Raw genomic sequence first — 114271 nt, 5'->3', positions numbered from 1 at the left:
AGCGCTCGGTGACCCTGGATCTGCACCACGAGGAGGGCCGGGAGGTCGCCCGGGAGCTGATCGCCTGGGCCGACGTGGTGATCGTGACGCTCCGGGCGGGCCGGCTGCGCGCCTGGGGCCTGGACTGGGAGGCCGTCCACGCGCTCAACCCCAGCGCGATCCTGCTCCAGATATCCGGCTTCGGCGCCACCTCCTCGCGGGCCGACGCCCCGGGCTTCGGGAAGATGGGCGAGGCCCGCAGCGGGGTGGTGCATCTGACCGGCTTCCCCGAAGGCCCGCCCGTGCACACCGGCTTCTCGCACGGCGACGCGGTCACCGGACTGATGGGCGCGTTCGCGGTCCTGGCCGCGCTGCACCGCCGGGACACCGATCCGGACTCCTTCGACGGCGAGTGGATCGACCTGGCGCTGTTCGAGCCGCTGTACCGGCTGGTGGAGTGGCAGATCATCGCGTACGACCAGCTCGGTACGGCCCCCGAGCGGGCCGGCAACCAACTGGCCGTCGCCCCGGCCGCCGTCATCAACACCTACCGCAGCGCCGACGGCGACTGGCTCACCGTCACCTCCGCCACCAACCGCTCGGTGCGCAATGTGGTGCGGCTGCTGGGCCTGCCCGACGAGGAGTTCGCCACCGTGGAGCAGCAGCACGCGGGGCGCGAGCGGCTCGACGCGGCGCTGCGGGAGTGGGTGGCGGCGCGCCCGGCGGCCGAGTGCCTGGCGGCGTTCGAGCGGGCCGAGGTCGTGGCCTCGCGGGTGTTCACCGCCGCCGATATCGTCGCCGACCCGGTCTACGCCGAACGCGAGGACATCATCACGGTGGACGACCCCGATCTCGGCCCGGTGCGGATGCAGTCCGTGATCCCGCGCTTCCACCGCTCCCCCGGCGCGGTGTGGCGGACCGGCCCCGCGCTCGGCGCGGACAACGCGCTGGTCTACGGGGAGTGGCTGGGCATCGACGGCGGACGGCTGGCGAAGCTGGAGGCCGAGGGTGTCATCTGACGGCGCGACGACTTCCCGTACCCCGCTGCGCTCCTTGCTCTTCGTGCCCGGCAGCCGGACCGGCTGGCTGCCCAAGGCGGAGGCGGCGGGCGCCGACGCGGCCATCCTCGACCTGGAGGACGCCGTCCCGGAGGACGGCAAGGCGGCGGCGCGGGAGGCGGCGGCCGAGGCCGTCGACCGCGCGGCCGGTACGCCCCCCGGCCGGATGCGGCTGCTCGTGCGGATCAACGCACTGGACCGCGCGGCGGGCTGGCAGGGCGCCGACGATCTGCGGGCGGTGGCCCGCCCCGGGCTCTACGGCATCGTGCTGCCCAAGGTGAGCGGCCCCGAGGACGTGACCACCGCCGACCGGCTGCTGGCCTGGTGCGAGCGCGAACTCGGCCTGCCCGAGGGCCATTTCGCCCTGGTGCCGCTGCTGGAGACGGCACGCGGGCTGCGCGAGGCGTACGCCATCGGCCGGGCCGCCGCCCGGATCGCCCACCTGGGCGCGGTGGCCGCGCCGGGCGGGGACGTGGAACGGGCGGTCGGCTACCGCTGGAGCCCGGAGGGCGAGGAGACCCGCGAGCTACGGGCCCGGGTCCTGCTCGACGCCCGCGCCGCGGACCGCCCCCATCCGGTGGCCGGGCTGTGGGCGGACGTGTCGGACCTCGCGGGACTGCGGCGCTTCGCGGAGCGGAACCGTGCCCTGGGGTACGAGGGGATGGCGGTGATCCACCCATCGCACGTACCGGTGGTCAACGAGGTGTTCTCCCCGGACGCGGAGGAGCTGGACCGCTGCCGGAGGCTGATCGCGGCGGTGGAGCGGGCGCAGGCGAAGGGGGCCGGGGCGGTGCGCTTCGAAGGTCGGATGGTGGACGAGGCGATGGCGGCCACGGCCCGCCAGACCCTGGCCCGCCACGAAGGGGACTGAGGGCCGCTGTTTCCCTCAACCGGGGCTCCGCCCCGGGCGCCGTTCCGGGGCGTCCCCGGCACCGTCGGGGCTCCGCCCCCGGCCCCGGCGGGGCTCCGCCCTTTGACCCCACCTGGACTCCGCCCCGGGCCCTGGCGGGGCTCCGCCCCGGGCGCCGTTCCGGGGCGTCCCCGGGCACCGTCGGCGATCTGCCCCCGGACCCACCCGGGCTCCGCCCTCTGACCCCACCTGCGCTCCGCCCCGGGCACCGTCGGGGCTCTGCCCCGGGGGGCCGTTCCGGGGCGTCCCCGGCACCGTCGGGGCTCCGCCCCCGGCCCCGGCAGGGCTCCGCCCCGGGCGCCGTTCCGGGGCGTCCCCGGCACCGTCGGCGATCCGTCCCGCCCCGAGCCGCAGCGCGCTGCCCCCTACCCGCCCAGCCTCTCGGGCCGGCCGGAGCCGATGAGTTTCGCCGTGGTCCGGAGTCATGGACAGACACCGGACGAAGAAGCGAAACCGCGAGGCGGGAGTGCCATGAGGATCGTCGTTATCAGCCACGTCACCCTGGACGGGGTCATGCAAGGGCCCGGACGGGCCGATGAGGACACTCGTGGCGGGTTCGCCCTCGGCGGCTGGGCCGCCGAGCGGGACGGGGACGAGGCCGTCGGGAGGGCGTGGGGGCGGCGGCTGGCCGCGAGCAGTGGGTATCTCCTGGGGCGCCGCACCTACCAGGACGTGCTGGGCCACTGGAACACCCAGGACAGCCCGTTCCGCGACGCCCTCAACAACGCCCCCAAGTACGTCGCGTCCAACACCCTGGCCGAGCCCCTCCCGTGGCCCAATTCCACACTGCTCAGCGGCGACATCCCCGCGGCGGCCGCCGAACTCAGGAGGACCCCGGGCGACGACCTCCACATCATGGGCAGCGGCGCGTTGATCCAGTCACTTTCCCCGCTGGGCCTCATCGACGAATACCTGCTCTGCGTCCACCCGCTCGTCCTGGGCGCCGGGCGCCGCCTGTTCGCCGACGGCTTCGGTCCCATCGCGTTCGGTCTCGCCGACGCGACCCCCACGGACAGCGGCGTCATCATCGCCACCTATCGGCCCCTCGGGGACCACGCCTGACCATCCGACGCCCCGGCGGCGAGCAGCAGCTTCGCCGCCACCGTCGTCCCGTCGGTGCGCATCCTGCCCCCACGGCCCTGGCCCGGGTCCCGCCAGCACAAGCCCCCGAAGGCGCCGTCCTGGGCCTTCAGTTCGTCGAGCCGCCCGACTCTATCTCCTTCTTCGGCTGCTCCGGAAGCAGCCGGTTGACCATCATTTCCGGGGCCGCGTCCATGCCGAGTGCTTTCATGGCGGCAGCAGAGTTGAGATCGTCCCTTTGCTTCGAGTCTGCAACCCGGTCGATGAACGTCGTCGCGATTTCGAGCTTGTGATCGATGTCGATCTTCTTCTCGTTGTCCTCGGCCGCCTTCGTCAGGTTGGCCATGGTTCGCTTCGAGTGGAGCGCCAGCGCACCGCCGCCGACCGTGATCAGTGCACCCGTCAGGCTCGTCACCAACGGCAGGTAGCTGAGGTCAGGGTTACCGGCGTGAACCAGCGCCAGCACTCCCCCCGCAAGGATGATTAAGGAGCCGCCAGTCATGAACAACACGCTCAGGCGGAACGTCCACTCTGCCTGCTTCAGCGTGTGGTTCAGGAAGTCGAAGTGGAACTTCTGTCGCCGTTCGGGAAGGCTTAGATCGCGAGAAGCCTGATAAACATGCCCGCTATTGACACTTCCGATGTGGATGTTGCTGATGACGCCCGACTGCACCACCGAACGGTGCACCATCCCACCAGAGATCCCGGACTCAGGGATGCCGTCATCGTCGTCTGTGGTGTCCGCCATCTTCAGCCCCCCGGGTTCACAGCAACTGACGTAAAGCCAACTCAACGCCAGCTTAACGGGAGTACCGGAGTGGGTCCCTGCTCTCGATGACGGTTGACCTCAGAAGGGCACGCCAGCGCGCTTGGCCAGCCGCGTAAGCCTCGGGTTGCTGCGTCGGTGCAGCGACGTGAGCACACGCATCAGCTCTTGGCTGGTCGGATGGACACGGGCCATCTCCGGGGCGATCTCCCACGCATCCTCAAGTGAGGCGAGGGCGGAGTCACGGTCACCGAGTGCGAGGTGTGAGCGGCCCAGGTTCATGTGCAGGGGGCCGATGCGGGTAGCGGGCAGGTCAGTGCCGCCCCGGATCAGGTCGGCGGCAGTGTCCAGCGCGCGGCGATGCTGGTCCATGTCGGAGAACGTCGAGACGACATGGGTGGCCGTCTGGTCCGGACCGAAGTGAATGCCATGCTCGTCGGCGTCCTCGCCGTACTCCTCGGCCGTCTGCCAAGCCGCCCTGATGTGCTCCTCGGCAGCGGCCTTGTCCTTGAGCCGACCGGCCAGCGTCAGACCGCGAAGGTGCAAAATGCCCAGACCGAACGCGCGGTCGCGCCCCTCAAGGGTGGACTCGGCCTCAACGATGGCGCGGTCCACGATGGCCAGCCCGCCAGCGAAGTCACCGGAGTTGAGGAAGGTTCCGGCCTCATCACGCGCCGCCACCGTGGCCGCCACCGGGTGAGCACGCTCAACAGCCAACCGCTGTTTCATCACGGCCAGTTCGGCGAGATGCATCCAGCGGTACCGGGCGGCCAGCCAGTAGACAACCGAATACGTGTCGGCGACACGCGTCCAGGCGTCGGGCGACTGGGTGGCGTGCGCGTAGTTGGTCGCGTTGGCCAGCAAACTGGGGAGCTTCTGCAACACCGCCGACAGCTCGGTCCGGTACCGGTGCTCGTTCAGTTCGGCCAGTTCTCGAGGAAGGTCCTCGGGGTGTGACGGCGGCGTGTCGGGGATGTCGAACCGCCGAATGGCGTAATTGAGGGCAGCAAGGCTGTTCTCGTCGGCGCGCTCTACGGGGGTTGTGCCCAGCAGCTCATCCAGCGTCAAGCCCATGGCATGAGCGAGAGCGGCGGCAATGCCCTGGGTCAGCGCGCGGTCGCCTACCTCGATCTTGCTGAGCAGCGAAACCGACACGCCAGCACGCCGGGCAAGGGCAACCTGGCTGAAGCCGCGCGCCTTGCGACAAACGGCCACATTCGCACCGGGTCCGGGAATCTTGGTCACGCTCATGGTGTGCGTCTTCCCCGCTCGACTGCCGTTACCTCTGATCCATCTTCTCACTCTCAGCACTCACGCGCTTGCGCCTTGTGCAAGAGGTGTGCAAGTTCGCTTTGCACGGCGGCAGTTCTCTTGTGTGAGCCATATATGCCCAGGTGGGACAAGGGATCATGACACAGACAGAACAGAAGCTGCCGACGGTGCTCAGCCACGGCGATCTGCCGTATCCAAAGGGCACACTCGTCGAAGACGCCGAGACCGGTCAGACGGGCGAGCTGCAAGGCGTGATCGAGGAGCGCGTCAAGGGCACCGGAAAGCTGTTCAGCCAAACAGCGTTCATGCGACCGAGGGGAGGTGGCCTTGAGTGGGAAGCCCCTTTGGACCGCATCAGGCCCGCCGACAAGAACGGTTAAGCCTGCCCACCAAGTGCGCTGCCCTGATCGGCCCGGGTGACGTGATCGGCTACGACGGCGAGTGGCGCACGGTCAAGCAGGCGTCGACCGCCCAGGGGCCGATGGGCGGGTTAGCCGTCGTGGTCATCTGGGAGGAAGGGGGCGCGGCGCGCTTCCCCGCCGGTGACGAACTCCTCCTGGGAAAACCGGACTCCGCCTGACCAGCGCCTGAGCCCCACCCCGGTCCCAATTGGGGTGGGGCTCAGTTGTGCCTTGACACCCTCCTTAGCGTGGTGCGCTAAAGTGGACGTATTCAGAGGTGGAAAGACCTCTGTTGGATCCCCAGAGGATGTCCTGCGCAACGCTGGCCCCTCTGCTGACGCACTCGTTGTGCTTGCGGGGCCAGCTCACGGCCAGACGCACGCCAAGCCTGAAACGAGACGACGTTAGCACTGCTCTACCCGCTCCAACAGGCTGATGCTTGTCAGTCTGCCTGAGAACATTTGCGCTTTTGTGCGTCAGCGCGGGTGTCTCGACCCAAACCGAAAGGGTTTGGATCGAGGTTGCCTGCGCGCCCGATCCGACCCATGACAGGGAAGGTAGGGATCGGTGGACGGCGCAGTCCTCCTTATTCTCGCCATCGCTGGCGTGGCAGCGATCTTCCTCTTCTCCGTGAAGGGGTTGCTCGACCAGGTCCCGGACGTGATCGACTCCGCCGGGCGCGCACGCGACGCGTGGCGGCGTTTCAAAGTGCCGGAGAAGCCCCAGCCCGACGAACAGCCGCCCTCGGCAGACGGCGAGGACCCCCCGGTGGCCGCGTAGGTCGCCCGACTTCGTCGCCGTTCCCGACCCCCCCCGGCTGCACGCCTCGCAGCGCCACCGAGCCGTCAGGCGGTGATGGCCAGCCGAAACCGCATCGGAACCAGAGCGGTGCGTCCGGAAAGAGGTCCGGGCGCGTTGATTCAGTCACTTTCCCCGGCGGGCCGCACTGACGAATACCTGCTCTGCGTCCACCCGCTCGTCCTGGGCGCCGGACGCCGCCAGAACACGGGTCCTCCGGGCCCGGAGCACGGCGAGCGACCGTGCGGTGATCACCACGGCGGCCGCCAGGGCGGCGGCCGCCGACCAGATGACGAGGGCGGGCCAGACATAGCTGAGCTGAGCCAGGGTTCCCTCGCGGTGCATGAACAGGCCCACCAGATTGGTGAGCTGGGCGAAGAGGACGATGGGGACGGCGCAGGGCAGCATGCGCAAGCCCACTCGCCACAGCGGCCGGCCCGCGGTACGCCGTGCCCAGCGGCGTGCCCGTACGGCCCCGAGCACACCCAGCGCGATCGCCAGCAGGGTCAGCGCCGCGAGGACGTAGTCGGCCTTCATCGTGAACGGAGTCCGCACCGTCGGGGACTTGCCCTGGGCCAGGTCGACCAGTCCGTCGAGCATGACGGCGGCGTCGTCCCCGGAGATCATGCCGGTGTTGGCCACGATCGCGATGCCGGTCCGGCTGTCGGGCAGCAGCGTCTGGATGGCGTTGTGGGTCAGGAGTTCCCCGGTGTGCCGGATCTGCCGGGGCTCCTCCCCGGACGGGCTCAGGGACCAGCCCATCGCGTACTCGCGGCCCTTCGGCGGGGTGTGCATGACCTCGATGCTCCGGGCCGAGACGACGCGCCGCCCCGCCGCGGACACACCCTGGTTGTTCTGGGCGACCAGCCACCGGGAGAGGTCGTCCGCCGTGGTGACGACGCCGTGGCCGCCGGCCGTGAACCAGCGGGGGTGGGAGCGCGGGAACATCATGCCGTAGGCGCGGACGTAGCCCCGGGCGTGGTCGGGCATGTCATCGGTGGAGTCGACGGACTCGGTGCGGGTCATGCCCAGGGGCCGGAACACCTGGGTGGCCAGGTAGTCCGCGAAGGGCCGCCCGCTGACGACCTCGACCAGCCGTGCGGCGACGAAGTAGTTGGGGTTGTGGTAGCTCCACTCGGTGCCCGGCTCCGCGGCGAGCCGGGCGCCGCGCATGTCCGCGACCGCCTCGGTGAGGGTGTGTGCCTGGGGCCGGGTGAGGTCGGGGTAGGCGGAGTCGGCCATGCCCGATGTCTGGTTCAGCAGCTGCCGTACGGTGATCTTCTCGGCCCGCCGGTCGGCCATCGTGAACTCGGGCAGATAGCGATGGGCCGGCTGGTCCAGGTCGACTCGGCCCTCCTCGACCAGGCGCATGACGGCCAGGGCGGTCATGGACTTGGAGAGCGAGGCCACGGGCACCGGCGTCCGCGCGGTCATGGCCTTCCCGGCCGCGGTGTGCCCGTATCCGGCCGCGTGGACCACCTTGTCGCCCCGGGTGACCGCCACCACGGCGCCCGGCAGATCGGTCCGCTCCATATAGGCGTTGACGTAGGCGTCGATCGAGGCGGCGTTCAGCGTGGGGTGGGTTGGGGTGGTGGCGTGCGCGGCCGCCGGGCACCACAACGCCGTCGAGGCGATGAGCAGGGCGATGGCCAGGTGAAAGAGACGTTTGTAGCTGGGGATCGGCATGGCGCTCATCCCACCGGGAGCGGAGCGGGCGCGCATTGGTGTGCGTACGAGATCAGGGGTAGTGCGCGCACTACCGACCGGGGACGGGCGGCTCGCATATCTTCTGCGGGTGCCTTCTCGAACAGCCTGGCAGGCTCTCGCTCAGCGTCCGTTGGGGTTCCTGGTCTCGGCCTGGCCCTGGCGGGCGCTGGCCTATCTGCTCTCCGGAGTCGTCTTCGGCGCGATCGCCATGGTCACGCTGCTGATCATGGCCGCGGCGGGACTGGTGTCGCTGATCGTGGGGGTGGGGGCCGTTCTCCTCCTCGCCGTGGCGCTGTCCGGCATCGTCGTCACCCGGATCGAACGCCACCGGCTGCGGCTGGTCGACCTGGACCCGGCGCCGGATCCGCACCGGGCCCCGGAACGCCCCGGGCTGCGCGGGTGGCTGGAGACCCGGCTGCGGGAGCCCGCGACCTGGCGGGAGCTGAGCTTCACGGCGGTGTCGATGACCGCCCTGTGGTGGATGGATCTGCTCGTCCTGGCGTTCGCCCTCGGCCTGCCACCCCTGCTCATGACGTCGCCCATGGATGACCCCAGCGCCTGGCCGTGGCTGGTCATCGGACTGTGTCTGCTGCCGGCCGCGCCGTACACCATCACCGCCTGGGCCGGCGCCCGTGCCGCGCTGACCCGGCTGATCCTGGCGCCGCGCGACGGTGAACTGGGCCGGGAGCTCACCGAGGTCCGGGCCTCCCGGGCGCGTCTGGTGGACGCCTTCGACGCGGAGCGGCGACGGATCGAGCGGGACCTGCACGACGGCGCCCAGCAGCGGCTGGTCTCCATCAACGTCATGCTCGGCCTGGCCGGTCTCGACGCGGAGCCGGGCTCGCCGGTGGCCCGGCAGCTCGCGCTGGCCCAGGGCGAAGTCACCCTCGCCGTGGACGAGTTGCGTGAACTCAGCCGGGGTGTGCACCCCAAGGCCCTCACCGACCAGGGCCTCGCCGCGGCCGTGGACAACCTCACCACCCGCTCCGCCCTCCCCGTCGCCGTCGACATCCGGCTTCCGTACCGCCTGCCCGCGACCGTGGAGAGCACGGGGTACTTCGTCGTCGCCGAGGCCCTGGCCAACGCCACCAAGCACAGCCGGGCCACCCGGGCCGAGGTCCACGCCCGGCTGGACGCGGACGTCCTGACGCTGTCGGTCCGGGACAACGGCGTCGGCGGGGCGGACCCGGCCGCGGGCACCGGCCTTGTCGGCCTGGCCGACCGCGTCGCCGCGGCCGACGGCAGACTGCGGATATCCAGCCCGGCGGGTGGCCCTACACTGCTGCGCGTGGAGCTCCCGTGCCGCTGAACATCGTGCTCGCCGAAGACTCACCGCTGTTGCGGGACGGCCTGGTCGGCGTGCTCACCCGCTTCGGCCACCGGGTGTCGGCGGGCGTCGGCGACGCCGACGCGCTGATCGCCGCGGCCCATGAGCACGACCCCGACATCGTCATCACCGATGTGCGGATGCCCCCGGGCAACGCCGACGACGGCCTCCGCGCCGCGGTCGCGCTGCGCGGCCACCGCGCCGGCCTGCCCATTCTGGTGCTCAGCCAGTACATCGAGCAGTCCTACGCCACCCACCTGCTCGACCTGGGCAGCGAGAGCGGCATCGGCTATCTGCTCAAGGACCGGGTCAGCGCCGTCACCCACTTCGCGAGCGCGGTCGAGCAGGTGGCCGCCGGGGCGACGGTCATGGACCCCGAGGTGGTGCGCCAGCTGCTGCGCCGACGCCAGGACCCCCTGCGGCGGCTCACGCCCCGGGAGCGCGAGGTCCTCTCCCTCATGGCAGAGGGACGCTCCAACGCCGAGATCGCCCGCGACCTCTATGTCACCGAGGCCGCGGTCAACAAGCACGTCAGCTCCATCCTCCAGAAGCTCGACCTCCGGCTGGACGGCCACGGTCACCGACGCGTCCTCGCGGTGCTCACCTACCTGCGCGCCTGACCGTCCGATGCCCCCGGCTCGAGGAGCAGCTTCGCGGCCACCGTCGTCCCGTCGGTGCGCATCGTGCCCGCCACGGCCCTCGCCCGTGCCCGGGTCTCGGGGGTCAGGGCGGTCTTCAGCGCGGCCGACAGGGAGTCGAGGGTCGGGGCCGGACCGTCGTGTGCCGCCCCGATGCCCAGCTCGGCCACCCGGGCGGCCCAGTGCGGCTGGTCCGCGATCTGGGGGACCACCACCTGAGGCGCACCGGCCTTCGCGGCCGTCGTCGTGGTGCCCGCGCCACCGTGGTGGACGACGGCGGCCACCCGGCCGAACAGCGCCTGATGGTTGACCTCGCCGACCGCGAGGCAGTCGTCCCGGTCGTCGATCGGGGCCAGTCCGGCCCAGCCACGGGCGAGGAGCACACGGCGGCCCTGCGCGCGCACCGCCTCGACGGCCACCCGGGCGAGGTCGGTCGAGGTGTGCATGGCCATGCTGCCGAAGCCCACGTACACCGGCGGTTCACCGGCCTCCAGGAACGCCTCCAGCTCGTCCGGGAGCGGGCGTTCGTCGGGCAGGATCCACGCCCCGGTCTGTACGAGGTCGAGTTCCGTCATGTCCTGCCACGGGCCCAGGACCGGGTCCGCCGCCAGCAACGCCCGGTCGGTGAAGACGTAGTCGCGTACGTTGTCCACCGGGGGCAGGCCGATCGCCGCCCGGTGGCGGTTCTCCGCCTCGCCGTACAGCTCGTTCACGCGCTGGGCGTCCTGCTCCCACAACACCTCGAGGTCGGTCTCCCCCTCCGGGGACGGCGTGCCGGGCCGCCTTCCCGGTCGGAAGTGCCGCGAGGGCAGCCCGAACGGATGGAAACACGCGAACACATAGCGGATGCCCAGCTTGTCGGCCACCGAGCGGGCGCCGGCCGGCATCAGACCGGTCGCGAGCAGCACATCGCATCCCTCGGCCGCGGTGGCGAGGGTGTCGAACCGCGCGGCGACCAGCTCGGGCGCGAGCCGGAACGCGGCCGCCGCCGACGGCGGCCGCTCGCCGGTCACCACCGAGCGCACCGTCGGGCCGAGCGGCACCAGCTCCACCCCGACGCCGGCCAGCAGCGCCGCGAACTCCTCGTCCGGCGGTGCGCACACCCGCGCCTCCGCACCGAGCTCCCGCAACCGCACCGCGAGTCCCGCCAGCGGTTCGACGTCCCCGCGCGACCCCCACGACGACAACACCACACGCATATCGCAAACCCCCGTTTTCCCAGGTCCTGGCATCGGCCGCCCATCCTGACCCACACCCCGGGTCTTGCCGCAAGCCCCCCGGTGCGCTATAGGTTGATAGTGGCAGGGAGAACTACATCCCTGCCTTTGCTGTTTCCGCCAGCCCAGGCCCATCGATCCAGGCCCCGTCGCTCCAGGCCCGTCGCTCCAGGCCCGTCACGCCAGGTTCGCCAGGTTCGTCAGTCCAGGTCCGCCAGATCGAGCCCGCTCAGCCGCTCGGGGTCGGCCAGGATGTCGATCGCCACGATCCTGCCGTCCGCGACCGTGAAGGCCAGCACCGAGTACGGCCGCCCGTCCCGCGAACTGACCACGCCCACGGCCCCGTTGACGAGCGCGGGCCGGGCGTGGAGGCCCGGGCCGCTGAGGCGGGAGAAGGTGAGCGCCTGGTCCGCCACGGCCGTGGCGCCATGCACCTCGCGCGGGGCGAGGGCGGGCGCGGGGCCGTAGTCGGCGCGCAGCACGACATCCGGGTCGAGCACGGCGATCAGCCCCTCGAAGTCGCCCTCGCGCGCGGCGGCGAGGAAGGCGCCCACGACCTCGCGCTGCCGGGCGAGGTCCGCGTCGGGGACCGGGGCCGCGCCTCGCACCCGGCGGCGGGCGCGGCTGGCGAGCTGACGGGCGGCGGCCGGGGTGCGGTCGACGATGGGGGCGATCTCGTCGAACGGCACGGCGAACAGATCGTGCAGTACGAAGGCCAGCCGTTCGGCGGGGGCCAGCGTCTCCAGGACGACCAGCAGGGCGAGGCCGACGGAGTCGGCGAGCAGCGCCTGGTCCTCGGGGCCGGGCCCGCTCGCACGGCTGATCACCGGGTCGGGGAGGTGCACCCCCAGGGGTTCCTCCCGCCGGGCGGTGCGCGAGCGCAGCATGTCCAGGCAGACCCGGCCGACGACGGTGGTCAGCCAGCCGCCCAGGTTCTCCACCGCGCCGGTGTCGGAGCGGCTGAGCCTCAGCCATGCCTCCTGCACGGCGTCGTCCGCCTCGCTCAGCGAGCCGAGCATGCGGTAGGCCACCGCGCGCAGATGGCCGCGGTGGGCCTCGAAGCCCTCCGCCAGAAGGTGGTTCTCGTTCATCGGTCACATCCCCTTGTCCAGACCACACCGTCGCGGGCCACACCGTGCTGACGGATGGGCCGGGCGCGATGTGACAGAGGGGGCGGGATGGACCAAGCACCCGTCCAGTCCCTTGACGCACTGCGATCACATCATTACATAAATTGGGAGCGCTCCCATGCCTCCCACTCCCCAGGAGGGTCCCTCATGTCCCTGCCCCTGTTACGCCGTCCGCTGTTACGCCGTCCACGCGGTGCGCGGGCCGCCACCACGCTGCTCACCGGTGCGCTGCTGCTGATCGCGGCCCAGTCCGCGCCCGCCGGAGCCGACTCCCCCGCCGCGCACTCGGCCTCCGCCGCGCACCCGGCCTCCGCCGCGCCCTCCGCCGTCCAGGTCAATCAGCTGGGATATCTGCCGGACGGCCCCAAGCGCGCCACCGTCGTCAGCGCGAGCACCACCGCCCTGCCCTGGCGACTGCGCGACGCCGCGGGGCGGACAGCCGCCTCGGGCACCACCACCGTACGGGGCGCGGACGCCGCCTCCGGGCAGTCGGCCCATCTGGTGGACTTCTCCTCGTACCAGGGGACGGGCACCGGCTACACACTCACCGTGGACGGGCGGACCAGCCATCCCTTCGACCTCCGCGCGAACCTCTACGACGGGCTGCGCGCGGACGCGATGTCCTTCTTCTACCAGCAGCGCAGCGGTATCCCCATCGACGCCTCGCTCGCCGGCGCGGCCTACGCGCGCCCCGCGGGCCATCTGGGTGTCGCCCCCAACCGGGGCGACACCGCCGTGCCCTGCGTCAGCGGGGTGTGCGACTACACCCGGGATGTGCGCGGCGGCTGGTACGACGCTGGCGACCAGGGCAAATACGTGGTCAACGGCGGTCTCGCGGTCTGGCAGCTGGTCAACTCCTTCGAGCGCGCGAAGCGTGCGGGGCACGCGGCCGCGCTCGGGGACTCCACGCTGCGCGTCCCCGAGCGCGGCAACGGGATCCCCGATGTGCTCGACGAGGCGCGCTGGGAGCTGGAGTTCCTGATGCGCATGCAGATCCCGGAGGGCAAGCCGCGGGCGGGCATGGCCTTCCACAAGGTCCATGACGCCGCCTGGACCGGGCTGCCCACCCGGCCGGAGCAGGACGCCGAGCCGCGTGAGCTGCACGCGCCGTCCACCGCCGCCACCCTCAATCTGGCCGCCGCGGCGGCGCAGTGCGCCCGGGTCTACGCCCCGTACGACGCCGCCTTCGCCGCCCGCTGCCTGGACTCCGCGCGCCGCGCCTGGGCCGCCGCGCGGGCCAACCCCGATGTGCTCGCCCCCGCCTCCGACTCCACCGGCGGCGGGGCGTACGACGACAGCGAGGTGGGCGACGAGTTCTACTGGGCGGCGGCGGAGCTGTACGCGACGACCGGGGAGGCGCGGTACCGGGACGCGGTCACCTCCTCGCCGTATCACACCGCGAACGATGTGTTCGACCCGGTCGGCTTCAGCTGGCAGGCCACCGGGCCGCTCGGGCGGCTCGTCCTGGCCACCGTCCCCAACGGCCTGCCCGCCGCCGACCTCGCCCGCGTCCGCGCCTCCGTGGTGTCCGCGGCCGATGCCCACTTGAACACGATGGCGGGCCAGGGCTATGCGGTGCCACTGCCGGCGGACGGCTACGTATGGGGCTCCAACGGCCAGGTGGCCAACAACGGGACGGTCCTGGCCGTCGCCTACGAGCTCACCAAGCAGCGGCGGTACCGCACCGGGGCACTGGAGACACTGGACTATCTGCTCGGCCGCAACGCGCTCGGCCAGTCGTATGTCACCGGCTACGGCGAGCGCGCCTCGCAGAACCAGCACCACCGCTTCTGGGCGCGTCAGTATGACGCCTCGCTGCCGAACCCGCCCGCCGGGTCGATCGCGGGCGGCGCGAACTCGGGGCTCCAGGATCCGGTGGCGCAGGAGAAGCTCCCGGGCTGCGCGCCCGCGGCGTGCTACATCGACGACATCGGCTCGTACTCCACGAACGAGGTGGCGATCAACTGGAACGCGCCGCTGGCGTGGCTGGCCGCGTTCGCCGCGGAACGCGGCTGACCGGGCGGGGGGCGAGGGGCCTCCGGCCTCTCGCCCCCCGCTCCCCTCGCCTCATCTCACCGGGGCAGCTGCGCCTCGATCGCCGCGACGACGTCGTCCGCCTCCGGCTCGGTCCGCGGCCGGAACCGGCCCACGACCTCACCGTCCGGCGAGATCAGGAACTTCTCGAAGTTCCACTGCACATCCCCCGCCTCGCCCTGCGCGTCCGGCGTCCCCGTCAGCTCGGCGTAGAGCGGATGCCGCTGCTCGCCGTTGACATCGATCTTCTCCAGCAGCGGGAAGGACACCCCGTAGGTCGTCGAGCAGAACGTCTGGATCTCCTCGCTCGTCCCCGGCTCCTGCCCCGCGAACTGGTTGCACGGAACCCCCAGCACGGTGAACCCGCGCTCGGCATAGCGCTGCTGGAGCCGCTCGAGCCCCTCGTACTGCGGGGTCAGACCGCACTTGGACGCCACATTGACCACCAGCAGCGCCGCACCCCGGTGCTCACCGAGCGAGGTCGGCTCGCCGGTGAGGGTGCGCAGGGGGATGTCGTACAGGCTCATGGGATCTACCGCCTTCGTCGTTCGGTGGGTCAGCCCAAATCTATGTGCTCCCGGGCTTATGACGCCGGATCACAATATGAACACCGAGCACACACAAACTCTTCACTTTTCAATCAGCGCGGTTAAGGTCGGTTCCTCGCGTATCACTCAAGGGGGGACCATGTCCTGGAATAACCAGCCATCACCGGCACCGAGACGCCCCGGATGGGCACGCAAGCGCGTCGCCATCCCGGTCGCGGCCGTCCTGCTCTTCGCCGGAGTCGGCATAGGGTCGGCCCAGGGCGACGACACGAAGTCGTCCGACGGCGACGAGCCCACACCCAAGGTCACGGTCACCGTCACGGCCAAGCCCGCCCGGGTGAAGGACAAGGCCGAACCGGCGCCCACCGTGACGGTCACCAAGACCGTCACCGCGAAGCCGAAGGCTTCGCCCAAGCCGAAGCCGAGCCGTGCGGACGACTCGTCCTTCGCCACCGGTGGGGACAGCGCGACGTCCGGCGGCACATCATCCGGCGGGTCGTCATCCGGCGGGTCCTCCGGCGGCTCGTCGTCCAGCAGCACCGGCGGCTCGAGCAGTGGGGCCACGGCCCGCTGCAACGACGGCACCTACTCCTACGCCGCCCACCACCAGGGCGCGTGCTCGCATCACGGTGGTGTCGCCGTCTTCTACCGGTGATCTGACACGTCGATGGGGGCGGGCCGCGGCCCGCCCCCATCGGCAACAAACCGAGTGGCCGTCTACTCCGGCGGCGTCGGCGTGTCGTGGTTGCGGTACATCGCCTGGATGTCGAGTTCCAGCTTGACCGTGGGGCCGACCACGGCGATGCCGCGGGCGAGCATGTTGCGCCAGTTCAGCGTGTAGTCCTCGCGGTGGAGTTCGGCCGTGGCGAGGGCGGCGCAGCGCAGTTCCTGTTCATAGCCGCCGTTGACGGCACCGAGGTACGTGGTGTCCAGGGTCACCGAGCGGCTCACCCCGTGCATCGTGAGCGGGCCCTGGAGGGTCCACTTGGGGCCGCTGCGCCAGGTGAAGCGGTTGCTGGCGAAGTGGATCTCCGGGAAGTTGTCGACGTCGAGGAAGTCGGCCGAGCGCAGGTGGGCATCGCGGGTGTTGTTGCCGGTGTTGATGCTGGAGGCGTCGATGACGACCTCGACGCGGGAGTCCTCCATCCGCTCGGCGATGTGGATGCCGCCCCGGAAGCGGGTGAAGCGGCCGTGCACATTGGCCATGCCCACGTGGCGGGCGATGAAGCGGATCGCGGTGTGCGGCGGGTCGAAGAGCCAGGTGCCCGGCGGGGGGAGTTCGAGCTGCTGGGAGGGCTCCATCTGCACCCGGCGGGGAGGTTCGCTCTGGCCGGGGGCGATGTCGACGGTGAGGCGGTTGGGCTGGAGACCGCTTCCGGTGAGCAGCACCGTGTACTGCCCCGGTTCGAGCGTGGCGAGGAACAGTCCATGCGGATCGGTGGTGGCCTTGGCCACCGTACGGGCGGCACCACGCGTCTCGGTGACGGTGACCTCCACGCCGCCCAGGGCCTGGCCAACGGGGTCCAGGACCTCGCAGCTGAAGGCTCCGGCACCCACGGGCAGGGGGATCTTGAGTCCTGATCCGCGGTCCGGACGCTTGGTGCGCATGCGCCGGAGCAGTGCGAGGGGCATTGCAGTCATCTCACTAACGGTTTCTCTGGGGATGGGGCGCGTCCATGATGGAGCCCCAGGGTGGGCTCCGGACGCCTGGGGGGTGGGTGTCAGCCATGGCCGAGCGGCAACCTCTCCCGCTTGCGGGGAGGCTCCGGCGTGGGGGAAGCCGAAGTGATCGGTGATCGCCGACCGACCATCGATGATCTTGTTCCAGAACCCTGACCCCGAGGTGTCTCATTTCGAAACAGTGCCGCCGTATACGGTGGAGGGGCTGTGACGACCACCGACGACACCCCCGCCGGCCCGGCCCTCGCATCGCTGCGCCGGGCGCGCGACCGGTTCTTCAGCGGACGGCCACCGGGCGACGGGATCCCCGATGACCTCGCCCAGGCCTGGCGGCGGGCGCGCTTCTTCGGCGTACCGCGCGACCTGGCCGCCCCGCCCAGGGTCCGGCCACCGGTGGACTCACTCCTGCTCGCCGCGGCGCGCCCCGTGCTGGACCGTACGGCGCCCACGCTGAGCGGTGCGCTGGGGCTGGTGCTGGTGGACTCCCGCTGCCGGGCGCTGTGGTCGGGCGGCGGGCGTTACGCCGATACGCCCGCGCCCGACGGGATGGCCGGTCTCGACCTGTCGGAGAAGGCGGTCGGGCACAACAGCGCCGCGCTCGCGCTGCGCACGGGGCGCCGGGCCGAGGTCCACGGCCCCGAGCACTTCCTCGACCTGTGGCAGGAGGTGTCGGCGGTCAGCGTTCCGCTGTACGAGCCGACGGCGGGCCGCCCGGCGGGCGCCATCACCGTGGTGGCCCCGCTGGGCGAGGGCCGCACCGCCCACCCGGGCGCGGCGCTCGCCGAGGCCACCGCGCACGCGATCGAGACGGAGCTGCTGGGCCGGGCGCGCCCGCCGGAGCGGGTGCTGCTCGACGCGTATCTGCGGCAGCGGGCCGAGGGGGCGGCGGTGGTGGCGCTCGACGGCAGCAGCCGCCTCGTCAGCCCGGAGGCCGCGCGGCTGCTTTCGGACGAGACGCTGGCGCGGCTGGAGCGGCACGCCACGGCCCTCCTCAGGGACGCGGACACGGGACCGGACACGGGACCGGACACGGGACCGGGCCCGTCGCCGTCGCCGGAGGAGCGCGCACCGGAGGAGATCGCCGTACCGGACGGCGAGATCCCCGTACCGGAGGATGAGATCGCCGTACCGGACCCGGACGGCACCGGGCTCGCCGTAAGGATGACGCGTCTGGTGCACGACGGCGAGGTCATCGGGGCCGTGGCCACGGTGTGCACGGCCGCCCGGCGGGCGCGGTCGGCGGAGCGCCGGGGCCATGACCGGCTCCCGGGGCTCGTCGGCACGTCCCGGCCCTGGCGGCTGGCCGTCTCCCGGGCGACGGAGCTGGCACGGGCCGCGGAGCCACTGCTGCTGATCGGCGAGCCGGGTGTGGGCAAGACCGCGCTGGCCCGCGCCCTGCTCGGTCCGCGGGACACGCCCGCACCGCGTGTCGTCGACGCCGCCGAGCAGGTGCCCGGCGAGGTCCCGCGCTGGTGTCAGGCGCTCGCGGAGCTCCCGGAGTCGGAGGGATACGGCGGCGCGCCGCCGCTGCTCCTGCGCCACGCCGAGCGGCTGGGCCAGCCCGAGGTGGCGGAGCTGCTGTCGCTGCTGGCGGAGCGGCCCGCGGTGCCGCTGGTGGCGACCCACACCCCGGGCGCGCCCACCGGCCCGTGTCTGAGCCGGCTGCTGGACATCCTCGCGGCCCGGTCGGTGACGCTGCCGCCGCTGCGCGAACGCGTCGAGGACATCCCGGACCTGCTGGCGGGCCTCGCCCGGCGCCCCTCCCCCGGACGCCCCCCGCTCACCTGGAGCCTGGATGCGCGCCGGGCGCTGGAGCAGCACACCTGGCCGGGCAATGTGGCCGAACTCGCCCATGTCGTACGGGAGGTGGCCGAGCGCCGCCGCGCCACCGGGCCGGTGCGGCGCGAGGAGCTGCCGTACGGACTGCGGGTGCCACCGGCCACCCGCCGGCTGAGCGGTATCGAACGGGCGGAGCGCACCGCCATCCTGGAGGCGCTGCGCCGGCACGGGGACAACAAGGCGCGCGCGGCCGAGTCCCTGGGCATCGGCCGGGCCACGTTGTACCGGAAGTTGCGGGCGTACGGAATGGACCGGGCCTAGCGGCGGAAACAGTCTCCAGGGGGGCCGGTCATACCGGAGCCGGTCATGGGCCGCGGAGGGGGCACGGTGACGCGAGACGACAGCGCCGAGAGCGGGGCGGTCACGGGGAGGCTGCTGATCCTGGAGTACGAGCAGGTGAAGGAGGAGCAGCGGGCACGGATCGGGTTCCGCGACAATCTGCTCTACGCGACGCTGGCCGCGATGGCGGCCATCATCACCTTTTCCCTCCAGAGCCATGGGCGCCCGGAGCTGCTGTTGCTGCTGCCCCCGGCGTCGGCGCTGCTGGGCTGGGCGTATCTGGTCAACGACGAGAAGATATCGGCCATCGGACGGTACGTCCGGGAGGATCTGGGGCCCCGGCTGACGGCGCTCGCCCCGGGCCGGCCACCGGTGTTCGGCTGGGAGCGGGCCCACCGCGACGACGGCCGCCGGATCTCCCGCAAGCGGCTGCAACTCGCGGCGGATCTGCTGCTGTTCACGGTGGCACCGATCGCCGCGCTGATCGTGTACTGGACGTCAGAGCCGGTGCGGGCGGTGCTGCTGGCGGTGTCGGTGGCGGAGGTGGCGGTGGTCATCGTGCTGGCGGTGCAGATCGTGCTGTACGCGGACCTGCGCCGGCCGTGACGCGTCGACACCCGAGGGGTGCCATCGACACCCATGGGGTGCGTCCGGTCCGTAAGGTGTCGGCAGAGGCCGTCCTAGGGGGGATCCGTGGGCGCTGAGGGCGATGGGGGTACGGCGCGGGCCGATGTGGTGGTCCTGACCGCGCTGGAGGTCGAGTACCGGGCGGTCCGGGCCCATCTGGAGGATCCGCGTCCGCTCCAGGCGGAGCGGGGCGCCCTGTTCGAGCTGGGCGCGTTCCGCGAGGGATCCGCGGAGCGGACGGTCGCCATCCATATGACGGGCCCCGGGAATCCGGGCGCCGCTGCCTCGGTCGAGCGCGCGGCGGCGCTCTTCGCGCCCCGCGCGGTGCTGTTCGTCGGGGTGGCGGGCGGCGTCAAGGATGTCGCGCTGGGCGATGTGGTGGCCGCCGACGCGGTGTACGACTACGAGACCGGCAAGGACACCGAATCGGGGTTCCTGCCCCGGCAGAAGACCTATCAGTCCGCGTACGGGCTGGTGCAGCTGGCCCGGCTGGTGGCGGCGGGCGACGCCTGGCAGCCGCGCGTCCGCCCCGGGGACGGAGCGCCGCGCCCCCGCGCCCATGTGAGGCCCCTGGCGGCGGGCGGCCGGGTGGTGGCGCACCACCGCTCGGACGTCGGGCTCAGGCTCGCGGCCGGTGCGGGTGACGCGCTCGCGGTGGACATGGAGGGCTTCGGCTTCCTCGCCGGCGCGTATGCCAATCGGCAGCTGGACGCGCTGGTGATCCGCGGCATCTCGGATCTGCTGGACGACAAGGGCGAGGCACATGACGAGCGCTGGCAGCCGGTGGCCTCCCGGAACGCGGCCGCCTTCGCCTTCGAACTGATCGGCCGGATCCCGGTAGCGGCGGACGCCACGGCGACGGCCCGATCGCTCGCCACCAGTGCGCGGTCCCCGGCCACCGGCACGCGGTCCCCCGCCACCGGCGCACCGCCCGAGACCCCCCGGCGCCGCAGGCTGACCATCCGTGACCTCGGCGTACTCGCGGACACCCTGCTGGCCGTGCCGGGGATGACCTCCCCCGCGCGCTGGCAGCAGCTGCTCGACGAGCTGCCCACCGTCGGCACCGCGGTGGGCCGTCAGTCGGCGAGCCGCGCGGAGGCCCTGTCCCTGCTGCGCGTCTGCGAGGCGCGGCGGGCGATGGGCGAGCTGGTGGAGGTGGTCGCGGTGTTCGCGCCGGACGATCCGGCGGCCGCCGAACTCGCCCGGCGCGTCGAGGAACTCGGATTGGAGTGACCCTCCTCACCCTTCCACCCCCGCGGATGAGGGCCCGGGGTCGCCCTCCCCCGCACCCGCTCCGGGCCGCCCCGGTACGGCGTGCCCCGCGCGAGCGCGGCGGAACCGTCCAGGTGGGCCCCTGAGGAGGGTGGCCCTCCGCCTCGCGGTCGCCCCCGCCGCGGGCTCCCCGGTCCACCGCCGGGGGGTGTCCCGGCCGTGGCGGGGCCCGCCCCGGGCGCGGCGGACGGTGCCACCGACATACTCGCCATGGGTGTCACGAGAGGCTCCCGGGGCATACAAGTTGTCCCGGAGTCCCGGCGGGTGGCACCCGCGTGTGGCAGGGTCTCCGGCGGGATCATCGGCGGCGGGGACCGATGATGCGGCCTCGGGGGAGGGCACGGCATGGCGGCCATGGGGGAAGGTGGCCTGAAATCGGTGGGCAGCCTGGTCACGGCGTTGAAGGAGTTCCGCTGTCTGACGGATCCGGATCTGCGCACGCTGTGTCTGGATCTGGTCGCCATGGAGCTGGAGATGACCAGCGTCCCCGTGCGCGCCCATCGGGTGACCGACTACTTCCTGGTGGAGCTGGCCCGCGAATGCCTGGAAAACGTGCGGATCATGCACGCGCTACGCGCGTCCCTCGCGGTGATGGCGGCGGCGGACCAGGACGCGATCAAGCGGCTCGACTCGGTCATGGAGCAGATGACGGCCCGTCCGGCGCTGCCCGAGACCGCCATCGCGAAGCTGCGGCCGCTGCTCGAGGAGCTGGAGATCGAGCAGCTGGGCCAGTTGTGCCGTACGGCGGCGGGCCCCTTGCAGGACGTCCCCGCGGTCACCGGCCCCTGGCACGCCTTCGAAGTGCTCAGCCGGATGAACGCGCAGCCGGGAGGGGTGCCGCCGGGGCTCGCCCTGGTGGAGTACCTCGCGGCGGCGGCGCGGCCGTTGCAGAGGGCCGACGCGCTGCGCGAATGGGCCGATGAGCAGGCCCGGGAGCTGGGCCTGACGCCCCAGCTGCGGTCGCTGCGGCAGCAGGTGGGGCATGCCGCCCCGGCCGGTCCGGTGGACGCCTATCTGGTGATCCGGCTGCTGCCGCGGGAGGAGGCCGGGGCTTACGAGCTCTCGTCCTGGCACCAGTACGACCCCACCGGCTGGCATCCGGTCCGCGGCCCGGTCACCCAGGTCACCGCGGAGACCGCGGAGCGGGCGGTCCAGACGCTGGTCTACCAGGCGGCCGAGGAGTGGGACGACGCCCGGGCGATCCACATCGAGTTCATGCTCGGCCCGGATGACCTGAATCTGCCGGTCCACCGCTGGCGTCTGGAGCTCGACAGCGAGCTGCCCATCCCGCTGTACATGGACCATCCGGTGGTCGTGCGGAGCCTGGAGCGCAGCTGGACCAGGCGCTGGCACCGGGAGTGGAAGCACCGCTGGAACCGCTTCGACCAGCAGCCCGAGCGCGCCAAGCAGCTCGTCGTGGACGGCGAGGACCCGGACAGCCCGCGCTCCGGCGACCCCACCGCGCTGCTGGCCCGGCTCAAGGCCGATCCGCGGGTGGTCGCCCTGGTCCTGACCTCGCCCCCGGGCACCACCCCCGAGGGCACCTCGGAGGCGCTGACCGCCTGGCGGGCCGGGATTCCGGTGGTCGCCTGGGACGGCCGGGCGACCCGGGACCCCGGCTTCGTCCAGCAGCTGGGACAAAAACAGGCCGACGCCAGCGGGAACCTGGCACGGCTCCGCGAAGCCGTGACAGAGTTACGTCTGGACGCCCATACGATCGACTCCGCGGAGCGGGAGCATCACCTGGGGCAACATGTGGTGCTCGTTTGGGACGACCCGACCCGTCCCGTGGAACCGCAAGGGCGCATGACGGGGCCGGACGAGGGGGTGGGTGGTCGATGAGCGACGAAGAGCCTGCGCGGCGCCACAACGGACGGATCCACCAGGATTCCGGTTCCGCCTCGGCCGCCCTGCCGTCCGGGATACCGCGCCCCTGGTGGATCTACCAGGGCACCGGGCGCCCGCTCCACGATGTGAGCCTGGAGGAGATCCTTCCGCCGCCGCCCCCGTGGCGCGCCTTCGGCGGGGTCTCGGCCTGCCCGGTCGGGGGCAACGGCAGGTCCGGCGCGTTATCGGACGCGGACGACGCCCCGACCGAGCCCCCGGCGCCGCCGGAGGACGAGCTGGACACCGCCCGGCGGCTGGGCGCGACCCCCCTGGGTGTGCGCTCCGACCCGGAGGAGGCGGATCTCGTCAACGCGGCGCTGATCCTCAGGCGTCCCCTTCTGGTGACCGGCCGCCCGGGCACCGGCAAGTCCACACTGGCGTACCGCATCAGCCGGGAGTTGGGCCTGGGCCGGGTGCTGCGCTGGCCGATCACCACGCGTTCGACCCTGCGGTCCGGGCTTTACGGCTACGATGCCGTCGGCCGTGTGCACGCCGCCGCGGCCGGCCAGGCGTCGGAGGGGGACAGCCGCGAACCCGGACCGGAGGACATCGGCGACTTCCTCCAACTCGGGCCGCTGGGCACGGCGATGCTCCCGCACCGCCTGCCGCGCGTCCTGCTCATCGACGAATTCGACAAGAGCGATATCGATCTGCCCAATGACCTCCTCGACATCTTCGAGGCCGGCGAGTACTCCATCCCGGAGCTGGTGCGCATCCGCAGACGCCGCCCGGCCGTATCGGTCCTCACCGACGACCCGGAGCGCGGTACCGTCATCGCCTCGGGGCGGGTGCGCTGCCGCGCCTTCCCCGTCGTCGTCATCACCAGCAACGGCGAGCGGGAGTTCCCGCCCGCGTTCCTGCGGCGCTGTCTCCAGCTGCGGCTGCCCGACCCGGGCGCGGACCGGCTCGCCGCGATCGTGGCCGCGCATCTGGGGCGGGCCGACGATCCGCGTGCTCGGGAGCTGATCCAGATGTTCGTCGAGCGCAGCGAGCGCGAAGGCGGCCTGGCCGCGGATCAGTTGCTCAACGCGGTGTATCTGGTGACGTCCCAGTCGCATGTTCCGGGGCCCGAGTGGGAGGAGCTACTGCGGGCCGTCTGGCACCGGCTGGACAGCGCAGCGGGCTCGACATGACACACGACCCAGGCGGCAGGTCCGCCGGGCCGGGCCCACGGGACCTCGACTGGCGGCAGCTCGCCGACGCCCTGTGGCTGGCGGTCTGCAAGGCCGAGACGGACCGCGGCCCCGGACCGCCGGCCCCCGGCCCCCTCCCCGGGACACCGGAGGCGGACGCCCCGCCGCCGGGTGACGAGCCGTCGGACGAGCCGCGGCAGGACCGGCGGGGGGAGCGCCCCGCCGCCGGCCCCGAGGGGGCGCCCGCGGTGTCGGAACCGCCGCTTCCCGCGGAGCTGGTCGGCGTCTCCGCGCCGCCCGGCGAGGCGGAGCCGGCGACCGTCGCGGAGGTCTTCGTGCCCGCGCGCCGGCCGTCCGCCGACGGGCCGCCGCTGCCCGAGCGCGCCCTGTCCCGGGCGCTGCGGCCGCTCAAGCGCACCACTCCCTCGCCGGTGGAGACGGAGGTCGACGAGGAGGCCACGGCCGAGCGCGCGGCGCGCGAGGGGCTGTGGGTGCCCGACCTGGTGCCCGTGCGCGAGCGCTGGATGGACGCCGTCCTGGTGGTGGACCGCGGCAGTTCGATGGTGGTGTGGCGGCGGACGGCCGCGCATCTGGTCACCGTGTTGCGACGCACCGGCGCCTTCCGGGACGTGCGGGTGCACCGGGTGAACACCGACCGTCCGTTACCCGCCGGGGACCGGTCACCGGTGGCCGGGATGGAGCCGCGCGGCAAGCGGACGGTGCTGGTACTGACCGACGGCATCGGCGCGGCCTGGGCCGACGAGAGCGCCCAGCGCGCGTTGGCCTGCTGGGCGCGGCACGCGTCGGTCGCGGTGCTGCACGTATTACGCCAGGGCCGCTGGCACCACACCGGCGTGGCGCCGGAACGGGTACGGGTGCGGGTGCCCGAACCGGGCGCGCCCAACGGGACCTGGCGGCGGGCGGACGGCGGTGCCTGGCCGGGCGGCGCGCCGCCGGTCCCGGTGCTGGAGCTGGACGCGCGGTGGATGGCCAACTGGGCGCGGCTGGTGGCCCGCCCGTCGGCGCGCGGCGAGGACACGATGGCGCTGCTGCCCGGAGCGCCCGCCGAACAATGGGACCCCGAACCGGAACCGAACGCCTGGGACCGCGTCTTCCGGTTCCGCGCCACCGCCTCGCCGAGCGCCTTCCGCCTGGCGTCCCGGCTGGCCGCCGCCCCGTTGAACATTCCCGTCATGGAGTTCGTGCAGGGCATCCACCAGCCCCAGGGCAGCCCGGGCGATCTGGCCGAGGTCCTGCTGGGCGGGTTGCTGCGCAAGGTGGGGACCGCCGACCCGCTGGACGAGACGGGTATCGGCTACGAGTTCCACGACGGGGTGCGCGAACTGCTGCTGTCCGCCGGGATGCGGGACGAGTCGCTGTACATCCTCGGCAGCGTCCTGGACCGGCTGGGCCGCCGCTGGAAACCGCTGCTGATGCTGCGCGATCTGCTCAACCACCCCTCGGGCTCGGTGGGAGACCTGCCGAGGACGGAGCGCCTGCTGCCGTACATCCGCCTTCAGGAACAGGTCTACCAGGCTCTTTCCGGGCCCTACCTGGAAGGTGCGCGCTCCTTTCGCGCCCTTGTCCTGGCCCATAAGGCGCTCGCCCGCTCGGGGGAAAGCCCGCCCGATCCAGTTGAAGACGCGTCACACAGGGGAAAATATGTGGTCTCCGAGGCGGTTGCGGCCATGACTGACTCCACTCCCCGAACAGACCCGCTGTCCCAGGCCGACGATTCACCATCCCCGCCGGCGCACGGCACGCCGGGTCCGGCGGGGGAGCATCTGAGAGGAACATTCGTGTCCGTGACCGCTGCCCGGACCCTGCCCACCGTGGAGGAGCGCCAGCCCGGGGAACCCCCGTCCATCTGGGGAAATGTACCGCCCCGGAACAACAACTTCACCGGGCGGCAGACGTTGCTCGACACCCTCCACGAGCGGCTGAGGAGCGAGGGCACCGCCGCCGTGCTGCCCGAGGCCCTGCACGGGCTCGGCGGGGTGGGCAAGTCACAGATCGCCCTGGAGTACGTCCATCAGCACGCCGCCGACTACGACGCGGTGTGGTGGATCCCGGCGGAGCGCCCCGAGCAGATCCGCCAGGCGCTGGTCCAGCTCGCCGACCGGCTCGGGCTGCACGCGGGCATGGAGGCCAACACGGCCGTGCCCAGCGTGCTCGACGCGCTCCGCACCGGACGCCCGTGCCGCAACTGGCTGCTGGTCTTCGACAACGCCGAGGAGCTGGAGACGGTTCGGCCGTTCTTCCCCGCGGGCGGGCCGGGCCGGATCCTGGTCACCTCGAGGAACGCCCAGTGGTCGCGCGCCGCCCGCACCGTCGAGGTGGACGTCTTCGAGCGGGAGGAGAGCATCGAGCTGCTGCGCCGCCGGGGGCCGGAGCTGCCGCGCGAACAGGCGGACCGGGTCGCCGACGCCCTGGGGGACCTTCCGCTGGCCATCGAGCAGGCGGCCGCGTGGCTCACCGAGACGGGGATGCCGGTCGACGAGTATCTCCAGGTCTTCGAGGACGAACGGGCCGATGTCTCCACCCGCCGCAATGAACTGCTGGCGGCGGGCGTTCCGGTGGACTACCCCGAACCGGTCGCCGCCGCCTGGAACATGTCGCTGCGGCGGCTGGCCGAAACCCATCCCGGTGCCCTCCAGCTCCTCCAGATGTGCTCGTTCTTCGCACCCGAGCCGATCTCCCGGCGGCTCTTCTCCGGTGTGCGGGGGGTGTCGCTCTCGCCCGAGCTGTCGGAGGTGCTTCAGGACCCCATCAGGCTCGGCCACGCGATCCGTGAGATCAACCGCTACGCCCTGATCAAGATCAATCACCGCAGCAACACGATCGAGATGCACCGGCTGGTGCAGGCCGTCCTGATCGGCCAGATGTCCACCCAGCAGCAGGCGGACATGCGGCACAGCGCCCATGTGCTGCTGGCCGTCGGCGACCCCAACGACGTGACTCCCGCGAACTGGGGGCGGTACGCCGACCTCCTCTCCCATGTCCGGGCGTCGCGCGCGATGGAGTGCGACGACAAATGGGTGCGGCAGATGGTGCGGAACCTGGTCCGCTTCCTCTTCATCTGGGGGGACCACGAGGGAGCGCTGGAGCTCGGCAACCAGGTGCGGCGGCAGTGGGTGGAAACGCTCGGTGAGGACAGTGCGGAGACGCTGGCGGTCTCCCGGACCCTGGGCCATGCCCTGACCGTGCTCGGCCACTTCAAGGAGGCCCGGGAGCTCAACCGCCGGACGCTGGAGCTCCAGCGTGCCAAGGACGGCGACGACCACGAGAACACCCTGGTGACGCAGGGCGCGGTCGCCGTCGACACCCGCTACCAGGGCGACTACGCGCGATACGTGGAGCTGGAGAAGGATCGCTGGACCAGGACCCTGCGGCTCTTCGGGGACGAGGACCCGTACTCCATCGGCGCGGTGAACGACTACGCCCTGGCACTGCGGGCGGTGGGGGACTACGAGCGCGCCCGGCAGCTGGACGAGGGCGCCCGGCGCACCGCCGGTCTGGTGCTCGGCGAGGACGCCCTGCTCACCATTCTGGTGGAGGCCAACCTCAGCATCGACGTCCGCGAGGGCGGGGACTACCTGGCCGCCCGCGACATGCTGGAGCAGACCTGCGCCCGCGCCCGTCAATCGCTCCCGCCGAACGCGCCCATCGGGGTCTTCGCCCTGCGCAACCTCGCCGTGGCGCGTCGCAAGGCGGGCGACCACGAGGGCGCCCTGGACCTCAGCCGGGAGGTGCTGGAGCGCTACCGGCTGCGCTACACCGAGCCCAACCTCCACATCACCATCACGGCCCTGGCCCTCTCGATGGATCTGCGGCAGACCGCCGATCTGGAGGGCGCCCGTGAGCTGGGCCGGAAATGCCTCGACGAGATGCGCGTCCTGCTGGGGGAACGGCATCCGGCGACCCTGGGCGCGGCGACCGACCTCGCCGTGACGCTGCGGCTGCTGGGCGAGACGGATGAGGCGCTGGCGCTGAACAAGGAGACGCTGCCGGTGCTCGTCGAGCGGCTGGCGGCCGACCACCCCACGGCGCTGGCCTGTGCCATCCACATGGCCAGCGACCACTACACCCTCGCGGACTACCAGGAGGCCCACGACCTGGACACCACGACCCTGGCGGCCTGCCGGTCCCGGCTCGGTGCGGACCATCCCACCACGCTCGCGTGTGCGGTCAATCTGTCGGGGGACCTGCGCGCGCTGGGCGAGGGCAGGCGGGCGGAGGAGCTGCACCAGGACGCGCTCGGCCGGCTGCGCCGGGTGCTGACGGCCAACCACCCGGCGACGGTCGCGGCGGCCCGGGGCATCCGGGCGGACTGCGATGTGGAGGCGATCTCCATCTGAGCCGCCGTCCGCGGATCCGTTCGCGGGGCCCGCGCCGCGCCCGTTCACTCGCGCGTACGCGTCCCGATCACTCGCGCGTACGCGTCCCCATCCACCGGGCCAGAGCGACCGGATCGGGACCCGTGCCCGGCGCGGTGCGCAGCTCCCGGTGGACGGCCAGGGCCAGTTCGGGGTGGTTGAGCAGTGTCGTCCTCGCCGCGCCGTCCGGCAGGCTGAGCGCGAGCCCCGCCCATGCCGCGATGTCGTCCGGGTCCGCTTCCAGGCGGGCCCGGTAGCCGCGCAGCGCGGCCGCGGTGTCCCCCGCGGCCCAGTCGAGGTCGGCCGGGCCGGGGGCGGGACCGCCCCCGGCCAGCCCCGCTCCCCCGCCCTCGCGCAGCCGGGCGAACCCGGCCGGATCCGCGAGCCGGAGCCGGGCGAGCGCGGGGCGCGACGGCGCCTCGGGGCGGGTCGGCCGGACGGAGGTCCCGGGCAGCTCTCCGGGCGGGTCGGTCCGCTCCCGCCAGGCCCGCGCCCACTGTGCGGTCGGCTCCGGGTCCGCCGCCAGGTGGCGCATGCGGTGGACGAGCCGGTGATCGTGGATCAGGTCGGACGCCAGGCGCGCCGGTACGGAGGGCACCCGCTGCGCGAGCCACAGGGTCAGCCGTCCCTCCAGCCGGTGGAGGAACTCCTCGCCCCGGGGCGTCGGTTCGGCATGGGTGAGGAGCGTGCGCAGCCCCGAGGCGGTCTGGGCCCGGCGCAGGGCGAACTCGAACGCGGCGGTGTCCCGGGCCGGTCCGGGCTCGGCGCGCCGCAGTCGGTCCCACCAGAACCCGGTCACGCCCAGGAACGCGTACACCCCTTGAAGGAGCCCGCGCAGCGGTCGCGGGTCCAGCCGCCAGGGCGCGTAGTGAATCTTCTCCAGGCCCCCTTCGATCAGGGGCACCAGGTCCATCAGGGCGCTGAGTTTGATGTGCTGGGCCTCGTGGACCAGCGCGGCGGCGAGGGTCAGCGGGTCCGTGGCCCCGTTGAGCAGCACACAACCGAAGGCCTCCGGCGACGAGGCGCTGAACGGTTCGGGCCAGGCGTCGTACGGCACGGGCACGACGGAGGACAGGCAGGCTCCGATTCCCCGCGGGTTCACCTGGCGCTGCTCCGAGACCAGCCGCCACGCATTGCCGAATCGCTCCTGCCAGCCCTGCCACTCTTCGTCGCCGAGCCGCTCCGGGTCCCGGATCCGGAGAAAGTCGCGATAGGGATCGAGGTCATCGACAAGGGGGGTGCAGACAATCCCCGCGTGCTCTCCGCGCAGCCGCCGCAGACCGTGCCAACCGGGAGCGTCCTCGGAGAAGTCGGCGGGCAGCGTCACCGAATAGGGGCCGGATAACACCGCCGCCTTCCCGCCGTATCCGACGACCTCGGCGACATCGGTGGTGTCCGGAATGCGGGCGAGTCCCAGGGCGGGCAACATCACCGCCCCCTCGCGGGCCGGAACAGCGCCGCGAAAGTCGATTCCGGCGAGAAGTGCCGCCGAGGCCGCTATGGCATGCAGATGTCCGACCGCGCTCCACAGCGGTCCGGCACCCGGTTCCAGACCGCGCAGCCTGCGCAGACAGCGGTTGAGCCATACGCCCGCAGGAGGGTGCAGCAGCAATGTGTCCACGGCTGCCGGGGAGCGGTTCTCGGCCCGAATCAGCAGGTGCCAGGCGTCCCGGGGCGGAGGAAGGGGACCGGGCAGGGCGGGGTGCGCGGAAGCGATGTCCACCAGGGCGTGGAGCAGCAGCATGGCCCGGCTGCGCTGTCCCGACCTGAGTTCGGCCACCGCCGAAGGGCCGCCCGAGCCCCGCGCCAATTCGGCGAAACTCTCCGCCGACAAACGATGGTTGAGACCCCGCGTGGAAGAGGGCGTCATAGCGGGCTGACTGACCCACAGCCTTCCGACGACGACGAGTTGCCGCCGACCGTCGGCGGGCACTGGACGATGTCGAGCAGCCGCTCCGTCACCGCGGAAAGCCCTTCGTGTCGCTCGAGGTCTTCGAGTGTCGCCCCCGAAAGGTCCAGCAGCTCTGTCTCGACCTCGGTCGCGACCCGCTCCATGACACCGTCCCCCTCCGGACGCTCCCTAATGGCTCATATGAGGCATCCCCATGGTGTCTTACCCCTTTTGATTGCGAAAGAGTGAACACGGCCAGTCGGCGCCTGCGTTGTCAAGATTTTCGGTCACTTCCGCGCGCCCGGGAGCCCCCCGATATGCCGGTGTCATCCGCCCGTTCCGGATTGCGTCGTCTCGACCTCGAACACGCCTCCGCACACCCGGAACGACCCGGCCGGGACGCTCATCGCGTCGAAGGAATCCGGCGGATAGACCCGGATCCGCGCGGCGGTGCGCCGGCACGGGGTGTCGTTCATGCCCTCGTTGAGCGTGTGCAGACTGCTCGAGGCGCTGCCGCCGGGCGGCAGCGAGACCGGGGAGCGGGTGGGGCCGCGCCGGGTGGCGGGGTCACCGATCACCGCGCCGGTGGAGTCGAGCAGCGAGACACCGGGGTATCCGGTGAGGGTGCAGGTCCTGGTCGACTTGTTGGTGAACACCAGGGGCAGGTACACATTGCCGGCGCCGATGTCCATCCGGCCCACCGCCAGCGTCAACTGCGCCTTGGAGCAGACGCGGCGCACCCCGGACGCGGCGGCGGGCCGCGAGGAGGACGGGGGCGAGGGCGGAGGGGACTGCGCGGTCCGCGAGGCGGGCCGTTCGTTCCGGGAGGAGCCGCTGTCCGAAGAGGCGGAGGAGGCGGCCGAAGGAGAGGAGGGTGGCGCGGCGGAGGAGGCGGAGGTGACGGACGGGGCGCGCCGCGCGGAGTCCCCGTCCCCGGTGTCGCTGCCGCACGCGGTGACCGTGGCCAGCGCGCCGATCAGCAAGGCGCATAAGACGGGCGGCCGGGACCGCGCTGCCGCCGTGCGTCGAGCCGTGCGCCGAGGAGCCGAACCGTTCCGTTGACTCATGAGCGACCTCCCGAGGTCAGCCGTCTGCCGGGCCACCGGCATCGAGGGCGGGTGCCCCGATGCCTCCCGCGCATTCCCCCTTGGGTCTCCCTTCCCCGCGCGCGGGCTCTTATGTCCGGGGCACATTGATCGCGTCGGCGCGCAAATTCCTCACATTGGATTCTCTACCGCAAACACCCGAACGCCTTGTCCACTCCAGAACCCTGGGATTACTGTTCGGCAGCCATCGCACTCGCCAACTGCCGTACCAGGACAGGAAGAAGGACTCCATGGCAGCACGCGGACGTCATCGCCGGCCCCGGCCCCACCGTGTCTCCCGCACCTCGCTCGCGATCACCGCGGGCGGTGCCGGCGTCGCCCTGCCGCTCATCGGCATCGGCCAGGCGAACGCCGCCTCAGCCCCCACGCCCACCTCGCCGAGCCCGACCGCCACCACCGTCACGGCCGTCACGACCACGAGGGCCGAGCCGCTGCTCATCGTCCCGAAGGCCGTGCCCGAACCACCGGCCAAGGCCCAGCCCCGGGCCGGGTCGTACACCGTCGTCCGCGGCGACACCCTCTCCCGGATCGCGGACCGGGAGAGAGTGGCGGGCGGCTGGGAGCGGCTCTACGAGATCAACCGCCAGGTCATCGGCGCCGACCCGGATCTGATCCGGCCCGGCCAGCAGCTCACCCTCGGCCACCGCTGAACGAGCCCGCACACGGACAGTGCGCGCCCGTGCACACGCACAGGAGCCTCCGCCCGCGGTGGTCCACCGCGGCGGACGCTCCTTCGCCTCAACGGCCTTACATCACCAAATGCGCCTTGGAATGGGTGACTTCCTCAATGTCGCCGCCCGCCTTGCCGATCAGCCGGTGCGCCAGATTGGTCAGTGCCCGCGCCGCCGCGATCTCCTCGCCGACCCTCGGCTGTGCCGGGTCGTCGGGGTTGCGGTTGGCCCGGCCCTGGGCCAGCATCTCCGTGCCGTCGTGCATCCTCAGCCGGACGACCGCTTCGGTCAGCGGGCCGATCTCACGGAACTCCATCTGAATGTCGCATCCCACGATCGTCTCCATCGCGCTCACCTCCTGCGTCACCTTCCAGGATGCGCCTCACCGGTCTCTCCGGTCGACCGGGACAGCAACTCCACCACCTCGTCGTCCGCGGTCTGCGAGAAGTCCTCGTACCACTCCCCCACCGCCGCGAAGTCCGAGGGGGTGGAGAGGGCGACCACCTCGTCCGCGTCCTCGCGCAGCGCGGCGACCGCGTCCGGTGGCGCCACCGGCACGGCGAGGACCACTCGCGCGGCTCCCTGGGCCCGTGCCACCCGGCAGGCGGCCTGGGCCGTGGCGCCGGTCGCGATGCCGTCGTCCACGATGACCACGGTGCGGCCCTCGGCCGGGATCCGCGAGCGGCCCCGGCGGAACCGGTGCGCCTTGCGGTCCAGCTCCTCCCGCTCGGTCCGCTCCACCTCGGCGAGGTCCTCCTGATCGGCCCGGCTCATCCGCACGATCGCCTCGTGGATGACCCGTACATCGCCCTCGCCGATGGCGCCGAACCCCAGCTCCCGGTGGTAGGGGACGCCGAGCTTACGGACGATGATCACGTCCAGGGGCGCATGGAGCGCCCGGGCCACCTCGAAGGCCACCGGCACCCCGCCCCGCGGCAGCCCGAGCACGACCGGTTTCTCATCCGCCAAGGGGCGCAGTGCCTCGCCGAGGCGCTGCCCGGCGTCCGTCCGGTCGGTGAAGATCATGACTCACCCCCGCTCCTGAAGACTCGTCCCGATATCAAGCCGCCGGTCCGCCCGTCCGCGCACCGGCGGTTCCCGGCCGGTGGCCGGGGCGCGCGGATACCGGAGACCCGGCACCCTGGAGGTATGGAGAACGCCACAGACCCGGACGAGTCCGGTTACCCCGTCTTCGTCGAGTCAATCGAGGCCGACGCCCGCTACCGGCTGGTGCGGCTGCGTGGCCTGGGGTGCGAGCCGCTGGAACGGGAGGAGTTCGCGCCGCGCGTCCGGCAGGTCTTCCCCGATATCGACCTCGACGACCCGGCCCAGGTGCACTGGGAGGACCGGCCCGGGCAGTGGCCGCCCTGGCATCCGGGCGAGGCATGACCGCCCTGATCGGCACCTCGGGATGGCAGTACCGGGACTGGCGCGGCGATCTCTACCCCGAGGGCTGTCCGCAGCGGCTGTGGCTGGAGGAGTACACCCGAGCCTTCGCCACGGTGGAGAGCAACAACGCCTTCTACCGGCTTCCCTCGTACGACCAGTTCGCCACCTGGCGGGAGCGGCTGCCCGAGGGCTTTGTGATGGCGCTGAAGGCGAGCCGCTACCTCACCCACATCAAGCGGCTGCGCGATCCGGAGGAGCCGGTGGAGCGGCTGATGTCCCATGCGGCCGGGCTCGGCGACCGGCTGGGCCCGGTGCTGGTGCAGTTGCCGCCCACCCTGCGCGCCGACGGCGAGCTGCTGGACCGCTGTCTGGGCTGCTTCCCCTCCGGGACCCGGGTGGCCGTAGAGCCCCGGCACACCTCCTGGTGGACCGAGGAGATCCGCGCGGTGCTGGAGCGCCGCGCGGCCGCGCTGTGCTGGGCCGACTCCGGCTCCCGCCCGGCCACCCCGCTGTGGCGGACCGCGGGGTGGGGGTATCTGCGCTTCCACGGCGGCCTCGCCCGCCCGGCCCCGCGCTACGGGCGCCAGGCGCTGACCACCTGGGCGCGGCGGATCGAGGACGCCTGGCCGGCCGACGCGGAGGTCTATGTGTACTTCAACAACGACACGGGCGGGGCGGCGGTGCACGACGCGGCCGCCTTCGCCCGCGCCGTGGCCCGCCTCGGCCGCCCGGTCAGCCGCACCCCCTCGGCTTGACGGCACCCGCCGGGCTCACTCCTTCACCGCCCCGCCCAGCATGCCCTCGATGAACCGGCGCTGGAGTGCCACGTAGACCGCGACCACGGGCAGGGCGATGAGCACCGAGGCCGCCGCGAGCAGCGCCGCGTCGGAGCTGTGCTGGCCCTGGAAGAAGGCGAGGCCGAGGGGGACCGTGCGGTGGGCCTCGTCGCTGACCATCACCAGGGCCATCAGGAACTCGTTCCAGGTCCACATGAAGGTGATCACGACCATGGTGGAGATCGCCGGGCGGCCCATCGGGACCAGCACCCGCCACAGCGTGGTCCAGGTGTTCGCCCCGTCGATCCGGGCCGCCTCGATCACCGACCGTGCGCTGCCGCGGAAGTACGTGCGCATCCAGAAGACCCCGAAGGCCAGGGACTGCGCGGTCTGCGGCAGGATCAACGCCCAGTAGCTGTCGGTGAGTTCGGCGTAGCGCAGATCGAAGTAGAGGGGGACGACCAGCGCCTCCTGGGGCAGCGTCAGCCCGATCACGAAGAGGTGGAACAGCACCGTGGAGCCGGGGAAGCGCATCACCCCGAAGGCGTACGCGGCGAGGATGGCCAGCACGGTGGTGGCGGCCACCACGACCGCCGTGACCAGCACCGAGTTCCCCAGATAGGTGCCGAAGTGGCCACGGCTCCAGGCGTCGGCGAAGTTGCTCCAGTGCAGCCCGTCCCTGGGCAGCGAGAAGCCCGTGTCCAGCGAGTTCTGTGAGCCGAAGGCCGTGGCGAGGATGCCGATCACGGGGGTGAGGGCGATGACGGTGAAGAGGGCGAGGATCCCGTAGGTGACGTTGCGTTCCAGGCGTGTGGTCATGGCCGCCGCCCTTCCACGAGCCGGGAGACCGTGACGGTCAGGACGAAGATCAGGACCGTGAGGGCCACGCCGACGGCGGCGGCCGAGCCGACCTGGTTGGTCTCGAAGGCCCGGTGGTAGACCTCGTAGGCGGGTACGGAGGTGGCGTTTCCGGGGCCGCCGCTGGTGGTGATGTAGATCAGGTCGAAGTTGCGCAGCCCGGCCACGATGGTCAGCGTGAGCGCCACCGCGATCTGCGGCCGCAGACCGGGCAGGGTGACGGTGCGGAACTCGCGCAGCGGCCCGGCGCCGTCCATCCGCGCCGCCTCGTACAGCTCGCGCGGGATGCGCTGGGCCCCGGCGAGGAAGAGGACCATGCACAGCCCGGTGCCGACCCAGGTGCCAACGACGCCCACGGCGGGCAGCGCCCAGGTGTAGTCGCCGAGCCAGGGGCGGGCGAGCCCGCCGAGGCCGACCGCGCGGAGGGCGTCGTTGAGCAGCCCGTCGGGGGCGAGGATCGAGCGCCAGGCCACCCCGACCACGATCAGCGCGAGGACCTGCGGCAGGAACAGGACCGTACGGAAGAAGGTCATCCCCCGGATCCGGGCCCGGGACATCACGGCGGCCAGCAGCAGCCCGATGGCCACCGGCAGGGCGGCGTAGAAGACGAGCAGCAGCAGCGCGTGGAGGAAGGGGGCGCGCAGGCTCGGATCGGTGAACAGCGCTCGGTAGTTGTCGAATCCGGCGGGGGTGGCGACCGTCAGCCCGTCCCAGTGCACAAAGGACAGCCACACCGACTGCCCGAAGGGGTAGAGCAGGAAGACGGCGTACACGATCACCGCGGGCAGGATGTAGAGGTAGCCGATGGCGCGCGGTTCGCCGGGCGCGCGGCGGCGGTAGGCCCTGGTCAGGGCGGCGAGCCTCATCGGGGTCCCGCCGAGGTGTGCTGCTCGCGCCGCTTCTTCATAAAGGCGCCGTAGTCCTTCTGGAGCGTCGCGGCGAAGCCGTCCGGGGAGGTCTTGCCGCTGACCACGCCCTGGAGGGCGGCCGAGAGGGTGTCGTAGAAGGTGGGGGTGGAGTAGTCCAGGTACGGGACGAGTCCATCGGCCGCGCTCAGCCGCTTCCATCCGGCGATCATCTGGCCGTCGACGCTGTCCGGGCTCACCCCCGCCGCGGCCTTGGCGGGCACGGCGGGCAGCACTCCGTGCCGGGTCATCACATCGGCGGCGTGTGCGTCGGTGAGGAAGTCCAGATAGGCGGCGGCCACCTCCGGGTGGCGGGAGCGGGAGGTGATGGACCAGGCCAGGCCCTGGCCGCCGGTGGTGACGGGGTCGCCGCCGGCCTTGGCGGGCGGGGGCGGCATGATGCCCAGGTTGTCCCCCATGGACTTCTTCAGGTCAGCCAGCTGCCAGGTGCCGGTCAGCAGATACGCGCCGTCGCCGGAGGCGAACTTCTTGGCCGCGTCGTCGTAGCCGAGGCCGTTGGCGCCGCCGGGCAGATAGCCGCGCTTCGCCCAGTCGGCGAGGGTGGCCGCGGCGCTCTTGGTGGCGGCGTTGTCGAAACCGCCGCCGCGGCCGAGGACGGTGTCACGGGCGTCGGCGGCGCCGAGCTGGTCGTGCAGCACCCCGAAGCTGTGGATGGCGGGGTACTTGTCGAGGTTGCCGAACTGGATCGGCAGCTCGCCGCGGTCCTTGAGCTTGGCCAGGCCGTCGGTGAACTCGCCCCAGGTGCGCGGGGGTTGGAGCCCCGCCTGCTTCAGCCGCTCCTTGTTGTAGTAGAGGCCGATGTACTCCCCGGTCTGGGAGATGCCGTACAGCCGGCCCCTGCCGAAGTCCGCGCCGTCGGCGGAGACCCGGTTGAGGTTCAGCAGGGTCGCGGGGTAGCGGGTGTTCCAGTCGTAGATCCCGGCGTAGTTGTCCAGCGGGGCGAGCAGCCCGGCCCGGACGAAGGCCACCATATCGGGGTAGCCCTGGTTGGCCTGGATGACATCGGGCGGATGGTTGCCGGAGACGGCCAGCTTCAGGGTGGTCTTCAGATCGGTGAAGCTCCGGGCGACCCGCTTGATCCGCACATTGGGGTACTTCCGCTCGAACTCCCGGTTCAGCTGCTGTATCTCGCCGTTGGTCCCGCCGCGTATCTCCTGGTCCCATACGGTCAGCGTGGTCTTTCCGGCCTTCGCCGGATCGGGTATGGCGGTGGCCGCGCCGGTCCCGGCACCGGCGGCCCCCGAGCCGTCGGTGCCGGGGACGCACCCCGCGGCGAGCAGGACGACACCGATGGCGAGCGCGGCCGGGACGGCTCTGCCGCGTGGCCGGCACGCCCCGGTACGGGCGAGTTCCATGGGGTTCTCCTCGATGCGGTGATCAGGACCGTCAGGACCGTTGGGCACTGTCATGCACCCGGAAGCCGATGGTGGGCAGGGCCCGCAGCCGTGGGCAGCCGTGCACCCGGTCCGGGATCAGATCGCCCAGGAAGGCGTAGCGGCGGGCGAGTCCGGCCGCGTCCGCCCCGCCGTCACCGGCCGCCCGCCGCGCACGGTTCCACCAGGCGGCCACCTCCGGCCAGCCGGGCGCGGCCAGGGAGCCGCCGAAGTGCTGGACGGAGAGGGCGGCGGTGAGGTTGGCGAAGGCGAGCCGGTCGGCGAGCGGCCAGCCCGCGAGCGTGCCGGTCAGGAATCCGGCCACGAAGACATCGCCCGCCCCGGTCGGGTCCAGCGCGTCCACGGGCAGCCCGGGCACCTCGGCGCGCTCCCCGGAGACCGAGTCGATGGCCACGGCGCCCTCGGCGCCCCGGGTGACGACGGCGATCGGCACCAGCTCCGCCAGGGCGCGCACCGCCCGCTCGGGGCTGTCGGTGCGGGTGTAGCGCTGGGCCTCGGCGGCGTTGGGCAGAAAGGCGTGGGCGTAGGGCAGATCGGGGAGCGCGGCGGGGTCCCAGCGGCCGGTCTCGTCCCAGCCGACATCGGCGAAGATCTTGCTGCCCTGGGCGTGCGCCCGGCGCACCCAGTCCTCCTGACGCCCCGGTTCGAAGGTGGCCACACCGGCGCGGGAGGGCGGCGGCGCGCCCCGGACGGCGGGCGGTGGGGCCGGGTGCTCATGGGTGACCATGGTGCGCTCGCCCTCGTACGCCATGGAGACGGTGACCGGGGAGTGCCAGCCGGGGACGCGGCGGGAGGGGGTGAGGTCCACGCCCTCGCCGAGGGCCAGGCTCTCCCAGCAGTAGTCGCCGTAGACATCGGCGCCGAAGGCGGCGGCGAGCGTGGTGTGCAGGCCCAGCCGGGCCAGGGCGGTGGCCATGTTGGCGATGCCGCCGGGGCTCGATCCCATACCGCGCGCCCAGGACTCGGTGCCGCGGACGGGGGCGTGGTCGAGCCCGGTGAAGATGATGTCCAGGAACACGGTGCCGGTGAGGTAGACGTCGTGCTCGGGGTCCGTGGGGGCGCGCAGCGCCGCGAGCGGGTCGATCGGGTGGATCGGGTGGATCGGATCAGGGGTTGCGGCCGTGGTGCTCACCGACGTGCCTTTCCTTGTTCGGCGGGGCCTGTTCGCGCCCAGGGCCCTCCTGACGGATCTCCGCGGCGTCGCGACGCCCGGCGCGCTCTCTCGCCCACGGGAATCCGTCAGGAGGACCCTGGTTACGTGAGCGACACCTTGCACCTCACCTGGGGTGAATGCAAGAGGTCGATCAGAGTCGCGCACACTCGCTCACCTGGAGTACGTTGCCACCATGCTGCGAGAGAGCCGCCACGAGAAGCTGCTGAGCATCCTCGGCGAGGAGGGCGTGCTGCCCATCGGGGAGATCGCCACGCGTCTCGGCGTCAGCGAGGCCACGGCCCGGCGGGACATCACCGAGCTGGGCCGGGCGGGCCGGCTCACCCGGGTCTACGGCGGCGCGGTGGCGGCGCCCACCCAGGACGAGGAGCGCCCGTTCAGCGAGGTGGTGGTCGACGACCTGGCCGACAAGGAGGCCGTGGCCCGGGCCGCCGCGGAGCTGGTGGCGGACGGCGATGTGCTGCTGCTGGACATCGGCACCACCACCCTCCAGCTCGCCAAGCTGCTGCGCGGCCGTCCGGTCACCGTGGTGACCAGCAATCTCGCGGTCTACGACGAGCTGCGCGACGACCCGAAGGTGACCCTGATCCTGCTGGGCGGGCAGGTGCGCGCCAACTACCGCTCCGTGGTCGGCTTCCTCACCGAGTCCAACATCCGCCAGCTGCGGGTCGGCCGGCTCTTCCTCGGCGCGAGCGGGGTGCTCCCCGACGGCAGCGTGCTGGACAGCACCCATGTGGAGGTGCCGGTCAAACGGGCCATGCTCGGCGCGGCCCGGGAGGTGGTGCTGCTGGTCACCGCGGGAAAGTTCCCCGGTGACACCGGCCTCGCCCGGATCTGCGGACCGGAGGGCATCGACACCCTGATCACCAACAGGACATCCGACCCGGCGACGCTCGCCGTGTTCCGCGAGGGCGATGTGGAGGTAGTGACCGTATGAGGCTGACCGTGCTGGGCGGCGGGGGGTTCCGTATGCCCCTGGTGTACCGGGCGCTGCTCGATGACACCGGGGACGAGGCGGGGCGCTGCACCGAACTGGTGCTGTACGACACCGACCAGCGCCGGCTGGACGCGATCCGCGCGGTCCTGGCCGAGCAGGCCACGGGCCGCCCCACCGCCCCCGCGGTCCGGGCCACCACCGATCTCGATCAGGCGCTGCGCGGCGCCGACTTCGTCTTCTCGGCCATCCGCGTCGGCGGTCTGGAGGGCCGGGCGAGCGACGAGCGGATTCCGCTCGGCGAGGGGGTGCTGGGGCAGGAGACCGTCGGCGCGGGCGGAGTGCTCTACGGGCTGCGCACCCTGCCGGTGGCGCTGCGGATCGCCGAGCGGATCGCCACCGTGGCGCCGGGCGCCTGGGTCATCAACTTCACCAACCCGGCGGGCATGGTCACCGAGGCGATGCAGCGGGTGCTCGGCGACCGGGTGATCGGCATCTGCGACTCCCCGGTCGGCCTGTGCCGCCGCGCCGCGCGGGCGGTCGGCGCCGACCCGGACCGGGCCACGTACGACTATGTGGGCCTGAACCATCTGGGCTGGCTGCGCCGGGTGGTGGTGGACGGCCGGGACCGGCTGCCGGAGCTGCTCGGCGACACCGCCGCCCTGGAGTCGTTCGAGGAGGGCAAGCTCTTCGGCGCCGAGTGGCTGCGGGCGCTGGGCGCGCTGCCCAACGAGTATCTGCACTACTACTACTTCAACCGGGAGGCGGTGGCCTCGATCCGGCAGGCCCCGGCCACCCGTGGCGAGTTCCTCCGCGACCAGCAGGCCCGGTTCTACGAGACGGCGGGCTCGGGCGCGCCCGGGGCGCTCCGGGAGTGGGAGCGCACCCGGCTGGAGCGCGAGGCCACGTACATGGCCGAGAGCCGTGAGGCCACCGGCGGCTGGGAGCGCGACTCCTGCGATCTGGACGGCGGCGGCTACGACCGGATCGCGCTGGCCATCATGCGGGCGATCGCCCGCGATGAGCGCGCCACGCTGATCCTCAACGTACGCAACCGGACGGCCGTCCCCGGTCTTGACGAGGACGCCGTGGTGGAGGTGCCCTGTCTGGTGGACGCGGGCGGCGCGCGGCCGCTGGCGACCGGCGCGGTGGCGCCGGACCAGCTCGGCCTGATGCTGTCGATCAAGGCGGTGGAGCGCTCGGCCATCGAGGCGGCCACGACCGAAGCGGGCAGCGATTCGGGCATCGCCCGCGGTGCGGCCCTGCGGGCCCTGGCGCTCCACCCGCTGGTGGACTCGGTCAAGGTCGCGAGCCGGATTCTCGACGCCTCCGGGGCGCTGACCCGCCTTTAGGGCCGCCTTAGCACATGTCCGTTCGGGCATTCCCCAGTATCTGAACCCGCCCGGACGGGCTCCGTTCACGCCCTCTTTCGGCAAACGGGCGAGAAACGGGCCCACCGGGTGGACAACCAGGCAGCCGGGTTCCTCACCGTCCGTTGCGTCATCCGTCCTGAGCTGCTCTTATAACGGTTGTGAAACGGGCGCATACGGTCACGATCTCTGTGGTGCCAAGGCTGGCTTCCCCTGTTGCACGCTTGTAAAACTGCCACGCAAGCCGAAAGACCTAGGCAGGAGGTGCGGCGTGGACGCGGAGGAACGCCGTCGGGAGATCCTCGACACGGCTCGCCGTGCCGGCGTCGTCGACGTCGGCAAGCTCGCCGCCGACCTCGGGGTGTCCAAGGAGACGGTGCGCCGCGATCTGCGGGTCCTGGAACAGCACGGACTGGTGCGGCGTACCCATGGCGGCGCCTACCCCGTGGAGAGCGCCGGTTTCGAGACCACCCTCGCCTTCCGCACCACCATGCACGTACCGGAGAAGTCGCGGATCGCGACCGCGGCGGCCGATCTGCTGGGCGACGCCGAGACGGTCTTCATCGACGAGGGATTCACCCCGCAGCTGATCGCGGAGGCCCTGCCCAGGGACCGGCCGCTCACCGTGATCACCGCGTCCCTCACGACCGCCACCGGCCTCGCCACCCGTGACAACACCACCGTGCTGCTCCTCGGCGGACGGGTGCGCGGGGGCACGATGGCCACCGTCGACCACTGGGCGACCCATATGCTCTCGGGCTTCGTCATCGACCTGGCGTTCATCGGCGCCAACGGCATCTCCCGCCAGTACGGCCTGACCACCCCTGATCCGGCGGTCAGCGAGGTCAAGGCGCAGGTGGTGCGGGTGTCCCGGCGGAAGATCTTCTCCGGGGTGCACACCAAGTTCGGAGCCGTCAGCTTCTGCCGGTTCGCAGATGTCTCGGACTTCGAAACGATCGTGACCGACACGGGTCTGCCGCTGACCGAGGCACACCGCTATTCGCTGCTGGGCCCCCAGATCGTCAGGGTCTGACGCCCTCCCCCGCTGTTTTCCTTCCCCACGTCCCTTCGATTGGACCCGTTATGCCAGTCCTGACTCTTCGTGCTGCCCGGATACCGGTGGTGGCCCTGACCGCGGGCGCGCTCCTGACCGGTTGCGCCGGTATGGGGGGCGGCAGCTCAGGCGACAAGACCATCCGCGTCCTGATGGTGAACAACCCGCAGATGGTGGACCTGCAAAAGCTCACCAAGAAGTACTTCACCAAGGAAACGGGCATCAGGGTCGATTTCACGTTGATGCCCGAGAACGAGGTCCGCGACAAGATCAGTCAGGACTTCGCCAATCAGGCGCGCCAGTACGACGTGGCCACCATCAGCAATTTCGAGGTGCCGTTCTACGCGAAGAACGGCTGGCTGATGCCGCTGGACGGCTACGCCGCCAAGGACAAGGCATTCGACCAGAAGGACGTCCTCCCCTCGATGCGGCAGTCGCTGACCGCCGAGGACGGCAAGCTCTACGCCGAGCCCTTCTACGGTGAGTCGTCGTTCCTGATGTACCGCAAGGACGTCCTCGCCGAGAAGCATCTGAAGATGCCCGAGCGGCCCACCTGGCAGCAGGTCGCGGACATCGCGTCCAAGGTGGACGGCGCCCGCAAGGGGATGAACGGCATCTGCCTGCGCGGACTGCCCGGCTGGGGCGAGCTGATGGCCCCGCTCACCACGGTGGTCAACACCTTCGGCGGCACCTGGTTCACCAAGGACTGGAAGGCGCGGCTGGACTCGCCCGAGTTCACCAAGGCGACCAAGTTCTACGTCGACCTGGTGCGCAAGCACGGTGAGGCCGGTGCGGCCCAGTCGGGCTTCGCCGAGTGCCTGAACAACCTCACCCAGGGCAAGAGCGCCATGTGGTACGACGCCACCTCGGCCGCCGGGTCGCTGGAGGCCGCGAAGTCCCCGGTCAAGGGCAAGATCGGCTATGTCCAGGCGCCGGTGGTGAAGACCGACAGCTCGGGCTGGCTCTACACCTGGGCCTGGGGCGTCCAGAAGGCGACGCGCCACCCCGACAACGCGTGGAAGTTCATCTCCTGGGCATCCAGCAAGAAGTACGAGGAACTGGTCGGCAAGAGCTTCGGCTATGCCAACGTACCCGCGGGCAAACGGTCGTCCACCTATTCCAATCCGGACTACCGCGACACCGCCGGCTCCTTCTCCGAGGAGACCCGCAAGGCGATCCTCGCCGCCAAGCCGCGTGATCCGGGAGTGCAGCCCCGGCCGACGATCGGCATCCAGTTCGTCGATATCCCCGAATTCGCCGACCTGGGCACCAAGGTCGCCCAGGAGATCAGCGCCGCCATCGCCGGAAAGCAATCCGTCGAGTCGGCATTGAAGAAGTCGCAGAAGCTGGCCGAGAAGGTCGGCGAGGAGTACCGATGAGTAATCCGACGACGGCAGTACCCGTGAGTGGCCAGCGGCCACCGACCGCGGCCCCCGCCTCCGCGGGGCGCCCCAAGGCGACCCGGAACCGGGCCCGGGAGTGGGCCACCCGGGCACCGCTGCTGCCCGCGCTGATCTTCCTGATCGTGGTCACCCAGCTTCCCTTCGTGGCCACGCTGGTGATCTCGCTCTTCGACTGGAACTCGTTCCGGCCCGACCGCCGCGCGTTCGCGGGGCTGGACAACTACAAGACGGTGCTCAGCGACGATTCGCTGCGCGAGTCCATCGTCACCACCGTGCTGCTGACCGCCTCCGTGGTGATCGTCAGCGTGGTGCTGGGGCTGCTGCTGGCGCTGCTGCTGGACCGCAAGTTCCGCGGCCGGGGCCTGGTCCGCACCATGCTCATCGCGCCGTTCCTGCTGGTGCCGGTGGCCTCGGCGCTGCTGTGGAAGCACGCGCTCTACAACCCCGAGTACGGCCTGTTCAACGGCGTGCTCAACTGGCTGGGCGGGCCCCAGCCGGAGTGGCTCACCGATACGCCGCTGATCGCGGTGGAGGCGTCGCTGATCTGGCAGTGGACGCCGTTCATGATGCTCATCCTGCTGGCCGGACTACAGAGCAAGCCGCTGGACATGGTCGAGGCGGCCCGGCTGGACGGGGCCGGCAACTGGCAGATCTTCCGCTTTCTGACGCTTCCGCATCTGCGCCGCTATCTGGAGCTCGGCACCCTGCTGGGGTCCATCTACATCGTGCAGAACTTCGACGCCGTCTTCACCATGACCCGCGGTGGCCTGGACACCGCGAACCTCCCCTACACCATCTACGAAACCTTCTACAACGCCCACGAGTACGGGCTGGCATCGGCGGCGGGAGTCGTGGTGGTGATCGGCACGATCATCATCGCCACCTTCGCGCTGCGCGTGGTGTCGTCCCTCTTCCGTGAGGAGGCGTCCCGCGCATGACCGCCGTGAGCACCCCGGTGACCATCACATCCGTTCCGGAAGCCACCCGCCGGGCCAAGCGGCGCGGTGCCGCGCTCGGCGTGCTGGCCTGGTTCGTCGGCATCGTCTTCGTACTGCCCGTGCTGTGGATGCTGCTGACCTCGTTCCACTCCGAGGCCGACGCCGCCACCAACCCGCCGTCGCTGGCCGCTCCGCTGACCCTCGACGGGTACAAGGACTTCTTCGGTGTGGGCGGCGGGGCGAGCCCCTGGCCCGCGCTGCTCAACTCGGTGGGCACATCCCTCTTCTCCACCTGCTTCGTGCTGCTGCTGGCGCTTCCGGCGGCGTTCGCGCTGTCGATCCGGCCGGTGCGCAAGTGGACGGATGTGATGTTCTTCTTCCTGTCCACGAAGATGCTGCCGGTGGTGGCCGGACTGCTGCCGGTGTTCCTGTTCGCCAGGGACATCAACTTCCTGGACAACGTCTGGCTGCTGGTCATCCTCTACACCTCGATGAACCTGCCGATCGCGGTGTGGATGATGCAGTCCTTCCTCGCCGACATCCCGGTCTCGATCATCGAGGCCGCCCAGATGGACGGGGCCCGGCTGCCCACCATCCTGTGGCGGGTCGTGGCCCCGATCGCGGGTCCGGGCATCGCCGCCACCTCGCTGATCTGTTTCATCTTCAGCTGGAACGAGATGCTCTTCGCCCAAGTGCTCACCGGTGTGGTCGCCCAGACCGCCCCGGCGTTCCTGACCACCTTCGTGACCAGCCAGGGGCTGTTCCTGGCCAAGGTGTGCGCCGCGTCGATGGTCATTTCCCTGCCGGTGCTCGCCGCCGGTTTCGCCGCCCAGGACAAGCTGGTCCAGGGCCTGTCGCTAGGAGCAGTCAAATGAGGGCCGCAGTCATCGAAGCCCCCGGGAAGGTCACCGTCGCCACCGTCGCGGACCCCACCCCGGGCCCCCGTGAGGTCGTGGTGGATGTGGCGGCCTGCGGGCTGTGCGGCACCGATCTGCACATCCTCCAGGGGGAGTTCGCGCCCACGCTGCCGATCGTCCCCGGGCATGAGTTCGCCGGTGAGGTCGTGGGTATCGGCAGCGATGTCACCGAGCTGGCGGTGGGCGACCGGGTCGCCGTGGACCCGTCCCTGCACTGCCACGAGTGCCGCTACTGCCGGATCGGCCGGGGCAATCTGTGCGACAACTGGAACGCGATCGGGGTCAGCGTCCCCGGCGGGGCCGCCGAGTTCGCGGTGGCCCCGGTGGCCAACTGCGTCAAGCTGCCCGAGCAGGTGGAGGTGGCGGACGCGGCCCTGATCGAGCCGCTGTCCTGCGCGGTGCGCGGCTATGACGTGCTCAACGGCAACCTGGGCGCCGAGGTGCTCATCTACGGCTCCGGCACCATGGGGCTGATGATGCTGGAGCTGGCCAAGCGGACCGGCGCCACCAGCGTGGACATGCTGGATGTCAACGCCGAGCGGCTGTCCACCGCCACCACCCTCGGCTGCTCCCGGTCCGCCGCCTCGGCGGACGAGCTGGACCAGCCGCGGGGTTGGGACGTGGTCATCGACGCCACCGGCAACCAGGCCGCCATTCAGGACGGCCTGGGCCGGGTGGCCAAAGCCGGAACGTTCCTTCAGTTCGGCGTCTCCGACTACGCGACGCGGGCCACCATCGAGCCGTACAAGATCTACAACCAGGAGATCACCATCACCGGCTCGATGGCCGTGCTGCACAGCTACGAGCGTGCCGCCGGGCTGTTCGCGAGCGGGGTGCTGGACCCGAAGATCTTCATCAGCCACCGGATGCCGCTGGAGGAGTACCCCAAGGCGCTCGACCAGTTCAAGGCGGGAGTCGGCCGGAAGATCGTGGTCGTCCCGTAACCGAGTGTGGTTGACGGCCCAAGCCCGGGACACCAGGCTTGGGCCGTTATCGATCACGGTCGGCGGGAGGGGCGGGCATATGGGCAAGGGCGACGCGGTGGTGGTGGGCGGGGGGTTGGCGGGCACGCTGGCGGCGGGCGCGCTCCTCGGCCACGTCGACACGGTCACCCTGGTGGAGCGCGACCGCTACCCCGACCGGCCCGCCTTCCGCAAGGGCGTCCCCCAGGGCCGCCATCTGCATGTCTTCCTCAGCGGCGGGCGGCGCGCCCTGGAGGAACTGTTCCCCGGGCTGAACGGCGAGTTGGAGGCGGCGGGCGCACATCGCCTCGAGGCGCCGCGCGATGTGATCACCAAGGGCGGCAACGGCTGGCAGCGCCGCTTCCACGAGGGCAGACACGCCACCACCAGCTGCACCCGGGCACTGTTCGACGCCACCGTACGGGCGCGGGTGCTGGCCGAGGCCGAGGGCTCCGGGACCCGGGTGGAGGTGGTCCAGGGCACCGAGGCCACCGGGCTGCTCGGCGGCGCGGACCGGGTGACCGGCGTACGGGTGCGGGCGCGGGACGCCGGGCGCGCCGAGCGGGAGGTGCGGGCCGATCTGGTCGTCGACGCCTCGGGGCGCGGCTCGCGCGCCCCCAAGTGGCTGGCGGAGCTGGGCGCTCCGGCGCCGCGCGAGGAGGTCGTCGACGCCGGGATCGGCTACTGCACCCAGATGTTCCGGCCCGCCGAGCCGCTGGACATGGTGATGGTCGTCCAGCCGCGCCCGGACTGTCCGCGCGGCGCGGCCTGGTCCCCGGTCGAGGGCGGCAACTGGCTGCTGACGCTGTCGGGGGTGCGCGGTCAGCATCCGCCGACCGAGGGCTCGGAGGTGCCCGGCTTCGTCAAGTCCCTGGGCGAGCCCGCGCTGTACGAGCATCTGCTGACCTGTGAGCCGGTGTCCCCGCCGTACGGGTTCCGCGACACCTCCAACCGCCGCCGCCACTATGACGCGCCGGGCGGGGTGCCCGAGGGGTTCCTCGCGGTCTCGGACGCCGCCTGCACCTTCAACCCGATCTACGGCCAGGGCATGGCGGTGGCCGCCCTCAGCGGGCTGGCCCTGCGCCGCTGCCTGGCCGAGGGGGGTCTGCGGCCCGGTTTCGCGGCGGCGGCGCAGCGCGCCGTGGCCCGGGCGAGCGACACCGCCTGGCTGACCGCCGTCGGCGCGGACCGCCCGTATGCCGCGGACGGGGACACCACGCCGCCGGGTGCGGCCGAGCGGCTGCGGAGCTGGTACTTCGGGCGGCTGGCGGACCGGGCGGCGGTCGACCGGGTGGTCGGCGCGGCGTTCCGCGATGTCATCTATCTGGCGGCGGGTCCGTCCCGGCTGATGTCCCCTTCGGTCGCCCTGCGGACGGTGCTGCTGCCGAGGGCCCGGGGACTGACCGACCCGCCGCTGCGCGTGGAGAGCTGACCCGGGACGGCGCCCGGAAGGGTGCGCTCGGCCGGTCGCGGTGCGGATGCGCGGCCGCCGCCTGCCTACCGGATCGAGCCCGTCCGCGGCGCGGATCTCCGCGGTGCCGGCCAGCGGGACGATCAACCCGCGGTCGGCGGCGTCGAGGGCCCGGCCGAGCCGGAAGCCGTTGTCGACCGGGACGCGCACCGGACCGGTGAGCTGCGCAGCCTCGTCGTTCCATGCGTGTTATGAGCGGCACACTCGGGTAATTGCACGTAACACGCAAGCATCTCCCCACAGTCTGCGACGAAACGGCGCGAAATGCGCAGACTGATAGGGTTGCTCAGGGCTGCGCAGAGTCGCGCAGAGTTACGGAAGGATGGGGGGCCGTGATGCGTCAGGGGGCCGGGGCGGAGGAGCGCGGACGGCTGCGCGCCGGAGACCGCAGGGAACGGATCGCCCGGATGATCCAGACCGATGGCACGGTCGTCGTGGAGGAGCTGGCCCGTTCGCTGGAGGTGACGCCCTCCACCATCCGCCGGGATCTCGCGCTCCTCACCGAACAGGGCACCATCGCCCGCACCTACGGCGGCGCGATGAGCGCCGGACACACCGCCGAGCCCACCCTGGGGCAGCGCAGCGGGCTCGCGGTCGCGGAGAAGGACCGGATAGGGCGCTGGGCGGCCGCGCGGATCGGGCCGGGCGACACCGTCATCCTCGACGCCGGCACCACCACCGGACGGGTCGCCCACCATCTGCGCGCCCGCGGCGATCTGACCGTGATCACCTGCGGGCTCACCGCGCTGCGCGAGCTGGCCGAGGCGGACGGCATCGAGCTGATCACCCTCGCCGGAACCCTGCGCCATGTCAGCCAGGGCTTCGTCGGACCGCTCGCCGAGCTGACCCTGTCCCGGCTGACCGCGGACAAGGTGTTCCTCGGCGCCGACGGGCTGGACGCGCGGCTGGGGATCTGCGAGGCGAGCCTCCAGCAGACCTCGCTCAAGGAGATGATGGCCGACCGCGGCAAGGAGGTGTACGTCCTGGCCGACAGCAGCAAACTGGGCCAGTCCCCGTTCACCGCCTGGGCGCCGCTGGACCGGCCGTGGACGCTGGTCACCGACGGCGGCGCCACCGATGACCAGCTCGGCCCGTTCCGGGCGCTGCCCGACACCGAAGTGATCATCGTCTGACCGCGCACCACGACGGTGTCGGTGGCGAGGTGGGGTGAGGAGAGCGGGCCGGGAGCCGTGCTCCCGGCCCGCTCGGGTCAGTCCCGGTACATCCGCGGTGTCGCGGCGGCCGTCGCGCCCGCGCCCACGAGGCCGAAGCTGTCCTCGACCTCGGCCTTCTCGGCGGCGTTCGGGTAGGGGTTGGTGCAGGAGACCCCGGCGGTGGAGCCGGACATCAGGCTCGAGCACGGCCCCGGCTTCATGTCCGGCAGACCGAGGATGTGGCCGAGCTCATGCGAGGAGATCCGCACCGTGTTGTAGCCCTCGTCGACGGCCTCGCGGCCGAAGTAGATCGTGCCGCTGCCCAGACCGGTCGAGAGGGTGCGGGGCCAGCCGTTGTCCGCGATGATGCGGACGTTGGCCCGCTGTCCGGACGAGACCGGCTTCAGCTGGACGTTGACCACGCTCTCGTTCCAGATCGCCGCGCCCTTGGCCACGGCGTCCTTGAACTCGGCGGCCCCGCTGGCGTCGTACGTCACCGTCCGCGCGGCGGCGGTGTGCTCGGCCGGGGCGGTGGAGGCGGGGGCGGCGACGGCCTGTCCGGCCGTCAGGGCGAGCACCGCCGTCACCGCGGCGGGTAAGGCACGTATGAACGTGCTGGATCTCACGATCGGCCTCCTCGTGGGGGAAGGATGGACGGAGCAAGTGGGCATGAGCATGGCATGTCGCCGTCTCATCGGCCACTGTGCCCGCCCACCTTCTCTCATCCGGCCGGTTGTCCACAGGTGGTCACCGCGAGTACCTCCCGGCACCCTAGAATCGCCGGATGGCTCTCCCCGACACCGGCCCCGACATGAGCGACGCCCCCGGCCCCGAGACGAGCGAGGCGCTCGGCGTTCTGCACCGCGTCTTCGGTTACGACTCGTTCCGGGGAGGGCAGCAGGAGATCATCGACCATGTGGTGGCCGGTGGTGACGCGCTCGTCCTCATGCCGACCGGCGGTGGCAAATCGCTGTGCTACCAGATCCCGGCGCTGGTGCGGAAGGGCGTCGGTGTCGTCGTCTCGCCCCTGATCGCGCTGATGCAGGACCAGGTCGACGCGTTGCGGAACCTCGGGGTGCGGGCCGGGTTCCTCAACTCCACCCAGGACCTGGACGAGCGGCGGATGGTCGAGGCCGAGTTCCTCGCGGGCGAGCTGGATCTGCTCTATCTCGCGCCGGAGCGGCTGCGGGTCGAGTCCACGCTGCGGCTGCTGGACCGGGGCCGGATCTCGCTGTTCGCCATCGACGAGGCGCACTGTGTGGCCCAGTGGGGGCACGACTTCCGGCCCGACTATCTGGCCCTGTCCGAGCTGCACGAGCGCTGGCCCACCGTGCCCCGGATCGCGCTGACCGCGACCGCCACCGAGGCCACCCACGCCGAGATCGCGTCCCGGCTGAAGCTCCAGGACGCGCTGCACTTCGTGGCCAGCTTCGACCGCCCGAACATCCAGTACCGGATCGTCCCCAAGAACGAGCCGAAGAAGCAGCTGCTGGAGCTGTTGCGCGCCGAGCACCCGGGCGAGGCGGGGATCGTCTACTGCCTGTCCCGCGCCTCGGTGGAGAAGACGGCCGAGTTCCTGGTGGCCCAGGGCATCGACGCGGTGCCGTACCACGCGGGGCTGGACGCGCGGGTCCGCGCCGAGCACCAGGCGCGCTTCCTGCGCGAGGACGGTCTGGTCGTGGTGGCCACGATCGCGTTCGGCATGGGGATCGACAAGCCCGATGTGCGGTTCGTGGCCCATCTGGACCTGCCCAAGTCCGTGGAGGGCTACTACCAGGAGACCGGCCGGGCCGGGCGTGATGGACAGCCCTCCACGGCATGGCTGGCGTACGGGCTCCAGGACGTGATCCAGCAGCGGAAGATGATCGACACTTCCGAGGGCGACGACACCCATCGGCGCCGCCTCGGCGCCCATCTCGACGCGATGCTCGCGCTGTGCGAGACGGCGGAATGCCGCCGGATGGGGCTGCTGGCGTACTTCGGCCAGAAGTCCACCCCCTGCGGCAACTGCGACACCTGCCTCACTCCCCCGGAGTCCTGGGACGGCACCATCCCCGCGCAGAAGCTGCTGTCCACGGTGGTGCGGCTCAAGCGGGAGCGCAACCAGAAGTTCGGCGCGGGGCAGATCATCGACATCCTGCTCGGCAAGAAGACGGCCAAGGTCATCCAGTTCGACCATGACGCGCTGTCGGTGTTCGGTATCGGCACCGAACTGCGCGAGGCCGAATGGCGCGGTGTGGTACGGCAGTTGCTGGCCCAGGGGGTGCTCGGTGTCGAGGGGGACTACGGCACGCTGGTGCTCACCGACGCGAGCGCGGAGGTGCTGAACCGGCAGCGCGAGATCAGGCTGCGGCGCGAGCCGGAGAAGGCGTCGCGCGCCGCAAAGGGGAAGACGGGGACCTCGGGGAAGGCCAAGAAGGCCCCGGTGGATCTGGACGAGGAGGCCGTGCCGGTCTTCGAGGCGCTGCGCGCCTGGCGCGCGGCGACCGCGAAGGAGCAGGGCGTCCCCGCGTATGTGGTCTTCCACGACGCCACCCTGCGGGAGATCGCCACCCGCGCCCCGGCCACGCTCGAGGAGCTCGGCACGGTGAGCGGGGTCGGCGAGAACAAGCTGGTGAAGTACGGCCAGGGGATTCTGGACACCCTGGCGTCCTGACCGCCCCAGCCTCCTGACGATACGTCAAACCCCCGCTTCCGCAAGCCGGGAGCGGGGGTTTGGCAGCTCTGGAGCACGGGGGTTACCGATGAGTGTTACCTGAGGTAACGTCAGGGCCCGTGACCCATGGTCCGTGGCCGCCGGGGACTGGGGTGCTCCGGCGGCCACTCACCCTCGCGCCGTTCCTCATGCCGTACGCGGCGGTTCCTACAGCTCCTTGATGCGGATGTCGCGGTACGAGATCACATCGTCGGTGCTGTGGACCTGGAGACCGATGTACCCGGAGGAGTACCGACGGCCGTCCGTACCGGGGTCGTCCGAGCGCGGCGGGGTGAACACCTGGCCACCGGTGTTGTCGAACTCATTGAGCAGCACACCGTTGCGGTAGATCGAGAAGTGCTGACCGACCACCCGGATCTCGTAGTCGTTCCAGCTGCCCTTGGGGGTGACCCCCGCCCCGGCCAGCCCGACCCGGTCGAAGCCGTAGATCGATCCGGTCTTGTACATATCGCCGTCCGGGCGGTCGAGGATCTGCACCTCGTGCCCGTACTTGATGGCGACCCACTCCGGGCGGGACTCCTCGGGGTGGTCATGGACGTACGGGAAGCGCACGAACACACCTCCGTTGGCATTGCCCGTCCCGGGTGCGTCATCGCGGAACTGGAGCTTCAGCGAGAAGTCGTCGTACGTCCGCTGCGGGAACCACAGCATGCCCATGCCCTCGACCGAGGTGTCGCTGGTCATGCTGCCGTCGTCATTGAGACCGAAGGCCCCGCCACCCACGTGCTGCCACTTGTCGAAGGACTTCTTGGTGCCGTCGAACAGCGGACGGTAGCCCTCGCTCTGACCGGGCTTGCCGATCCCGGACTGCTTGGCCGCCTTGTTGATCGCCCGGTACTCGCGCTGGTCGACGACGCCGTCGGCGAGCAGCTTGTCGGTGACGGCGGTGACGTGCTTGAGGAAGAGGGCGTGGGAGGACCAGTCCTTCTCGTCCTCGATCAGCTCATTGATGGTGCAGCGGCTGCGGGTGATGCGGTTGGGGACACCGGTGTCCACCGTGCCGACGATCACCGTGAGGCGCTCGTCCCACTCCGGACACGCGGGTGCGGGCACGCCGCCGCCCTCGGCCACGGTGAAGGCGATCTGCCGGGCCTCGGAGGTGTTGCCTGCCTTGTCGGTGGCGCGGAACGCCACGGTGTGACGGCCCACCCGGTCCACCACCACGGGGGTGGCGTAGGCGAGGTACGGACCGCTGTCCAGGGAGTACTCGACCTTCTCCACCCCGGAGTCGTCGTCCGCGGCGGTGAGCGTGACCTTGGCGCTGCCCACATAGGCGCCGTCGGAGTTCTTGGTGCCGTCGACCTGCGCGGAGGTCACCGGGGGAATGGTGTCCTCGGCCGGCGGTACCACCACCGTGAAGTCCACCGACTTCACGGCCGACACGTTCCCCGCCTTGTCCGCCGCCCGGAAGCGCACCGTGTGCGCGCCCGCGTCATGGACCATCACCGGACCGGTGTAGGGCTGGAACTCCCCCTGGCCCAGGGCGTAGTCGATCCGGTTGACCCCGGAGCCGGTGTCGGAGGCGGTGACGGTCACGGTGGCCATGCCGATGTACGCACCGGAGGGGTCCTTCTCACCGGAGACGGTGGCCGAGGTCTCCGGCGGTGTGGTGTCGTCCGTCGGCGGCGCCACCACGGTGAAGTCCACCGACTTCACCTCGGATACGTTCCCCGCCTTGTCCACCGCCCGGTAGCGGATGGTGTGCTGCCCGACCTGGTGGACCATCACCGGGGCGGTGTAGGGCTGGAAGGCCCCGTCGCCCTCGGCGAACTCGATCCGGTCCACACCGGAGCCCTCGTCGGTGGCGGACACCGAGACGGTGGCCATCCCGATGTACGCGCCGTCAGCGTTCTTCTCGCCCTCGACCTTCGCCGTGGCCTCGGGCGCGGTGGTGTCCTCGCCCCCGCCACCGTCGGTGACCACCAGGATGCCCTGCATCTGGCCGTGGCCGGGGATGGTGCAGTGGTAGCGGTAGCGGCCGGGGCTGAGGGTGACCTCGGCGGTGTGCTTGCCGCCGCTGTCGTCCGAGGGGTTGGCGAGGATGTTCAGCGGGACGTCGTTGTTGTACTCCGGGTCGGAGACATCGAACGTCAGGGTGTGCGGCATCCCCATGGTGTTGCCGGTGGCCGTGCTGTTCTCGAAGACGATGGTGGTCTTCCCGGCGACCGCGGTGGTGGGCGCCGAGGCGTACTTGGTGATGTCGTCACCCGCGGTCCAGGTGAGGGTCTGCTGGGCGGCCTGCCGGGTGTCGTCCTGCCCGTAGGCCACCGTCGCCGTGGCCGAGCTCAGCCCGAGGACCATGAGCAGTGCGGCGAGCAGCGGCAGCCAGGGTCTGATGGGTTTGGGGCGCCTTCGTTTCACGGTCACTCCGCCTTCCTGGCCAGATCCTGGGCGAGCGGAGTGGGCTCGCCGCCGTTGTACGTGATGTGCCACAGCGCCGACTTGGAGTCGGAGGTGAAGAAGCCGCGCCCGTAGTCGAGGACGTAGAGCGAGCCGTCCGGGGCGAACTTCCAGTCCATGAGGTTGCGGATGCCGTCGGCGCCCACCGGGATGATCTTCTTGAGGGATTCGGCGTGCACCGGCAGCCCGCCCTTGCCGACGGTCTTGGGGTCGGTCAGCACCGCGTGGCGCGGCTGGTCGGCGTCGTAGAAGTCGCCGACGAACCACTTGCCGTCCCAGTACTGGGGCCATTTGGTGGTGCTGTCACTGGAGGCGTCGTACCGGTAGACCGGGCCGTTCATGGTGGCCTGGCCGCCGCCCTTGAGCCACGGCAGCAGGTACTTGGCCTCCGACGTCTTGTAGCTGGGGATGCCGTTCGCGTCCCGCGGGTAGTCGGGGGCGCCGCCCTGGGGCGAGTACCAGATGGTGTTCCCGGTGATGGGCGGCAGGTTCACCAGACCGTCGTTGTTGGGCGACTCGTTCTTGGGGTGGTCGCAGTCGTACCAGCCCAGCGGCTTGCTGGGGTCGGGCAGATTGCGGTCCCGGTAGGGCTGCTTGTTGCCCATGCAGAACGGCCAGCCGTGGTTGCCCGCCTTGGTGATGGCGGCGAAGGTGTCGTACTTGGCCGGGCCCCAGGTGGTGCTGGGCTCGCCCGCGTCGGGGCCGACCCAGCCCGCGTAGAGGATGTCGGTCTTCTGGTCCACGAAGATCCGGGCCGGGTTGCGCACCCCCATCACATAGATCTCGCCACGGGTCTTAGCCCCGCCCTCGTCGGGCTCCTTGCCGGTGAAGAGATTGCCCTCGGGGAGGGTGTAGGTGCCGTCGTCCTCGGGGTGGATCCGCAGGATCTTACCGTTGAGGTTGTGGGTGTTGCCCGCGGTGCGGCGGGCGTCGGCGAAGGAGACGCCCTTGTAGTTCGGCTGCGGGTTGTTGCCCGAGTAGCCGTCGCTGAACTGGGAGGAGTTGTTGTCCCCGGTGGCGATGTAGAGGTTGCCCTTGGAGTCCCAGCTCATCCCGCCGCCCGCGTGGCAGCAGCTGTGGATCTGGACCGGCCAGGAGAGCAGGACCTTCTCCGAGCCCAGGTCCAGTTTGTTGGTCTTCAGGTCCAGGGTGAACCGGGAGACGCGGCGCTCGGCCATCTGGGTGTCCCGGTTGATCCGGGAGTGCGGGGTGTAGTGCAGATACACCCAGCCGTTGGTGAGGAAGTCCGGGTCCAGCTCGATGCCGAGCAGCCCCTCCTCGACCTTGATCAGCTCATCGCCGCCGCCCTTGTTGCCGAAGACGGTCAGGGCGCCCGCGAGCGTCACCTTGCCGGTGGCCGGGTCGTAGACATGGATCTGGCCCTGGCCCTTGCCGATGTCCGGGTCATTCCAGTCGGTGACCACGGGCGCGCTGTTGTCGCCGCCGCCCCGGCCGATGTACAGCACCCGGCCGTCCTTGGCGACGACGAGGCCGTGCGGCTCGCCGATCTGGTCGGACTGGCCCGGCTGATTGGGCTTGGTGACCCGCTCGGCCTTGTAGTTCGCGTTGATGGTGGCCTTGCAGTCGGCGCGGGAGAGCCGGGTGGTCCACAGCAGCGCGCCGCGCAGATGGGCGCGGAAGTCGGTCTCCTGGAAGGTGGACACCGTGCCGCCCATGCCGGTGTAGAAGGAGCGGCCGCCGTCGTAGTCACGGCACCAGGAGATCGGGTGGTCCGCGCCGTTGGCGCCGGCGCCCGGCTGGTAGCTGGACTCGCGGACCCGGGCCACGGTGTGCACCGTGCCGGAGGGGTTGTCCTTCCAGTTGGTCCAGGTGTCGGTGCGCTTCCACTCCAGCGGCAGCTCCTTGGTGGCCGGGTGGACGCGGTCGCCGACCTCCACCACGGCCCGCTGGGCGGTGGCCGGGCTGGTGGCCGCCGGACGGGCGCCGATCAGCCCGCCGTACCAGTCGGAGTACGGCTCGTTGCGGGCCGCGTCATGGATGCCCAGGAAGCCGCCGCCCGCCTCCATGTACGCCTCGAGCCCCGCCTCCTGCTCGGGGTCGAGCACATCGCCGGAGCCGGTCAGGAAGACCACGGCGTTGTACTTGCCGAGCCGGGGCTTGGTGAAGACCGAGGCGTCGGCGGTGGCGTCGACGGTGAACCGGGTTGCCGCGGGGCCCTGGTTGCCGATCCGCTCGATGGCCTCGATGCCCGCGTTCACCGTGGCCGGCTCGTCCCCGGCCGAGCCGTGGAACACCAGGACCCGGACGTTGTCACCGCCGGGCGGCGACGGCAGCGTGAGTGGCGCACGATCCTCGGGCCGGGCGCTGGCGGGGGTCCCGCCCAGCAGGGTCGCGGTGAGGGCGCCGAAGAGCAGTGCCGCCACCCCCGCGCGTCTCCTTCGCAGCCGACCGACTGTCAGCCCTCTCCTTTTTGAGGGCATTTGGTACGGTATGTCCCGCATTGGTCACCCATCCCTCTCACGTACCTATAACACCGCTGAAGGAAGCTAGACGGCTTTTCGCAAGTCGCCAATAGCTATGACCGCAACTCAACGAACTTTGTCCTGAGTGTGGATGAACGAGCATCCCCCGGCTACCGTGAAAGCACCCCGGGGCATCTGCGCATCGTCAACGGCAGGGGATCCACAGCGATTTGGGAGAACGATGAGCGACGCACCCGGCTTCACCTCCAGACGCGGTCTCAGCAGACGGCTCTTCACCGGCGGCGCGGCCGCCGCGGCCGTCGGACCGCTGGCCCTCACCTCCCCCGCCGCCGCGAAGGCGCCGAAGACCCCGGCGGCCCGATCCGGCGGAGTCAGAACGGCGGCCGCGGGCGGCACGGTCCGCCATCTCAAGCTCTACGCGGAGAAGCTGCCGGACGGATCGATGGGGTACGGACTCGAGAAGGGCAAGGCCAGCATCCCCGGTCCGCTGATCGAGCTGACCGAGGGCGACACCCTGCACATCGAGTTCGAGAACACCATGGACGTCACGGCCAGCCTCCATGTGCACGGCCTGGACTACGACGTCGCCAGCGACGGCACCCAGCTCAACCGCAGCGCCGTGGAGCCGGGCGGCACCCGCACCTACACCTGGCGCACCCACACCCCGGGCAAGCGCGCCGACGGCACCTGGCGGCCGGGCAGCGCGGGCTACTGGCACTACCACGACCACGCGGTGGGCACCCCGCACGGCACCGGCGGCCTCCGAAAGGGGCTGTACGGACCGGTGGTGGTGCGGCGGGCGGGTGACATCCTGCCGGACAAGCAGTTCACGATCGTCTTCAACGACATGACGATCAACAACAAGGCGGGGCATGACGCCCCCGAGTTCCGGGCCACAGTGGGTGACCGCGTCGAGATCATCATGATCACCCACGGCGAGTACTACCACACCTTTCATATGCACGGGCATCGGTGGGCGGACAACCGCACCGGGCTGCTGGAGGGCCCGGACGATGTGAGCCGGGTCATCGACAACAAGATCACCGGGCCCGCCGACTCCTTCGGCTTCCAGGTGATCGCCGGGGAGAACGTCGGCGCGGGCGCCTGGATGTACCACTGCCATGTGCAGAGCCACTCCGACATGGGCATGGCCGGGCTGTTCCTGGTCGCCAAGGCCGATGGCACCATCCCCGGCTACGACCCGCACCGGCTGTCGGCGCACCGCCCGGGGTAGCCGCCGGAGCGACACGACGGGGCGGGCCGCCCGGCCCGCCCCGTCGCCGTATCGCCCGTCAGGCGGTGTGCAGCCGCAGGTTGTACACCGACAGGATCTCGTTGACCGGCTGGTACCAGGTCTCGCCGCCGCTGGAGCAGTTGCCCCAGCCGCCCGAGGTCACACCCTGGGCCTGGTCGCCGCTGATGAACGAACCGCCGGAGTCGCCGCCCTCGGCGCACACGCTGGTCTTGGTCATCTGGTACACCGCGCCCTGGCTGTAGTTCACGGTCTCGTTCTTGGCCAGGACCGTGCCGCAGTGCCAGTGGGTGGTGGAGCCGGAGCGGCAGATGGAGGCGCCGATCGGGGCCTCGGCGGAGCCGCGGACCAGCTGGTCGGGGACGGTGCCCCAGCCGAGCACCACCGGCACGGTCCACCAGCCGCTGCCGACGCTGACGTAGGCGTAGTCGTTGCCGGGGAAGGAGGAGCCCTGGAAGTTGCCGATGTACGAGCCGTCCCAGCCGCTGACGGAGCCTCCCGCCTGGCCGCAGTGCCCGGCGGTGACGAAGCCGCCCTGGACCGAGAAGCCTATGGAGCAGCGGACGTTGCCGGTGTAGTACGGGTCGCCGCCGACCGTGCCGGCGGCGAAGGTCGTCGGCGCCTGGGCGGGGGCCTTCTCGACGGTGACCGGGACGGAGGCCGAGCGCTTCGCCTCACGGAGGAACGCGCGGACGGCGGTGTCGCCCTCACTCCCCTGCCGGACCCGGACCACGACGGCGCCCGCGCGGGGGTCGGTGCTCCAGCTGCTCACCCCGGCCGGGGCGGCCTGCTTCCGGGCCTTCTCGTCCAGGCGCGCCTTGGCCGCGTCGAGCGCGGCGGCGCTGTGCTCGACGACCCGGGTGGTGGCGCCCGTGGCCCGTACCGACGCGGCCCGTTCGGCGCTGGTGACGCCGACGACCAGCTTTCCGCTGCCCGTGTCGAACCACGAGCCTCCGTAGGAGGCGCCCGCGGCGCGCTTGGCCTTGGGCTCCAGCCTCATGGCGGCGGCCTCCTGGCTCAGCCGGTCCCGCGCCTGGTCCGCGGTCAGGCCGAGGTCCCGGCCGAGCGCGCGGACGAGGGTGGCGGACGGCGCCGACGCGGCGGCGGGCTTCGCCGCGGGGGCGTGGGCGCCGGATGCCGCGGCGGCGGTAGAGAAGGCCCCGCCGGCGCCCGAGAGGGCGCCGAGGACGAGGAGTGCGGACAGTCCGGCACGGACAACGGGCTTCCGTCTCATGGAAGTTCCCCTTCTGCTCAGCAGGTGAGAGCGCTTTCACGTGTCGATCGCGCAGAGCCTAGCGAGCCACCGGGGAAAGTCCAGACCAAAGCCGTGATCGGTCACGGTCGGGCAGGAGGTCGGGCAGGACGCCGCCGCGGGCTCAAGGGGTGTCGTCCGGATTCCAGTTGAGCAGCCGCACCTGGGCGACCGTGCGGACATGGCGGCGCATGGCCGCCGCGGCGGCCTTGGGGCGGCGCTCGGCGATGGCGTCCAGGATGCGCTGGTGCTGGGCGAGCGAGCGCCTGGGGCGGCCGGGCTGGCGCAGCGACTCCTCGCGGCTCTCGGCGATCTGGTCGGCGATGGAGCGCATGAACTCGGCGAGCAGCGGGCTGTGCGCGGCCGCGGTGACGGCGGCGTGGAAGCGGCGGTCGCCCTCGACGCCGTGGCGGTCGGACTCGATCTCGTCCTCCATCCAGTGCAGGGCCTGCTGGAGGGCGATGAGGTCGTCGTCGGTACGGCGCTCGGCGGCGAGTTCGGCCAGCTTGGTCTCCAACGCCTCGCGGGCGTCGAGCACATCGGGCAGCCGGCGGCGGCGCTCCACCAGCCGCTCGACGGGCTCGGTGTCGAGGCTGTCGCGCAGCAGGCACATCCCGCCGCCCTGGCGCACCTCGACGAGCCCCTGCACCTCGAGGACGACGATGGCCTGCTTGACGGAGGCGCGGCTGATGCCGAGGCGCTGGGCCAGCTCGCGCTCGGTGGGCAGCCGGTCACCCGCTTTCAGACCGCCCTCCTCGACGTAGGCGCGCAGCCTCTCCAGCACCTGCTCGTACAGGCGCTGACGGTTCATCGGGCGCAGCGCGTCCTCGGCCATACGGGCTCCCCCCATCGCGGTTTGTGATGGACCCGATTCGCAGCGTAGCACCGGGTGGCCGGGCGGTGTGGTGGTTGTGCCGCCCTGTGGATAACTGGCCAATTGGCTGAGCCAATCTGCCACCGATGTCTTGACGGCCGAACCGCCCGGCCCTCAACGTGAGTCAGCCAGCAGGCCACTTGGCCCGACCGTCCCCGGTGCGCCGACCGGGTCCCCGTGACGGGAGCGCTCGATGTCCGACGAATTGATCTCGATACTCGTGCTGGTGGTGGTCTTCGTCATCGCCACCACCCGGTCGATCAACATGGGCGCCCTGTCCTTCGCCGCCGCCTTCGGCGTGGGCGAGCTGGTCGCCGACTTCAGCGCGGACCACATCTTCGCCGGGTTCCCGGGCGATCTGTTCGTGGTGCTGGTGGGGGTGACGTATCTGTTCGCCCTCGCCCGGGCCAATGGCACCACGGACTGGCTGGTGCACGCCTCGATCCGGCTGGTGGGCGGGCGGGTCGCGCTGATCCCGTGGGTGATGTTCGCGATCAGCGGGGCGCTGACCGCGATCGGGGCGGTGAGCCCTGCGGCGGTGGCGATCGTCGCCCCGCTCGCGCTCTCCTTCGCCGCGCGGTACCGGATCAGCCCGCTGCTGATGGGCGCCATGGTGGTGCACGGCTCCCAGGGCGGCGGCTTCTCCCCCATCAGCATCTACGGATCGATCGTCAACGGCATCGTGGACCGGGAGAAGCTCCCCGGCAACGAGATCACGCTGTTCCTCACGAGCCTGGTGGTCAACCTGATCATCGCCGCCGTCGTCTTCGTCGTCTGCGGCGGGCTGAAGCTCCCCAGGACCGCCGTCGCCACCGCCGGGGAGGAGCGGGAGGACGGGGCGGAGGCACCGGCCGCCGCGGAGGGCCGTCTCACCCCGGCCCGTATCGCCACGCTGGCCGCCCTGGTGGCGCTGGTGGTCGCGGTGCTCGCCTTCGACCTGGACGCCGGGCTCACCTCGATCAGCCTCGCCGTGGCCCTGAGCGTCTTCTGGCCGGACCACGGCAAGAAGGCGGTGAACGAGGTCACCTGGCCCACCGTGCTGCTGATCTGCGGTGTGCTCACCTACGTCGGGGTGCTGGACGAGATGGGCACCATCGACTACGCGGGCAAGGCGGTCAGCGACATCGGGATTCCGCTGCTCGCCGCCCTGTTGCTGTGCTACATCGGCGCGATCGTCTCCGCCTTCGCCTCCTCGGTGGGCATCATGGGCGCGCTGATCCCGCTCGCCGTTCCCTTCCTCGCCCAGGGCGACATCGGCGCGGTGGGGATGATCGCGGCCCTCGCGGTGTCGGCGACCGTCGTCGACGTCAGCCCGTTCTCGACCAACGGGGCGCTGGTACTGGCCAACGCGCCGGATGTGGACCGGGACCGGTTCTTCCGGCAGCTGATGATCTACGGCGGGATCATGGTGGTCGCGGTGCCCCCGGTCGTCTGGCTGGCGATGGTGGTCCCCGGCCTCGGCTGAATCGGCGCCCCATCGGCCGGCCAGGAGGGCGAGTTCAGCCCGGTGGCAGCGGCACCCAGTGGGACTCGCCCGGGGCCACGGTCAGCGAACGGTCGGCGAGCCGCACCTCGATCGGGCGCTCCTCGGAGTCCGGCACGCTGATCCACAGCCGCCCGGCCCGCACCCGCAGCGCGACGCCCCAGTGGCCGCGGTAGCGCATCGAGAACCGGTACTCCGACAACCCTGAGAGACCGGACGGCCCGGGCAACGGCACCGGGTCCAGCCACAGGGCGTCCTCGCGGGTCTCGAGACCGGTCAGCCCGCGCTGCACCAGATCGAGGGTGCCGCCCATGGCCCCGAGGTGGATGCCCTCGCCGGTGGTGCCGCCCTGGACATCGGCCACATCGCCGAGCAGCGCCTCCTGGCAGTGCCGCCACGCCTCGGCCCGGCGCGCCCGCACCAGCACCCAGCCGTGCACCAGCTCGCTGAGGGTCGAGCCGTGGCTGGTCCGGGACAGGTAGTACTCCACCGTGGCCCGCCAGATGTCGTCGTCCAGTGCGTAGCCGAGCCGCCGGAAGAGGCCGGACAGCTCGGCGGGGCCGAAGAGATAGCCGAGCATCAGCGCGTCGGCCTGCTTGGAGACCTGGTAGCGATTGACGGAGTCGCCCTCGGACTCCAGGATCCGGTCCATCCGGCGGATGTCGTCGTAGCGGGCGCGGTAGCCGTCCCAGTCGAGCTCGGCCAGCTCCCCGTAGCCGTCGAACTGGCTGATGACGCCCTGGTGGAAGGGGACCAGCAGCCGCCGTGAGACGTCCTCCCAGCGCTCCGGCTCCGCGCGGTCCAGGCCCACCCGCTCGAACAGCGCGCGGCGGCGCGGCTCGGGCAGGGTGCGGGCCAGCTCCAGGGCCCGGTCGAGCACCCAGGCGGCGGTGACGTTGGTGTACGCGTTGTCGTCGATCCCGGGGCGGTCGGCGCCGGGGTAGCCGTCGTGGTACTCATCGGGCCCGACCACCCCGCGGACGCGGTACCGCCCCAGCTCCGGATCGAGAACCGCCGTGTCCGCCCAGAAGCGGGCGATCTGCAACAGCATCTCCGCGCCCTTGGTGTGCAGGAATTCGGTGTCGCCACTGGCCTGGCAGTACTGCCACACGTTGTACGCCACCGCCGAGCCCACATGGTGCTGCAACCGGGAGTTGTCCGGCAGCCAGCGGCCGGAGCGCGGGTTCAGATGCAGGCTCTGGGTCTCCTCGCGCCCGTCGCTGCCGCTCTGCCACGGGTACATCGCCCCGGCCCGTCCGGCGTCCGCGGCGGCGCGGCACGCCTGGGGCAGCCGCCGGTGGCGGTAGTGCAGCAGGGCCCGGGACACCTCGGGGAAGTGGAGGTTCAGATACGGCAGTACGAACAGCTCGTCCCAGAAGACATGTCCGCGGTACGCCTCGCCGTGCAGGCCCCGGGCGGGGACACCCACGTCCAGCTCCGCGGTGTGCGGGGAGAGCGTCTGGAGGATGTGGAACAGGTGCAGCCGCAGGATGTGGCCCGGCTCGCCGGAGACCTCCAACGCCGCCTCGCGCCACAGCTGTTCCCATGCGGTGCGGTGGGAGACGAGCAGCTTTCCGAACTCCGGCGCCCGGGCCACCCCGTCGAGGGCGGCCTGGGCCGGATCGCTGGTCGCGGGGTCCCTTGAGGTGTAGAGCGCCACGGTCTTCTCGACGGTGACGGGGGCGTCCGGCGCGAGCGGCACGGCCAGGGTGCGCAGCGCGGCGCTGTGGGTCAGCCGCTGCCCGGTGCCGATGGGCGTCCCGCCGCGCACGGCCAGGGTCCGCGCGGCCATGGCCACGCGCACCTCGGAGCCGGTGGTGCGGCAGCTCAGCCATACGGTGTCGGGGCCCGCGGCGCCGGTGCGGTGGTCCGTGAGATGGCGGCCGGCCAGCGCGTCGTAGCGGGCCACGCCGGTGTTGGCCACGGCACCGTCGAGCCCCGACTCCAGCTCGACGGTGCCGGACCAGCCCTCGGCCCGGAAGGTGGTGCGCAGGGCCGCCAGATGCGGCTCCCCCATGTGGACGAGGCGCTGCTGCTCGACGTGGAGCACCCGGCCGTGGCCGCAGGCGAACCGCAGCCGCCGCAGGAGGGTGCCGTGCCGGAGGTCGAGGATCTGCCGGTAGCCGGTGAGCTCGTCCCCGTCGGGAGTGAGCCAGCCGCCGGGGTTCGCGGACCGGTCCGGGTCGCGGACGCGGTAGCGCAGCGGCAGCCAGTTCGGCAGGTTGACCATGTCCTCGTTCTCGACCCGGCGCCCGCCGACCACCGAGGTCAGCCGGTTGTAGCAGCCCGCCACATAGGTGCCGGGGTAGTGGGTGTCATCGGCGGCGGTCTCGGGGGCCGCGCCCCGGGTGGCGGCATAGCCGTTGCCGAGCGTGCACAGCGACTCCCGCAACCGCTCCTCGCCGGGCTCGTAGCCCTCGTACTCCCACACCCAGTCCGACACGGCCGCTCACCGGCTCTCCTCCTCGACACCCCCATTGTGGTCCGGGCCGGAGGACTTCACCGGCTGCGCCGCGCCCCCGCGCGGCGCGCGCTCAGCAGTTCGTGTAGTCGACCCGGCTGTTGTTGTACGAGCAGGTGTCGACCGTGGAGCCGCCAGTCTTGCGGAGGGTGGCCTTGTCGCGGTCGTTGTTCCAGACGTACGCCCGGCGGTCCTGGTACTTGGTGGCCGAGGTGTCGGAGCCGGAGCCGGTCCGGACGGTCACGGTCTTGCCCGCGCCGAGGGTGTAGCCGGGAAAGGTGTACTTGTGGTTGCTCGAGTCGACGAGCACCCAGCCCTTGAGGCTGACCCCGCGCGAGGTGGAGTTCTTGATCTGGACGTACTCGCCGTTGAGGCTGGGGTTGCTCCGGTTGTCCGTGCCGGGCGAGTCGTAGTAGATCTTGGAAAGGTGTACGGAGCCCGCGGCCCCGGCGGGTGTGGCCGGGTACAGCAGGGCGATCGCGCAGCCGGCGGCGAGCGCCGCGCCGACGCGGGCGGTGTGTGCGGACATGAGTCCCCCCTTGCGTTGGTGCGTGGTGAAGCAGTGGTAACGCAGGACGGACGGGCGGCCGCGCCCGAAGATGGTTTGGAGTCAGCGAGCTGACTCCTTCGGTGCGGCCGTCCGTCCGTCTTCCCCCCACCTGTGTGGAGGACCAGAGTGGACCATGGCCGGATCGCGGCGGCAGGGCTGCGCGGCCCTTGCTCCAGGGCCGTACGGCCCTAGCGCGGATCCGGTTCCCCGCCCCCTGTCCAGGGTGAGACCGGGTCAGCGGCCGTACTGCGCCCCGCCGTTGATGTGCAGCACCTGGCCGGTGACGTACGCGGCCTCCGGGGAGGCCAGATAGCGGATGGCGGCCGCGATCTCGACGGGGGTCCCGGGCTGTCCGGTGAGCGTCTGCCCGATCTGCTGGGCGATGAACTCGGGCGTGCCGCGCTCGCCGAAGAACTCGGTGTCCTCGACATAGCCGGGGGCCACCGCGTTGGCGGTGACGCCCTCCGGGCCGAGCCGCCTGGCCAGCTCGAAGGTATAGGTGTGCAGTGCGGCCTTGGTGCCGCCGTACGATCCGGGGCCGCGCAGCGCCGCGACCGAGGAGAGGTGGACGATCCGGCCGCCGGGCCGGGTGAGGTGGGGCAGCAGCGCCTCGGTGAGCAGCACGGCGGTCAGCACGTTGGCCTCGAAGTTCCGCTGGTACTGGCCGGCGATGCCCTCGAGGGTGCCGTCGTTGGAGGGCGCGACATTGCCGCCGGCGTTGGTGACGACGACATCGACCCCACCGTCCGCGGTGATGAACTCGGCGGCGCGCCGGGTCTGCTCCGGGTCGCTGAGGTCCGCGCTGGTCCAGGTGACCAGGTCGGCGCCGTGAGCGGCGTTCAGCTTGTCCGCCGCGGCGCGCAGCACCTCGGCGCGGCGGCCGAGGATGACCACCCGGTCGCCCTCGGCGGCGAAGGTCGCCGCGGTCGCCAGTCCGATGCCCGTACCGCCGCCCGACACCACGATCCGTCGTCCCATCACGGGCCTCCTCAGTACAGCTTGTTGAATATTGATCACATCTATGAACAAGCACGCTAGGAAGAAAGCGCATTCCCGTCAAGGCTCAGTAGCCAACAGCCAGGCTGTTGCCTTGCGTTCACTATTGACAGGTTCTGTTGGAGATGGCGCAATGGCGGCGCCCCACTTGTCCCAGCAGCAGCCACAAAAGCTGTTCCAGCAAGGAGGACATGTGCGTTTTCGTTCATCTTTCGCCAGATCCGTGGTCGCGACCGTGACCCTGGCGCTTGGCGCGCTCGGTCTGCTGACCGCCCCCGGTCCGGCCGCGGCCGACACCCCCTCCGGCGACCCCTCGGTCGTCCACGGCCTCCGCGGCGACTACTACCTCCAGTCCGCCCCGGGGGCCTTCGACTTCCACGAGCTGAAGGCCACCAGCCTCGACCCCGCCCTCGACTTCGGCAATCTGGAGCCGCGGCTACAGGCCACCACCGGACGGTCCGACGACGTCAGCGTCCGCTGGACCGGCCAGATCACACCGGAGCGCTCCGGTGCGCACACCTTCTCGATCACCGCCGACAACGGCTTCCGGCTGTGGATCGACGGCAAACCGGTCATCGACCACTGGGTGGACGACTGGGACAAGGAGCAGACCTCGCAGCCCGTCGAGCTCACCGCGGGCAAGGCGTACGACATCAAGGTCGAGTACTTCGAGCACTACGGCGGCTCCAACTTCCACCTGGCCTGGACCCCGCCGGGCGCGGCCAAGGCGCCCGTGCCCGCGTCCGCCTTCCGGCTGCCCGCCGACTTCGACTACGACGGCCCGGTGGCCAGCGCCGTCCAGCCCGACGGCCGGACGCTGCTGCTGGACTTCGCGGGGCCCCTGACCGCTCCCCCGGCCGATCTGACGTCGCATCTGTCCGCCGTCATCGGCGGCGCGGCCTGGCCGCTCGGGCGCGCCCGGCTGGACCCGGCCGACCCGTCCCGGCTGCTGCTCTCGCTGAAGGAGCCGGTGGTCGGCCACGGCGGCGAGGCCGTCGTGGCTTACGACGGCGAGGGCGGCCTCGAGGACGACGACGGCGCCATCGACCCGTATGTCTCCTTCGGCGGCAACAAGTCGACGTACCAGCTGAGCACGGTCTGGGCCAAGGACGTCGGCCCGGACAACGCCCACCCCGAGTACCCGCGCCCCCAGCTGACCCGCGATCAGTGGCGCAACCTCAACGGCAGCTGGGAGTTCGCCGCCGCGAAGGAGGGCCAGAAGCCCCCGGTCGGGCAGAAGCTCAAGGAGCGCGTCCTGGTGCCGTACCCGGTGGAGTCCAAGCTCTCCGGTGTGGAGCGCCATGAGGACCGCATGTGGTACCGGCGGACCTTCACCGTCCCGGCCGACTGGAAGGTCGGCGACGGCAAGCGGTTGCGGCTGAACTTCGACGCCGTCGACTGGCAGGCCGAGGTGTACGTGAACGGCACCCGGGTGGCCGACCACCGCGGCGGCTACGACCGGTTCAGCGCCGATGTGACCGACGCCCTGCGGCCCGGCCGCACCCAGGAGCTGATCGTCGGCGTCTACGACCCGACGGACGCGGCCGACGGCGAGAACCCGCCGATGGGCAAGCAGCGCCTCGATCCCAGCGGCATCTTCTACACCCCCTCCTCCGGGATCTGGCAGACCGTCTGGATGGAGCCGGTCGCCACCGACCACGTGGACACCCTCAAGCTCACCCCGGACGTCCCCGGCAAGGCCCTCACCGCCGAGGTCCGCGGGGTGCGGGACGGCGTGCCGGTCACCGCGACCGCCTACGACGGACGGCGCGTGGTCGGCACCGCCACCGGGCGCACCGGGAAGCCGCTGACCGTCCCCGTGCCCTCCCCGCATCTGTGGTCCCCCGACGATCCGCATCTGTACCAGCTGAAGGTGACGGTCGGGCGGGGCGCCAAGGCGGACCGGGTGGAGAGCTACTTCGGCATGCGGAGCATCGCCGTCAAGGAGGTGGACGGCAAGCAGCGCACCGTGCTCAACGGAAAGCCGATCTTCTCCATGGCCACCCTGGACCAGGGGTTCTGGCCCGACGGACTGCACACCGCGCCGACCGACGAGGCCCTCGCGTACGACCTCAAGATGCACAAGAGCATGGGCTTCAACTCGGTGCGCAAGCACATCAAGGTCGAGCCCGACCGCTGGTACTACTGGGCCGACCGGCTGGGCCTGCTGGTGTGGCAGGACATGCCCGCCATGAACACGGTCACCCCGTCCGAGAAGGCGCAGGCGCAGTACGAGCACGAGATGAAGCGGATGATCGACCAGCACATCAGCAGTCCGTCGATCGTCATCTGGGTGACCTTCAACGAGGGCTGGGGCCAGTACGGCGGCCCGAAGGTGCCGGCGCTCGCGAAGGGCTGGGACCCCAGCCGGCTCATCAACGGCGCCAGCGGCTGGAACGACACCGGCAACGGCGACCTCGCCGACATCCACGCCTATCCCGGCCCGGGCGATCCACGTCCGGACGCCGCACGGGCGGGGGTCACCGGCGAGTACGGCGGTCTTGGCCTGGCCATTCCGGGGCATGCCTGGCCCGTACAGCACACCTATGTCGGCGTCGACAAGGACAAGTACACCGACGAGTATCTGAAGCTGCTGGACAAGGTGCGCGGGCTGGTGGCGTGCAACGGCAGCAGCGGGGCCGTCTACACCCAGATCACGGATGTGGAGGGCGAGCTCAACGGGCTGCTCACCTATGACCGCAAGGAGATCAAGCCCGATGTGAAGCGGCTGCGCCAGGCCCATCAGGCGCTGATCCGCGACGCGGCGGACCCGGCGTCCATGGAGTGCGCCACCGGCTAGCCACACGGCTCGGCGCGTGGTGGTGACCCGTTCCGGGGTGCGCGTCCCCGGGGCGGGTCATTCCGCCGCCAGCGCCTGGACGGCGGCCACCGTACGGTCCACCACCACGTCGTACAGCCTGCTGTACGCCTGCGGCAGCCGCGCCAGCAGCGGGGCCACCGCCTCCCGCTCGTCCGGGGGGTAGAGGGCCAGCGCCTCGCTCAGGGCGTCCAGCTTGCGGGCGGAGACCGGGCCGCGGTGGGTCTCGTAAACCGCGTGGCCGATGACGGTGGAGCCGATGAGGGCCACGGCCAGCGCGAGATCGTCCTCGGTCAGCTTCAGGGGGCGCAGCATCCGGGTCATGGTCACCAGGGACGAGATCCGGGCGGGCTGCTGGGTGGCGGCCATATAGGGGAGCAGCTGGCGGTAGGGCAGCAGATAGTCGCGGCTGTTGTGCATCCAGGCGCGCAGCCGCTCCTGCCAGGTCTCCCCCGGCGGGTCCTGGTGCTGGGCCTCGGCCAGGACGCGGTCGGCCACGGCCTGGAGGAGGTCGTCGCGGTCGGGGAAGTAGCGGTAGAGCGCCATGGGGGCGGAGCCGACCGCCTCGGCGACCCTCTTGACGGTCAGCGCGGTCTCCGGCTCGCGGACCGCGAGCTCCGCGGCGCTGCGGACGATCTGCTCGCGCGACAGACGGGGCGGGCGCCCACGCCCCCTGCGGACGGTCCCCTCCGCGGTCCCGGCCATCCGGTGTCCTTTCCCTCGCCCCCGTCGTACCAGGCCCCAAGGCTACGCAAGGCCGCTCGGGCGCCGCTCGTGGCGGTCCGAGGCATGGGACGCCATCCCACGCCGTGCCGGGATGACGACCCGTCCGGCCCGTCCGGACCCCCGGGGCTTGGTTCTCGCTCCGCACGATGCGCACTCCATGGTCGTTTGCGCGGGGTGCACCAAGTGCACGATGCGCCCGTGCTTGCGTGCCATCCCCACGAGCGCCTTCTTGGTGGCGCCGATCGCGGCATCGGCCACCTTCCGCGCCATGGTTGTCCCGGCCAGGAACTTCGGCCGGAAGTCCTCCACCATCCGCTGGTAGCGGGCAAGCCGCTGCGCAGCCTTGCGCCCGTATCCGGGGTGTGGAAGGTCGTGTGCGTCGGAGGTGGTGGTCGCTATCTCCTTCACGCCCCAGTCCACCCCGAGCACACGCCCGGTCGCGGGTAGGGGTTCCCGCTGTGCCGGGACGACGAACGAGGCGTACCAGTGCCCGAGCGTGTCCTGGTACACGCGCACACTGGACGGCTCGGCCGGAAGGTGCCGCGACCACACCACGGTCAACACGATGTCCCCGGCCAGGTGCAGGCGCCCGCCCTTGAGACGGAAGCCACGACGGGTGTAGTTCAAGTGCTACGCCGGGCCTGCGTCAGCATCCTGTCGAGCTGGGCCGGACCGCTACGTTGACGACCACTCCCTAGTCCGGCAGACCTACTCGAACGAGTGACCATCCAAGCCGCTACGGATCGGCGAACACCCCAACTCCGTGACCCCGCAGCCCCTGGAGATCGCCCTCAGCTCTCCCCTGGCAGACGCCGGACCGCCCGGCGCCGATCCGGCTTCTCCTGCCCCGCTACACGGCTCACCGAGGCGCCGCCGAATCCCAGCGGCAAGATCCTCGAGCGTGAACTGCGGGAGATCTACCGCGACATGGCCGAGGAGCCGCCGGACGACCGGGGCGCCCATATTTGACGTACCAGTTACACAAAATTGTGCGACACTGCTGCGGCACTGCTGTGAATCGGCCATGCCCCGACGAAGGACCACCGTGACTTCCTCACCTCCAACCCCCGATGCCCCCGAAGCGGCGCTGACCGCCCACCCGCCGCGCTCCGGTCCGGTGGTCGCCGTCCTGGCGTTCGGCGGGATCGTCGTCTCCCTGATGCAGACCCTGGTGGTGCCGCTGGTCCCGGACCTTCCGGAACTGCTGCACACCTCGGCCTCGGACGCCTCCTGGGCGATCACCGCCACCCTGCTCGCCGGCGCCGTGGCCACCCCGGTGCTCGGCCGGCTCGGCGACATGTACGGCAAGCGGCGGACGCTGCTGCTCAGCCTGGCGATGCTGGTGGTCGGATCGGTGGTGTGCGCGCTCTCCGACACGCTCACGCCGATGATCGTCGGCCGTGCGCTCCAGGGCTTCTCCGCGGGCGTGATCCCGCTGGGCATCAGCATCATGCGCGATGAACTGCCCGCCGAACGGCTCGGCTCGGCGATGGCCCTGATGAGCTCCTCGCTGGGCGTCGGCGGCGCCCTCGGTCTGCCCGGCGCCGCGGCGCTGGCCGAACACGCCGACTGGCATGTGCTGTTCTGGGTCTCGGCGAGCCTGGGCGCGGTGGTGATCGCGCTGGTGCTGACGGTCGTACCGGAGTCCCCGGTGCGCGGCGGCGGGCGGTTCGACCTGGTGGGCGCCCTCGGGCTGTCGGCCGGGCTGCTCTGTCTGCTGCTGGCCATCTCCAAGGGCGCCGACTGGGGCTGGGCCAGCGGCGTCACCACCGGACTGTTCGCCGCGGCGGTGGTCGTGCTGCTGCTGTGGAGCCGGTGGGAGCTGCGGGTGAGCGGACCGCTGGTGGATCTGCGCACCACCGTGCGCCGTCAGGTGCTGCTGACCAATCTGGCCTCCATCGTCATCGGCTTCGCGATGTTCGGGATGTCGCTGGTGCTGCCGCAGCTGCTCCAGATGCCCGAGGCCACGGGGTACGGACTGGGCCAGTCGATGATGACCGCCGGTCTGTGCCTGGGCCCGTCCGGTCTGGTGATGATGGCGATCTCCCCGCTGTCCGCGCGGATCACGGCCACCCGGGGCCCCAAGACCTCGCTGATGCTCGGCGCCGCGGTGATCGCCGTCGGCTACGGCATGGGCATCTTCCTGATGGACGCCGTGTGGCAGATCGTGGTCATCTCGTGTGTGATCGGCGCCGGGATCGGCCTCGCGTACTCCGCCATGCCCGCGCTGATCATGTCGGCGGTGCCGGTGTCCGAGACGGGCGCGGCCAACGGCCTCAACACTCTGATGCGGTCCATCGGCACCTCCACCGCCAGTGCGGTGGTCGGCGTCGTCCTCGCCCATATGACCACCGCGTTCGGCCCCGTCGAGCTCCCGTCCCTGGATGGCTTCCGCACCGCCTTCGCGATCGGCGGCGGCGCCGCGCTGATGGCCCTCGCGGTCGCCGCGCTACTGCCGGGCCGCGGTCCGGACCGGCTCACGACCACTTCGGAGCGACCGGGCACACCGGAGCCGGTGGCGGGCCGCTGAAAGAGGGCCCACGGAGGGTCCGGCGGACCACGCGCACTCCCCACCCCTTCCCGCGGCATCGGCACGCGGCTCCGCCGCATGGCGGGGACTTCGCCCCCCTCCGGCCCCGGGGCCGGGGGCGGAGCCCCGCCTTCCAGCCCCTCCAGGGGGCGCCTCCCAGCGGTAGCTGGGGGAGATTGAGGAGCGGGGCCTGGGGCGGAGCCCCAGTCGAGGGAAGGGGCGGGGAGGGGAACGGCTCGCCGCAGGCGTCACGATGTGGACAGCGGTTGACGGAACGCGCCCCTGAGGTGCTGAATGATGCGAGTGAGGACTGAGCTGCCCCTGGTCACCCGCGACCACATCGACTTCGGTCGGGTGTGGTCCGCCTCCTGTTCCGGCTGACCCGGCAGCGGGCCGCCGAACCGGCCGTCGCCCTCCTCTGATCCCGGGCCCTCGCCCGTCGCATCCCGCGCCTGACGCGCCATCACCCCGGTAGGCCAACGCCGCTTCCCGGGTCCGTGGCGCTTCCCGCTCTCTCACCTTCCTCGGCTTCCTCGCCCTCCGAAAGGTCACCCCATGCCCGTGGAGTTCCTCGGCATCGCCGCCACCAACGACGGCTCCGAGACCGGGCCGCGCTCCGGCGCGGCCTTCGACAAGGAGTACACCCTGCGGCTCGCCCGGGCCCATGAGGACCACGGCTGGGACCGGGTGCTGTTCGCCTACGGCTCCGGCTCGCCCGATCCCGCGCCCGCCGCCGCGTACATCGCCGCCAGGCTGGACCGGCTCCGGATCCTGCTGGCCCACCGCCCCAACGTCTCCTACCCCACGTACGCCGCGAAGACCTTCGCCACGCTCGACCAGATCAGCGACGGCCGGCTGACGGTGCACTTCATCACCGGCGGCAACGACCATGAGCAGCGGCGGGAGGGCGACACCCTCACCAAGGACGAGCGCTACGCGCGCACCCGTGAGTACATACGGATCGTCAAGAAGATCTGGACCACCCATGAGCCCTTCGACCACGAGGGCGAGCACTACCGCTTCCACGACTTCGTCAGCGATGTCTTCCCCGTCCAGCGGCCGCGCCCGGGCGTCTCCTTCGGCGGCTCCTCCCCCGCGGCCTACGCGGCCGGTGGGGCCGAGGCCGACATCTACTGCCTGTGGGGCGAGCCGCTGGAGCGGACCGCCGAGCAGATCGCGGCGGTGAAGGCGGCCGCCGCCGCGGCCGGGCGGAGCGATGTGCCGAGGATCCAGGTGGCGTTCCGGCCGATCATCGCCCCGACCGAGGAGCTGGCCTGGGAGAAGGCGCACCGCACGGTGGACGCCATCCGCACCCGTAAGGAGCGGGGCGAGGCGACGACCGTACGCCACCACCGCAGGGGCACCGCGGAGGCCACGTCTCCGCAGAACACCGGCTCACAGCGGCTGATCTCCATCGCCGAGGCGGGTGAGCGCTACGACCGGGCGCTGTGGACCCCGACCGCCGCCGCCACCGGTGGCGCGGGCAACTCCAACGCCCTGGTGGGCACCCCGGAGACGGTGGCGCAGGCGCTGCTTGACTACTACGACCTGGGCGTGGACATCCTCTCCGCACGCGGCTACGACCTGCTGGGCGACGCGATCGACTTCGGCCGCCATGTCATCCCGATCGTCCGGGAAGAGGTCGCCAAACGGGACGCCGAGCGCGCGGCCCGGGGCCCGCAGACCCTCGCGGCGGTGCGCTGATGACCTCCGTGGCCGAGCCCCAGCCCCAGCCCCGGCCGCGGCCCCAGCCCCAGCCCCGGCTGACGGTGGTCCGGGTGACCGTGGACGACCCACGGGTCGAGCCGCTGCTGCGCGAGCTGGCGCATGAGTACTCCACCCGCTACGGCAGGGCGGCCGACGGCGAGCTGAACCGCTATCCGGCCGAGGAGTTCGCCGCGCCGCACGGGGAGCTGCTTCTGCTGCTGGAGGGCGGTGAGCCGGTCGCCGGGGGCGCGTACCGGCGGTACGACGAGCGGACGGCGGAGCTCAAGCGGATCTGGACGCACTCGGGCCACCGGCGGCGCGGGCTGGCCCGCCGGGTGGTGGCGGAGCTGGAGCGGTCGGCCGCCGAGCGCGGCTACCGCCGGATCCACCTCACCACCGGGCCCCGTCAGCCGGAGGCACGCGGGCTGTATCTGGCCACCGGCTACACCCCGCTGTTCGATGTATCGGCCGACCCGGAGACCATTGGTCCGCTTCCGTTCGAAAAGGGGCTGTAGGCCCGGCGGAGCGCCCTCCGCCAACGCGCGTCCGTCCGTCCGCCCGGCCGCTCCGGGCGGACGGACGCATTCCCCCGTTTACGGTTGACCGTTCTGTGTCAACTGTTGCCGGACGGCCGTGGGCACGGTTTTAGGATGCGGTAATTCTGCCGCGACCCGACCGTCCGAAGGCACACCATGACCAAAGTCCTCAACGTCGATGCACTACCCGAGCCGTCCGTGCTCAAACGCGCGAAGCGACGGCGTCCCGGACTTCTGGTGGCCAATGCGATCGCGCTGGTACTGGCCGCGATGGCGGTGACCACGATATTCACCAACCCTCGTTTCGAGTGGGAAACCGTCGGCAAATACTTCTTCGAGATCCGGGTGATGAAGGGCATCGGGGTCAGCATTGGAATGACCGCGGTGACAATGGTTCTCTCATTGGTGTGCGGCACCGTGGTCGCGCTGATGCGCATGGGCGACTCCCGACTTATGTCCACGGTCGCGGCCGCCTTCATCTGGGTTTTCCGCAGCATTCCAATGCTGGTGCAGCTGCTTTTCTGGTACAACCTCGCGGCCCTCTTTCCGACGCTGTCCCTCGGAATTCCCTGGGGGCCGCGTTTCGTCACCTTCGATTCGAACAGCGTCATCGGTCCGCTGACCGCCGCGATCATCGGTCTGACCCTCCACGAGACCGCGTACATCGCGGAGTTGATCCGGTCCGGGCTGCTGGCTGTTCCCGATGGCCAGCGTCAGGCGGCATCCGCACTGGGGTTGACGCCGGCTCAGATCTTCTTCCGCATCACCCTCCCCCAGGCGCTGCGGGTGATCGTCCCTCCGATGGGAAATGAGCTGATATCTCTCCTCAAGGCCACCTCTCTGGTCAGCGTGATCACCCTGGCCGACCTGCTGTACTCGGTCCAGCTGATTTACGCCAAGAACTTCCAGACCGTTCCCCTGTTGATCGTGGCCGCCATTTGGTACATGATCATCACTGGCGCCATTACTCTTCTTCAGCAGCGCCTGGAGCGACGTCTGGGACGACACACCCTGATTTCGGCCGACAAGGCCGGGAGAGTGAAGAGGATCGAGCACTCGGTATGACCGCGGCATCGCAAATGGAATCGCAGGCCATCGTCTCCCTGCGCGGGATCCGCAAGTCGTTCCGCGGCACCGAGGTACTGCACGGCATCTCCCTGGATATCCACCGAGGTGAGACGGTCTGCCTGATCGGTCCCTCCGGGTCCGGAAAGAGCACACTGCTGCGCTGTGTCAATCACCTCGAAGTGCCGGACCAGGGCGTGGTGGTGGTCGACGGCAGCGTGATCGGCTATCAGCTGCGCGGGCGCACCCTGCATGACCTCGGCGCCCGGGAGCTGGCCGCCCAGCGCTCGGCGATGGGCATGGTGTTCCAGAGTTTCAATCTGTTCCCCCACCTCACCGCCCGCGAGAACATCGTGGAGGCCCCGCGCCGGGTGCTCCGGCTCTCCAAGGCCGCGGCCGACGCACGGGCCGTGGAGCTGATGACCCGGGTGGGGCTCGCCCACAAGCTGGACAGCTATCCGGACAAGCTCTCCGGCGGCCAGCAGCAGCGGGTGGCCATCGCCCGCGCACTGGCGATGCGCCCCAAGGTGATGCTCTTCGACGAGCCGACCTCCGCGCTGGACCCCGAGATGGTGCAGGAGGTGCTCAACGTCATCAAGGACCTGGCCCGCGACGGCATGACGCTGGTCGTCGTCACCCACGAGATGCGCTTCGCCGCCGACGTGGCCGACCGGATCGTCTTCATGGACGACGGCCGGATCGTCGAGGAGGGCACCCCGGACGCGCTGCTGCGCGCTCCCGCACACGACCGCACCCGTATGTTCCTGTCGAAGGTCAGCCCATGAGCACCGAACTCCCCCTGCCCGCCAAGACCGCCCGGCGCCTGAAGCTGTGGGACTCCTACCGCTCGTACCAGTATCTGGCGGCCGGGGAGGACTACCGCGCCTTCGAGCTGGCGCCCGCGCTCGGACGGGTCCCCGGGGCCGCGCTGACGTGGAGCGAGGACGTCGAGGCGCGTGCGCGGGACTTCGAGGAGCGCCATCTGGTGATCTCCGCCCATGACCACCTCTCGCTGCGCCCCGCCGATCCGGGCGACTTCGCCGCGTACCGCCGCCAGGGCCGGGAGTCGATCCCCTACGAGGGCATCGCCCACTCGGGGGTGGACCTGTTCTTCGACGGCGGCCCGGCCGCCGTGAGCATGATCCGCTCCCATGCCCCCTGGGACTGGGACGACGCGGTCAGCGATCTGGCCATGCGCCAGGCGGACCTCGCCCATCAGCGGCTGGTGGCGCCCGTCCGCACCCTCGAGGACGCCGACCGGGCGCGGGCCGGCCACCAGGTGGGCGTGGTGCTGACCCTGGAGTCCGCCTCCCCCATCGGCAATGACGTCGACCGGCTCGATCTGCTCTACGGTCTTGGCGTACGGCTGCTCGGCCTGGTCTACAGCGAGAGCAATCAGCTGGGTTCGGGGCTCGCCGATGCCGGGGACACCGGTCTGACCCTGCTCGGCCGCCGGGCGCTGCGCCGGATGAACGACCTCGGGATCATCGTCGATGTCTCGCACAGCGGGGACGCGACGGCCCTGGACGCCGTGCGCCGCTCCACCGCCCCCGTGGTGATCACCCATGCCGGGTCCCGGGCGCTGTGGCCGACCCCGCGGATGAAGCCCGACGATGTGATCCGGGCCTGCGCCGGGTCCGGCGGGTTCATCGGCGTCGAGGCGGCGCCGCACACGACCATCACCGCCCGCCACCCCCGGCACGATCTGGACTCGGTGATGGAGCACATCGAGCGCTGTATCGATCTGGTCGGCATCGACCATGTGGCCTTCGGCCCGGACACCAACTTCGGCGATCACACCGCCTGGCACCGGACGTTCGCCCCGCTCTTCGGCAAGGACGACGCGCACGACGGCAAGGCCCCCGAACTGCCGCCGCACGAGGAGGTCGAGTACGTACGGGGCTGTGAGAACCCCGCGGAGGCCGTCGGCAATATGATCCGGTGGCTGTTCGACCGCGGCTACTCCGAAGCGGACGTGGCCAAGCTGGCCGGAGGCAACGTACGGCGCGTCGCCGAGACCGTCTGGGGCCGCTGACCGGTCCCGTAGCACCGCATCGCCACCCCCCACCTCCCGGAATGGAGCACCCATGCGCAACCGTCCCCATGTCGCCGCATGCGCCCTGCTGGCCTCTCTGACCCTCGGCCTGTCGGCCTGTTCGGTGGACGACACCCCCGAGGACGGCAAGGACAGCAAGAGCCGTCCGGCGGTCACGCTCGCCCCCGAGCCCAAGGACAGCGCGCTGGCCGCCGAGGTGCCCCAGGCCTACACCAAGAAGACGCTGATCATGGGCGTCAGCGAGTACGCGCCGTATGTCACCTTCGAGTCCGACGGGAAGATCACCGGGCTGGTCCCCGAACTGGCCGCGCAGCTCTCCTCGTTGCTCGACATAAAGATCAAGGTGGAGCGGACCAACTTCGACGCGGTCATCCCGGGGCTGAAGTCCGGCCGGATCGACCTCAGCGCGCCCTCCGGGGACTTCACCGAGCGCCAGAAGGAGGTGGACTTCGCCGACTTCGCGCAGAGCAGTGTGACGATGATGGTGCTCAAGGACGGCTCCTTCCGCCCCAAGAACGGCCTCGAGGTCTGCGGCCACAAGGTCGGCGTCGAGAAGGGCGCCGGAACGCAGAACGTGCTCGCGGCGCAGAACAAGCGGTGTGCCGCCAAGGGCAAGCCGTCGGTGGACGTGAAGCTCTACACCGATCTGCCCGCCGCCTCGCTGGCGCTCCAGAGCAAGCGCGTGGAGGCGGTGGCCGCGCCCAGCGCCTCCAACACCTCGGTGAGCCAGAACTCGCACGACCGCTTCGAGACACTCGAGTTGAAGGACATGCTGGACCTGCCCGCCGCGACGGCCATCTACGGCATCCAGGCCAAGAAGGGCTCCGGGCTCGCGCCCGTGATCGTCAAGGGGCTCCGGAAGATGTACGAATCGGGCACCTACGCCAAGCTCTTCGGTCAGTGGGGGCTGCCGCTGTCCACCGTCACCCGGGACCAGATCGCCCTCAACGGCTCCAAGCAATCCCAGACCCAGTGAGATCTTCCATGGCACGAACCAGTCAGACCGAAACGACCGGCGACAGAGGGCGGGCGGCCCGGGAGGAGCCCGCCCGCCCGCTGGACGAGCGGGTGTGGCGACGCACCCTGCGCATCCCCGTGCGGGACGGGATCGTCCTGGCCGCCGATCTCTTCACCGACCAGGAGCGGCCGGGGCCCCGCCCGGTCATCCTGGAGCGGACCCCGTACGGCCGCCGGCGGATGCGCGACTCCGACCGCAGCCGCCACGACGAGCCGGTGCCCACGCCCGAGGAGACCTCGGCGTTCTTCGTCCGCGCCGGATATCACGTGGTGCGGCAGGACTGCCGGGGCCGCGGCGACTCCGAGGGCACCTTCGTGAAGTACCTCGGCGAGGGGCCGGACGGGGCGGACACCATCGACTGGATCGCCGCCCAGCCCTGGTGCGACGGCCGGGTGGCCATGATGGGCGTGTCCTACTCGGCCCACGCCCAGACGGCCGCCGCGGCCGAGTCCCCCGCCGGGCTGTCCGCGATGTTCATGGACTCCGGCGGCTTCGCCAGCGCCTACGAGGCCGGGATGCGGATGGGCGGCGCCTTCGAGCTCAAGCAGATCACCTGGGCCTTCCGGCACGGTGAGGAGAGCCCGGAGGCGGAGCGGGACCCGCTGGTGCGCAAGGCGTTCGCGGGGACGGATCTGCGCGACTGGTTCACCGTGCTGCCGTGGCGGACCGGTGTCTCACCGCTGCGCCAGGTGGACAGTTACGAGCGCTATCTGCTGGACCAGTGGCGGCATGACGCCTTCGGGGCGTACTGGCGCCAGCCGGCCATCTACGGGCGCGGCCACTACGACCGCTTCCCGGATGTGCCGACGCTGCACATGTCCAGCTGGTACGACCCGTATGTCCGCTCCACCATCGAGAACTTCACCGCCATGGGCCGGCTCAAGCGGTCCCCGGCGTATCTGGTGATGGGGCCGTGGAAACACGGACTGCGCTGTGTCACGTTCTCCGGTGATGTGGACTTCGGGCCCGCCGCCACCCTCAGCGGCAATGTGGACGACTCGTATCTGTCCTTCCGGCAGCGCTGGTTCGACGCGGTGCTGGGGGGCGGCGACCCGGAGTCGATCCCACGGGTCCAGTACTTCCTGATGGGTGGCGGGGACGGCCGGCGGGACGAGACCGGGCGGATGCGGCACGGCGGCCGGTGGCACACCGACACCCAGTGGCCCCCGGCCGGGGCCCGGGAGACCGCGTTCCACTGCCACGCCTCGGGCGAGCTGAGCCGGGAGCGGCCGACGGCGACACGGGCCTGGGTGGAGTACGACTTCGACCCGAACGACCCGGTGCCCACGCTCGGCGGCCAGGTCACCTCGGGCGAGCCGGTGATGGTCGGCGGCGCCTTCGACCAGGTGCCGGACGAGCGGTTCTACGGTGCCCGGCCGCCGTATCTGCCGCTGAACTCCCGGCCCGATGTGATCTCGCTGGCCACCCCGCCGCTGGAGGAGCCGCTGGTGGTGGCCGGGCCGGTCACCGCGCGGCTGTTCATCTCCTCGTCCGCGCCGGACACCGACTTCACGGTGAAACTGGTCGATGTGCATCCGCCGAACGAGGACTATCCGCACGGCTTCGCGATGAACCTCACCGAGGGCATCTTCCGCTGCCGCTTCCACAAGTCCTTCGAGCGCCCGGAGCCGCTGGAGCCGGGCGAGGTCTACGAGATCGAGATCCCGGCGCCGGACACGGCCAACCGCTTCGAGACCGGGCACCGGCTGCGGGTGGACATCTCCTCGAGCGACTTCCCCCGGTTCGACGTCAACTCCAACACGGGGGTGCCGGAGGCGGTGAGCCGCCGCAAGGTGGTGGCGACCAACCGCGTCCACATGGACGCCGACCACCCCTCGGCGGTGCTGCTGTGGACCCGTCCGGGCTGACCGGCCACCGGCGCACGGCCGTCACCGCATGATGGTCGCCAGCACGTCCTGCCCCAGCCGGAGCAGGGTGTTGGTGGCCAGCCGGTGGTAGACGTACTTGCCCTCGCGCTCGGACTCGATGAGCCCGGCGTCCCTGAGCTGGCGCAGGGTGCGGGAGACCTGCGTATCGGCGAGCCCCAGCCGCTGGGCCAGCTCGGTGGTGGTGATGGGCTCGCCCAGCAGATGGCGGCACAGCTCCATCCGGCCCAGGGACGCCAGCGCGGACATCCGGGCGCGCAGCTCGGCCTGGGTCAGCTGATCGGCCGTGTCGCCCTCCCGGGCGGCGAACTGGAGCACCACGGGGTGGCACTCCTCGTCCTTGACGGTCAGATGCGGCCAGACGTGGACGGAGGGGAGCAGGAAGAGCGGGCGCGGGCCGATCTCGATCTCGGCGACCGCCAGCTTGTCGTAGCGCACCCGCGAGCCGCCCCGGGAGACCACCGCGGTGGGGCTGAGCCCGGCCAGCACCTCGGCCAGACCGCGCCGCCGGATGTCGGCACGGACCCGGGCGGCGGCCGACTCCAGCCGGTCACGGACCGAGCGCCACTCGGAGGCGAAGAACGCCTCGGCGCAGGATTCCAGGAAGCACAGGAGCCGGTCGCGCAGCCCCTCGGGCGAGGCCACCAGGTCGTGGGCCAGCTCGCCCCGCCGGAAGGAGCGCCGCTCGCACTGCTCCACATAGCGCTCGGCGGCCTCGGGGTCGGTGAGCAGGCTGCTGGCCGGGGGCACGGCCTCACGGAAGCCGAGCACCCCCTGGGAGCACAGGCCCACGAACTCCTCGAGCGGCAGCTTCTCCAGATGGCGCAGCTCGTCCTCGAAGGGCTGGTCCAGCGGGAGCTCCAGCGGGAACAGCAGCCGGCAGCGGAGCCGGGCCCACAGCGGGGACAGGGCGCTCATCTCATGGGCGAGGGAGGGGGCGAGCGCCGTTTCGAGCCGCCGCGTCCAGCGCTGGGCCTCGGGGTGGTGGTCGGGCTCGGCCATGATGTGCAGCGCCGACATGAGCTCGGCCAGCGGTGACCGGCCGACGTGCACGTCGGCCGGTCGGGCGCGCTGGAGGTTGAGCGTGATCCCCACACCCGCACAGTACTCGGCGACCGCGGGACCCGGCCCAGGTGTCTCGCGAATCGGCGCCGGACTGCCTGGTCAGCGGCAGGGCAGGGGTGGGGCCCGGGGCCGTCCGAGGGTCTGCGGGCCGGTCAGCGGTCGCGGGGCAGCAGGGGGCCCAGCGGGCCCAGGTCCAGGTTGAGGTCGTCCTCGGTCAGCCCGAAGTGCTCCCGCAGCTCGGCCATGTTCCGCTCCAGGGCCATCAGCGTCAGCCCGAGCTCCTCGATCTGCTCATCGCTGATGCCGCCCTGCTCGACGCGGCGCAGCGCCTGCCGCTCCATGAGCTGCCGCAGCAGCTCGACGATGGTGAGCACCAGCCCGGCCAGGCTCCTGCGGACCGACTCCTCGTCCACCTCGATCCGCCGTCCGGGCCGCCGGGGGGCGCGGTCGTCCGTCATGGCGGTCCCCCTTCACGGCGATCGCGGCGGTCCCCCTCCCGCCCCTCCTCGTTCTCCACCCGTACGGAGGCGATCAGGGCGCGCAGCGAGATCCGCACCAGGTCGATGTCGGCGATGCTCAGGGTGATCTCCCCCGCGATCACCACGCCTCCGGCGAGCACCCGGTCGAGCAGGTCGACCAGGGCCACCTCCCGCCGCTCGATCGCCCGGGTCACGACGGCGTCTCCTCCGGCTGGGCCTCCTCCGCCCGCTCCGGCGGGGCGGTGAAGGAGTACGGCGGCCAGGGGCCGCTGATCTCCAGGGTGACGGCGGGGTAGCGCTCCCCCAGGTCGGTCACCAGGGCGGTGAACTCCGCACCGAGGGCGTCGGGCACCAGATAGGAGTTGTTCAGCACCATCCACCCCTCGTACGCGGCCAGCGCGGTGTCCTGCGGTGGATGGGCGGCCGTGGCCACCGCCAGCGCGGCGAGCGAGGCGTGGATCCCCTCGGCCCGCTCGGTCGCGCGCAGATGCGCGGTCTCCTGGTCCTGCCGCTGGGCCCGCCGCCGCAACAGATAGGCGGTCCCCGGGCTCTCCTCGCCGCCGGTGGGCTCGTCCGGGTCGGGCAGGAAGGACCTGGGGTCGACATACGCCTTGACGCCCCACTCGGTGCGGCCCGCCACCCGCCGCAGCGTGGCCGTGAAGTCGTCCCGGCGCTCCCGGAGCATCGCGCGGACCCGGTCGTCGTCGTGGTAGAGCGTGGCGAAGCGCAGCGGGATGACCTGGCCGTGGCGGGCCGCGCCGTTGATCACCCGGTGGTGGGCGCGTGCGGTGCGCTCCAGCCACTCCAGGTCCTCCAGATGGTCACGCAGCGCGTCCTCGCCGAAGTCCTCCAGCGGTACGGAGCCCACGACGGCGGCCAGCCCCGCGCTCTCCACCAGGCGCACCGGCTCGTCCGCCACACCGGTCAGCCCCCGCGGCGGGGTGCCGTCCTCCGGGGCGGCCGTCACCGCGTACAGCCAGGTGGCGAGGGAACCGTTCACCGTTCGTCCTCCCGGTTCACCGTTCGTCCTCCCGCTCCGCGCCGTGGGTCCCGTGGTCGTCCTCCCGGCGCGCGCCGCGGCCGTCCTCCAGCTCGCCGACGCGCCGCCGCAGCCGCTCGTTCTCCTCCAGGACGTCCCGGGCGCCGGAGGAGAGCGAGGGGTCGTGCTCCCACCAGTCGATGCCCATCTCCTTGGCCCGGTCCACGGAGGCGACCAGCAGCCGGATCTTGATGGTCAGCAGTTCGATGTCCAGCAGATTGATCTGGATGTCGCCCGCGATGACGATGCCCTTGTCGAGCACCCGCTCCAGGATGTCGGCCAGGCTGGACGGCTCGGCGCCCCGGCGGGCGGGTTCGCGTGCGGTGCCGGTGCGCCGGACCGGCGGGTTCCAGTCGGAGCTCTGGTTCATGTCCGGTTCTCCGCCCTGCCCCGGTAGTAGCGCTCGGTGCGGCGGTAGGAGACGAGTTCGCCGCGGTCGTCCAGCTCGACCCGGTACTCGGCGAGGATGTCGGTGGAGTCGGGGATCCGGTGGGTCTCGACCACCTCGATGCCGATGGTCCAGCCGTCCTCGGTGCGCTCCAGCGAGGTGACGCCCTCCGGGGTCCGCCCGGTCAGCCCCCGCACGTGGCGGGCCGCGCTGCGCGCGGCGTCACGGGCCACGAGCGCGGGACGCCCGGGGCGGGGGCGCTCCCGCTCGGGCTCGCGCCGCCGCTCCCGTTCCGGCTCGTGCTCGCGCCGCTCCCGCCGCTCCTCACGGGGCCGGGCGCGTGGCCTCTCCTCGCGGTGGCGTTCCTCGCGGGGCCGTTCGCGGGGCACGGCTCATACCTCCAGGCCCCCGTCGGGCGGCCCCTGGGACATCAGCCTGCGGACCAGTTCGTCCTCCTCGCGGGCCGCCTCCTCCTCGGTGAGCTCCCCGCTCTCCCGGGCCTCCGCGACCTCCTCCAGCCGCTGCTTGATCACCCCGGGGTCGTACAGCTGCCGATGGGCCTCGTCATGGATCCGCTCGGCGATCCAGACGACACCCCGCACCGGGGCCAGCGGCAGCGTGGCCAGGCCGGTGAACAGTCCCATGGCTACTCGTCGCCTTCCTTCCCTTCGAGCGTCGCGTTCTTCCCTTCGAGCGCCGCGTCTTCTTCGAGCGCCGCGTCGGCCACTTCGAGCGCCGCGTCGGCCACTTCGAGCGTCGCCTCGGCCACGAAGTCGTACGGCGCCAGCGGGCCGAGCAGCCGCATCCGGACCCGGCCGTGCCAGTGCGCGGCGAGCTCCTCGGCCGCCTCCTCGAACGCCTGCCGTTTCGCGTCCTCCACCAGGAACGAGGCGTTGATCAGCCCCTCGGGGGACGCCGGCTCCTCCGACACCGAGCCCAGCGCGTACGGCGCCAGCCGCCGGTCGAGCTCCAGCGCGTCCACGCTCCGCTTCGCGGCGATGCTGTCCATGACGAGCTGGCCGAGTTCGATCCGCTGCTCGTAGCCCGCGTCCTCGGGCAGCCCCCGCAACTCGTCGCGGAGCCGTCTGGCCTCCGGCTGTTCGGTCACCACCTCGCGCAACACCGCGTCCTGGTCATAGCGGGCCCGCACGGTGAGCTGCGTACGGCCGCGGAGCCGGTCGAGGCCGCGGGCGAAGTCGTCGTGCCCCTCGGCCAGCAGCTCGTCCGCGACCGCCGCGGTGTCCCGCACCACGGTGCCGAAGCGGAACGGCAGCACCGGTGAGCCCTGCGCGGCCAGGTGGTCCAGCACCCTGGCGTGGGTGCGCAGGTCCTCGGGGGTGCCCAGCGGCTTGTCGACGGGCACCTCGCTGACCACCGCGGCCTGGCCGCCCTGGCGGACCAGGGTCACCGGGGCCTCCGGGTCCCCGACGGCCGGCAGGTCCTTGACCGACTCATCGGGCCGGTCGTCCATGACGACCCCGTAGACATAGCAGGCACGTCCGTCCTCGGGCATCACCGCTCGCGCTCCCTGTGGCTGGGGGAACCCCTGGTGCGCCGGGGCCGCTCCCGCTCCTCGGCCTCGGGTTCCCGGTCCTCGTCGTCATCGTCGTCATCGTCCCGCAGCAGATCGGAGACCGATTCCTTGACGCCCTCCAGGGCTCCCTTGGTCTTCTTCTTGCCGCCGCCCTCCTGGATCTCGTCCATGAGGCCGGGCAGACCGTGGGTTTCGGTGCCGCTGCGGGCCAGATCGAGTCGGTTGGTCGCCTCCGCGAACCGCAGATACGTGTCCACGCTGGCGACGACGATACGGGCGTCGATGGTCAGGATCTCGATGCCCACCAGGGACACCCGCACATACACGTCGATGACCAGGCCCTTGTCCAGGATGAGGTCGACCACGTCGACCAGGGCGCTGGAACTCGCCCGGTCCAGATACTGGCTCTGCTGCTGCCGTGCTACGGTCACCGCGCTCACCCGTTCCGGGGACGGGGTCCGTCAGCGGCGCGCGCGGCGCCGTGCGGGCTCCTCGTCCTCGTACTCCTCCTCGTCTTCGTCCCGGGGCTCCTCGTCCTCGTCCCGGGGCTCCTCGTCCTCGTCCTCCTCGGGCTCCTCGGGCTCCTCGTCCTCGTACTCGCCCTCCGGCTCCTCGCCCTCCTCGGGCTCCTCCTCGCGCTCCTCCTCGGGCTCCTCCTCGCGCTCCCGCCCCTCTCGCTCGTCGTCCTCCACGATCTCGCCGTCGCGCACCACGCCGCGCCAGCCCACGATCTCGTCGGGTTCGAGCAGCACCTCGCGCATGAGGTGGCGGCGGAAGTGCTTCATCTCCAGGCGCACCCGGCGGCCCTGGGCGCGCCAGAGGTTGCCGGTGCGCTCCATGAAGCCCTGCGGGTAGTACTCCAGGACGAACAGGATGCGGGTGAGCTCGGGGGCCAGCTCGTGGAAGGTGATCGTGCCGTCCACATGGCCCTTGTCGGCCCGCGACGTCCAGATGATGCGCTTGTCCGGCACCTGCTCGACGACCTCGGCCCGCCACTTGCGGTGCGACCAGAAGACCTGGGCCTTCCACTCGGATTCGATCCCGACCTCGTCCTCGTCCTCGTTCTGGACGGCCTCGACCTTCTTCATGTACGAGGGGAAGTTCTCCCACTCCGTCCAGAGGTTGTAGGTGAGGGAGAGGGGCGCGCCGACGTCCATCTGCTCCACGATGTTGGTGACCTTGAGCTTCTTGCCGCCCTTGCCGCCGTCACCGCCGCCGCCGAGGCCCGGGATGATGCTCTTCGCCTTGTCGACGACCTTCTCCTTGAACTGGCCCTTGACCTTCTCCTTGACCTGATCCTTGACCTGGTCCTTGGCCGTGTCGACGACCTTGTCCCTGACCTGCTCGAGACCCCCCTTCAGCGCGCCCGTCCCGGGGTTCCCCAGGTGGGTGACGGATGCCAGGGCTCGCTCGCCCAGCGCCGTCAGCAGGCCCTGCGCCTCCTTCAGCAGGCGGTCGGTGGGCAGGTCCCGGGCGAGCTCTCCAGTCCGCCCCTTGGTTTCCTCAGCCATGGCCCTCACCTCTGGCTTCGCCGCGCGGGCCTTTCGGAGCCGGTCCGCTTCCTGGTCTGCGCCGGACGGTCGGTCGGCTTTCGCTGCCCGCCGGCGCGCTCGCGCTGCCCGCCCTCGCGGGACCGCGTGGCGCTCCCGCGCTCCTCGCGCTCGTCGTCGTGCTCCTCCGGTTCCTCGTGCTCCCCGGCCTCCGGCTCCCGCTCCCCCGCACCACCGGTCGCACCACCGGTGCGCAGGGTCGCGGCGCGCCGCTCCAGCCGGTCGCTCAGGGCGTCCATGCGGTTGCTGGCCGCCGACATGGCCGCCTCGCGGCCCGCGGAGACCAGCCGGCTGCCGATGTCCTGGCCGAGCCTGCCGAGCTCGGAGGACTTCAGCTGCTCGGCGCCCGGTGGGCTGATACCGGAGCTGAGGCGCTTGCCCGCGGCAAGGCCGGCGAGGCCGAGGACCAAGGTCCCCCTGTGGCCGCGCCCGAAGAGATAGCCACTGACGAAGGCCAGTGCCACCCGGGAGTTCTTCATGATCGCTCCTCCTCCCGGAGCTGGACGAGACAGCCGTTCGGGTGCACATAACCAAGTATGGTGCATATCGCCCTATTCAGTGACCTTTTAGGTCGCGGGTGGCCGCAGGAGATGGCGGGGCCACGGCGCCGAGGGGCCGTCAGGCGGCGAGCGCCGGATGCAGCACCACTTTGGTGTAGCCCTCGACCCGCTTGTCGAACTTCTCGTACGCCTGCGGGGCCTGGTCCAGCGGCAGTTCATGGGAGACCACGAAGCTGGGCCGGGCGCGGCCGGCGATGATCAGGTCACGCAGCTGGCGGTTGTAGCGCTTGACGTTGCACTGGCCCGTGCCCATACGCTGGCCCTTCTCGAACATCCGGCCGATGGAGACCAGCAGCTGACCGCGTTTGGCGTGCTCGTCCGGGCCGCCGGGGTCGGAGGGGACGTACAGCCCCGGCACTCCGAGCCGTCCGGTCGGCCGCACCGTGTCGACCAGCGAGTTGAGCACCGACGCGGGCTCCTCATGACTGGCGTCGTGCGCCTGGGCCTGGTAGCCCACCGCGTCGATGCCCTTGTCGGTGCCCTCGCCGCCGGTGCGGTCCATGATCTGCGGCACCGGGTCGCCCTTGCTGAAGTCGATGGGGACGGCGCCGATCTCCCTGGCCTTCTCCAGCCGCTCGGGGACCCGGTCCACCACGAACACCGTGGCGGCGCCGCGCAGCAGCGCGGAGTAGGCGGCCATCAGCCCCACCGGGCCCGCGCCGTAGACGGCCACGCTCTCGCCCGGGGAGACCTCGGCCAGCTCACAGCCGTGGTAGCCGGTCGGGAAGATGTCGGCGAGCAGGATGAAGTCGGTCTCGAGCTCATCGCCCTGCGGCAGCTTCAGGCAGTTGAAGTCGGCGAAGGGCACCCGCAGCCGATCGGCCTGGCCGCCCTTGTACGGGCCCATCGCCACATAGCCGTAGGCGCCGCCCGCGAAACCCGGGTTGACGGTGAGGCAGAAGCCGGTGTCGCCCGCGAGGCAGTTCTTGCAGAATCCGCAGGCCACGTTGAACGGCATGACCACGCGGTCGCCCTTGGCCAGCGAGACGACGCCGGAACCGGTCTCCTCGACTACGCCGAGGTTCTCGTGCCCGAAGACGATGCCGGGCTCGGCCGCCGTCCGGCCCTCGTACATATGCAGATCGGAGCCGCAGATCGCGCTGGAGGTGACGCGCACGATCACATCGTTCGGATGCTCGATCCGAGGATCGTCGACGTCCCTCACCGCCACCGAGTAGGGCTTCTCATAGACGACGGCTTTCACCTGGATCACCTCCGCGTCGATCACTGACAGGCGGTGGTGGTGGCGGACACGACGCGCTCCCAGGGTGTCTCGGCCACCACCGGGTACTTCCAGCGAACCGCCGCGGGACGCCCTGCGCAACCGGCTACTCGACCGTGGCCCAGTCCAGGGTGCGCTGGACGGCCTTCTTCCAGCCCGTGTACCCCTCCTTCCTGGTCCTCTCGTCCCACTGGGGCTCCCACCGCCTGGACTCGCTCCAGTGGGAGCGCAGCTCGTCGGTGTCCCGCCAGAACCCCGTGGCCAGGCCCGCGGCGTAGGCGGCACCCAGGGCGGTGGTCTCGACGATGACCGGACGGCTGACCGGTACGCCCAGCACATCGGCCTGGATCTGCATGCACAGCTCGTTGTCGGTGACCCCGCCGTCCACCCGCAGGACGTCCATGTGGATGTCGGCGTCCCGCTCCATGGCCTCGACCACGTCCCGGCTCTGGTAGCAGATGGCCTCCAGGGTGGCGCGGGCGATGTGGCCGTTGGTGTTGAAGCGGGTGAGGCCGACGATCGCGCCGCGGGCGTCGGAGCGCCAGTACGGGGCGAAGAGCCCGGAGAAGGCGGGTACGAAGTACACCCCGCCGTTGTCCTCGACGGTGCGGGCGAGCCGTTCGCTGCCCGCGGCGTCGTCGATCATCTTCATCTGGTCGCGCAGCCACTGGACGGCCGAGCCGGTGACGGCGATCGAGCCCTCCAGGGCGTACACGGGAGGGCTGTCGCCGAACTGGTACGCCACGGTGGTGAGCAGCCCGCTGGTCGAGCGGATCAGCTCCGTTCCGGTGTTGAGCAGCAGGAAGTTGCCGGTGCCATAGGTGTTCTTGGCCTCGCCGGGGGCGAAGCAGACCTGGCCGACCGTGGCCGCCTGCTGGTCGCCGAGGACGCCGGTGATGGGGGTGGCGGTGCGCAGCGGGCGGGAGGTGCGGGCCTGGCCGTACGCCTCGGGGTGGGAGGAGGGATTGATCGTCGGCAGCATGGCCCGCGGGATGCCGAAGATCTCCAGCAGCTCGTCGTCCCAGTCCAGCGTCTCCAGGTCCATCAGCATGGTGCGGCTGGCGTTGGTGACATCGGTGGCGTGGATGCCGGCGCCGGGTCCGCCGGTGAGGTTCCACAGCACCCAGGCGTCGGTGTTGCCGAAGAGGGCGTGGCCGGCCTCCGCGGCCTCGCGGACGCCCTCGACGTTGTCAAGAATCCACTTGATCTTGCCGCCGGAGAAGTAGGTGGCGGGCGGCAGCCCCGCCTTGCGGCGGATGACCTCGCCCTTGCCGTTCCGTTCCAGCGCGGCCGCGATGGCGTCGGTGCGGGTGTCCTGCCAGACGATGGCGTTGTAGTACGGGCGGCCGTTGCGCGGATCCCAGATCACCGTGGTCTCGCGCTGATTGGTGATGCCGATCGCGGTCAGGTCGGCGGGGGAGAGCCCGCCCGCGCGGAGGGCGTTCTGCATCACCGAGTTGGTGCGCTCGTAGATCTCCACCGGATCGTGCTCGACCCACCCCGCGCGCGGCAGGATCTGCCCGTGCTCCAGCTGGTACCGCGCCACCTCGTCACCGTCGTGGTTGAAGATCATGAAGCGGGTGCTGGTGGTTCCCTGGTCCACCGCACCGATGAACTCCGGCATGCTGCCGCCTCTCGTGGGTGGGGTACGGCCCGGATCGGCTACTCGGGGGTCGGGGTGCGGCCCACCTCCGCTTCGGCCGCCGGGAGGAAGCGGCTGACCAGGACCTGGTAGAGGGCGGCACCGATGAGTCCGCCGATCAGCGGGCCCACGATCGGCACCCAGAAGTACAGGTCCCCGTACTGGTCCCGCCACGCGCTGCCGTATCCGGTGAGGTAACTGGCCAGCCGGGGGCCGAAGTCACGGGCGGGGTTGATGGCGTACCCCGCGTCGGCGCCCCAGGCCATGCCGATCGCGACCACGATCAGCCCGATGACGAAGGGCCCCAGATTGGCCTTCGGGGCGGAGTTCAGCACATCGGTGACGGCGAAGATGAGCAGCACCAGGATCGCGGTGCCGATGATCTGGTCGCGCAGCGCGCCCCATTCGCTCACCGGAAGGACTCCGTTGCCGGGCAGGGTGGAGAAGACGAACTGGGTCTTGAAGGTGTGCCCCGGGTCGGCGTGGCCCAGCGCCTCGGTGTAGTTCCAGCGCACCAGCAGGGCCCCGACGAACGCGCCGACCGTCTGGGCCGCGGTGTACGGCAGGACCTTGCTCCAGGGGAAGCCCTTGAAGGCCGCCAGGGAGAGGGTGACCGCAGGGTTGATATGGGCCCCGCTGAGCCGCGCCGCCACATACACCCCGAGGGTGACGCCCAGCCCCCAGGCCCAGGCGATGGAGTCGTGATCGCCGAGCGCGCCCGGGGGCTTGGTGAGGTCGCCGCCCGCCACGACCTGCGCCACCACACCGCAGCCGAAGAGGATCAGCACCATGGTGCCCGCGAACTCCGCGCAGAGCTCGCCGACCAGTGCCGACCTCGAACGCCGTGGCTTCGGGGCAGTCATGCGCCCATCGTGGGCGCACCGCGGCGCGGCGGCCCGTCCTGCTGGGCCGTCCGGGTCATGGACGGCGAATCCGGGTCTGTACGGATCAGGGTGCGGACCTGTACGAAGGTGCTGACAACATCACCCATCGCCCTCCCCCGCCCCTCGCCCTCCAGCCGAAACAGGACGACACGGATGCCGACCACCCAAGCCCCGACGAACTGGGCCGGGAACATCACCTTCTCCGCCGCCCGGCTGCACCACCCGGACAGCGTCGACGAGCTGCGGCGGATCGTCAGCTCCGCCGACCGGGTACGGGTACTGGGCACGGGCCACTCCTTCAACCGCATCGCCGACACCGAGGGCGATCTGGTGAGCCTGGACCGGCTGCCGCACCGGGTGGAGATAGACCCCGGGAAGGGCACCGCGACCATCGCGGCGGGCATGCGGTACGCCCATGTGGCCCAGGCCCTGCACGCGGAGGGATTCGCGCTGGCCAACCTCGCCTCGCTGCCGCACATCACGGTCGCGGGGGCCTGTACCACCGCCACCCATGGCTCGGGGAGCGACCAGCGCTGTCTGGCGGCGGCGGTCGCGGCGCTGGAGATCGTCGGCCCCGACGGGGAGGTGACCCGATTCGACCGGGACGAGGACCGGGACCGGCTGAACGGGGCCGTGGTCGGGCTCGGCGGCCTTGGCGTGGTCACCGCCATGACGCTGGACATCGAGCCCACCTTCGACGTGGCGCAGTGGGTGTGGACCGGGCTGCCGCTCGACCGGCTGGACGACAGCTTCGAGGAGATCTTCCGCGCCGCCTACAGCGTCAGCGTCTTCACCGACTGGCACTCGGGCGAGGGCGTGGTGTGGCTGAAGTGCCGCACCGACCTGCCCGATCCCCCCGAGCCCGAACAGCCGTGGCTGGGGGCCCGCCCGGCCAACCGCCACCACCACCCGGTGCCCGCGATGCCGCCGCTGCACTGCACCGAGCAGCTGGGCGCGCCGGGGCCGTGGCATGAGCGGCTGCCGCACTTCCGCCCGGACTTCACCCCGAGCAACGGCGATGAGCTCCAGTCGGAGCTGCTGCTGCCGCGCGAGTCCGCCTCGGCGGCGTTCGCTGCGCTGCGCGGCCTCGGCGACCGGATCGCGCCGGTGGTGCAGGTGTCCGAGGTCCGTACGGTCGCGGCGGACGAGCTGTGGCTGAGCCCCGCGTACGGCCGGGACAGCGTGGCCTTCCACTTCACCTGGGTCCCGGACCACGATGCGGTGATCGAGGTGGTGGGAGCGATGGAGGAGGCGCTGCTGCCGCTGGGGGCGCGGCCGCACTGGGGCAAGCTGACGACGGCCGCGCCGGAGCGCGTCCTCTCCTCGTACGACCGGGCCGGCGACTTCGCGGGGCTGCTGGCCGAGCACGACCCGGCGGGGAAGTTCCGCAACGCCTATCTGGAGGGCTACTTCCCCACCGGGTGAGCGCGGCACCGGCCGGTGGTCAGCCGGTCCAGGACCATTCGGCGACCTCGGGCATGTCGGTGCCGTGCTCGCGGATCCAGGCCTGGTGGCGGGTGCGGGCGTCCTGCATCCGCTGCCGTACGGCCGTGGCGCGCACCGCGAGCCCGGGGGTCCGGTCGATGACGTCCATCACCAGCCGGTAGCGGTCCAGGTCGTTGCGGACCACCATGTCGAACGGCGTGGTGGTGGTGCCCATCTCCTTGTAGCCGCGCACATGGAGGTTGGGGTGGACCGCCCGGCGGTAGGACAGCCGGTGCACCAGCCACGGATAGCCGTGGTAGGCGAAGATGACCGGCCGGTCGCGGGTGAAGAGGGCGTCGAACTCGTGGTCCGTCATCCCGTGCGGATGCTCCTCCTTGGGCAGCAGCCGGGTCATGTCGACCACGTTGACCACCCGTACGGCCACATCGGGCAGATGGCGGCGGAGGATCCCGGCGGCCGCGATGACCTCCTGGGTGGGCACATCGCCCGCGGCGGCCAGCACCACGTCCGGCTCCCCCGCGCCGTTCTCGGTACCGGCCCAGTCCCAGGTCCCGGCGCCGCGGGCGCAGTGGGCGCGCGCCTGGTCGAGATCGAGCCAGTCGAAGCAGGGCTGTTTGCCCGCGACGACCACATTGACGTAGTCGCGGCTGCGCAGGACGTGGTCGGCCACGCTGAGCAGGGTGTTGGCGTCCGGCGGCAGATAGACGCGCACCACCTCCGGGCTCTTGTTGAGCACATGGTCCACGAAGCCGGGGTCCTGGTGCGAGAAGCCGTTGTGGTCCTGGCGCCACACATGGGAGGTCAGCAGGTAGTTGAGGGATGCCACCGGGCGCCGCCAGGGCAGTGAACGGGACACCTTCAGCCATTTGATGTGCTGGTTGACCATGGAGTCCACGATGTGCACGAACGCCTCGTAGCAGGAGAAGAGGCCGTGCCGTCCGGTCAGCAGATAGCCCTCCAGCCAGCCCTGGCAGAGGTGCTCGGAGAGGATCTCCATGACCCGGCCGTTGCGGCTGAGGTGCTCGTCGGTGGGCGCGACGGACTCCTGCCACGCCTTGCCGGTGGCGTGGTAGAGGGCCTCCAGCCGGTTGGAGGCGGTCTCGTCGGGTCCGACCACCCTGAAGTCGCGGCGGTCGGCGGTGTCCTCCATGACCTGCTCCAGCAGCCCGCCGAGGACCCGGGTCGGCTCGTGCAGCGTCGCGCCGGGCTTGTCCACGGGGACCGCGTACCGCTCCAGGCCGGGCACGGGCAGCGAGCGCAGCAGCAGTCCGCCGTTGGCGTGCGGATTGGCGCCCAGGCGGCGGTCGCCCGCCGGGACCTCGGCCAGCAGGTGCGGCCGGGGCCGCCCGCCGGCGTCGAAGAGCTCCTCGGGGCGGTACGAACGCAGCCAGCGCTCCAGCTGCCGCAGGTGCTCCGGGTTCTCCCGGACGCCCGGCAGGGCGACCTGATGGGCGCGCCAGGTGCCCTCCACCGGCAGCCCGTCGACCTCCTCGGGCCCGGTCCAGCCCTTGGGCGTACGGAGCACGATGACGGGCCAGCGCGGCCGCTCCGCGATGCCCTCCTCGCGGGCGGTGCGCTGGAGCAGGGCGATCCGGTCCAGCGCCTCGTCCAGGGCGTGCGCCATGGCCCGGTGCACCTGAAGCGGTTCGTCCCCGGCGACGTGGATCGGCTCGTGGCCGTACCCCCGCAGCAGGTCGTCGAGTTCGGGCTCGGGGAGCCGGGCGAGCACCGTGGGGTTGGCGATCTTGTACCCGTTGAGATGGAGGATCGGCAGCACGGCGCCGTCGTGGACCGGGTCCAGGAACTTGTTGGCGTGCCAGGAGCCGGCCAGCGGGCCGGTCTCGGCCTCGCCGTCGCCGATGACGCAGGCGACCAGCAGCCCGGGGTTGTCCAGTGCGGCCCCGTAGGCATGGGCGAGGGAGTAGCCGAGCTCACCGCCCTCGTGGATCGAGCCGGGGGTCTCGGGGGCCACATGGCTGGGCACCCCGCCGGGGAAGGAGAACTGCCGGAAGAGCCGGGCCATGCCCGCCGCGTCCCGGCTCACGTCCGGGTAGACCTCGGAGTAGCTGCCGTCCAGCCAGGAGCCGGCGAGCACCGCGGGGCCGCCGTGGCCGGGGCCCCAGACGCAGATGGCGTCCAGGTCGCGGTCCTTGATGACGCGGTTGAGATGGGTGTGGACGAGGTTGAGCCCGGGTGAGGTGCCCCAGTGGCCCAGCAGCCGGGGCTTGATGTGGTCCGGGCGCAGCGGCTCGGTCAGCAGCGGGTTGGCCAGCAGATAGATCTGGCCCGCCGCGAGGTAGTTGGCGGCGCGCCAGTGGGCGTCCAGGGCGCGGATCCGGTCGTCGGCGAGCCCGCCGCCCGGCGAACCCGTCGTGGTCGGTGCGTCTGGCATGGACCTCTCTCCCTCGTGGTCTGGCGGTGGCATGCCTGTCTCGTGGTGTGCGGTTGGGTACCCGCCGGTCGTACCGCCTGCCGTTCAGTCCCGCTCCGGCACGATCACCACCGGGCAGGGCGCGTGGTGCAGGGCCGCGTGGGCGATGCGGCCGAGTTGCGGCCCGGCGGTGTGCCCGTGGCCGCGGTGGGCGCCGAGGACCAGCAGATCGGCGGTGGCGGCCGCGTGGAGGAGCGCCTTGCGGGCCGTGCCCTCGACCGTCACGCGGTCCACGGTGACCTCGGGGTGGTCCCGTCCGGGGGCCCGCAGGGCGTTTTCCAGCGTCCGCTCCGCCCGTGCCCAGTGGGCCCGTACCGGGTCCCCCTCCAGCAGCAGATCATCCGTCACCTCACCGGCGGGCGCGCGCCAGGCCCGTACGGCCTCCAGCGTGCGGCCGCCCGCCGCGGCCTCGTGGAAGGCGAACCGGGCCGCGGCCGAGGGGCCGCCCGCCTCGCCGGGCTCGCCCACGCCGAGCACGATCCGGCCGAAGGCGCCGCCCCGGTTGGGCTCGCCGCCGCGTACGACGGTCACCGGGCAGCCGGCCCGGGCGGCGACCGCGAGGCTGACCGAGCCGAGCAGCAGCCCGGCCAGTTCGCCGCGGCCGCGGGAGCCGACGACCACGCCGGAGGCCTCCCGTCCGGCCCGCAGCAGCGCGTCCACCGGGTCCTCCGGCAGGACCTCGGCCGCGACCTTCACATCGGGGCCGCGGCGGCGAGCCCGCTCCGCGGCTGACGAGGCGATCTCCTCGTCCCTGATCTGCTCCCAGGGGCGCTCGGGGTCGGCGGCGGGCGCGATGCCCTCGTACCGCTCCCACAGCGAGGCGTGGACCAGCCGCAGCGGCACCGCGTGCCGGGCCGCCGCGTCCACCGCCCAGTCCACCGCCTGGAGGCTGTGGTGCGAGCCGTCGACGCCCACCACGAGGGGGAGCTCCACCGTGTCCACCACCTTCCGCACGCCTTTCGCCCCCCTGTCCCGACGCCTTCACCCTGGCGCCCGTGCGGGATCCCGCGCGAGGGGCGTTTCGGCCCCGCCGGGGGTCGTTCGGCCCAGGGCGCCCGTGCGGGCCGAACGGTCCCGAGCGGACCCCGGGCAGCCCAAGAAGGGGGCCGGAGCGCCGTCCCACGCTGGGAGCGGACCGGGGAGGCACGGATGAAGCACCGCAAGATCGGCAATGTGATGACCGACGACGTCGTCCGGGTGAGTTCCAGGACGCCGTTCGACGAGGTCGGCGCGCTGCTCTCCCGGCACCGCTTCAACGGGCTGCCCGTGGTGGACGGCGACGACAAGGTGGTCGGCATGATCACCGGGACCGATCTCAGCGAACCCGCCCCGACGGCCGGAGAGCTGATGTCGCGCCCAGCGGTCACCGTGCGCCCCCAGGACAGCATCGTGGACGCGGCCCGCGCGATGGACCGCCATCGCGTCGAGCGGCTGCCCGTCGTCGACGAGGAGGACCGGTTGATCGGCATCGTCACCCGCCGGGACCTGCTGCGGGTCTTCCTCCGCCCGGACGACGAGATCCGCGCCGAGGTGATCGACGAGGTGCTGGTCCGCTCGCTCTGGCTCGGCCCGCAGTCCGTCGCGGTCACCGTGACCGACGGGGTCGTACGGCTGGAGGGTCAGCTGGACCGGCACAGCGAGATCCCCATCGCGGTCCGGATGACCGGGCAGGTGGACGGCGTGGTCGCCGTGGTCGACCGGCTCAGCTACCGGGTCGACGACTCCGCGGGCCGGGGAGGTGCGCGGCGATGACCCGCCCGGCGGGCAAGCCGATGCGGGACGGCCGGGTGGTGGTGGGCCTGGACGGCTCCGACAGCGCCTGGGCCGCGCTGGACCGGGCGGTCGCCGAGGCGCGGCGCCGTGACGCCACGCTGGAGATCGTGCACGCCTGGCCGTGGGCCCGCACCGACCCGCTCGCCTTCGACCCGGACAGCGAGCCGCGGCGGCCCGCGGTGGAGATCGCCAGGACCGTGCTGCGGCTGGCCATGTCGCGGGCCCAGGAGCAGGATCCGCAGCTGCGCATCGTGCCCACGCTGACGGCCCAGGACGCGGTGCCCGAGCTGCTGCGGATCGGCGAGGACGCCTCGCTGATCGTCATCGGCACCCGGGGCCTGGGCGGTTTCACCGGGCTGCTGCTCGGCTCGGTCGGGCTGCGGCTGGCCGCCCACACCCGGCGCCCGCTGCTGGTGGTGCGCGGCGGGTCCACGAGGGCGTACGGGTCCGAGGGCCACGGCAAGGTGCTGGTCGGGGTGGAGAGCGGCGCGGACGCGGCGGCGGCCCGCTTCGCCTTCGAGGAGGCCGCCCGGCGCCGGGCCCGGCTGCGGGTGCTCTACGCCTGGCCGAAGCCGCGGGTCTTCGCGGGCGATCACGCCCTGCCCGCACGGGAGGTGGTGGCGCTGCGTGCCGAGCGGGAGCAGACGGTGGCGCACGGGATGGTGGCCGGGCTGCGCGAGGAGTTCGGGCACGTCCGGGTGCGGGAGCACACCACCCACAGCGCCCCCGCACAGGCCCTGGTGGAGGCGTCGCGGGCGGCGGACGTCCTGGTACTCGCCGTCCACCGGCGGACGCCCCGGCTCGGTATGCAGCTCGGCCCCGTGACCCATGCGGCGCTGCACCATGCGCACTGCCCGGTGGCGCTGGTGCCGGTGGAGTAGGCGCCAGTGGAGGCGCCAGTGGAATGGGCGCCGGTGGAGTAGGCGCCGGTCGAAGGGGCGCCATGCCCGGCTCCGGGCGGCGGAAAGGGCCGTAAGACCTGGTCCCCGGGACCTCCCCGGGACCGGTCGGCCCTGTCCGCGGGGGCCCGGCCATGGTCCGCTGGAGATGGCACCGGGGGCAACCGGCAGACGCGGAGAAGCGGACGTCCCACTACCGCGCACCGCGCAATCAGGGCCCGCGAGAAGTGGGCGCCCCCGGCGCCGCGCCTCGGGCACGTGCGGCACTGGGCATCGCCGCCGAGTGACCTGCCGGGAAGGAGGCAGCGATGGCGCGCCCCGTCACCGTCGGACTGGACGGCTCCGACGAGAGTCTGGCCGCCGCCGGCTGGGCCGCCCATGAGGCCCGTTCTCGCGAAGCGCCACTGCGGCTGGTGAACGCGTGGCCGGGGCCGGAGCAGACGGATCTGACACCGGGCCGGGAGGCCGCCTGGCAGTACTGGTCCGAGCGCGCCCTGCGCTCGGCGCGCGCCGAGCTGGACGCCGACCATCCCAAGACGACGATCGTCACCGCCCAGATCTCCGGCCTGCCCGCGCCCGTTCTGCTGGCCGAGGCGGAGCGGTCCCAGCTGCTGGTGGTGGGGTCCCGCTCGATCGGCGTGGTCGCGGGCTTCTTCCTCGGCTCGGTCGGCCTGGAGCTCGCCGCGCGCTCCCTGACCCCCGTGGTCCTGGTGCGGGCGGACGGGCACGACGAGCGGCACGGCGATGTGGTGGTCGGGGTGGAGCCGCGCGAGCCGTGCGACGACATCCTGAAGTTCGCCTTCGACGCCGCGGCCCGGCGCGACGGTGTGCTGCGGGCCGTCCACGCCAACCGGGTCCCCGCCATCCGGGGCGACGCCCCCTGGGTGGTGGACGTGGGGCTGAGCGACGCGCGCAAGGAAGCCGAACACGCGCTGGGCGAGGCGCTGGCGCCGTGGCGGGACAAGTTCCCCGAAGTGCGGGTCTTCGAGGAGGTCGCGTCGGACAGCCCGGCCCGGCGGCTGGTGGCCGCGGCGGCGGGGACGGCGCTGATGGTCGTGGGCCGCGGTCCGCGCCGGGTGGGGTTCGGCCCCCGGCTGGGACCGGTCACCCAGGCCGTGGCGCACCACGCCGCCTGCCCGGTCGCGGTCGTGCCCCAGCGATGAGCGCCCGCCCCCGCTCATGACGAGGCGGCGTAAGCCGAAGGCGGCCCAAGGCAATCGAAGGAAACCGGAGGAACCGGAGGAAAGGGAAACGGCCATGAAAGCACTCGTCTTCCACGGGCCGGAGCGGTCCTCCTGGCAGGAGGTGCCCGACCCCGAACTCGTGGCGGCCACCGACGCGATCGTCCGGATCGACACCACGACCATCTGCGGCACCGATCTGCACATCCTCCGCGGCGAGGTGCCGGACATCGAACCCGGCCGGGTGCTCGGCCACGAGGGGGTCGGCGAGGTCGTCGAGACCGGTGCCGACGTCCGCGGGATCCGCCCCGGCGACCGGGTGCTGATCTCCTGCATCTCGGCCTGCGGCCACTGCCGCTTCTGCCGGGAGCGCGGCTACGGGCAGTGCCGTGACGGCGGGGGCTGGATCCTGGGCCGTACCGTCGACGGCACCCAGGCCGAGTATGTGCGGGTGCCCTTCGCCGATCTGTCCACGCATCCGCTGACGGGGTCGGCCGAGGGCCATGACGCCGTGCTGCTGGCGGATGTCTTCCCCACCGCGTACGAGGTGGGCGTGCTCAACGGCCGGGTGGGGCCGGGCGATACGGTCGCGGTGGTGGGCGCCGGGCCCGTCGGGCTGGCCTCCATCGCCACGGCGCAGTTCTTCTCCCCCGGCCGGACCATCGCCGTCGATCCGGACACGGCCCGGCTGGACGCCGCCAAGCGGGTCGGCGCCGACGCGGTGGCGGACTCCGCGGAGGACCCGGAGCGGCTGGTCGACGATCTCACCGAGGGGCTGGGCGCGGATGTGGTGATCGAGGCCGTGGGCAGCCCGCGGTCCTTCGAGACCTGCACCCGGATGGTGCGGCCGGGCGGCCGGATCGCCAACGTGGGGGTGCACGCCCAGCCCGCGACGCTGCATCTGGAAGAGCTGTGGATCAAGAACGTGACGATCACCACCGGGCTGGTCGACACCTACTCGACCCCCACCCTGCTCTCCCTGCTGTGCGCCGGGCGGCTGCCCACGTCCACGCTGATCACCCATCTGTTCCAGCTGGATCAGATGGAGGAGGCGTACGACGTCTTCGCCCGCGCCGCGGACACCGGCGCGATCAAGATCGCGCTCGGCGAGGCCGCCCGTCCGCTGGTGGCCCGGGAGACATGAGCGGGGAGGCCGATGCGCATGGGAGCACCCATCACCGTCGGGGTCGACGGTTTCGCCGAGAGCCCACCGGCCGCGCACTGGGCGGCGCGTGAGGCGCTGCTGCGCGATCTGCGGCTGCGTCTGATCCACGCCTGGAACCCGCCGGCGCACCCGGCCCCGGTCCTCCCCCACGAGGACGACCAGTGCTACTGGTCGCAGCGGCTGCTGACCGACCTGGTGGGCGAGTTGCGCGACACCCACCCGGGGCTGCAGGTCTCGGCTGAGCTGGTGCCGCGCGAGACCGTGCCCGCCCTGCTGGACGCGGCCCGGGACGCCGAGATGCTGGTGCTCGGCTCGCGCGGCCGCGACACCCCCGGCGGCTTCCTCCTCGGGTCGACCGGCCGCCGGATCCTCGCGCACGGGGTGCACCCCGTGATCGTGGTGCACGCCGACGACAAGCCGCTGACCGCCGATGTGGCCGTCGGGGTGTCCCTGCGGCAGCCGAACGAGGAGGCGCTGCGGTTCGCCTTCGACGCCGCCGCCCGGCGCGGCGGTGTGCTGCGGGCCGTGCACGCGGGTACGAACGGGCCGGGGGACGAGGCGACAGCGGCGGACGAGGCGGAGCCCGGGGCGGAGGGCGCGCTGGACGCGGCGCTGCGGCCCTGGCGGGAGCGGTACCCCGGGGTGCCGGTGGCGGAGGCCTTCACCGCCGAGCGCCCGGCGCTCGGCGTGGTGCACACCGCGCCGGGCTCGGGGCTGCTCGTGCTGGGCCGCGACGAGACGGAGCCGGACCCCGTCCCTCACCTCGGCTCGGTGATCCACGCGGCGGTGCACCACGCGCCGTGCCCGGTGGCGGTCGTTCCACGCGGCTGATAGCGAGCGATGTCCGGAGGGAGGCGAGAGTGACGTGTCGGAGGCGATGACCACCGACCTCTACGAGGTGACGATGGCCCTGTCGTATCTGCGCGAGGGCATGACGGCCCCCGCCACCTTCGACCTCTACGTCCGCGATCTGCCGCCCGGGCGGGGCTTCCTGGTCGCCGCGGGCCTGGAACCGGCGCTGGACTTCCTGTCGGGCTTCCGCGTGGAGTCCGAGGACGTGGCGGCGTACGCCGCGGCGATGGGCCGTCCGTACGAGGACGTCGAACCGCTGCTGGGGCTCGGCTTCGACGGCGAGGTGCGGGCGGTGCCCGAGGGACGGATCGTCCTCGCCGGGGAGCCGCTGCTGGAGCTGACCGCGCCGCTGCCGCAGGCCCAGCTGGTCGAGACGTATCTGCTGGGGCAGCTGAGCCATCAGACCACCATCGCCTCCAAGGCGGCCCGGTGTGTGGTGGCCGCGGAGGGGCGCCCGGTGGTGGACTTCTCGCTGCGCCGCACCCACGGCCCCTGGTCCGGGATGCAGTCGGCACGGCTGGCCGCGATGACCGGGTTCACGGCGACCAGCAATGTGGCGGCGGCCACGGCCTACGGGATCGAGGCCACCGGGACGATGGCGCACGCGTACGTCGAGGCGTTCCCGGACGAGGAGACCGCGTTCCGCGCCTTCGCCCGTACCCACCCCGGCCCGGTCACCCTCCTGGTGGACACCTATGACACGGCGACCGGCGTGGCCACCGCGGCGCGGGTGCTGCGCGAGCTGGCGTCCGGGCCCCTCGGCGCGATCCGGCTGGACAGCGGCGACCTGGGCGAAGAGGCGGTGCGGGCCCGGGAGATCCTCGACGCGGCGGGGCTGCCGGAGGTGCGGATCGTGGCGAGTGGCGGGCTCGACGAGTACGCCATCGAGGAGCTGATCCACTCGGGCGCGCCGATCGATGTCTACGCCGTGGGTACCCGGATGGGCGTGTCAGCCGACGCCGCCTCCCTCGACACCGCGTACAAGCTGGTCGCCTACGACGGGCGGCCGGTGATGAAACTGTCCTCGGCCAAGGCCACGGCGCCTGGTGGCAAACAGGTGTGGCGGCGGCCCGGCTTCGTCGATGTGATCGGCGAGCGCGACGAACTGCCGCCCCACGGCGGCGCGCCGCTGCTGGAGAGCGTGATGCGGGAGGGCGTACGGACCGCGGCCCCCGACACCCTCGACCGCGCCCGGCGGCGGTTCGACACCGATCTCGCGGGGCTGCCGCCGCACGCCCGGCGGATCCGCCACCCGGCCCCGCCCCGGCCCTCCACCTCCGCCGGGCTGGCCCGGCTCGCGGGGCGGGTGCGCCGCCGGATCGAGGTCCGGCTGGCGGCCGGGGACGAGGCGGGCGGAAGACAGGCAGCGTGACGAAGGAGGATGCCGTGCCCCGGAGTGCGCACATCGTGAGCGATGTGATGACCCATACCGTCGTCGCCGTCGGCCGCGAAGCGCCGTTCAAGGAGATCGTCAGAACGCTGGAGCAGTGGCGGGTGAGCGCCCTGCCGGTGCTGGAGGGCGAGGGCCGGGTCATCGGCGTGGTCTCCGAGGCGGACCTGTTGCCCAAGGAGGAGTTCCGCGACAGCGACCCCGCGCGGGTGGCGCAGCTGCGCGACCTCCCCGGTGTCGCCAAGGCGGGCGCGGTGACGGCCGATGAGCTGATGACGTCCCCCGCCATCACCGTGCACGCGGGCGCCACGCTCGCCGAGGCCGCCCGGATCATGACCCACAAGCGGGTCAAGCGGCTCCCGGTGGTGGACGAGGAGGGGAGACTCGAGGGCATCGTCAGCCGCGCCGACCTGCTGAAGGTGTTCCTGCGGCCGGATGACGACATCGAGGACGAGGTACGCCGCGAGGTGGTGACCCACCTCTTCCCGGCCCAGGGCGAAACCGTCCGGGTGAGCGTGAACGAGGGCGTGGTCACCCTGGCCGGACGGGTCACGGAGGCCGTCCTCATCCCGGCGGCGGCCCGCCTCATCCGCGCGATCGAGGGCGTGGTCGACTTCGACAACCAGCTGACGGCCGTGCCCCATACGCCCCAGCGGCGGTAGCGGCGCTGTCCGGCGGTCCCCAGCGGGTCATGCGGCCCCGGGCGCTGGGCTCTGGGGTGGCGAGCCTTGGGACGGCGAGCCGTTGGGGCGGCGGGCCCTTGGGACGGCGGGCCCTTGGGACGGCGAGCCCATGGGACGGCGGGCCCTGGCGTGGCGGGCACTCGCGTGGCGGGCACTCGCGTGGCGGGCACTCGCGTGGCGGGCACTCGCGTGGCGGGCACTGGCGTGGCGGGCCCGCTCGATCGGCCGCCGCGGCCGCTGATGGTCGGGACGCCCAAGGGCACCGGTCGGTTGTCGGGTGCGGGTTTCGTTTCGCGCCTTCGGCGCCATTGAGCAGCGGGGCAGGGGGCGGGCGCGCGGGCCTCGCCGCCGACCGCCGGGCCGGTGGGGGCAGGGGCGGTGGCGGCCTCCGTGCCCGGTGGCCGGAGCCTCTCCGGACCGCGGGTCGGCGGGGTCCGGCACCCCCTTCCGAAAATGCTTGATCTGGCGCAACTAGTTCATCAAGCGATGTCCAGGACCCCGCACACCGGCCGGGCACGGCCAGGCTCAGCGGATGTGGCGGCTCCAGCGGGGGCCGACCTCGGCCCAGGCTCGGCCCCACTCCTGGGTGCGGGCGCGGTCCAGGCGCCAGCGTGCCACGCCGCGTCCGGCCAGCGACACCGCGCCCACGCCCGCCGCGGCCGAGGTCCCGGCGAGCACCGCGCGGGTGGCGATCTGCTCGGGGGTGGGCGGCCGCTGGACCATGCTGCCCCGGCCGTCGGTCCAGATCTCGGTGGCGGTGCCCGCCTTGCTCCCCTCGTGGACCCGTGCCGTACCGGTGTGGACCGTGCCGTCCGGGCCGGTCCACCGGACGATCGCGCGCACCAGGCCGGTGGTGGAGCCGTCGGCGGCGGGCTGTGCGACGGGGGCGTCCTCCTTGAGCACCGCGGGCACCCGGTGCCGGTCCGCCCGCTCCTGCCGCAGTGACGCGTCCACGGCGGTGCCCGCGGCCACCCCGGCCGCCGGGCCGCCGACCGCCATCACCAGGCCGGTCACGAGCACGACCCACGCCTCGATCACGTCCGAGCGGCGTCTGAGCGGATTGCGCCGCCACCGCCACAACCGCCGCCCCCGCACTTGCGTGCCCATGCCGTGACCGTCGCACGCGCGGGGAGGGCGGGACGAGGGCCGGGCAGCCCCCTTGGGGGCCCGTTCGGCCCTGGTACCGCGCTGACCTGCTGCGCCACGATTCCCACCGGGGGGCCGGGCGGACGGCGGACGAACGGTGCGAGAGCCCATGACGGAGACCGAAGCGACACGAGCGACACCGGCGACACCCATCAGGGTGTTCGTCCTCGACGACCATGAGGTCGTCCGGCGCGGACTGCACGATCTGCTGGATGCCGAACCGGACATCGAGGTGGTCGGCGACGCCGGGACCGTGGACCACGCGATGGCCCGGGGCCCGGCGCTGCGGCCCGACGTGGCCATCCTGGACGTCCGGCTGCCGGACGGGGACGGCATCACGGTCTGCCGTGAGCTGCGCTCCCGTATGCCGGGGCTGGCCTGTCTGATGCTGACCTCGTTCGACGACGACGATGCCCTGCTGGACGCGATCATGGCCGGGGCGGCGGGCTATGTGCTCAAGCAGATCAAGGGGTCGGACCTGGTCTCGGCGGTGCGCACCGTGGCGTCCGGCCAGTCGATGCTGGACCCTGCCACCACCGCCCGGCTGATGAGCACCCTGCGGGGCGACACCGCCCCGCAGGAGCCCCGGGACGAGGTGCTGGCCGGGCTGTCCCCGCGCGAGCGGGAGATCCTGGTGCTGATCGGCGACGGGCTCACCAACCGGCAGATCGGCAAGCGGCTCTTCCTGTCCGAGAAGACGGTCAAGAACCACATCTCCCGGCTGCTGGCCAAGCTGGGCGTGGAGCGCCGCATCCAGGCGGCGGTGCTGGCGACCCACTCGGCCCCGAGCAGCGACGACGGCCATCCGGGATGACCCCGCAATCACCCTGATGGACGGCCCACCACCACTGACGGCTCACCGGCGAGGAGAGGACCCCATGCAGCCCGCAGTGCTCGACGCGGCGATCCTGGAGAAGCTCATCTCCGCGGCCGTGGCCGCTCCCTCGATCCACAACACCCAGCCCTGGCGCTACCGGCTGAACCCCGACACCGTCACCCTGGAGGTCCGGGCCGCCCCCGAGCGGGCGCTGCGGTACGCCGATCCGATGGGCCGGGCGCTGAGCGTCTCCGCCGGGGCCGCCGTGTTCAATCTGCGGGTCGCCGTGGCCCACTTCGGCTGGGACCCGGTGGTCCAGCTGCTGCCGTACCGGTCGCAGCCGGATCTGCTGGCCACGGTGCGCCTGGCCGCGCCGCCCACCGACCGTGCGGAGCGCCGTGACCACGGACACGACGACCTGTACGACGTCATCTGGCGGCGGCACAGCAGCCGCTCCCCCTACTCCGCGCGCCGACTGCCCACACGGGTGCTGTGCGACCTGACGGAGGCGGCGCGCGCGAACGGGGCCACGCTGTGGCTGGCGGACCCCGAGGAGACCTCGCGGCTGCTGCGGCTGACCGCCGAGGCGGAGCGGCGCGTCTCCGGGGACCCGCGCCGGCTCGCCGAGAGCCGCACCTGGATCCGCGACACCGGGCCGTACGGAATCCCCCCGGCCGCCCTCGGCCCACGGGACGCCACCGGGCGGCTGCCGATGCGCGACTACGTCGGCCCGCGGCCGGACGGCCGCCGGGGCGACGACCGGCCCGCCGCCCCGTTCGAGACCCGTCCGACCATCGCCGTGCTGACCACGGACCAGGACCGGCGCACCGACTGGCTGCGGGCCGGGCAGGCGCTGGAACACGTCCTGCTGCTTGCGACCTCGCACGCGGTCCGGGCGTCCCTGCTGCACCAGGCGCTGGAGTGGTCCGATCTGCGGTGGTCGCTGGGGGACGCCCACCCGGGGCCCGGCCATGTGCAGATGCTGATCCGGCTGGGTTACGGACCGGTGGGCCCGGCCACTCCGCGCAACGGGGCGGCCGAGGCGCTGGACAGGCGCCGCTGACGCGGCACAGGCCATCACCTACAGCCGCGCCACGGCCGGCGCTTATCGCCGCGCCACGGCCGACGCCGACCGCCGCGCCACGACCAGCGCCGACCGCCACGCCGCGGGCCATCGCCTATCGCCGTGGTCCGGGCCACCGCCAATCGCCGCGCCAAGGGCCACCGCAGACCACCGCGCCCCGGCCACCGCCTACCGCTCCGGCAGCGGTACCGCCCACACCAGGCGGGTCCCGCCGCCCGGCGGCCGGCCGAGTTCCAGCACACCGCCCAGCTTCTCGGCGCGCTCGGCCATGTTCCGCAGTCCGCTGCGACGGCCGCTCCCGGGGATGCCCACCCCGTCGTCCGTGACCGTGAGGGTCAGCCGCCCGGACGCCACGATCAGCGAGATCTCGGCGGCGTCGGCCTCCGCGTGCCGGGCGATGTTCGACAGCGCCTCGGCCAGCACGGCGACCATGTCGTCCGCGACCGAGCGCGGCACATCGGTGTCGACCAGGCCCTCGGTGCGCAGCGAGGGGGTGAAGCCGAGCGCGGGCACGGCCTCCTCGATGGTCTTGGCGGTACGGACCCGCAGCCCCTGGACCGCGGGGCCCGCCTCGTGCGAGCGCAGCCCGAAGATCGTCGAGCGGATGATCTTGATGGTGTCGTCCAGGTCGTCCACCACCCGCAGCAGCCGTTCGGAGCCCTCCGGATGCTGGACGAACCGCAGCGTGGACTGGAGCGTCATCCCGGCGGCGAAGAGCCGCTGGATGGCCAGGTCGTGCAGATCGCGGGCGATCCGGTCGCGGTCCTCGAGCAGGGCGAGCTGCTCGGCGTCGCGCCGCCGCTCGGCCAGTTTCATCGCGATCGCCGCCTGGCCCGCGAAGCCCAGCAGGGTGTCGGTCTCGATCTGGGTGAAGACGGGGCTGTCCGCGACCCGGGCCAGCGAGAGCACCCCGCCCACCCCGTCCCGGGTCCGCATCGGCACCGCGACGGCCGGGCCGAGCCCGTCCCAGCGCTGCGGGCCGACCGTGATCCGCGGGTCGTTCTGGACATCGGTGCTGGTGACCGGCTCGGAGGCGGTGAAGGCCGCACCGCCGAAGGTGCCCCGGCGGGGCAGCACCAGACCGCGGTGGGCCTCGGCGTCGGTGCCTGCCGCCAGCGCGACCTGAAGCTCGTCGGTGCCGGCCATCGGCAGCATCAGCACACCGAGGTCGGCGGAGAGGATCCGGCGGGCGTGTTCGACGATCAGCGCCAGGACCCTGGTCTCGTCCACTCCGGACAGCAGGCTGTGGGTCACCTCGGCGTTCGCCTCCAGCCAGCGCTGGCGGTGCTGGGCCTCCTCGTACAGCCGGGCGTTCTCGATGGCCACCCCGGCGGCCACGGCGAGGGTGGACAGCACCGTCTCGTCCTGGCCGTCGAACTCCTTGCCGCCGCGCTTCTCGGTGAGGTAGAGGTTGCCGAAGACCTCGTCGCGCACCCGGATGGGGACTCCGAGGAAGGAGTGCATCGGCGGGTGGTCCGGCGGGAAGCCGTAGGAGGCCGGGTGCTCCGAGAGCTCGGCCAGCCGCAGCGGCTGGGGGTGGCGGATCAGCTCGCCGAGCAGCCCATGGCCCGACGGCAGCCGCCCGATCGCCTCGGCCCGCTCCTTGCCGACGCCCACCGGCAGGAACTCGGCCAGCCGCTCGTCCTCCCCGATCACGCCCAGCGCCCCGTATTCGGCGTCCACCAGCACCACCGCGGCCTCGACGATCCTCCGCAGCACATGCGACAGATCGAGCTCCCGGCCGATCGAGAGGACGGCTTCCAGCAGACTGTGCACCCGGTCCTGGGTGCCACGCACCCCGTCGATGCGCACCTGGAGCTCTTCCAGCAGCTCGTCCAGCCGCAGCCGGGGCAGGTACTCCGTACTCTTCGTGCTCTCCATACCCACGGTGCCTCCGTCGGCCCCACCGTGCTCGGCACGGCATTCCGCACGGCCCTCACTCCTTTCACGGTAGCCGCGCCGGGCCGACGGTGAGTGCTGCGGGACATCTTGGCGCGCGGGGGCGCGTTGGCTAATGTGCGGGCCTGTTCGTTCTGGAGCGTTTCCACACCCCACAGAAGGGTGGACCACCAGATGCCCCGACGCCCCCGACGTCGTCTCCCCCTCCCCCGTTTCCCCTCGCTCTCCCGGCTACCCCGGCTCGCCGCCGTCGCCCTGGCCCTCGCGCTCGCCGTCCCCGCCGCCCCGGCGGCAGCGGCGGACACCCCCGATCCCCCCGCGGATGTGTACGAACTGCTGGAGGACCCCGAGGTCACCGCGGTCGGACAGGAGCCCGCCCACGCCCGGCTGACCCCGTACGCCGACACCGCCGAGGCGCTCGGAGGCGGCACCAAGAGCCGCTGGACCGCCTCGCTCGACGGCGCCTGGAAACTCCATATGTCCGACCGCCCCGAGGAGGTGCCGAAGGACTTCTTCACCGAGGGCTACGACACCTCCAAGGGCGGCTGGCGCAGTGTGAGCGTGCCGCACACCTGGCAGACGGACGGCCTGGACCATCCGGTGTTCCGGAACATCCCCACCGAGATGTATCCGGACGACCCCCCGAAGGTCCCGCACGACGTCAATCCGACCGGCGCCTACGTCAAGACCTTCGAGCTGCCCAGGGACTGGGAGAAGCGGCGGACGTTCCTCCGCTTCGAGGGCGTCACCAGCGGCTATCTGGTCTGGGTGAACGGCTCCTACGCGGGCTATGACCAGGGCGGCTACACCCCCGCCGAGTTCGACATCAGCGACCGGCTGCACCCGGGCCGCAACACCATCGCGGTGCAGGTCCACCGCTGGGGTTCGGGGTCGCACATGGAGGACTACGACCAGTGGCGGTTCTCGGGCATCTTCCGCTCGGTCGGGCTCTACTCCACCCCGGCCGAATATCTGCGGGACATCACCGTCAAGACCGATCTGGACAGCCGGTACCGCGATGCCCGGCTGACCGCCGAGGTCGACGTGGCCGCCAAGGGCCCGGAGCGCGCCTCGGACGACCGTAAGGTGCTCGGCACCCTCTACGACGAGCGCGGACGCAAGGTGACAACGATGTCGGGGACGGTGGGCGGTGGCGGTGGCTCCACCACCCTCACCGCCGATGTGGCCAACCCGGCCAAGTGGACCGACGAGACGCCCCACCTCTACACCCTCGTCGTCCGGCTCACCGGCGCCGACGGCTCGGTCACCCACACCACCGCCCAGCCCGTGGGGTTCCGCGAGCTCGAGATCAAGGACAGACAGCTCCTCGTCAACGGCAAACGCATCCTCGTCAAGGGCGTCAACCGCTCCGAGACCGACCCCGACACCGGCCGCCACGCCACCCGCGAGCGCACCGCCTCGGATGTCTCGCTGATGAAGCAGCTCAACATCAACTCCGTGCGCACCTCGCACTACCCCTCGGATCCGTACCTCTACGAGCTGGCCGACGCGCGCGGTCTGTGGATCGACGACGAGGTGGACATCGAGACCCATCACCACGACGCCTGCCCGGACGACTGCCTGGCCGAACGGCCCGAGTGGCAGGCGGCGTTCATGGACCGCCTCACCGCGATGTACGAACGGGACAAGAACCACCCCAGCGTGTTGATGTGGGACACCGGCAACGAGGCCGGACTGGGCAAGGCCCACTACTCGATGGCCGAATTCCTGGACCGCGAGGACCCGGCCCGGCCGGTCTACCACCAGCCCAACAGCCCGGACGGCGACGCCCCGTTCGCCGATGTCTGGGGCCCGCGCTACCCCTCCCCCTCGGGTCTGGAGGAGAAGGCGAAGGCCACCACCAAGCCGATCATCATGGGTGAGTACGCCCACGCCATGGGCAACTCGCTCGGCAACTTCCGGGAGTTCTGGGATGTGGTGCGGAAGTACCCCCAGGTCCAGGGCGGCTACATCTGGGACTGGGCGGAGCAGAACATCACCCAGCCGCTGGTCACCACCCCCGACACCTCCGGCAACGACATCCTGTCGTACGTCTCCGGAAAGCCCGGCCTGGTGGCGGGGCACCGGGGCAAGGCACTGGAGCTGTCCGGTCTCGACGACTTCGTGGAGGTCTACCGCGACCCGAAGCTGGACGCGGTGTCGGACGCGCTCACCCTGGACGCCTGGGTGAAACCCGCCGACTGGACGGGCTCCTTCACCATGATCGCCAAGGGCGACCACAGCTATGCGCTGAAGATGCGCGACAAGGACACCCTGGAGTTCTTCGTCTACGGCGACGGGGACTGGCACACCGTGGCGGCCGATGTCCCAGCGGGCTGGTACGGCTCATGGCATCGCGTCTCCGCCACCTTCGACGGCCGGACGCTCCGGCTGCTCGTCGACGGCAAGCAGACCGCGTCGGCCGACTGGACCGGCAGCGTGGGCTACTCCGCGCAGCCGGTGAACATCGGCCGCAACCCGGAGACCGACCAGGAGAACATCCGCACTCGGATGGCACACGGCACCGTCGACCAGGTCCGCGTCTACCACAAGGCGCTGAGCGCCGATCAGCTCGCCGCCGACCCCAGCGGGGACGCGGTGCTCGCGCTCGACTTCGACCGGCTCGACCGCAAGGGGGACTTCCTGTCCTACGGCGCCGGGACCGGCGGGGTCGACGGGGTGGTCTCCTCCGACCGCACCGTCCAGCCGGAGGCCCGCACCATGGCGGCCGTCCACGCCCCGATCCGGATCTCGGGCGAGGAGGCCCGCGCGGGCCGGGTCGAGGTGCGCAACGAGCGGTCCTTCACCGGCACCGGCGACCTCCGGCTGCGCTGGCGCGTCACCGAGGGCGCCCGCACCCTGGCCCAGGGCAGCCGGAGCCTCGACCTCGCCCCAGGTGGGCGGAGCACCCTCCAGCTGCCCAAGCCGCCCGCCAACCCCAGGGACGCCGACCGGCAGCTGACCGTGGAGGCGGTGCAGGCGGCGGACACGGCCTGGGCGAAGGCCGGGCACCGGGTGGCGGTCGAGCAGTTCGACATCGGCGGCCACCAGCTCGCGGGCACGGTGCCCGCGCGGGCGCCGGGGAAGGTGAAGGCCACCACGTCCGGCGACCGCCTCACGGTCACCGGCGACGGCTTCAGTTACGGCTTCGACCGGGCCAGTGGCGAGCTGGTCTCCATGAGGTCCGGCGGCCGGGAGCTGCTCGGCTCCGGCCCCGAGCTGGACGCCTGGCGCGCCCCGGTCAGCAATGAGATCGGCTCCGAGGAGGGACCCTGGCGCGAGGCGGGCCTGGACCGGCTGCGCACGGAGCCGGGCAAGGTCACGGTGGCCGAGCGACACGGCGAGGTCGTCGTGACCGTGCCCTCCTCGGCCGCCGCGCCCGGCGTCAAGGACTCCTCGTTCGCCCAGACCCTGCGATACACCGTCAGCGGCACCGGGGAGCTGCGCCTCGACCACCGGGTGGAGGCCCGGGGCGCGGCGCGCAAGGTGCCGTATCTGCCCCGTATCGGGCTCTCGCTGCGCATACCCGAGCGCTACGACCGGTTCAGCTGGTACGGGCGCGGGCCGCAGGAGAACTACAACGACCGTAAGGACGGCGCCCCCGTGGGGGTCTACTCCACGGACGTGGACGAGCAGTTCGCCGGGTACACCAAGCCGCAGGACTACGGGAACCACGAGGACGTCCGCTGGGCCTCGCTGTCCGACGGCAGCGGCGGGCTCCTGGTGTCCGGGGACCTCTCGGCCGGGGTGACCCCCTACACCGGGATCGACCGCGCCGCCTACCCGTTCGCCCTCCGCAAGGACCCGGGAGGCAACACCCTGCACCTGGACCACGCGGTGAGCGGGGTGAGCGAGACGTTCCACACCGTGCTGCCCGAGTACCAGGTGCGGCCCGCCAAGGAGTACGCCTACACCCTGCGGCTGCGCCCGCTGACCGGCGCCGAGGCCCGCACCGGCACCCCGCGCGGCCCGGTGGTCTGCGCCCCCGAGGCGAAGCTCTCCGCCGCCGACACCACGGTGCCGGCGGGTGGCTCCACCTCGGCCGAGCTGACCGTCACCAACCCCTGTGACACCCCGCTGCGCGATGTCACGGCCTCCTTCGACCCGGCCGAGGGGTGGACCGCCGAGCCCGGCACCTCGGACCTCGGCGACCTCGCGGCGGGCCGGACCGCGACCGTACGGACCACGATCAGCCGTGGTGAGGGCAGCCCGGACGGTCCGCGGCCCGCCGTGGCCGAGGTCCGCGCGACCTCTGCCGGTGGCGCGCGGGTGAGCGGCTCGGCGTCGGCCGAGCTCGACGGCACGCCTCCTCCGCCGCGCGGTGAGACGGCGGTGTCCACGCTCGACTTCATCACCGCGGACAACGGCTGGGGCCCGGTCGAACGCGACCGCAGCAACGGCGAGTCCGCGCCGGGCGACGGCAAGGCCCTCACCATCGACGGCACGGCCTACGAGCGCGGTCTCGGCACCCACGCCGACTCCACGGTCGAGGTCTTCCTGGGCGGCAACTGCTCGACGTTCACGGCGAAGACGGGCCTGGACGACGAGGTGGGGTCCGACGGCAGCGTCGTCTTCGAGGTCTACGCCGACGGCGAGCGGGTGTACCGGGGTGAGACGGTGCGCGGCTCGGACGCGGCCGTACCGGTGGAGGCCCGGGTCGAGGGCGCGCAGCGGCTCCGGCTGCGGGTCACCGACGGCGGCGACGGCAACGCGCATGACCACGCCGACTGGGGAGCGGCCACGGTGCACTGCGGAGGTGGCTCCGCATGACATGACGGCTGGTGGGCGCCGGTCCCGGTCATTCGCCGCCGGGGCCCGCGCCCTCCGCGCCGTCGAGCAGCTCCGCCAGCCGGTCCAGGAAGGCCCGCTGCCTCGTCACCATCTTCCGGCGGGCCTCGTCAAGGCCGAACCAGGCGACCCGGTCGATCTCGGGGAAATCCCGCATCCGGCCGGAGCCCTTCGGCCACTCCATGGCGAACGTGCCGGGGGTGATGCCCGCCGGGTCGAGATCGCCCTCCAGCGCCCAGACGGTGACCAGCTTGCCCCCGGTCTGGGTCACGGAGCCCAGCGGCACCGGCTCCCCGCCGGGCGGGGGCACACCGAGCTCCTCCTGGAACTCCCGGCGCGCGGCGGCCTCCGGGGTCTCGTCCTCGTCGTACTCCCCCTTGGGCACCGTCCAGGCACCCGCGTCCTTGGAGGCCCAGAAGGGGCCTCCCATATGGGCGAGCAGAACCTCGACGGCCGGGCCCGCGCCCCGGTACAGCAGGAGTCCGGCGCTGCGCTTACGAGTCACGGTGCCCAGTGTGCGCCCATGCGGGCAGGGCGGGGGGCGGGTTCACCGCTCAGCCTTTGCGGGCGTAGCCGAGGTGTCAGCCCTTGCGGGCGTAGCCGAGATGTCAGCCCTTACGGGCGTAGCCGAGGTATCAGCCCTTACGGGCGTAGCCGAGATGTCAGCCCTTGCGGGCGTAGCCGAGATAGGTGACCAGCGGCCGGGCGTCCGGGGCGAGTACGAAGTCCACGATCGGCGGGATCTGCTCATCGGTGATCCGCCCCCGGCGGCGCGCCATGGTGGCCTTGACCAGGCTGCGCGGGTCCTTGGGCTTGAAGTCGCAGATGTCCTCGTTGCGCAGCCCCTGCCGCTCCAGGGCGGCGGTCAGCTCCGCGGGGGTGCGCAGCCGGGCCGCCGTGTAGCGGCCGGCGGGCATGATCCGGGTCATCGGGACGCGCTGGAAGGCGCCGAGGTAGATCAGCCGGGAGAGCAGGGTGCGGTTGACGGTGTCGTAGATCAGCACCCCGCCGGGCCGCAGCACCCGGGCGGCCTCCGCCAGCACCCGGTCGAGATCTGGGGTGATCTCGAAGGTGTCCGCGTAGTAGGCGAGGTCGAACGCGCCATCGGCGAGGCCGAGTCGCTCGGCGGGCGCGGTGCGGTAGTCGATCCCGGGGTGTTCGCGCTCGCCCGCCTCGCGCGCCATCTCGGTCGCGGTGGCGGAGGGGTCGACGGCGACGACGTCGAAGCCGAGACCGGCCAGCCCGCGGGGCAGCAGCCCGCGGCCGCTGCCCACGACCACGGCGCGGCTTCCGGACGCGGAGAGGTCCACGCTCTTGAGCGTGGTGCGGACGTATTCCAGACGGCTGTCCTGGAAGGTGACGGCCCTGATCTGACGGCCGTCGACGGCCTCGGGCGACCGTGAGTCCAGTTCGATGTGCGGGGCGGCGGCCATCGTCTTCTCCCTCACGGGTGCGCGGATTCGCGGATTCACCGGTGTCCGGGGCGGCCCGGGCGGGCTCGCCGGGTTCCCCGAGGAAACCTAACACCCTTAAGTTCCCTCAGGGAACTCGGGTAGGGTCGTGTCATGACCCGTACTCCGCTCGCCGATGTGGCCTGTTCGATCGCCCGCGCCACCGATCTGTTCGGCGACGCCTGGACGGCGCTGATCATGCGGGATGTGCTCACCGGGGTCACCCGCTTCGACGATCTCGCCCATGACCTGGGCATATCGCGTAAGGTCCTGGCCGCCCGGCTGGCCCGGCTGGTGGAGGAGGGGGTGCTGATCCGGGAGCGGTACCAGGAGCGGCCGCCCCGGGAGCACTATCGCGCCACCCCCAAGGGCGAGGAGCTCTATCCGGTGCTGCTGGCGCTGATGGCGTGGGGCGACCGCTGGTACGCGGGCCCCGCCGGGCCCCCGGCCCGGATCCGCCATCTCGACTGCGGACGGGACACCACGCCGGTGACCGCGTGCGCCCACTGCGGGGAGCCCCTGACGGTCGGCAACACCACCCAGCTCCCGGGCCCCGGCGGGCGCACCGGCCCCGGCACCCGGGTGCTGGGCCCGCTGCTCACCGCGCGGGAGAACCGGCGGGAGGACCGGCGGGAGGACCGGCTGGAGAACCGGCTGGAGAACCGGCGTGCGGACACCCCGGAGGCCGGGCGCCCGGCGACGGTTTGAGCGAGTGGCACGGGGCACTCGGGACAGTAGCCGGGCACCCGACCACGAGGAGCGCCGACCATGCGCTACGAAGAAATGACGGGCCTGGTCCAGGCCCGGGCCCAGCTTCCCGACCGGCAGTCCGCCGAGCGGGCGGTACGGGCGACGCTCGAAACGCTCGCCGAGCGCATCCCGGACGGGCTGGCGGACCATATGGCGGCCCAGCTGCCACTGGAGGCGGCCGAGCCGCTGCGGCGCGTCGCCGCCTCCCATGAGGGCTCGCCCGAGGAGCGGACGTACCGGCGGGACCACGGCGAGCGGTTCGACCTCACCGGTTTCGCGGGCCGGATCGCCTGGCGCACCGAGCACACCGAGGAGGAGGCGCTGCGCGAGGCGGCCGCCTTCTTCGAGGTGCTGGACTCGGCCGTGGACCCGGAGCTGATGGAGAAGCTGTACGGCGTCCTGCCGAACGACATCCGGGAACTGCTCCCGGAGTCCCGGGCGGAGCAGAACGCGCCGACCGAGCGGGACTCGCGGAGCGAGTAGGACTCACGGCCCGCCCACGGGGGCCTGGGGGATCTTTCCCCCACCCCGCCCCTTCCCGACACCAAGGGCTCCGCCCCTGGACCCCGCAGGATTTGGGGCGAAGCACCCACCCGGGGCCCGAAGCGAAGCCCCGACCCGAGGACCGAGGCGAAGCACCCGTCCAGGGGCTGGGCGAAGCCCCGACCCGAGGACTGAACCCCCGACCCGAGGACCGAAGCGAAGCACCCGCCCAGGGACTGGGGCCAAGCCCCGACCCGAGGACCGAAGCGAAGCACCCGCCCGGGGACCGAAGCGGAGCACCCGTCCAGGGACTGGGGCCAAGCCCCGACCCGAGGACTGGGGCGGAGCACCCACCCGCGGCTGGGGCGAGGCCCCGGCCCGGGAGCCGAAGAGGAGCACCCGCCCGGGGTCTGAGGCGGAGCACCCGCCCGGGGGCCGAAGCGGAGCACCCGCCCGGGGACTGGGGCGGAGCCCCGGTCCGGGGGCTGGGGCGGAGCCCCGGTCCGGGGGCTGGGGCGGAGCCCCGGTCCGGGGGCTGGGGCGGAGCCCCGGTCCGG

General features: G+C 71.8%; 98 protein-coding genes and 2 pseudogenes (1 of these 100 cut by a window edge). 54 read left to right on the top strand and 46 right to left on the bottom strand.

What is annotated here, in order from left to right; translation table 11 throughout:
- The 3 genes from ABD329_RS10755 to ABD329_RS10745 all read left to right on the top strand — a co-directional run.
- A protein-coding gene (locus tag ABD329_RS10755; RefSeq protein WP_198280761.1) for a CaiB/BaiF CoA transferase family protein crosses the window boundary here: on the top strand, positions 1-998 show its 3' portion. The gene continues 217 nt to the left of window position 1, outside the view; 998 of the gene's 1215 nt are visible here — the last part of the coding sequence; its start codon lies off the left edge, out of view; its stop codon occupies positions 996-998.
- A complete protein-coding gene (locus ABD329_RS10750; RefSeq protein ID WP_198280760.1) occupies positions 988-1908 on the top strand; it encodes an HpcH/HpaI aldolase/citrate lyase family protein in 921 nt (306 codons plus the stop codon). The genes ABD329_RS10755 and ABD329_RS10750 overlap by 11 nt, the downstream gene beginning before the upstream one ends.
- Before the next feature lie 510 nt (positions 1909-2418).
- Positions 2419-3009, top strand: coding sequence for a dihydrofolate reductase family protein (locus ABD329_RS10745; RefSeq protein ID WP_198277627.1), 591 nt, complete (start codon positions 2419-2421; stop codon positions 3007-3009).
- Between the two features lie 127 nt (positions 3010-3136).
- Here the strand turns inward: ABD329_RS10745 and ABD329_RS10740 are convergent, their stop codons facing one another.
- Positions 3137-3775 (bottom strand): TRADD-N-associated membrane domain-containing protein, encoded by a 639-nt coding sequence (locus ABD329_RS10740; RefSeq protein WP_246618512.1) that lies wholly within the window; start codon positions 3773-3775, stop codon positions 3137-3139.
- A 99-nt stretch (positions 3776-3874) separates the two neighbouring features.
- A complete protein-coding gene (locus ABD329_RS10735; RefSeq protein WP_198277626.1) occupies positions 3875-5044 on the bottom strand; it encodes a helix-turn-helix domain-containing protein in 1170 nt (389 codons plus the stop codon).
- A 158-nt stretch (positions 5045-5202) separates the two neighbouring features.
- On the opposite strand from ABD329_RS10735, the gene ABD329_RS10730 reads away from it, so the two are divergent.
- The 3 genes from ABD329_RS10730 to ABD329_RS10720 all read left to right on the top strand — a co-directional run bounded on the left by ABD329_RS10730 (position 5203) and on the right by ABD329_RS10720 (position 6246).
- Positions 5203-5445 (top strand): hypothetical protein, encoded by a 243-nt coding sequence (locus tag ABD329_RS10730; RefSeq protein WP_093467041.1) that lies wholly within the window; start codon positions 5203-5205, stop codon positions 5443-5445.
- 41 nt (positions 5446-5486) lie between these two features.
- Positions 5487-5645: a hypothetical protein gene (locus ABD329_RS10725; protein ID WP_246618511.1), complete on the top strand. Its 159-nt coding sequence runs from the start codon at positions 5487-5489 to the stop codon at positions 5643-5645.
- A 388-nt stretch (positions 5646-6033) separates the two neighbouring features.
- Positions 6034-6246: a hypothetical protein gene (locus ABD329_RS10720; protein ID WP_198277624.1), complete on the top strand. Its 213-nt coding sequence runs from the start codon at positions 6034-6036 to the stop codon at positions 6244-6246.
- A 144-nt stretch (positions 6247-6390) separates the two neighbouring features.
- Here ABD329_RS10720 and ABD329_RS10715 read toward each other — a convergent pair whose 3' ends face one another.
- Positions 6391-7950, bottom strand: a complete 1560-nt coding sequence (locus ABD329_RS10715; RefSeq protein ID WP_198277623.1) for a serine hydrolase domain-containing protein — start codon at positions 7948-7950, stop codon at positions 6391-6393.
- A gap of 109 nt (positions 7951-8059) precedes the next feature.
- Between ABD329_RS10715 and ABD329_RS10710 the strand changes: the two genes are divergently transcribed.
- Positions 8060-9280 (top strand): sensor histidine kinase, encoded by a 1221-nt coding sequence (locus tag ABD329_RS10710; protein ID WP_198277622.1) that lies wholly within the window; start codon positions 8060-8062, stop codon positions 9278-9280.
- Positions 9271-9918, top strand: coding sequence for a response regulator (locus ABD329_RS10705; protein ID WP_344316270.1), 648 nt, complete (start codon positions 9271-9273; stop codon positions 9916-9918). Before ABD329_RS10710 ends, ABD329_RS10705 begins: the two co-directional genes overlap by 10 nt.
- Here the strand turns inward: ABD329_RS10705 and ABD329_RS10700 are convergent.
- Positions 9903-11135 (bottom strand): glycosyltransferase, encoded by a 1233-nt coding sequence (locus ABD329_RS10700; RefSeq protein WP_198277620.1) that lies wholly within the window; start codon positions 11133-11135, stop codon positions 9903-9905. The genes ABD329_RS10705 and ABD329_RS10700 overlap by 16 nt on opposite strands.
- Positions 11136-11353: 218 nt before the next feature.
- Positions 11354-12244, bottom strand: coding sequence for an RNA polymerase sigma factor SigJ (sigJ, locus tag ABD329_RS10695; RefSeq protein WP_198277619.1), 891 nt, complete (start codon positions 12242-12244; stop codon positions 11354-11356).
- A 186-nt stretch (positions 12245-12430) separates the two neighbouring features.
- On the opposite strand from sigJ, the gene ABD329_RS10690 reads away from it, so the two are divergent.
- Positions 12431-14299: a glycoside hydrolase family 9 protein gene (locus ABD329_RS10690; RefSeq protein WP_198277618.1), complete on the top strand. Its 1869-nt coding sequence runs from the start codon at positions 12431-12433 to the stop codon at positions 14297-14299.
- Positions 14300-14355: 56 nt separating this feature from the next.
- Here ABD329_RS10690 and ABD329_RS10685 read toward each other — a convergent pair whose 3' ends face one another.
- Positions 14356-14844, bottom strand: coding sequence for a glutathione peroxidase (locus ABD329_RS10685; protein WP_198277617.1), 489 nt, complete (start codon positions 14842-14844; stop codon positions 14356-14358).
- A gap of 160 nt (positions 14845-15004) precedes the next feature.
- On the opposite strand from ABD329_RS10685, the gene ABD329_RS10680 reads away from it, so the two are divergent.
- The gene (locus ABD329_RS10680; RefSeq protein WP_198277616.1) at positions 15005-15520 is read left to right on the top strand and encodes a DUF3761 domain-containing protein; all 516 of its coding nucleotides are present in this window, start codon (positions 15005-15007) and stop codon (positions 15518-15520) included.
- A 62-nt stretch (positions 15521-15582) separates the two neighbouring features.
- Here the strand turns inward: ABD329_RS10680 and ABD329_RS10675 are convergent, their stop codons facing one another.
- Entirely contained in the window at positions 15583-16497 is a 915-nt protein-coding gene (locus tag ABD329_RS10675; RefSeq protein ID WP_198277628.1) for a YceI family protein, read from the bottom strand.
- A 255-nt stretch (positions 16498-16752) separates the two neighbouring features.
- Between ABD329_RS10675 and ABD329_RS10670 the strand changes: the two genes are divergently transcribed.
- From ABD329_RS10670 to fxsT, 6 genes are all read left to right on the top strand, one after another.
- A complete protein-coding gene (locus ABD329_RS10670) occupies positions 16753-18645 on the top strand; it encodes a sigma-54-dependent Fis family transcriptional regulator (protein WP_344316268.1) in 1893 nt (630 codons plus the stop codon).
- Positions 18646-18711: 66 nt separating this feature from the next.
- Positions 18712-19269: a hypothetical protein gene (locus ABD329_RS10665; RefSeq protein ID WP_309142740.1), complete on the top strand. Its 558-nt coding sequence runs from the start codon at positions 18712-18714 to the stop codon at positions 19267-19269.
- Positions 19270-19356: 87 nt separating this feature from the next.
- Positions 19357-20523: a phosphorylase family protein gene (locus ABD329_RS10660; protein WP_198277613.1), complete on the top strand. Its 1167-nt coding sequence runs from the start codon at positions 19357-19359 to the stop codon at positions 20521-20523.
- A 417-nt stretch (positions 20524-20940) separates the two neighbouring features.
- Positions 20941-22404: a VMAP-C domain-containing protein gene (locus tag ABD329_RS10655; protein ID WP_309142961.1), complete on the top strand. Its 1464-nt coding sequence runs from the start codon at positions 20941-20943 to the stop codon at positions 22402-22404.
- Positions 22401-23582: an AAA family ATPase gene (locus ABD329_RS10650; RefSeq protein WP_198281969.1), complete on the top strand. Its 1182-nt coding sequence runs from the start codon at positions 22401-22403 to the stop codon at positions 23580-23582. The genes ABD329_RS10655 and ABD329_RS10650 overlap by 4 nt, the downstream gene beginning before the upstream one ends.
- Positions 23579-27940: an FxSxx-COOH system tetratricopeptide repeat protein gene (fxsT, locus tag ABD329_RS10645; protein ID WP_344316267.1), complete on the top strand. Its 4362-nt coding sequence runs from the start codon at positions 23579-23581 to the stop codon at positions 27938-27940. Before ABD329_RS10650 ends, fxsT begins: the two co-directional genes overlap by 4 nt.
- A 67-nt stretch (positions 27941-28007) precedes the next feature.
- Here the strand turns inward: fxsT and ABD329_RS10640 are convergent, their stop codons facing one another.
- The 3 genes from ABD329_RS10640 to ABD329_RS10630 form a co-directional block, all read right to left on the bottom strand.
- Positions 28008-29738 (bottom strand): HEXXH motif domain-containing protein, encoded by a 1731-nt coding sequence (locus ABD329_RS10640; RefSeq protein ID WP_344316265.1) that lies wholly within the window; start codon positions 29736-29738, stop codon positions 28008-28010.
- 86 nt (positions 29739-29824) lie between these two features.
- Positions 29825-30013 (bottom strand): hypothetical protein, encoded by a 189-nt coding sequence (locus ABD329_RS10635; protein WP_198282495.1) that lies wholly within the window; start codon positions 30011-30013, stop codon positions 29825-29827.
- Positions 30014-30175: 162 nt separating this feature from the next.
- Positions 30176-30541 carry a DUF4232 domain-containing protein gene (locus ABD329_RS10630; protein WP_344316264.1) on the bottom strand — a complete coding sequence of 122 codons (366 nt, stop codon included), beginning with the start codon at positions 30539-30541 and terminating at the stop codon, positions 30176-30178.
- Between ABD329_RS10630 and ABD329_RS10625 the strand changes: the two genes are divergently transcribed.
- Entirely contained in the window at positions 30534-30911 is a 378-nt protein-coding gene (locus tag ABD329_RS10625; RefSeq protein ID WP_344316263.1) for a hypothetical protein, read from the top strand. The genes ABD329_RS10630 and ABD329_RS10625 overlap by 8 nt on opposite strands.
- Before the next feature lie 274 nt (positions 30912-31185).
- Entirely contained in the window at positions 31186-31605 is a 420-nt protein-coding gene (locus ABD329_RS10620) for a LysM peptidoglycan-binding domain-containing protein (RefSeq protein WP_198278230.1), read from the top strand.
- Positions 31606-31702: 97 nt separating this feature from the next.
- Here ABD329_RS10620 and ABD329_RS10615 read toward each other — a convergent pair whose 3' ends face one another.
- Positions 31703-31972: a DUF1876 domain-containing protein gene (locus ABD329_RS10615; RefSeq protein ID WP_037952439.1), complete on the bottom strand. Its 270-nt coding sequence runs from the start codon at positions 31970-31972 to the stop codon at positions 31703-31705.
- A 32-nt stretch (positions 31973-32004) separates the two neighbouring features.
- Positions 32005-32652: pseudogene (locus tag ABD329_RS10610) on the bottom strand (phosphoribosyltransferase); the annotation flags it as partial.
- 123 nt (positions 32653-32775) lie between these two features.
- Here ABD329_RS10610 and ABD329_RS10605 point away from each other — a divergent pair.
- Both ABD329_RS10605 and ABD329_RS10600 read left to right on the top strand, forming a co-directional pair.
- The gene (locus ABD329_RS10605) at positions 32776-33015 is read left to right on the top strand and encodes a hypothetical protein (RefSeq protein WP_198278228.1); all 240 of its coding nucleotides are present in this window, start codon (positions 32776-32778) and stop codon (positions 33013-33015) included.
- A complete protein-coding gene (locus tag ABD329_RS10600) occupies positions 33012-33770 on the top strand; it encodes a DUF72 domain-containing protein (protein ID WP_198278227.1) in 759 nt (252 codons plus the stop codon). The genes ABD329_RS10605 and ABD329_RS10600 overlap by 4 nt, the downstream gene beginning before the upstream one ends.
- Before the next feature lie 15 nt (positions 33771-33785).
- On the opposite strand, the gene ABD329_RS10595 is transcribed toward ABD329_RS10600, so the two are convergent.
- From ABD329_RS10595 to ABD329_RS10580, 4 genes are read right to left on the bottom strand one after another with little or no spacing between them, the layout of a single operon-like run.
- Positions 33786-34610 (bottom strand): carbohydrate ABC transporter permease, encoded by an 825-nt coding sequence (locus ABD329_RS10595; RefSeq protein WP_198278226.1) that lies wholly within the window; start codon positions 34608-34610, stop codon positions 33786-33788.
- The gene (locus tag ABD329_RS10590) at positions 34607-35515 is read right to left on the bottom strand and encodes a carbohydrate ABC transporter permease (protein WP_198278225.1); all 909 of its coding nucleotides are present in this window, start codon (positions 35513-35515) and stop codon (positions 34607-34609) included. Before ABD329_RS10590 ends, ABD329_RS10595 begins: the two co-directional genes overlap by 4 nt.
- Entirely contained in the window at positions 35512-36930 is a 1419-nt protein-coding gene (locus ABD329_RS10585) for an extracellular solute-binding protein (protein ID WP_198278224.1), read from the bottom strand. Before ABD329_RS10585 ends, ABD329_RS10590 begins: the two co-directional genes overlap by 4 nt.
- A gap of 31 nt (positions 36931-36961) precedes the next feature.
- The gene (locus ABD329_RS10580; protein WP_198278223.1) at positions 36962-38101 is read right to left on the bottom strand and encodes a PfkB family carbohydrate kinase; all 1140 of its coding nucleotides are present in this window, start codon (positions 38099-38101) and stop codon (positions 36962-36964) included.
- 214 nt (positions 38102-38315) lie between these two features.
- On the opposite strand from ABD329_RS10580, the gene ABD329_RS10575 reads away from it, so the two are divergent.
- From ABD329_RS10575 to ABD329_RS10535, 9 genes are all read left to right on the top strand, one after another.
- Positions 38316-39077 carry a DeoR/GlpR family DNA-binding transcription regulator gene (locus ABD329_RS10575; protein ID WP_198278222.1) on the top strand — a complete coding sequence of 254 codons (762 nt, stop codon included), beginning with the start codon at positions 38316-38318 and terminating at the stop codon, positions 39075-39077.
- A complete protein-coding gene (locus ABD329_RS10570; protein ID WP_198278221.1) occupies positions 39074-40426 on the top strand; it encodes a 6-phospho-beta-glucosidase in 1353 nt (450 codons plus the stop codon). The genes ABD329_RS10575 and ABD329_RS10570 overlap by 4 nt, the downstream gene beginning before the upstream one ends.
- Positions 40427-40715: 289 nt before the next feature.
- Positions 40716-41477: a DeoR/GlpR family DNA-binding transcription regulator gene (locus ABD329_RS10565; RefSeq protein WP_020866433.1), complete on the top strand. Its 762-nt coding sequence runs from the start codon at positions 40716-40718 to the stop codon at positions 41475-41477.
- 50 nt (positions 41478-41527) lie between these two features.
- A complete protein-coding gene (locus tag ABD329_RS10560) occupies positions 41528-42877 on the top strand; it encodes an ABC transporter substrate-binding protein (RefSeq protein WP_198278220.1) in 1350 nt (449 codons plus the stop codon).
- Complete coding sequence (locus ABD329_RS10555) at positions 42874-43839, top strand: carbohydrate ABC transporter permease (RefSeq protein WP_198278219.1); 966 nt, start codon at positions 42874-42876, stop codon at positions 43837-43839. Before ABD329_RS10560 ends, ABD329_RS10555 begins: the two co-directional genes overlap by 4 nt.
- Positions 43836-44714: a carbohydrate ABC transporter permease gene (locus ABD329_RS10550; protein WP_198278218.1), complete on the top strand. Its 879-nt coding sequence runs from the start codon at positions 43836-43838 to the stop codon at positions 44712-44714. The genes ABD329_RS10555 and ABD329_RS10550 overlap by 4 nt, the downstream gene beginning before the upstream one ends.
- Entirely contained in the window at positions 44711-45700 is a 990-nt protein-coding gene (locus ABD329_RS10545) for a zinc-dependent alcohol dehydrogenase family protein (protein ID WP_198278217.1), read from the top strand. Before ABD329_RS10550 ends, ABD329_RS10545 begins: the two co-directional genes overlap by 4 nt.
- Positions 45701-45779: 79 nt before the next feature.
- Entirely contained in the window at positions 45780-47150 is a 1371-nt protein-coding gene (locus tag ABD329_RS10540) for an NAD(P)/FAD-dependent oxidoreductase (protein ID WP_344316262.1), read from the top strand.
- Positions 47151-47524: 374 nt separating this feature from the next.
- A complete protein-coding gene (locus tag ABD329_RS10535; RefSeq protein ID WP_198277274.1) occupies positions 47525-48322 on the top strand; it encodes a DeoR/GlpR family DNA-binding transcription regulator in 798 nt (265 codons plus the stop codon).
- Positions 48323-48399: 77 nt separating this feature from the next.
- On the opposite strand, the gene ABD329_RS10530 is transcribed toward ABD329_RS10535, so the two are convergent.
- Complete coding sequence (locus ABD329_RS10530) at positions 48400-48969, bottom strand: snapalysin family zinc-dependent metalloprotease (RefSeq protein ID WP_309142724.1); 570 nt, start codon at positions 48967-48969, stop codon at positions 48400-48402.
- Between the two features lie 158 nt (positions 48970-49127).
- Between ABD329_RS10530 and recQ the strand changes: the two genes are divergently transcribed.
- Entirely contained in the window at positions 49128-50999 is a 1872-nt protein-coding gene (recQ, locus tag ABD329_RS10525; protein WP_198277266.1) for a DNA helicase RecQ, read from the top strand.
- A gap of 207 nt (positions 51000-51206) precedes the next feature.
- Here the strand turns inward: recQ and ABD329_RS10520 are convergent, their stop codons facing one another.
- Both ABD329_RS10520 and ABD329_RS10515 read right to left on the bottom strand, forming a co-directional pair.
- The gene (locus ABD329_RS10520) at positions 51207-53360 is read right to left on the bottom strand and encodes an OmpL47-type beta-barrel domain-containing protein (RefSeq protein WP_246618466.1); all 2154 of its coding nucleotides are present in this window, start codon (positions 53358-53360) and stop codon (positions 51207-51209) included.
- A 62-nt stretch (positions 53361-53422) separates the two neighbouring features.
- Entirely contained in the window at positions 53423-55900 is a 2478-nt protein-coding gene (locus ABD329_RS10515; RefSeq protein WP_246618463.1) for a ThuA domain-containing protein, read from the bottom strand.
- Positions 55901-56123: 223 nt separating this feature from the next.
- On the opposite strand from ABD329_RS10515, the gene ABD329_RS10510 reads away from it, so the two are divergent.
- Positions 56124-57137 (top strand): multicopper oxidase domain-containing protein, encoded by a 1014-nt coding sequence (locus tag ABD329_RS10510; RefSeq protein ID WP_198277267.1) that lies wholly within the window; start codon positions 56124-56126, stop codon positions 57135-57137.
- A gap of 58 nt (positions 57138-57195) precedes the next feature.
- Here the strand turns inward: ABD329_RS10510 and ABD329_RS10505 are convergent, their stop codons facing one another.
- The gene (locus tag ABD329_RS10505) at positions 57196-58389 is read right to left on the bottom strand and encodes a S1 family peptidase (protein ID WP_198277268.1); all 1194 of its coding nucleotides are present in this window, start codon (positions 58387-58389) and stop codon (positions 57196-57198) included.
- Positions 58390-58531: 142 nt separating this feature from the next.
- Positions 58532-59242, bottom strand: coding sequence for a FadR/GntR family transcriptional regulator (locus tag ABD329_RS10500; RefSeq protein ID WP_198277269.1), 711 nt, complete (start codon positions 59240-59242; stop codon positions 58532-58534).
- Positions 59243-59474: 232 nt separating this feature from the next.
- Between ABD329_RS10500 and ABD329_RS10495 the strand changes: the two genes are divergently transcribed.
- Positions 59475-60746, top strand: a complete 1272-nt coding sequence (locus ABD329_RS10495; protein ID WP_198277270.1) for an SLC13 family permease — start codon at positions 59475-59477, stop codon at positions 60744-60746.
- Positions 60747-60780: 34 nt separating this feature from the next.
- Here the strand turns inward: ABD329_RS10495 and ABD329_RS10490 are convergent, their stop codons facing one another.
- The 3 genes from ABD329_RS10490 to ABD329_RS10480 all read right to left on the bottom strand — a co-directional run bounded on the left by ABD329_RS10490 (position 60781) and on the right by ABD329_RS10480 (position 64753).
- Positions 60781-63207, bottom strand: a complete 2427-nt coding sequence (locus ABD329_RS10490; protein ID WP_198277271.1) for a glycoside hydrolase family 65 protein — start codon at positions 63205-63207, stop codon at positions 60781-60783.
- Positions 63208-63298: 91 nt separating this feature from the next.
- Positions 63299-63754: a lamin tail domain-containing protein gene (locus ABD329_RS10485; protein WP_198277272.1), complete on the bottom strand. Its 456-nt coding sequence runs from the start codon at positions 63752-63754 to the stop codon at positions 63299-63301.
- Positions 63755-64009: 255 nt separating this feature from the next.
- A complete protein-coding gene (locus ABD329_RS10480) occupies positions 64010-64753 on the bottom strand; it encodes an SDR family NAD(P)-dependent oxidoreductase (RefSeq protein WP_198277273.1) in 744 nt (247 codons plus the stop codon).
- Between the two features lie 151 nt (positions 64754-64904).
- Here ABD329_RS10480 and ABD329_RS10475 point away from each other — a divergent pair, with 151 nt between their 5' ends.
- Positions 64905-67571 carry a PA14 domain-containing protein gene (locus ABD329_RS10475; RefSeq protein WP_425574310.1) on the top strand — a complete coding sequence of 889 codons (2667 nt, stop codon included), beginning with the start codon at positions 64905-64907 and terminating at the stop codon, positions 67569-67571.
- A gap of 57 nt (positions 67572-67628) precedes the next feature.
- Here the strand turns inward: ABD329_RS10475 and ABD329_RS10470 are convergent, their stop codons facing one another.
- Both ABD329_RS10470 and ABD329_RS10465 read right to left on the bottom strand, forming a co-directional pair.
- Positions 67629-68294 (bottom strand): TetR/AcrR family transcriptional regulator, encoded by a 666-nt coding sequence (locus ABD329_RS10470; protein ID WP_198281336.1) that lies wholly within the window; start codon positions 68292-68294, stop codon positions 67629-67631.
- 147 nt (positions 68295-68441) lie between these two features.
- Positions 68442-68942: pseudogene (locus ABD329_RS10465) on the bottom strand (nuclease/transposase family protein); the annotation flags it as partial.
- A gap of 418 nt (positions 68943-69360) precedes the next feature.
- Here ABD329_RS10465 and ABD329_RS10460 point away from each other — a divergent pair.
- The 8 genes from ABD329_RS10460 to ABD329_RS10425 all read left to right on the top strand — a co-directional run bounded on the left by ABD329_RS10460 (position 69361) and on the right by ABD329_RS10425 (position 79095).
- Positions 69361-70845: an MFS transporter gene (locus tag ABD329_RS10460; RefSeq protein ID WP_198281337.1), complete on the top strand. Its 1485-nt coding sequence runs from the start codon at positions 69361-69363 to the stop codon at positions 70843-70845.
- Between the two features lie 555 nt (positions 70846-71400).
- Complete coding sequence (locus ABD329_RS10455; protein ID WP_198282355.1) at positions 71401-72549, top strand: LLM class flavin-dependent oxidoreductase; 1149 nt, start codon at positions 71401-71403, stop codon at positions 72547-72549.
- Complete coding sequence (locus ABD329_RS10450; protein ID WP_344316258.1) at positions 72549-73067, top strand: GNAT family N-acetyltransferase; 519 nt, start codon at positions 72549-72551, stop codon at positions 73065-73067. Before ABD329_RS10455 ends, ABD329_RS10450 begins: the two co-directional genes overlap by 1 nt.
- A gap of 177 nt (positions 73068-73244) precedes the next feature.
- The gene (locus tag ABD329_RS10445) at positions 73245-74153 is read left to right on the top strand and encodes an amino acid ABC transporter permease (protein WP_198280532.1); all 909 of its coding nucleotides are present in this window, start codon (positions 73245-73247) and stop codon (positions 74151-74153) included.
- A complete protein-coding gene (locus ABD329_RS10440; RefSeq protein WP_281404705.1) occupies positions 74150-74938 on the top strand; it encodes an amino acid ABC transporter ATP-binding protein in 789 nt (262 codons plus the stop codon). The genes ABD329_RS10445 and ABD329_RS10440 overlap by 4 nt, the downstream gene beginning before the upstream one ends.
- Positions 74935-76188, top strand: coding sequence for a dipeptidase (locus tag ABD329_RS10435; RefSeq protein ID WP_198280531.1), 1254 nt, complete (start codon positions 74935-74937; stop codon positions 76186-76188). The genes ABD329_RS10440 and ABD329_RS10435 overlap by 4 nt, the downstream gene beginning before the upstream one ends.
- A 52-nt stretch (positions 76189-76240) precedes the next feature.
- Positions 76241-77185: a transporter substrate-binding domain-containing protein gene (locus ABD329_RS10430; RefSeq protein WP_198280530.1), complete on the top strand. Its 945-nt coding sequence runs from the start codon at positions 76241-76243 to the stop codon at positions 77183-77185.
- Between the two features lie 8 nt (positions 77186-77193).
- The gene (locus ABD329_RS10425) at positions 77194-79095 is read left to right on the top strand and encodes a CocE/NonD family hydrolase (protein ID WP_198280529.1); all 1902 of its coding nucleotides are present in this window, start codon (positions 77194-77196) and stop codon (positions 79093-79095) included.
- A gap of 21 nt (positions 79096-79116) precedes the next feature.
- Here ABD329_RS10425 and ABD329_RS10420 read toward each other — a convergent pair whose 3' ends face one another.
- From ABD329_RS10420 to ABD329_RS10355, 14 genes are all read right to left on the bottom strand, one after another.
- Positions 79117-80208 carry a DUF5937 family protein gene (locus tag ABD329_RS10420; protein WP_344316256.1) on the bottom strand — a complete coding sequence of 364 codons (1092 nt, stop codon included), beginning with the start codon at positions 80206-80208 and terminating at the stop codon, positions 79117-79119.
- Between the two features lie 122 nt (positions 80209-80330).
- Complete coding sequence (locus tag ABD329_RS10415; RefSeq protein WP_020866465.1) at positions 80331-80636, bottom strand: gas vesicle protein K; 306 nt, start codon at positions 80634-80636, stop codon at positions 80331-80333.
- A complete protein-coding gene (locus tag ABD329_RS10410; RefSeq protein ID WP_198280502.1) occupies positions 80633-80851 on the bottom strand; it encodes a gas vesicle protein in 219 nt (72 codons plus the stop codon). Before ABD329_RS10410 ends, ABD329_RS10415 begins: the two co-directional genes overlap by 4 nt.
- Positions 80848-81657, bottom strand: coding sequence for a GvpL/GvpF family gas vesicle protein (locus ABD329_RS10405; RefSeq protein WP_198280501.1), 810 nt, complete (start codon positions 81655-81657; stop codon positions 80848-80850). The genes ABD329_RS10410 and ABD329_RS10405 overlap by 4 nt, the downstream gene beginning before the upstream one ends.
- Positions 81658-81673: 16 nt before the next feature.
- Positions 81674-82066 (bottom strand): gas vesicle protein, encoded by a 393-nt coding sequence (locus ABD329_RS10400; protein ID WP_246618947.1) that lies wholly within the window; start codon positions 82064-82066, stop codon positions 81674-81676.
- A complete protein-coding gene (locus ABD329_RS10395) occupies positions 82063-82473 on the bottom strand; it encodes a gas vesicle protein GvpO (RefSeq protein ID WP_198280500.1) in 411 nt (136 codons plus the stop codon). The genes ABD329_RS10400 and ABD329_RS10395 overlap by 4 nt, the downstream gene beginning before the upstream one ends.
- Positions 82474-82476: 3 nt before the next feature.
- Positions 82477-82728: a gas vesicle protein GvpG gene (locus ABD329_RS10390; RefSeq protein ID WP_198280499.1), complete on the bottom strand. Its 252-nt coding sequence runs from the start codon at positions 82726-82728 to the stop codon at positions 82477-82479.
- Between the two features lie 2 nt (positions 82729-82730).
- A complete protein-coding gene (locus tag ABD329_RS10385) occupies positions 82731-83597 on the bottom strand; it encodes a GvpL/GvpF family gas vesicle protein (protein ID WP_198280498.1) in 867 nt (288 codons plus the stop codon).
- Complete coding sequence (gene gvpJ, locus ABD329_RS10380; RefSeq protein ID WP_198280497.1) at positions 83597-84049, bottom strand: gas vesicle protein GvpJ; 453 nt, start codon at positions 84047-84049, stop codon at positions 83597-83599. The genes ABD329_RS10385 and gvpJ overlap by 1 nt, the downstream gene beginning before the upstream one ends.
- 30 nt (positions 84050-84079) lie before the next feature.
- On the bottom strand, positions 84080-85129 hold the full coding sequence (locus ABD329_RS10375; RefSeq protein ID WP_198280496.1) for an SRPBCC family protein: 1050 nt from the start codon (positions 85127-85129) through the stop codon (positions 84080-84082).
- A 5-nt stretch (positions 85130-85134) separates the two neighbouring features.
- On the bottom strand, positions 85135-85647 hold the full coding sequence (locus ABD329_RS10370; RefSeq protein WP_198280495.1) for a hypothetical protein: 513 nt from the start codon (positions 85645-85647) through the stop codon (positions 85135-85137).
- A 139-nt stretch (positions 85648-85786) separates the two neighbouring features.
- Positions 85787-86932 carry a glutathione-independent formaldehyde dehydrogenase gene (locus ABD329_RS10365; RefSeq protein ID WP_198280503.1) on the bottom strand — a complete coding sequence of 382 codons (1146 nt, stop codon included), beginning with the start codon at positions 86930-86932 and terminating at the stop codon, positions 85787-85789.
- A gap of 124 nt (positions 86933-87056) precedes the next feature.
- Positions 87057-88574, bottom strand: coding sequence for a glycerol kinase GlpK (gene glpK, locus ABD329_RS10360; RefSeq protein WP_344316255.1), 1518 nt, complete (start codon positions 88572-88574; stop codon positions 87057-87059).
- A gap of 38 nt (positions 88575-88612) precedes the next feature.
- Positions 88613-89455: an MIP/aquaporin family protein gene (locus ABD329_RS10355; RefSeq protein WP_198278619.1), complete on the bottom strand. Its 843-nt coding sequence runs from the start codon at positions 89453-89455 to the stop codon at positions 88613-88615.
- A gap of 174 nt (positions 89456-89629) precedes the next feature.
- Between ABD329_RS10355 and ABD329_RS10350 the strand changes: the two genes are divergently transcribed.
- Positions 89630-90901 (top strand): FAD-binding protein, encoded by a 1272-nt coding sequence (locus ABD329_RS10350; RefSeq protein ID WP_198278620.1) that lies wholly within the window; start codon positions 89630-89632, stop codon positions 90899-90901.
- Positions 90902-90920: 19 nt separating this feature from the next.
- On the opposite strand, the gene ABD329_RS10345 is transcribed toward ABD329_RS10350, so the two are convergent.
- Together ABD329_RS10345 and ABD329_RS10340 are read right to left on the bottom strand one after the other, a co-directional pair.
- Entirely contained in the window at positions 90921-93314 is a 2394-nt protein-coding gene (locus tag ABD329_RS10345; protein WP_198278621.1) for a phosphoketolase family protein, read from the bottom strand.
- Between the two features lie 84 nt (positions 93315-93398).
- A complete protein-coding gene (locus ABD329_RS10340) occupies positions 93399-94286 on the bottom strand; it encodes a universal stress protein (protein WP_198278622.1) in 888 nt (295 codons plus the stop codon).
- Between the two features lie 216 nt (positions 94287-94502).
- Between ABD329_RS10340 and ABD329_RS10335 the strand changes: the two genes are divergently transcribed.
- From ABD329_RS10335 to ABD329_RS10305, 7 genes are all read left to right on the top strand, one after another.
- Positions 94503-95105 carry a CBS domain-containing protein gene (locus ABD329_RS10335; RefSeq protein ID WP_198278623.1) on the top strand — a complete coding sequence of 201 codons (603 nt, stop codon included), beginning with the start codon at positions 94503-94505 and terminating at the stop codon, positions 95103-95105.
- On the top strand, positions 95102-96007 hold the full coding sequence (locus ABD329_RS10330) for a universal stress protein (RefSeq protein ID WP_198278624.1): 906 nt from the start codon (positions 95102-95104) through the stop codon (positions 96005-96007). Before ABD329_RS10335 ends, ABD329_RS10330 begins: the two co-directional genes overlap by 4 nt.
- A gap of 326 nt (positions 96008-96333) precedes the next feature.
- Positions 96334-97188: a universal stress protein gene (locus tag ABD329_RS10325; protein WP_198278625.1), complete on the top strand. Its 855-nt coding sequence runs from the start codon at positions 96334-96336 to the stop codon at positions 97186-97188.
- Positions 97189-97282: 94 nt separating this feature from the next.
- Positions 97283-98350 (top strand): alcohol dehydrogenase catalytic domain-containing protein, encoded by a 1068-nt coding sequence (locus ABD329_RS10320; protein ID WP_198278626.1) that lies wholly within the window; start codon positions 97283-97285, stop codon positions 98348-98350.
- A gap of 18 nt (positions 98351-98368) precedes the next feature.
- A complete protein-coding gene (locus ABD329_RS10315; protein WP_198278627.1) occupies positions 98369-99202 on the top strand; it encodes a universal stress protein in 834 nt (277 codons plus the stop codon).
- A 34-nt stretch (positions 99203-99236) separates the two neighbouring features.
- Positions 99237-100595, top strand: a complete 1359-nt coding sequence (locus ABD329_RS10310; protein ID WP_198278628.1) for a nicotinate phosphoribosyltransferase — start codon at positions 99237-99239, stop codon at positions 100593-100595.
- Between the two features lie 14 nt (positions 100596-100609).
- Positions 100610-101275, top strand: a complete 666-nt coding sequence (locus tag ABD329_RS10305) for a CBS domain-containing protein (RefSeq protein WP_198278629.1) — start codon at positions 100610-100612, stop codon at positions 101273-101275.
- A gap of 546 nt (positions 101276-101821) precedes the next feature.
- On the opposite strand, the gene ABD329_RS10300 is transcribed toward ABD329_RS10305, so the two are convergent.
- On the bottom strand, positions 101822-102403 hold the full coding sequence (locus ABD329_RS10300) for an Rv1733c family protein (protein ID WP_214665662.1): 582 nt from the start codon (positions 102401-102403) through the stop codon (positions 101822-101824).
- Positions 102404-102551: 148 nt separating this feature from the next.
- Between ABD329_RS10300 and ABD329_RS10295 the strand changes: the two genes are divergently transcribed.
- Both ABD329_RS10295 and ABD329_RS10290 read left to right on the top strand, forming a co-directional pair.
- Positions 102552-103256, top strand: a complete 705-nt coding sequence (locus ABD329_RS10295) for a response regulator (protein WP_198281450.1) — start codon at positions 102552-102554, stop codon at positions 103254-103256.
- A 64-nt stretch (positions 103257-103320) separates the two neighbouring features.
- Positions 103321-104322: an Acg family FMN-binding oxidoreductase gene (locus tag ABD329_RS10290; protein WP_198281451.1), complete on the top strand. Its 1002-nt coding sequence runs from the start codon at positions 103321-103323 to the stop codon at positions 104320-104322.
- 189 nt (positions 104323-104511) lie between these two features.
- Here the strand turns inward: ABD329_RS10290 and ABD329_RS10285 are convergent, their stop codons facing one another.
- Complete coding sequence (locus ABD329_RS10285) at positions 104512-106224, bottom strand: sensor histidine kinase (protein WP_198281452.1); 1713 nt, start codon at positions 106222-106224, stop codon at positions 104512-104514.
- A gap of 192 nt (positions 106225-106416) precedes the next feature.
- On the opposite strand from ABD329_RS10285, the gene ABD329_RS10280 reads away from it, so the two are divergent.
- Positions 106417-111012: a glycoside hydrolase family 2 TIM barrel-domain containing protein gene (locus ABD329_RS10280; protein WP_344316254.1), complete on the top strand. Its 4596-nt coding sequence runs from the start codon at positions 106417-106419 to the stop codon at positions 111010-111012.
- A gap of 28 nt (positions 111013-111040) precedes the next feature.
- On the opposite strand, the gene ABD329_RS10275 is transcribed toward ABD329_RS10280, so the two are convergent.
- Positions 111041-111535, bottom strand: coding sequence for an NUDIX hydrolase (locus ABD329_RS10275; protein WP_198280655.1), 495 nt, complete (start codon positions 111533-111535; stop codon positions 111041-111043).
- 157 nt (positions 111536-111692) lie between these two features.
- Positions 111693-112463: a class I SAM-dependent methyltransferase gene (locus ABD329_RS10270; RefSeq protein ID WP_037952554.1), complete on the bottom strand. Its 771-nt coding sequence runs from the start codon at positions 112461-112463 to the stop codon at positions 111693-111695.
- Positions 112464-112595: 132 nt separating this feature from the next.
- Here ABD329_RS10270 and ABD329_RS10265 point away from each other — a divergent pair, with 132 nt between their 5' ends.
- Together ABD329_RS10265 and ABD329_RS10260 are read left to right on the top strand one after the other, a co-directional pair.
- Complete coding sequence (locus tag ABD329_RS10265; protein ID WP_246618970.1) at positions 112596-113189, top strand: winged helix-turn-helix transcriptional regulator; 594 nt, start codon at positions 112596-112598, stop codon at positions 113187-113189.
- A gap of 60 nt (positions 113190-113249) precedes the next feature.
- Positions 113250-113714 carry a DUF2267 domain-containing protein gene (locus tag ABD329_RS10260; RefSeq protein ID WP_198280654.1) on the top strand — a complete coding sequence of 155 codons (465 nt, stop codon included), beginning with the start codon at positions 113250-113252 and terminating at the stop codon, positions 113712-113714.
- Positions 113715-114271: the final 557 nt, after the last annotated feature.

Origin of the sequence: Streptomyces javensis (genome assembly GCF_039525925.1) — a bacterium.
Classification (GTDB): domain Bacteria; phylum Actinomycetota; class Actinomycetes; order Streptomycetales; family Streptomycetaceae; genus Streptomyces; species Streptomyces asiaticus.
Note: the sequence above shows the minus strand (reverse complement) of the source record. Positions and strands in the feature narration are given on the sequence as shown.

Excerpts from the sequence above, each read along its gene's own strand:
- ABD329_RS10745 (WP_198277627.1), top strand. The coding sequence starts at position 2,419 with ATGAGGATCGTCGTTATCAGCCACGTCACCCTGGACGGGGTCATGCAA.
- ABD329_RS10740 (WP_246618512.1), bottom strand. The coding sequence starts at position 3,775 with ATGGCGGACACCACAGACGACGATGACGGCATCCCTGAGTCCGGGATC.
- ABD329_RS10735 (WP_198277626.1), bottom strand. The coding sequence starts at position 5,044 with ATGAGCGTGACCAAGATTCCCGGACCCGGTGCGAATGTGGCCGTTTGT.
- ABD329_RS10730 (WP_093467041.1), top strand. The coding sequence starts at position 5,203 with ATGACACAGACAGAACAGAAGCTGCCGACGGTGCTCAGCCACGGCGAT.
- ABD329_RS10715 (WP_198277623.1), bottom strand. The coding sequence starts at position 7,950 with ATGCCGATCCCCAGCTACAAACGTCTCTTTCACCTGGCCATCGCCCTG.
- ABD329_RS10700 (WP_198277620.1), bottom strand. The coding sequence starts at position 11,135 with ATGCGTGTGGTGTTGTCGTCGTGGGGGTCGCGCGGGGACGTCGAACCG.
- sigJ (WP_198277619.1), bottom strand. The coding sequence starts at position 12,244 with ATGAACGAGAACCACCTTCTGGCGGAGGGCTTCGAGGCCCACCGCGGC.
- ABD329_RS10690 (WP_198277618.1), top strand. The coding sequence starts at position 12,431 with ATGTCCCTGCCCCTGTTACGCCGTCCGCTGTTACGCCGTCCACGCGGT.
- ABD329_RS10685 (WP_198277617.1), bottom strand. The coding sequence starts at position 14,844 with ATGAGCCTGTACGACATCCCCCTGCGCACCCTCACCGGCGAGCCGACC.
- ABD329_RS10680 (WP_198277616.1), top strand. The coding sequence starts at position 15,005 with ATGTCCTGGAATAACCAGCCATCACCGGCACCGAGACGCCCCGGATGG.
- ABD329_RS10675 (WP_198277628.1), bottom strand. The coding sequence starts at position 16,497 with ATGCCCCTCGCACTGCTCCGGCGCATGCGCACCAAGCGTCCGGACCGC.
- ABD329_RS10650 (WP_198281969.1), top strand. The coding sequence starts at position 22,401 with ATGAGCGACGAAGAGCCTGCGCGGCGCCACAACGGACGGATCCACCAG.
- fxsT (WP_344316267.1), top strand. The coding sequence starts at position 23,579 with ATGACACACGACCCAGGCGGCAGGTCCGCCGGGCCGGGCCCACGGGAC.
- ABD329_RS10635 (WP_198282495.1), bottom strand. The coding sequence starts at position 30,013 with ATGGAGCGGGTCGCGACCGAGGTCGAGACAGAGCTGCTGGACCTTTCG.
- ABD329_RS10625 (WP_344316263.1), top strand. The coding sequence starts at position 30,534 with ATGTCCATCCGGCCCACCGCCAGCGTCAACTGCGCCTTGGAGCAGACG.
- ABD329_RS10630 (WP_344316264.1), bottom strand. The coding sequence starts at position 30,541 with ATGGACATCGGCGCCGGCAATGTGTACCTGCCCCTGGTGTTCACCAAC.
- ABD329_RS10620 (WP_198278230.1), top strand. The coding sequence starts at position 31,186 with ATGGCAGCACGCGGACGTCATCGCCGGCCCCGGCCCCACCGTGTCTCC.
- ABD329_RS10615 (WP_037952439.1), bottom strand. The coding sequence starts at position 31,972 with ATGGAGACGATCGTGGGATGCGACATTCAGATGGAGTTCCGTGAGATC.
- ABD329_RS10605 (WP_198278228.1), top strand. The coding sequence starts at position 32,776 with ATGGAGAACGCCACAGACCCGGACGAGTCCGGTTACCCCGTCTTCGTC.
- ABD329_RS10600 (WP_198278227.1), top strand. The coding sequence starts at position 33,012 with ATGACCGCCCTGATCGGCACCTCGGGATGGCAGTACCGGGACTGGCGC.
- ABD329_RS10595 (WP_198278226.1), bottom strand. The coding sequence starts at position 34,610 with ATGACCACACGCCTGGAACGCAACGTCACCTACGGGATCCTCGCCCTC.
- ABD329_RS10590 (WP_198278225.1), bottom strand. The coding sequence starts at position 35,515 with ATGAGGCTCGCCGCCCTGACCAGGGCCTACCGCCGCCGCGCGCCCGGC.
- ABD329_RS10585 (WP_198278224.1), bottom strand. The coding sequence starts at position 36,930 with ATGGAACTCGCCCGTACCGGGGCGTGCCGGCCACGCGGCAGAGCCGTC.
- ABD329_RS10575 (WP_198278222.1), top strand. The coding sequence starts at position 38,316 with ATGCTGCGAGAGAGCCGCCACGAGAAGCTGCTGAGCATCCTCGGCGAG.
- ABD329_RS10570 (WP_198278221.1), top strand. The coding sequence starts at position 39,074 with ATGAGGCTGACCGTGCTGGGCGGCGGGGGGTTCCGTATGCCCCTGGTG.
- ABD329_RS10560 (WP_198278220.1), top strand. The coding sequence starts at position 41,528 with ATGCCAGTCCTGACTCTTCGTGCTGCCCGGATACCGGTGGTGGCCCTG.
- ABD329_RS10555 (WP_198278219.1), top strand. The coding sequence starts at position 42,874 with ATGAGTAATCCGACGACGGCAGTACCCGTGAGTGGCCAGCGGCCACCG.
- ABD329_RS10550 (WP_198278218.1), top strand. The coding sequence starts at position 43,836 with ATGACCGCCGTGAGCACCCCGGTGACCATCACATCCGTTCCGGAAGCC.
- ABD329_RS10545 (WP_198278217.1), top strand. The coding sequence starts at position 44,711 with ATGAGGGCCGCAGTCATCGAAGCCCCCGGGAAGGTCACCGTCGCCACC.
- ABD329_RS10540 (WP_344316262.1), top strand. The coding sequence starts at position 45,780 with ATGGGCAAGGGCGACGCGGTGGTGGTGGGCGGGGGGTTGGCGGGCACG.
- ABD329_RS10535 (WP_198277274.1), top strand. The coding sequence starts at position 47,525 with ATGCGTCAGGGGGCCGGGGCGGAGGAGCGCGGACGGCTGCGCGCCGGA.
- recQ (WP_198277266.1), top strand. The coding sequence starts at position 49,128 with ATGGCTCTCCCCGACACCGGCCCCGACATGAGCGACGCCCCCGGCCCC.
- ABD329_RS10520 (WP_246618466.1), bottom strand. The coding sequence starts at position 53,360 with ATGGTCCTCGGGCTGAGCTCGGCCACGGCGACGGTGGCCTACGGGCAG.
- ABD329_RS10515 (WP_246618463.1), bottom strand. The coding sequence starts at position 55,900 with ATGCCCTCAAAAAGGAGAGGGCTGACAGTCGGTCGGCTGCGAAGGAGA.
- ABD329_RS10510 (WP_198277267.1), top strand. The coding sequence starts at position 56,124 with ATGAGCGACGCACCCGGCTTCACCTCCAGACGCGGTCTCAGCAGACGG.
- ABD329_RS10505 (WP_198277268.1), bottom strand. The coding sequence starts at position 58,389 with ATGAGACGGAAGCCCGTTGTCCGTGCCGGACTGTCCGCACTCCTCGTC.
- ABD329_RS10500 (WP_198277269.1), bottom strand. The coding sequence starts at position 59,242 with ATGGCCGAGGACGCGCTGCGCCCGATGAACCGTCAGCGCCTGTACGAG.
- ABD329_RS10495 (WP_198277270.1), top strand. The coding sequence starts at position 59,475 with ATGTCCGACGAATTGATCTCGATACTCGTGCTGGTGGTGGTCTTCGTC.
- ABD329_RS10485 (WP_198277272.1), bottom strand. The coding sequence starts at position 63,754 with ATGTCCGCACACACCGCCCGCGTCGGCGCGGCGCTCGCCGCCGGCTGC.
- ABD329_RS10480 (WP_198277273.1), bottom strand. The coding sequence starts at position 64,753 with ATGGGACGACGGATCGTGGTGTCGGGCGGCGGTACGGGCATCGGACTG.
- ABD329_RS10475 (WP_425574310.1), top strand. The coding sequence starts at position 64,905 with ATGGCGGCGCCCCACTTGTCCCAGCAGCAGCCACAAAAGCTGTTCCAG.
- ABD329_RS10470 (WP_198281336.1), bottom strand. The coding sequence starts at position 68,294 with ATGGCCGGGACCGCGGAGGGGACCGTCCGCAGGGGGCGTGGGCGCCCG.
- ABD329_RS10455 (WP_198282355.1), top strand. The coding sequence starts at position 71,401 with ATGCCCGTGGAGTTCCTCGGCATCGCCGCCACCAACGACGGCTCCGAG.
- ABD329_RS10450 (WP_344316258.1), top strand. The coding sequence starts at position 72,549 with ATGACCTCCGTGGCCGAGCCCCAGCCCCAGCCCCGGCCGCGGCCCCAG.
- ABD329_RS10445 (WP_198280532.1), top strand. The coding sequence starts at position 73,245 with ATGACCAAAGTCCTCAACGTCGATGCACTACCCGAGCCGTCCGTGCTC.
- ABD329_RS10440 (WP_281404705.1), top strand. The coding sequence starts at position 74,150 with ATGACCGCGGCATCGCAAATGGAATCGCAGGCCATCGTCTCCCTGCGC.
- ABD329_RS10435 (WP_198280531.1), top strand. The coding sequence starts at position 74,935 with ATGAGCACCGAACTCCCCCTGCCCGCCAAGACCGCCCGGCGCCTGAAG.
- ABD329_RS10430 (WP_198280530.1), top strand. The coding sequence starts at position 76,241 with ATGCGCAACCGTCCCCATGTCGCCGCATGCGCCCTGCTGGCCTCTCTG.
- ABD329_RS10425 (WP_198280529.1), top strand. The coding sequence starts at position 77,194 with ATGGCACGAACCAGTCAGACCGAAACGACCGGCGACAGAGGGCGGGCG.
- ABD329_RS10415 (WP_020866465.1), bottom strand. The coding sequence starts at position 80,636 with ATGACGGACGACCGCGCCCCCCGGCGGCCCGGACGGCGGATCGAGGTG.
- ABD329_RS10400 (WP_246618947.1), bottom strand. The coding sequence starts at position 82,066 with ATGAACCAGAGCTCCGACTGGAACCCGCCGGTCCGGCGCACCGGCACC.
- ABD329_RS10390 (WP_198280499.1), bottom strand. The coding sequence starts at position 82,728 with ATGGGACTGTTCACCGGCCTGGCCACGCTGCCGCTGGCCCCGGTGCGG.
- ABD329_RS10385 (WP_198280498.1), bottom strand. The coding sequence starts at position 83,597 with ATGCCCGAGGACGGACGTGCCTGCTATGTCTACGGGGTCGTCATGGAC.
- ABD329_RS10375 (WP_198280496.1), bottom strand. The coding sequence starts at position 85,129 with ATGGCTGAGGAAACCAAGGGGCGGACTGGAGAGCTCGCCCGGGACCTG.
- ABD329_RS10370 (WP_198280495.1), bottom strand. The coding sequence starts at position 85,647 with ATGAAGAACTCCCGGGTGGCACTGGCCTTCGTCAGTGGCTATCTCTTC.
- glpK (WP_344316255.1), bottom strand. The coding sequence starts at position 88,574 with ATGCCGGAGTTCATCGGTGCGGTGGACCAGGGAACCACCAGCACCCGC.
- ABD329_RS10355 (WP_198278619.1), bottom strand. The coding sequence starts at position 89,455 with ATGACTGCCCCGAAGCCACGGCGTTCGAGGTCGGCACTGGTCGGCGAG.
- ABD329_RS10350 (WP_198278620.1), top strand. The coding sequence starts at position 89,630 with ATGCCGACCACCCAAGCCCCGACGAACTGGGCCGGGAACATCACCTTC.
- ABD329_RS10345 (WP_198278621.1), bottom strand. The coding sequence starts at position 93,314 with ATGCCAGACGCACCGACCACGACGGGTTCGCCGGGCGGCGGGCTCGCC.
- ABD329_RS10335 (WP_198278623.1), top strand. The coding sequence starts at position 94,503 with ATGAAGCACCGCAAGATCGGCAATGTGATGACCGACGACGTCGTCCGG.
- ABD329_RS10330 (WP_198278624.1), top strand. The coding sequence starts at position 95,102 with ATGACCCGCCCGGCGGGCAAGCCGATGCGGGACGGCCGGGTGGTGGTG.
- ABD329_RS10325 (WP_198278625.1), top strand. The coding sequence starts at position 96,334 with ATGGCGCGCCCCGTCACCGTCGGACTGGACGGCTCCGACGAGAGTCTG.
- ABD329_RS10320 (WP_198278626.1), top strand. The coding sequence starts at position 97,283 with ATGAAAGCACTCGTCTTCCACGGGCCGGAGCGGTCCTCCTGGCAGGAG.
- ABD329_RS10315 (WP_198278627.1), top strand. The coding sequence starts at position 98,369 with ATGGGAGCACCCATCACCGTCGGGGTCGACGGTTTCGCCGAGAGCCCA.
- ABD329_RS10300 (WP_214665662.1), bottom strand. The coding sequence starts at position 102,403 with ATGGGCACGCAAGTGCGGGGGCGGCGGTTGTGGCGGTGGCGGCGCAAT.
- ABD329_RS10295 (WP_198281450.1), top strand. The coding sequence starts at position 102,552 with ATGACGGAGACCGAAGCGACACGAGCGACACCGGCGACACCCATCAGG.
- ABD329_RS10290 (WP_198281451.1), top strand. The coding sequence starts at position 103,321 with ATGCAGCCCGCAGTGCTCGACGCGGCGATCCTGGAGAAGCTCATCTCC.
- ABD329_RS10285 (WP_198281452.1), bottom strand. The coding sequence starts at position 106,224 with ATGGAGAGCACGAAGAGTACGGAGTACCTGCCCCGGCTGCGGCTGGAC.
- ABD329_RS10280 (WP_344316254.1), top strand. The coding sequence starts at position 106,417 with ATGCCCCGACGCCCCCGACGTCGTCTCCCCCTCCCCCGTTTCCCCTCG.
- ABD329_RS10270 (WP_037952554.1), bottom strand. The coding sequence starts at position 112,463 with ATGGCCGCCGCCCCGCACATCGAACTGGACTCACGGTCGCCCGAGGCC.
- ABD329_RS10265 (WP_246618970.1), top strand. The coding sequence starts at position 112,596 with ATGACCCGTACTCCGCTCGCCGATGTGGCCTGTTCGATCGCCCGCGCC.
- ABD329_RS10260 (WP_198280654.1), top strand. The coding sequence starts at position 113,250 with ATGCGCTACGAAGAAATGACGGGCCTGGTCCAGGCCCGGGCCCAGCTT.